Here is a 115,343-nt window from a genome sequence, read left to right on the forward strand (position 1 = left end):
TAAATATACTTAAAGACTGTGATATATTTTAAAAAAAAATATCACTGTTTAAAAAAAAACAATTTTTTCTTAACCAACATGTTTAAGTTTAATTTCCTAAAAATCTGAGCAATCTAAACACTCTAACTAAAATACTAAAAATCAATACTTTAAAATCTCAAAAAACAAAAAAAAACCACACTTTCTATTACAATTCATTATTATAGATAATTTTGCAAAGAAACGAACTCACAACGTAAAAATAACTTTAAATTCCACCACTATAGGACAAAATTTCAGCATAAAAACAAGTTTTTCAAATCAAAAATAAACAATCTTTTTCTTATTTTATACAACTAAATGTCTTAAAATTTTGAAAAAAAATACTATCTTAAAAACGAAAATCTACTTAAGACCATCAAGGACATTACAAAATAACGTAATAATAGAAAAAAAACAAAACCAAAAAATAATAGATAAAGACATTTTTTAGCAAATAATTAAGAATTAATATTAATAAGCTAAAATTTTCTGAAACAAAAAAAAAGGCATGAAATCATGCCTTTTTAGAATTGTACCATAAATTAATTTGATACATTTTATAAATGAATAATACTAACTATAATTAAAAATTTACCAGCTTTACACCTAAACTAAACCATCTTGATGGAAGTGGAACTGCTCCTATTTCATAATACGTTGTATTAAATATATTTTGTGCATCTAAATATAATGTCACTTTTTTGATAGACTGACTTACTCTAAAATCATTTATCCAATATGATGGTCCTGTAACTCTTTGATTAAAACGAGTAGCAAACAATACAGTAAAATTTTTATGTTGAAAATCTACTGTATTCGTAACTTGATGTTCTAAAGAGGAAATTAGATATTTTGAAAAAACGTTAGGAATAACGTCTTCAAATTTAAACTCTAAATAAGAATACGCCAAATTAACATTAAACTTAGAATCTTCAGAAATACTTACTCTGTAATTGGCTCGCATGTTAACCCCATTGGTATTTAAGTTTCCATAGTTATTACTTTGCCAAGGGTTTGTAGTAACAGTTCTTGTCCAATCAATAAAATTGGTGATCTTTCTATAAAAGTAATTGGCATTAAAAGTAAAGTCACGTTTCAGATACTTTACACCTATTTCACTTTGAAAAGCATTTTCAGTATCTAAAGTAGGATTTCCAATATTTCCAGGACGCTGATTCAGATACAAATCTGTAAAAGATGGTATACGCTGGCTTGTCCCAATATTTCCTATTACTTTGAATGCATCCGTAATTGCATAACTCACGTCAAGTCCAGGATATACCTGCCATTTATAATCAGAATTATAATTTGCATAAGCACCTACATTCACGTCTAACTTTTCAATAAAAGTAGTTCTGTATTGTAGATACACCCCAAAATTATCGCGTTTATGCTCTCCTATATTAGAAGAACTAATATCCTCATTTCTAAACTCTGCACCAAATCCCAATTCTCCAGATTCCATTTTATAAGAATTGTTAAGTTCTGCTGCTAAAGCATTGGTGTAATGCTGACTTCTACCCGCATTTAGGTTTGTAATTCCGTAATAACGATAATCGTCATAATTATATCTGTAGCTTATTCTTGGCATCAACGACCATTTATCAGACAACCTATGTTTTGATTGTATAGCAGCAAAAGTAGTTTGTATTACTTCGCTGGAATTTTTATCACCCGGAGCAGCATAAAATCCGTTTGCGCCAAATCCGTTATTGATGTAACCAAATGAACTTAAAATTTCATTATTATCATTGACCTGATAATTTCCCTGATAGAAAAGTTTATTGTTTTCGAAATCAGTATTGTAACGGTATCCATTGCTTTTATCATGAGATGCAAAAAGAGAATGCTGGTGTTTTTCTTTACTTATAACACCGCCAACCTGAATTCCGGTACCATAAAAAGTATTCCCGGTATCTTGCGTATCTTTTTCAAAATTAGAACCTGCATACGTATTCACTAAAAATCCAGATTTGGTTGGTTTCTTGGTTATAATATTGATTGCACCAGTTAAACTATTTACTCCATAAGTAAGTGCCGCCGGACCACGAATGATTTCGATTCTCTCGATTACTTCAACCGGAATAGGTAAGTTAAGCATATTATGTGCGGTTTGCGCATCGATAATTTTTGTCCCGTTTAAGAGTACAACTGTTTGTTCAAAGCTTCCTCCATCGATACTAACGTCGGCCTGGCTTCCGAAAGGACCTCTTTGTCGCAAATCTACACCATTTGCATATTGCAAAATTTCCTGAATAGATCTTCCCGGTAATTTTTCGATTGCAACTTTGTCTATTACATAAACGTTTCTGTTCTTTTTAGAAATTGGTGTGCTAAATCTGTTTTCCTGAATAATTACTTCATCAATATTAATAGTATCCTTTTGTACCTGAGCTGATAAATTAATAGTGATAAGCCCTAGTATCGCAAAATAAAGTTTTGTCATTTGTTTTAATTTTTTGCAAAAGTAGTATCTTGCCGTACTACTAATGTATACCAGTTTTTTAAAAATGGATAGTCCGGTTCAAATTCCCTTTAAAAGTTTCATTCAGCTTAAATCTGAAGATACTACAGCGCTATATCTGCAAATCGTATTTGAGTTTATAAAAGCCATTCAAATTGGGCTACTTCCCGAAGGTACAAAACTTCCGGGAACGCGTATTTTATGCAAACTGCTTAACGTTAACAGAAACACGCTTATCAAGGCTTTTCAGGATTTAGAGCTACAAGGATGGATCGAAATTTTACCCAATAAGGGAACTTTTATTTTGTCTGAAAAACAATTAAAAAACAAACCGGAATTTATCTCCCCTTCAACCAAAAATACTTCAAAAGTCAATTCAGGTTTTACTTTTAAAAATTCTGCAATACTTGAAAATCCGAAAGAAACAAGTGACCTTCCCTATCAATTTAATGATGGATTACCCGATTTAAGACTCGTTCAGACCGATGTGCTGGCAAGGCTTTATGTTTCGAAATTAAAAAGTCAGAAAAGCTTAAAAACCTGGGAACAGATTCAAATACAATCACATTTAAATTTTAAAACGCATTTTTCAAATTTTTTAAATCTGACACGTGGCATTCGGATTTCGGCATCTAATATTCTAACAACAAGCAGTCATGAAATAAGTTTATATCTGGTCACAAAATTACTTATTTCGCCAGGTGATAAAGTTATAGTTGCTTCTCCTGGTTATTATATATCTAATATGACATTAACCGACAGCGGTGCTCATATTATTTCGATTCCGGTTGACAAAGACGGAATTAGTACGGAAAAATTAAAAGAAATTTGCCAAAAACAGCAAATACGCATTTTATACCTTACTTCAAATTACCATTATCCTACTACAACTTCTCTCAGTGCTAAGCGAAGAATGGAGGTACTAGAACTTGCCAACTTGTACGGTTTTGTTATTATAGAAGACGATTACGATTTTGATTTTCATTATGATAACAATCCAGTATTACCACTTGCTGCTTTAGACACAAATGAAAGAATTGTTTACATCGGCTCCTTTGGAAGATCATTGCCGGCTGGATTTGGATACGGATTTATTGCTGCTCCAGCTGCTTTTATAAAGGAGCTTGAAAAACATCAAAATATTTTGGAACCCGGAATAGATGTAATTAAAGAACAAGTTCTAACTGATTGGATTCGGGAAGGTGAAGTGCATCGCTTGTCTAAAAAAAACAAAAAAATATATAAAGAACGTAGGGATTATTTTGTCTCGTTATTGAAAGAGAAATTGGGTGCTAAAATAAAATTTCAAATTCCAGTTCGAGGTTTGGCTATTTGGGTAGAATGGCAAAATAAATTCAACCTGGTTCAATTGCAAAAAACATGTGCTTCAAACGGATTGTTTTTACCAAAAACGGTTTTGTATCAAACCAAAGATGTTACTGCAACACGCTTGGGCTTTGGCCATCTGGATAAAATTGAAATGGAAAACGCGATAACAATTTTAAATACTTCTCTTGAAACTATTTTGAATGACGTTCTCTAAAAAACAAATACTTTTAACTTGATTGGAATTTCATTGATAAATAAAGAAGACACTGTTTACATTGCATATATCTGACAATTATATAATTAGGTATTTTAATTCTATAAAAAAAATGCTTTCTATAGCTTTAACTTTGAAATAGAAGGAAAAAATGAATTCCAAATTCATTTAAATTTCCACACAAACGATAATCGTATTTTAATGTTTAATTCTAAAATTTAAAGTTATGGCAAGTTTATTTAACCCAGTAACTCCTGAAAATCCAGGATATTACGTCGAAAAAAAAATAACACCAATTGCAGCTAATAAAATATTATGTGCCGGAGGTGGTTCTTTCTTATTAGGAAAAGCGCTAAAACTAGTGGGTCAAAAAAAGATTGGTTCCTTTATTGGCTCATGGGCACTTCCTTTATTGGTAGTAGGCGGATACCGAAAAATTACTGATTCTTTAGATGCAGAAAGCAATAAGGGAGCAATGTAAATTAAAATTAATTCTATTATGAAAAGGGGCTATAAATATTTATAGTCCCGAGATGCTTATTATTTCTTATTCATTTTTTTGAAATTTGAGTTTACTTAAACGTTTAAGTTAACTATATTTGCACTTTGAAAACGATATAGTGAAGAGAATTTCAATTAAAGATGTAGCATTAAAAGCGGGTGTATCTATCGCTTCAGTATCTTATGTGCTTAACAATAAGATCGATAGCCGCATTAGTAAAGACACTATAGAAAAAGTTAAAAAAGCTGCTGAAGAGCTCAACTATCGCCCTAATAATGTTGCAAAAAGTCTTAAAACACAGCGTACACACATTATTGGATTAATAGTAGCCGATATTGCAAACCCTTATTTTTCGCAGATTGCCAGAATTATAGAAGATGAAGCCAACAAAATTGGCTATACGCTGTTGATAGGCAGTTCTGATGAAAATGCAGAAAAATTTGAATCGCTAATCAATATGTTTTGTGACCGTCAAGCGGATGGACTAATCATTGCTCCCGTTGAAAATACAGCAATTCATTTACAAAAATTAGAAAAGCAAAAAATGCCATTTGTGCTAATTGATCGTTTTTTAGATAATATTGACGCGAGCAGTATACAGATCAACAATTACGAAATTAGCCAAAAAGTAACGGAACATCTTATTGCCAATGGTTACAAAAATATAGTGCTTGTAGCTTATAAAACGGCATTAAAGCATTTATTACAGCGAAACTTAGGATTTGTAGATACTTTAGAAAGAGAAAAATTAAAACATCAAAATGCTGTTTTAAACATTGACAAAGATGCCATTGATGATGATATCAATTTAGGTTTGGATCATTTATTTCAATCTAAAACACAACAACCCGATGCCATATTTTTTACGAGTAATAAATTAGCGGTATCAGGACTTAAAAAATTAGTACAACTTAGTCTAAACGTTCCTACTGATGTAGCGGTTGTTGCTTTTGATGAAGCAGAGGCTTACGAGCTTTTTACTACACCCATTACATTTGTAAAACAGCCTCTTGCATTAATAGGAAGGACAGCGGTACAAATGCTGAATACCAAAATTTCAGATCGACTAACGCCAATTGAACATATTGTCCTAGAGGCTGAATTACGTATTGGTCAGTCTTCAAAACTTAAATCTACTTAACTTTTTTATTTACTACTTTGCTTAAACGTTTAATCTAACAAAAAGAAACAATTATGAAAAACCAACCCACTACCCCATCAATATTCTGTTACGGAGAAGTTCTATGGGATATCTTTCCGGAAGGAGCAAGAGCTGGCGGAGCACCGTTTAATGTAGCCTATAATTTAACCCGAATGGGAATTGACGCACACATGATAAGTCGTGTTGGAAATGACAAATTGGGTAACGATTTGATGGCTCAATTAACAGATTGGAACATTCCGACAGAAGACAGTCAGACAGATCTTGTTTACCCAACCGGAACTGTTATTGCTCATATAGATGAACATAACGAAGCACATTACGATATTATACAACCTGTTGCATGGGACTTTATTGAATTTAGAGACGATTATACTCAAAAAGTAAGCGATGCTGCTGCTTTTGTTTTTGGAAGTCTTATTACAAGAAATGCAACGTCAAGAAACACACTTTTTGAATTATTAGAAATTGCAAAATATAAAGTTTTTGATGTCAATATTCGTCCACCTTTTTCTTCATCAGAAGTGATTAAAGAGCTGCTGTATAAATCAGATTTGGTTAAAATGAATAAAGCAGAATTGAGACTTATTTTAGATTTTCTGAACAAAGAATATACTACTGAAGATGATGGAATTCGTTTTGTACAGGACACTTTCAGCATCAAAGAAATACTTGTAAGCAAAGGAAGCAAAGGGGCTGTTTACTACAATGAAAATGCCAGATTCGAAGCTCCGGCCGTTCCTGTTACCATACAAGATACTGTTGGAAGCGGTGATTCTTTTCTTGCCGGTTTTTTATCTAAAAGAATTTTGAATGCTGATCCTGAAGAAATTATGAATCAGGCCACAGCACTTGGTGCTTTTATTACATCAAAAGAAGGCGCTTGTCCTAACTATACGATCGAAGATTTCGAAAACTTTCGAAAAAAAAATGATCCAACATGGAAAACTATTTAATCGCTACTAACTATTTATTATAATGTCTGAGGCAAAATTTACCGAAAAAAAATACACCATTACCTTAATTTTTGTGATCTCCCTTTTTCTATTTTGGGCGATTGCTATAACGATGGGCGATGTATTAAATAAGCATTTCCAAAATGTACTGCATATTACAAAATCCGAATCGGGTTTGGTACAATTATCCATTTTTGGAGCTTATGCCATAATGGGAATTCCCGCGGGATTGTTCATGAAAAAATATGGCTATAAAAAAGGAGTTCTATTAGGATTGCTTCTATATGCATTGGGCGCTTTTCTTTTTGTTCCTGCTGCTCAAAACGAATCTTTTTCTTATTTTAGAATTGCTTTGTTTATTCTGGCTTCGGGACTTGCTACACTGGAAACTGTAGCACATCCGTTTGTAGCAGCTCTCGGAGACGAACGCACGAGTGATCAGCGTATTAATTTTGCTCAGTCGTTTAATGGTTTAGGCGCTATTATTGGTCCTTTGCTTGGTGGCTTTTTTATTTTAAATACAGAAGGAACAGCTGGTTTAGAATCAGTTAAAACATTGTACATGATTATTGGTGGTATCATTCTAACCATTGCTATTGCATTTTGGTTTATAAAAGTTCCCTCGCTGAAAGATGCTCATGGCGGACATGAAGATAATACTGTTGAAACTGAAAATCATGATGTAATTGTAAATGCTCCGCTATATCGTCAGAGACATTTTATGTGGGCGGTTGTGGCACAGTTTTTTAATATTGGAGCACAAGGTGGCACGTGGGCTTACTTCATCAATTATGGAGTAGAAAAAACGGGGCTTGCCGATAATCAGGTTGCCTATTATTTTTCTTTAAGTATGGCCATGATGATGATTGGTCGTTTTATAGGAACCTTTTTAATGCGCTACATTGCGCCTAATAAATTATTAGCGATCTATTGTTTAGCGAATATTGTATTGTGTCTTGTAATCTCGCAAAGTTTAGGTTGGATTTCATTTACAGCATTAATTTTACTCAACTTCTTTTTAAGTGTTATGTATCCAACAATTTTTAGTTTAGGACTAAAAAAACTGGGAAATAAAACAGAACAAGCTTCGTCTTTTTTGGTGATGGCAATGTTTGGAGGCGCAGTCTTTCCTCCTATTATGGGATTAGTAGCCAACACAAATATTGCGTATGCTTATCTTTTGCCAATTATTTGTTATCTTGTAATCTTTCTGTTTGCTGTACAATTTTCTAAGCCTAAAACACTTGGAATGCTAGTTCAAAAATAAATCTCTTAAAATAAAATTACATGAATATAAAATTTGGTGCATCACTACTCTCATGGATAACTCCGATTTGGACAGAAGAAGCTGGTCAATATGCTATAAAAAAAACAGCTCAGGCTGGTTTTGACTTAATCGAAATTCTCTTGCCAATCGATATGGAAATCGACGCTGTTGCTGTAAAAAAACAACTTAGCGATAACAAAATTGATGTAGTCTGCTCACTAAATTTACCTAAAGAAGCACATATTCCGTTTTATCCAAGGGGAGCTTCTGAGTTGATTTTTAAAGCCCTGGAAAAAACGGCTGAATTAGAAAGTACTTTTTTAGGAGGTGTTCTGCATAGCGGTATTGGCGTATTTTCCGGTAATCCGCTTACATCAGCAGAGAAAGATATTGTCGTGAATGTATTGGGCGAAGCTGCACTTTATGCTGAAAAACTCGGTATAACGATTGGTATAGAACCTATAAACAGATACGAAAGTTATGTTTGTAATACGGCTGCCAATGTTTTGGAAGTCATTGAACAAACAAATGCTCCAAACCTTGCTGTTCATCTTGATACTTTTCACATGAATATTGAAGAAAACAATTTTTACGATCCGATAATAGCAGCAGGTTCAAAGCTTAAGCACATACATATCACCGAAAGTCACCGTGGTATGTTAGGCGAAGGAAATGTAAATTGGGATCAGTTTGTTGACGCCTTAAAGACTATAAATTTTGATGGAAATTTGGTACTAGAAAATTTTTCATCTTCTATAACGGGAATGCAACAAGCCGTTTCATTATGGCAACCTTCCCTTTATAATGCTCAGGATTTAGCCGTGGGAAGCTTACATTTCATCAAAGAAAAAATTAAAAACACGATATAAATTATTATTGCTTATAATTTTAAACATATTAAAAAGGGAGAAATGTAAAATACATTTCTCCCTTTTTCAATTATTATTTAATGCTGAAAAGTAATTATATTTTTCAATATATAATTACTTTTCAGCAGGAATAACGCACAATAAAGCTTAATTTTGCACGCTTACAAATTTTTACCCCATACGATTTTTAGAATCGAATCATTATGAACGTACCTTACTATTCTCTAAAAAAATATTTTGATCACAAAAATACACCTTGCCTTTCTTTTAATGTTTATGATCTTAAAGAATTAGAAAGTTATAACGAAGAACTCCTGCACCGAAATGATTATTTTCAGGTTATATTTTTAGACAGCGGCACACTCGAACAACATATCGAACTTAATACGTATGAATTAAATCCAACCACTATTTCGATTGTTTTTCCGCATCAAATTACTTCTTTAAAAAATCTCGAAAACGCAAAAGGTATTGTAATTCAGTTTGATGAAGTCCTTTTTTGTTCTGATTTATTAAAAAATGAGCTCATTGCGTATAGCAGCGACTTAATCAATAAACTCAATCATATCGAACTTGATGAAAAAAAACATCAGGAAATTCACAAACACGCCCGTCAGATAAAATCGTTATTTGATGATCTTTCTCCCATCAAAAAAGAACAGATTCGGTTTTTTATTAAAATCATGCTTTTAGAAATCATAGAAGCAGCTCATCAAAATATCAACGGCTACAGTGGTCCGGAAGAACTGGATCATTACGCTAAGTTTAAAACACTCATCGAAGCTAACTTTTTGGAAAACAGAACCGTATCGTTCTATGCAGGGAAATTGCAGTTAACTACTAAAAAACTCAATGAAGTCTGTAAAAACAAGACTGGAATAACAGCACTTCAAATTATTCATGAGCGCATTCTCGTAGAAATAAAAAGGCTGTTATTGTTTTCAGGAAAAAGTCATAAAGAAATCGCATTTACACTGGGATTCGACTCTCCATCGGCATTAAATAAGTTTGTTTATTCAAAATTACAGGAAACACCAAGCGAATTAAAAGAAGAACTTTCCCGAATTTACAAGTATTAGGATTTTTTTTATAAGCCCAGCCCCAACCTCCCGAAGTACATTTGCCGTATTAAAAAACAACTATGAGCAAATTATTTTTAGCCGGAGAAGTTTTCCACGGTGCCGGAACACTTTCAGAATTAAAAAACATTAACGGTAAAAAGGCATTTATTGTAATTGGAGGAAGCTCTGTTAAGAAAAACGGAGCATTAGACAGAGCATTAGCTTACTTAAAAGAAGCTAACATTGAAACTGCTATTTTTGAAGGAGTTGAAGAAGATCCGTCTGCTGAGACTTGTTTTAAAGGAGCTGAAGCTTTTCGTGATTTTCAACCAGACTGGATCATTGGATTAGGTGGTTGTTCAGCAATCGATGCAGCAAAAATGATGTGGGTATTTTATGAATATCCGGACGCTGATTTTGATGCTATGACTAAACCTTTTGGTGTACCAACTTTACGTAAAAAAGCAAAATTTGTTGCTATTCCAACAACAAGCGGTACAGGAACTGAAATGACTGGTTTAGCAGTAATTACAGATAGAAACAAAGGGGTTAAATATCCAATTGTATCGTATGAATTAACACCGGACATTGCTATTGTTGATGGTGAATTGTGTGCTTCTATGCCACAAAACGTAACTGCAAATACAGGTTTAGATGCTCTTACACATTGTGTTGAAGCTTATGTATCTAACATTGATGATAATTATGCTGATGCGCTTTGCAAGGGTGGTTTAGAATTGGTTTTTAACAATTTAAAAACTGCTGTTGCAGAACCAGACAATTTAGTAGCAAGACAAAACATGCACGATGCTTCTTGTATGGGTGGATTTGCATTTACAAACGTATGGTTAGGAATTGTACATTCTTTATCACATCAGGTTGGTGCTTTATTTGGTGTTCCTCACGGATGTTCCAATGCTATTTTCCTTCCAAACGTAATTCGTTACAATGCAAAGGTAAGCAACCGTTTTCCTGATCTTGCCAGAGTAATTGGAAAAGAAACTGCTGAAGATTTAGCACAGGCTATTGAAGCTTTAAGACTTGATATTAACAATATTGGTTCTATCAAAGCATTTGGTGTTTCGCAAGAAGATTGGGATAAAAATCTTGATTATATGGCTGCAAACGCTTTGGCAGATCCTTGTACAGGTTTTAACCCAAGAAAAACAACTGTTGAAGATTTAAAAGCAATCTACCAGGCTTGTTATAATGGTGAAGTTGTAAATTTCTAATATTAAACAAGAAATTTCAAAATCAAAAAGACCTTCAAATAATTTTGAAGGTCTTTTTTTATACAAGAATTTAAATATTATTTTGAAGTACAGCCAGAATCTTTTGAAACGTATCCTGACCTTCACTATCCAAGTAAGAAGTGGCCGTATTTATCAACGATTGAATATTATCTGTTTCCACATTATCCATTTTAGATTGTGCTCTGGTTATAGTCGGTTCTAATCTATAATACGTCAACCCTGCATTTGTAAATCCTAATAATTGCTGACTTGAAACTAATTGTACAGATTCTGTAATTATATTGATTACAGCACCACGACCATTTTCTGTTCCGGATAAGTCGCTCAAATTGCTGGCAATCCAAGGAATATAGCCCCAATTTCCATTATCAGGATCAGGATCACCCTGATGTTGCGTTATTAATCCTGCTCCGCTTGGGTAAGAACCAGTTCCTAATGAAATAACTACAATATCACTTAACGAAGAAGCTAACTTAGTTCTAAAAGCTTCACTGATCGCCCAAACTGCCGGATTATTAGACATTACACCACCATCCAGTGCCCATCTTTCATTTGCTGATGAATTAAAACCACCGCCTCCACCTAATTTCCCAACAGGAAAATATGTCGGAGCAGCACTTGTAGCACGTGCAGCTTCCCAAACTTTATAATCATCCCCGGGACTCAGCGAAGCATCCAGCCAATTGAATAAATAGGGTCCATAATCCTGTCCTAAAACCGGATTTGGAATTGCACTTCCGTCACTGTTTACGGTATAACTGGTTGTAAAAACATGCTTCGTTCTGCCTTTCAGCGTATTTTCCATATTAGATTTAGCATCTGTTAGGCTACTTGTACCATATTTCGACTGTAAATACGGTTCTATACCATTTCCGTTTCCATCATCTCCATAATAAAGCGAATACATATCTTCTATCCAAGAGGACTGAGAAACAAAAATACTTGTTCCATCCTCTTTATAAATATTAAAAACTCCTTGTGCAGTAAAAGGAGCAGATCCATTTATCGGAGAAGTCAAAGCAGTTGCAATAATTCCGCCTGTTGAAGTTCCGCCAATGATATCAAAGATTTCATAGCATGATTTTCCTGTTTCTTTTTCAATTTGTGTTAAAAAATACGAAGGTATAAGACCTTTTATGCCACCTCCGTCTACCGTTAAAATAATTACTTTGCTCATTTTTATATATTTTCATAATTAATTGTTATCCAGATATTTAACTCCTTCATTTTTTCAAGGATCGAACTTATGCTTTTTTTCGCGGTTACTTGCAGGTAAAAATACTCGTTTATAAGTTTTACATTACAAGAAAATCTCTTTATTTGCAAAACATATTTTTTACACAATACAATACTTTCTCTTATATTTGAAAAATTGCACTTTGGTCTTTTATGCTAATTCCCTTCGTAAAACGAGCAAACACAAGGGGAATAATTCATAATGATACCTTCTTAAAAACATTGGCGTACCCTAAATATTGAATTTATATCGAAATTTGTTAACTGAATATTTACTAAAACCTAACCCTTAATGATACTCAAAAAACTACCCTACCTATTCGTTGCGGCGTTGCTTGTTTCATGTTCCTCAAAACAATATGAATTAATCGATGACGGAATTATTGTTAACATTAAACAAAATAGTAAAACCGACGTTCAAAAAGTGCGTATTCAGGTTTTACAAAATGAGTTGATTCACATTTCTGCAACGCCTGATAGTGAGTTCCCAAAAGATTCTACTTTGATCATTGTTCCGGGAATTAAAACAGTACCTTTTACAGTAGAAACAGATAATCCGGATTCTATCGCAGTGGTAACTTCGAAATTGAAAGTATTGGTTTCTAAAGCTAATGGAGGTGTTAACTTCAAAGACAAAAACGGAAAAACAATTTTAAAAGAAAAGTCAAGAGATTTTACGCCTATTGAAGTTGAAGGAACAAAAGGATATTCTATTCGCCAGATTTTTGATTCTCCTGCTGATGAAAGTTTTCACGGTTTAGGACAACATCAGGCAGATGAATTTAACTATAAAGGAAAAAACGAAGAATTGTTTCAATACAACACTAAAGTTTCAGTTCCGTTTATTGTTTCCAATAAAAACTACGGAATTTTATGGGACAGTTACTCTTTGAGTCGTTTTGGTGAAAGTCGTCCTTACGAGCAATTAAACAAAGTTTTCAAATTATATGATAAAAAAGGAAAACAAGGTTCTTTAACCGGAAACTATGTTTCGAATGAAAAAGATGTCGCTAATATTGAGCGCGCAGAAGAATCTATTTTCTTTGAAGACATCAAAAGCATTAAAAAATTACCTGAAAATTTTCCATTAAAAAAAGCTGACGTTACCTATGAAGGAGAAATCGAAGCACCGGAAAATGGTACTTATAAATTTACTTTGTATTATGCCGGTTATGTAAAAGTATATTTGAACAACGAACTAGTGGTTCCTGAAAGATGGAGAACAGCTTGGAATCCTAATAGTTACAAATTCTCTTTACCATTAGAAGCAGGAAAACGTGTTCCGTTACGTATTGAATGGAAACCTGATGGTGGAAAATCATATTGTGGTTTACGTGTATTGACTCCTCAACCAGCTGAAGAAAAAGACAATCAGGTTTGGTGGAGTGAAATGAATAAAAAATTAGATTATTATTTCGTTTACGGAACGACTACAGATCAAATAATTAAAGGATACAGAACCTTGACAGGAAAATCTCAAATTATGCCAAAATGGGCAATGGGATACTGGCAAAGTCGTGAGCGCTACAAAACGCAAGATGAAATTCTGGGAAGTTTAAAAGAATTTAGAAAACGTAAAATTCCAATTGACAACATTGTTTTAGACTGGAATTACTGGGAAGAAGATTCTTGGGGAAGTCATAAATTCGATAAAAATCGTTTTCCAAATCCGCAAGGAATGGTTGATTCTATTCATGCTATGAATGGAAAAATGATGATCTCGGTTTGGCCAAAATTCTACAGAACCACAGATAATTTCAAAGAATTTGATAAAAAAGGCTGGATGTACCAACAAGCGGTAAAAGACAGCGTTCGTGACTGGGTTGGACCTGGTTATGTAGGTTCATTTTATGATGCGTATTCTGGAGGTGCCCGTAAATTATTCTGGAAACAAATCTATGATAATTTATATCCGTTAAAAATCGATGCATGGTGGATGGATGCCAGCGAACCAAACGTGTTGGATTGTACAGATATGGAATATCGTAAAGCATTATGTGGCCCAACAGCTTTAGGTTCTTCAACAGAATTTTTTAATACGTATGCTTTAATGAACGCTGAAGCGATCTATGATGGTCAGCGTAGTGTAGAACCAAACAAAAGGGTGTTCTTATTAACACGCTCTGGTTTCGCAGGTTTACAGCGTTATTCTACAGCAACATGGAGTGGTGATATCGCAACACGTTGGGAAGATATGAAAGCACAAATTTCTGCAGGATTAAATTTTGCAGTAAGTGGTATTCCGTATTGGACAATGGATATTGGAGGATTCTGTGTAGAAGATCGTTATGTAGCAGGACAACAGCAATACGACAAAGGCGGCAAAGAAAATGCCGATTATAAAGAATGGAGAGAGTTAAATGCACGTTGGTTCCAGTTTGGTGCTTTTGCGCCATTGTACAGAGCACACGGACAATTTCCTTTCCGTGAACCGTGGAATATTGCACCAGAATCGCACCCGGCTTACAAATCGATTTTGTACTATACCAATTTGCGTTACCGCTTAATGCCGTACATCTACACGATGGCTGGAATGACGTATTTTGATGATTACACCATTATGAGACCTTTGTTTATGGATTTTCCAAAAGACAAAAAAGTACAAAACACAAGCGATCAGTTTATGTTTGGACCTGCATTTATGGTTTCACCGGTTTACAAATATGGAGCTCGTAACCGTAGCGTTTACTTCCCGGAAGGAACAAACTGGTTTGATTTCTACACTGGAAAATACATTAAAGGCGGACAACAAGTAACTGTTGATGCTCCTTACGAACGTATTCCGTTGCACATCCGTGAAGGTTCTATAATTCCTGTTGGCCCTGAAATGCAGTATACAACGGAGAAAAAAGCAGACAAAATTGTATTGTATGTTTATATGGGACAAGATGGAAAATTCTCTTTATACGAAGATGAAAACGAGAATTACAACTACGAAAAAGGACAATTCGGGAAAATTGATTTTACTTATAATGAAGCCTCTGGAAAATTAGCAATCGGTGCTCAAAAAGGTAAATTCAACGGAATGCTTAAAAATCGTAAATTCATTATCGTTGCAGTTAGCAAAGACAAACCTCAGGCATTTAATTATGATGCAAAAGGTAAAGAAATTAACTACGACGGAAAACAACAAATAATCTCATTAAAATAAATAGTTTAGAAGTTTACAGTTAGGTTAAGTTAGAAATAAAAAGGAGTTTATATAAACATTTGATGTTTTGTAAGCTCCTTTTTTAATTGTGAATTTTGAGTTTTGAATTATGAATTTCTAGCATATGGGTTACAAACTAAAAACTAACTAACTAACTAACTAAAAACAACAAACCAAAAACAACAAACAGCAAAGAATGAAAAAAATATTCCTTATACTAACCGTAGCGTTGCTTTATGCCGCTAATGGTTATGCTCAGACATTGCCTTATCTGAACGAAAAACTAACTCTGGATGAACGTGTTAAAGATGCGCTTTCGCGAATGACGTTAGAAGAAAAAGTAGCTCTTTGTCATGCACAGAGTAAATTTAGTATTCCGGGAGTACCGCGTTTGGGAATTCGTGAATTATGGATGAGCGACGGACCGCATGGTGTTCACGAAGAACAATTGTGGAATGCCTGGGATGGCGCAGGCTGGACAAACGATTCCTGTACTGCTTTCCCTGCCCTAACCTGTCTTGCTGCTTCGTGGAATAAAGAACTTTCTGCTTCTTACGGTCGTGCGATTGGCGAAGAAGCACGTTTTCGTAATAAAGATGTCCTATTAGCTCCAGGTGTAAATATTTATCGTACGCCTCTAAACGGACGTAATTTTGAATATCTCGGCGAAGATCCCTTTTTGGCTTCTCAAATGGTAGTGCCTTATATTATCGAGGTTCAAAAAAATGGTGTGGCTGCTTGTGTAAAACATTTTGCAGTCAACAATCAGGAAACAAATCGTTTGCAGGTAAATGTTACGCTGAGCGATCGTGCGTTACACGAAATTTATCTTCCCGCTTTTAAAGCTGCTGTACAGCAAGGCGGTTCCTGGAGTATTATGGGTGCCTACAATAAAGTTCGTGGCGAACATGCTTGCCACAGTGATTTACTATTGAATAAAATATTAAAAAAAGACTGGGCTTTTGATGGTGTTGTCGTTTCAGATTGGGGTGGCGTTCATAATACCAAAGAAGCTGCTTTAAACGGATTAGATATTGAAATGGGTTCTTATACCAATGGTTTAACAACGGAGTCAAAATTTACCTATAATGATTACTTTTTGGCAGATCCCTACTTAAAAATGCTGAAAGATGGTACCGTTCCCATGAGCACTGTTGATGATAAAGCAAGCCGAATTTTAAAACTAATTTTCCGCACATCAATGAATCGCAACCGACCTTGGGGAAGTTTTGCTAATGAAGAACACCACAACGTAGCCAGAACGATTGCTGAAGACGGAATCGTTTTATTGAAAAATGACGCAACTCCAAAAAAGAAAGCCTTATTACCATTAGACGCAGCACAATATAAAAAGATCTTGGTTGTAGGAGAAAATGCTACCAAAAACCTGATGGATGGCGGTGGTTCTTCTACCCTTAAAGTGAAACAAAACAGCACACCACTTGCAGGTTTACAACTTATGTATGGTGACAAAATTGTTTATACAAAAGGATATGAAAGCGGTCGCCCTTTTTACGACCGAATTGATGAAATTCCACAAACTAAGTTAGATTCTTTACGTAAAGAAGCAATACGTCAGGCAAAAACAGCCGATATCGTGATTTTTGTTGGAGGTTTAAACAAAAACTTTCAACAAGACAGCGAAGGCGGTGATCGTGCATCGTATGAACTTCCGTTTGGTCAAAATGAGTTAATTAACGAATTGGTTGCTGTAAATCCCAATTTAGTATTGGTGCTCGTGAGCGGAAACGCCGTAGCAATGCCGTGGGTCAAAAAAGTACCTACCATCGTTCAGGCTTGGTTTCTGGGATCAGAAGCTGGAAATGCATTGGCAAATGTGATGAGCGGAAAAGTAAATCCGAGTGGAAAATTGCCTTTCTCCTTCCCTATAAAATTAGAAGATTGTGGCGCTCATGCTTTTGATAAAACCGTTTTCCCTGGAGATGCTAATGTCGAATACAAAGAAGATATTTTAGTTGGATATCGTTGGTATGATACTAAAAATATTCCAGTACTTTTTCCTTTCGGACATGGTTTGAGCTATACCAATTTTAAATACGGAAAAGCTACTGTTTCTGCAAAAACAATTACAAATACTGAAACACTTCAAGTTAGTTTAAGCGTTAAGAATACAGGAAAAAATGCAGGAAAAGAAATTGTTCAGCTGTACATCAGAGACGAAAAATCTGCTTTGCCAAGACCAATAAAAGAATTGAAAGGCTTTGAGAAAATACATTTAAATGCAGGTGAAGAAAAAACAGTACATTTTACAATCGACAAAACTGCGCTTTCTTATTATGACGATGCAAAAAAAGAATGGATCGCTGAACCCGGAAAATTTGATGTTTTAATCGGTGCTTCTGCTACAGACATTCGTGCAACAGCTAGTTTTATTCTGAAATAACAACTAATATTGTATTCTTAAAGCCGTTTTTATCAGCAATGAAACCTTGTAACCGATTTCTTTTTGTGCTTTCCTTTTTTCTCATCGCTTCGTTTGAAGCTTTGGGACAATCGTATACATTTCATCATCTCAAAACCAACAACGGATTGTCTAACAGTACCGTAAAAAGTATTCTAAAAGACAGTTACGGTTTTTTATGGATTGGTACAGAATCAGGATTAAACCGATATGATGGTTACGGCTTTAAGGTCTACGCTACCAAATCAGATAAACCTTCATCGATTATAAACGATGACATTAGAGGATTACAAGAAGATGGTATGGGCAATTTATGGATTCAAACAGAATTCAGTTATATCGTCTATCAGCGCAAAAAAGACAGTTTCATTAGTAATATTTCAAATTTATTAAAAGAATTTGGTATTACAATCGTTGATCAGAATTATAAAGTTTACGTAGATAAAAACAAAGATTTGTGGGTTTTACAAAATGATAAAATCTTTGTTTATGATATTCAGAAAAAGGTTGTAAAATCATTTGTTACTAAAGAAAAAAGAAATTTATCGATCAACACCAATTTGAGTGATGATGGTATGCATTTGTATCGAATTTTAAATTCGGGCTTCATTTCAAAACGCAATAAGCGTGCAGGAAAAGAAGAATTACAAAAGCTTCCTGATTTTATTAATGACCGAGTGTACAATCTCGAAAATAAAATTTATGTCGACAATCAAAATGGATTATGGATTTATTCGACAACCTCAGGTGTTTACTATCAAAAGCATGCCCATACAGCATGGAAAAAAATTACGCTAAATTCCTCTATTGATACACAGGACGATCTTATTCTGGCGATTACAGATGATGGAAATGGTCACATTTGGTTAGGCACAGATCACAAAGGTGTTTTTGTGTATACTCTTGCTACTAAAGGCATGAATAATATTACCTACAATCAGAACAACAACACTGCTATCGCTTCTAACAATATTGGTGCCTTGTATCGCGATGATACCGGAACAATCTGGATGGGACATAATAAAAAAGGGGTTTCTTACTACAACGACAATTTTGGAAATCTTGTGAATATCGAATTGCAGGATTGCAAAGATGTAAGTGTTATTCTGGAAGACAAAAAAGGTAACATTTGGTTGGGAACCGATGGAAATGGATTGTACATCAAAGAAAAAACTTCGGGAAATAAAATTAAAAAAGTCCCACTTTCGAGCAATGTTATCGTTTCGTTAGTAGAAGATAAAAAAGGAAGAATCTGGATTGGTACTTATTTAAACGGATTGTTTTGTTACGAAAACGGAAGCTTTAAACATTATACCAAACAAAACAGTACGCTCAATTCTAATGATATCTGGAATTTAAAAGAAGATCGATACGGCAATTTATGGGTGGGTACACTCGGACGTGGTATTCAGTGCCTGCGTAACGGAAAAGATACTTTTGAGTCGATTACCAGTACCGTAAAAGGATTGGATTTTGCACTCGATATGTTATACGACAATGGCGATAAATTATACATCGCCACTGATAACGGACTTTGTACGCTCGATATTACAACCGGAAAACAAGTTAGTACGACAGGCAATGCCAACAAAACCCAAAAATTCAGACAGCATTTTACTTCTTGCGTTTATAAAGATTCACGCGATAATATTTGGCTCGGGCATGCAAAAGGATTGACGATCTGGGATACCAAAAAGGATACTATTTACTATTTCGATAAAACGAATGGTCTGTCTGATAACATTATAAAAGGAATTATAGAAGACGATCACAAACACATCTGGATTACTACCAGCAACGGACTTTCGGTACTTTCTGTAGAACCGAATTCAAAAGGTCTGATGAAAATCAGCAGCAGAAATTTTTCGACTAAAGACGGTCTTCACGATAATTATTTCAACACTCACGCCATTTATAAATTAAAAAATGGTGACATCGTTTTGGGTGGAACGGAAGGATACACACTTGTGAATCCCAATAAAATGGCAGAGAAAAGCAAACCTCTAGCCAAAGTCATTTTTACAGGATTAAGCCTCGGCAACACCACCGTACAGGTTGATTCACTATACAATGGACATCGTTTACTAAAACGATCGATGGAGCAAACCTCCGAAGTTACCTTTAGCCATGACGATAAACTTATTGGTATTCAGTTCACAACCGGAGACTTACTTAATGCGGACAAAGTACGTTATTTGTATAAACTGGAAGGTTTTAATAATCAATGGTTTCCAACAGAAAAAAACAAAATCGAATTTTCATCTCTCGCACCCGGCAATTATACGCTTTACATAAAAGCTTCCAATAGCGACGGAATCTGGAACGAACAGGCAACCGTTTTAGAGATTCGCGTTACACCACCTTTTTATTTATCGGTTTGGGCAATTTTATTTTATTGTATCGCTTTGACAGCACTTGGAATTTATCTTTACGATCGTACCAAAAAGAAGCACCAGCAGGAACTTGAACAACAGCGCATTCAATTAGAGCATTTACAGCAAATCAATCTTAACGAAATGAAACTTAGGTTTTTTACCAACATAAGTCATGATTTAAGAACACCGCTTACGCTAATTACCATTCCGTTGCAAACTATTTTAAGCAAAGATTTAGAAGAAGGATTACGCGGAAAACTCAACATTGTTTACAAAAATGTTGAACAATTAATGGCATTGATTAATTCATTACTGGACTTTCGTAAACTCGATGTTGGTACCGAGAATTTAAACCTGACGTTGGGCGATTTTGTTACTTTTATTGAAGAACGATGCACGCTTTTTCAAACTTACGCTACAGATCGCAATATGCAGTTTTCGCATACCAGCGATGTGGAAAGCCTAATGATGCCATTTGATACCGTAAAAGTTCAAAAAATACTTTTTAACCTGTTATCCAACGCTTTCAAATACACACCAGATGGCGGAAGCATTGCCTTGCATATTTCGCGTGAAGATGAAAATGTAGCCGTAAGCATTGCAGACAACGGTCAGGGCATTTCTAAAAAAGACAAGAAAAAGGTTTTTGAACGCTTTTATCAGGCGTCTCAAGACGAAGAAAAAACAGGAAGCGGAATTGGTCTTCATATTGTGAGCGAATACATTGCCATGCATGGAGGAAACATTACTATCAAAGATAATTTTCCAAAGGGAAGTATATTTACCTTTACACTTCCAATACTTGAAATCGAAGAAAATCAAAAAGAAATCGTACCGTTTGAATTTCCTGCTGAAGCAAAAACAAACGAAAAACCTTTAGTACTATTTGTAGACGATAATACTGATTTTTGCGAGTTTATGGCAGACAGCCTGTCTGAAGATTACACCGTTTTAATTGCCAACAATGGTGTTGAAGCTATCGAAAAACTACAACAAAATGACGTTGATATCGTCGTAAGCGATGTTATGATGCCCGTAATGAATGGTACCGAATTATGCCGACAAATTAAAACTTCGATTGAATGGTCGCACATTCCGGTTTTACTATTGACTGCAAGAACTGCTGAAGAATACAAAATTGAAGGTCTTACCATTGGTGCTGATGATTACCTCAATAAACCTTTCAATTTTAATGTTCTAAAACTTCGTATCGACAAATTTTTAGAATGGACAAAAAAATCGCATCAGGCATTTAGCCAAAAAATGGATATAGCTCCAAACGAAATAACCATCACGTCTCTCGACGAACAATTAATAGAAAAAGCCATCAAAGCTGTTGAAGACAATATTAGCAATCCTGATTTTACTGTTGAAGAACTAAGTGCTATTATTGGGCTAAGCAGAACACATTTGTACAAAAAGCTAATGCATATTACCGGAAAAGGTCCTGCTGAATTTATTCGTACCGTTCGTCTTAAAAGAGCCAGACAACTTTTAGAAAAAAGTCAGCTTCAAATTGCAGAAATCGCCTATGCTGTTGGTTTTAATTCTCCCAAAAGATTTAGCGTTAACTTTAAGACTGAATTTGGTATTTCCCCTTCTGACTATCTCAGAAGCCTAAAATAAAGCACCAAACCATCCTTTTGCAACGTCAGAGGCAGTAATGTAATTCATCATAACCCATTAAATTGATGTTATGCAAGTATCTTCGTAATCGCTAATCGCTTTACTAAATACAAACCAATTACAGAAAAAAATCATGAAAAAAGGAACACTTCTTTTACTATTTCTTTTTATTTCCTCTTTCACCATTTACGGTCAGGGATATACCAATCCTATTATTCCGGGATTTCATCCTGATCCAAGCGTTTGTCGTGTTGGTGACGATTATTATCTGGTAACCAGCAGTTTTGAATTTTCTCCAGGTGTACCTTTATTTCACAGCAAAGACCTTGTAAACTGGCAACAATTAGGACACGTTCTAACACGCCCCTCGCAATTGCCTTTAGACAAAAGTCGTGCATCTGGCGGTATTTATGCGCCAACGATTCGTTATCACGAAGGAACTTTTTATATGATTACAACCAATGTTACCGATAAAGGGAATTTCATTGTGCATACCAAAGATCCCAAAGGCGAATGGTCTGATCCTGTTTGGTTAGAACAAAAAGGAATCGATCCTTCACTCTATTTTGAAAGTGATAAATGCTTTTTAACGACCAATCCCGACAATACCATTTATTTAAGTGAAATCAATCCAATTACGGGAAAACAGCTTACGTCCAGCAAAGCAATCTGGACAGGAACCGGAGGACGATATCCCGAAGCTCCACACCTATACAAAAAAGACGGCTGGTATTATTTACTAATCTCTGAAGGCGGTACAGAATACGGACACAAAGTAACGATTGCCAGAAGTAGAAATATTGATGGTCCGTACGATTCTAATCCTGCGAATCCCATTTTAACGCACGCTAATGTAGGCACACAAATGAGTCCGATACAAGGAACGGGGCATGCTGATTTTGTAGAAGCGCATGACGGTTCCTGGTGGGCGGTTTGTCTTGCTTTTCGTCCGCAATCCGGATTACACCACATGTTGGGACGTGAAACTTTTCTGGCTCCCGTACGATGGGACAAAAATGCTTGGCCAGTTATTAATGGCAATGGAACAATCGATTTAAAAATGGACGTTCCTACCCTGCCATTACAGCCTTTCAAAAAAACAAATCCAACGTCTGATTTTAAAGCAACAACATTAGGCTTGGAATGGAATTACCTGCGTAATCCCGATCTAAAAAACTATTCACTTACAGATAAAAAAGGTGTACTGCGTTTAAAAGGTTCTACTATTCAATTAGACGATTTTCCAGGATCGCCTACCTTTGTGGGACGTCGTCAGGAACATATTAATTTTACTGCTACAACATCGCTAACTTTAAATGATGCGAAAGAAGGCGATCTTTCCGGTTTAACGGTTTACATGACCAACGAAGCACATTACGATCTTTTTCTAAAGCAAACAGCTGATAACAAACAAACATTGGTTTTACGATACAAAATGGGTTCCTTATCTCATATCGAAACTGAAATTGTAATACCTAAAGGCAAAGTGTATTTGCAGGTAACAGGTACGAACGATTTTTACTCTTTCGCCTATGCAACAGACGGAAAAAACTTTACTCCACTTGGCAAAATAGAAGTCCGCAATATCAGTTCTGAAACCATTGGCGGTTTCACCGGAATTTACCTCGGCCTTTTTTCCTCTTCAAAAAAAGCATCTAAAGCCTATGCCGATTTTGATACTTTCGAGTATAGTGGTAAATAAGGATTTATTGCACTCTTAACAAAATACCTCAGGATTAATTCTGAGGTATTTTTTGTTTTTTTTACTCCTAACCCTTCGCCGGCTGCAATTATTTGAAAAAAAATATCGAACAGATGAAAATTTAAACTTTTAAGGATTGTAAGAGCATCTTAAACAATAAATATTGCTTTTTAGATAATCTCGATGCAAAAAATTTTGAATAACTTTGGCGTCATTATGCAGGCAAACCTTAGAGAACACATAGAGAAAATAATACCAGTAACAGATGAAGAATTTGATTTTATCAGTTCTCATTTTACTTCCAGAAAATTTAAAAAACACCAGTTTATTATTCAGGAGGGTGATGCTGTTCAGTATTCTTATTTTGTAATTTCCGGACTTTTAAAACTGGTTTATACTGATGCTTCGGCTAAACAGCACATCGTTTCCTTTGCAATGGAAGATTGGTGGGAAAGTGATTTTTATGCTTTTTATACCAAAACCAAAGCGACTATGTCTTTAGAATGTCTTGAAGATACAGAAGTACTTTGCTGTTCTCTTGAAGATTATAAAAAACTCTGTGACGGTTTACAAAAAATGGAACGCTTTTTTCTCGAAAAAGCTACGTTTGGTTTTCTGGGATCGCAACGCCGTATTTTGTCATGGCTTACGTCTAATTCCAAAGAACGTTACGAGCAATTGCTAAAACAATATCCGATGCTGATGCAACGTGTTCCAAAAAGTTTAATTGCTTCTTATCTGGGTGTTTCCCGCGAGACCTTAAGCCGACTTTCTTCTTGATCTAACTCTTAGATGTGACATACATCACACGAAATTTGTGAAAAATGTCAAGACTCTTTTCCAGCTGTTATCGACAACTTTGCAATATTAAATTTTAATCTGTAAATGTGAAAAAAACAGCAAAACTTTTAGCATTACTAATAGTAACAACAATGCCAATAATGGCACAAAACAAAAAAGCTAAACAAATGGAAAAAAGAGTTATCAATCCTTGGCAATGGCAGGATCAGCGCAGTTATGTACAAGCGGTAGAAGTAAAAAATCCGGAAGGAACATTATACATTTCAGGACAAACAGCTATTAGCGCTGACGGAATCTCGAGTAATGAAGACATGAAATCTCAAATTATTCAGACATTACAAAATCTGGAACTGGTTATAAAAGAAGCCGGTTATGAAAACAAAGGAATCGTTCGATTGAATATTTATACTACTTCTACAGAAGAACTTTGGCCTCACTTTGGTATCATTCAGGATTGGGTAGCCAAAAACGGGGTTAAACAAGCTACAACTTTATTAGAAGTAAAAAGTCTTTTTGAAACATTAAAAGTTGAAATGGAAGCTACTGTAGTGAAGTAATCCTTTAAACTTAAAAACAAAAAAGCGGTGTTTTCTTTTATAAAGAAGACGCCGCTTTTTGATAGTTTATATTCTTTCATGAAAAATTTTCTTCTTCACGAATACGTTTTCGAATAAAAAAAAGTAGTATTTATTTCACATTAAAAAAAAACAACATAAAACCAACAATATCAAACACTTATACTTTTCAATAAAAGAATTACAAGTATTATTAGTACTTTTTTTTCCATTTTTAGCAAACCAAAAAATCTATTTTACCGTATCTGCCATTAGACGATACTTTTGGATGAGGTTGATTCACTAACTAATAAGTCTAATTCATTTATTGCGTTTTTTGGAGAAAACACTGAATTACATCTTATTCATGAGTATCGTTTATTTTAAATTTTAAAAAAGCAATACGTGGAGAAATTAAACATTCAAAGATTACAAATGACTTTGGTCTATCTTGAAAGCAAACAGCGCGAATTAAAAAGACAGAATGACAATGACACACGCAGTATTGAATCGATGATAAAATATCTTAAAAAAGATATGGTCGATCAATACAAATTAGTAGAATATCATACTTCTATTGAAGAAGATATCATAAATACCGACTCTTTTATTACTACTGTACAAAATATTATTACTTTAATGTTGAACCGGTAAACCGTTTAATTGTTAAATCGTTTAATTGTTAAATCGTTTATTTGTTTAACCGTTAAATCGCTTAACTGTTGAATCGTTGAGCCGTTTATTTGTTGAATCGTTTAACTGCGTAATCGTTTATTTGTTGAACCGTAGATTTGTTTAACTGTTTAAACGTGTACTTCTTTAATTGTACTTTATTTATAAAATTATCAAATAAAAGAAAACCAACAATTATTAAATTAACACATCCACGATTAAACGCATCTACGATTATAGTGATTTAACAGTAAATCAAATTAACAAATCCACGATTAAACAAATAAACAGTTTAGCGATTAAAACGATTAAACGATTTCAACAAATAAACGATTAAACGCAGATCTAGTTTTTCTTATCAATTTTATACAATCTTCCCTGGTCTGTTACAGCGTACAAAGCGCCATCTGATCCTTGAGTGATATCTCTAAATCTTTGGTTTTCTGAAGCAAGAAGTCTTTCTTCACCAATAACTTTATTGTTAGATATAGCAAGGCGAATAATATGCGAAGCGCTCAATGATCCTATGAAAAGGTTGTTTTCCCATTCCGGAACACGATTACCTGTGTAAAAAGTCATACCACTTGGTGATACAACAGGATCCCAGTAATACACCGGTTGCTCTAATCCTTCTTTTTGTTGAATAGCATCTCCAATCACTTCTCCACTATATTCGATTCCATAAGTAATTGTTGGCCATCCGTAATTTGAACCTGCTTTTAAATGATTGATTTCATCACCTCCACGTGGTCCGTGTTCGCTTAACCAAATATCACCTGTTCCCGGATGAAGTGCCAATCCTTGTGGATTTCTGTGTCCAACAGTAAACAATTCCGGTAAAGCTCCTGCTTGTGTAAATCTTGGGTTATCTCCTGCTGGTTGTCCTTCTTTGGTAATTCTAATCACTTTTCCAAGACTTGATGTATACGATTGTGCTAAAGGTCTTGTTTCTAAAACAGAACGTTCTCCTGTACTTACAACAAGATTTCCGCTTCTGTCAAACAAAATTCTTCCTCCATAATGAAGCGCACTGGCATTAGCCGGAGTAGTACGGTAAATAACGGTTGCTCCTTCAATTGTTTTTTCATCTGCAGCTAATTTCCCTTTGGCTACCGAAGAAATATTTCCTCCCGCTACTGCTTCAGAAAATACCCAGTAAATCATTTTGTTAGTAGCGAAATCAGGATCAAGCGTTAATCCTAACAATCCGCCCTGATTTGCAGAATTTACAGCTGGAGCTCCAGTAATTGGAGCACTAACTTCACCTGTTACTTTTACAATTCTAAATGTTCCCCCTTTTTCAGTTACCAGCAATCTTCCGTCCGGTAAAGTTTTAACTCCCCAAGGGCTTACTAAAGCTGATGTAATAACAGTCGACTGAAATTCTGTATTGGTCGTAACACCATTGATTCGGGTTTGCCCCGAAAAGGCTGGTGTATATTTCGTATTAGGTGTACCAGACTCTACAGGATCTGTAACAGTTCCAGGATCAGTTGGTGTGTCTTTGTCATTCGAACAGCTGAAAAGTGTAAATATAGCCGTTGAGAAAAGTGTAATGTAGGTTGTTTTTTTCATAATTATTGGGTCTTTAAAGATTAAAAACGTTTAAAAATCTTACTTATTATACTTGTTCAATACATTTTTAGCATTCAACATATAAGTAAGCCGAACAAATTTCTACATTAAAAATTATTTCGGTTTACATAATTTATCCGAAATTTTATACAATTACCTTTTCTTTAATTGTGAATTGTGAATTGTAAATTATGAATTGTGAATTATGAGTTTTTAATTTTGATTCTATTTTATTCATCTAAAATTAATCATCCATCATCTGTTCAATCTATTATCTAAAGATCTAACAATCTAAAAGTCTAACAATCTATAAAGTCTAACAATCTAAAAGTCTAACAATCTAAAAATCTAAAGATCCAATAATCTAAAAAGAAAAAAATTACCGCCACACTGTTGCATTTGAAAATAAGATTTCTATATTTGCAACAACATTGCGTTAGTATCCCTTGTTTTTTAAGACGAATCATTACTAACCGGATTCAATCGAATGAAAAAAGAATTTAAATTTATTAATCTTCTTATGCCGTTAATAGTAGCGTTTGCTATACTATTTCCGGTGATACATTCGTACGAACACCTTCATAACCCTGTTTCGGTAACTAAAAACGTTCATCACGAAAATGGTGAAAGTAAGTTTACAGCAGAACATGACTCGCACAAAGAGTGTGCTATCTGCCATTTTAAATTTACGCCATTTAGTACTTTTTCATTTCCGCAATTCGAGTTTAAAACACCTTACAGCAGTATAACTGTTCCTGTAATTTTTTATGTAAAGACATATTCCTATTTCTTTAAAGGGTCTCTTTTCTCACTGAGAGCACCACCTCAATTTAACTAAGTAGAGCGTTATACATTTCAGTTATCACTGTTATTACGTTTTGTTACCTCAATTTCACTACATCATAAAACCTGTCTACAGCAAATATTTGTTGAAAAGACTTCCGTCGTTTTGTTTAAAACTACATTCAATCTTATTTCGGTTGCATACGTAGTCGTGTAGTTTTTTTTGATCTATCGTAATTTCTGTTTACAAGAAACTGAAAATGTATTAAAACCAAAGAGTCAATTTACTTTATTGCTTTAAGCAAAATTAAGTTTGCCTGTTTCTTTAGCGCTCTTCCTTCTGATAACGTGTCACGTTTATCAATCTCCTAAGTTTTTAGATTATTCCATTTATCTGATGGAATTGTTATGCCGTTTAATCCCTTTTTTGATTGTAACTGCCCTTCTCTTGTAACCTAAATTTAATATATATGAATAAAGTTAAAACCAAATCGAAAGCAATCAAACCAGCAAAAATCATTGTCGCTTTTCTTCTGAGCACATTCGTTTTTACGAGCTGCAGCAGCGATTCTGATACTCCAACTGAGCCGGAACAAAAGCAGCCTACCATTGATAAAATAGAATTGGGACTGGGTAATAATGAAATTGGAGTTATTGGAGAAGATTTTCATTTTAATGCAGAAGTTGTTGCCGCTGACAAAATCGAAAATGTAAACATAAAAATTGTACAAAAAAGCACCGAAACGTACTCTAAAGTATGGTCACATGAAATCAACTGGACACAATATGCCGGTGCAAAAAATGCAACAATTCATAAACATTTTGATGTTCCCGCTGATGCTGTTGAAGGAAAATACGATTTCATCATTACGATTAAAGATCAAAACGGAACTTCACTTGAAGTGAAAAAGAATCTGAATATTTATGCTTCTGGAAATCTTCCTGTAAATCCTGTAACAACTATTTTGACTGTTTTTAAAAATGATGATTTCTTCTATAGAAAAGGTAAATATTATACTGAAGGAGATCATTTTAAAACTACAGACAACTTCATGTCGCAGGTAACACTTTCGGGAGTTAAAGGAAACGGAATTATGTATTTGCTGCTCATTAATAAAAATGCAAAACATACTCCGGAAAGCGTAGATCAGATCGATTTTAGTAAAGTAATTGTTTATGATGTATTTGAACATAAAGACATGGCAGAAGTAGGTACTTTTTCTAATGTTCTTTTTGACGAAAATAATATGGTAACCAGAGAAACACCAAAATTGCCAATTGGTGCTGCAAAGGACTTTAACGTTCCTACACCTCAGGATATTACAGGAACACGCGCATGGGCAACCGGAGATTATACTTATTTGGTCGTGTACAAAAACACTACTTACAATATCAACTTTACCCAAGCTATAAATATTCCGATTGTCTTATAAGGTCTCAAATATCTTGTCTAAAATATATCATATCAAATGTCTTTACATCATAAAAACAGAAACATGAAAACAATAAAACATATATTCATTTTTGCATTATTTGCTTTTGCAATAACGGCTTGTGAAAGCGATAAAACCGAGATTGATACGGAATATCCGGTAATCGATATTACGGACGCCAATTCATTCCCGATACAATGCAGTGAAATTACCCGCGGTCAAAAAATAACATTCAAAGCTAAATTTACAGACAACGTTTCTCTAGGTTCGTATAGTCTTGACATTCATCACAATTTTGATCAGCATACACATAGTACTGAGGTAAATAACTGTATCGCCGATCCTATCAAAAAACCGGTAAAACCCTTCTTATTTATCAATTCTGTTGACATTCCGAGTGGCGAAAAAACCTATGAAGCGATTCAGGAAATTGCCATTCCTTCAGACATCGATCCTGGAGATTATCATTTCATGATTCGCCTTACGGACAAAGAAGGCTGGCAAACGATAAAAGGCTTAAGCATTAAAATTTTATAACTGTTTGATGAAACAAAACAAATCGAATCGATTACTCCTTTTTTACCTGCTCTTTTTTTGTGTTGCTTTTTTTTCAAAAATAACAGCGCAGCAAGTGAGTTTATCGGGCAACGTTTTTTCTAATGATAAAAAACCATTAGAAGGCGCTGTTATTACGCTTTATCCTTCACATACTACCGCGATTACAAATAAGGAAGGTCACTTTTATTTTAACAAATTAGCTTTAGATTCAAAGAGAATGACTATAAAACATCCGGATTACGTCCATTATGAAGTGAAAATTTCATTGGATAAAAACATGACCCAGCTTCCGGATGTCTTTTTAACTCCTGAAATTAAGCAATTACAGGAAGTTGTCATTAAAGACAGTTATGAAGCACGCCGAAAAAAAGAAGAATCCCTGAATATTGAAGTGGTTAACAGCAGTTTCATACAACGAAATCTCGGTGGAAGTTTAATGCAGTCTTTACAGCGCATTCCGGGCGTGAAAACAATTTCTATTGGTTCCGGAGGTTCTAAGCCGCTTATTCGCGGTTTGGGCTTTAATCAGGTAGTTGTAGTAGAAAACGGTATCAGACATGAAGGTCAGCAATGGGGTGCAGATCATGGTTTAGAGATCGATCAATACTCCGTAAATCGAGTGGAAATAATTAAAGGTCCATCGTCCTTTATATATGGTTCAGATGCTATTGGAGGTGCCATTAACATAAAACCCGTTCCAGTTCCGGCAAAACATACTTTTGGAGGAAGTGCAGACTTTACAGCCAAAAGCAACAACGAGCAATTTGGTGGTTCTCTGAATTTATTCGGGAGAAATGAAAACTGGTTTTTCGATACCCGAATTACATCAATGGAATATGGCGATTACCGTGTTCCAACTGATACTGTTCATGTGTATAATTATGCGGTGCCGTTGTACAAAAATCATTTGCGCAATACAGCAGGGCGTGAATTAGACTTGCACGCCAGTTTTGGTTACGCTACCGAAAAATTCAAATCGGTTGTGTACATGAGTAACGTATATACCAAAAGTGGATTCTTTGCTAATGCACACGGACTTGAACCCCGAAAAGTAGATGCTGCAATTCACGATAAATCAAGTCGGGATGTATTATTACCTTCTCAGGAAGTTACACATACAAAAATCAGCAATACAACCAATTTTCAGGCAGGAAATCATAGAATGGAAACACAGATCGGTTTTCAGAAGAACTTCCGTCGTGAGTGGAGTCATTATGTCAATCATGGTTACATGCCGCCTGTTTATCCTGAAGATATGTATGCGCCTCAGGATTTGGAAAGACAATACGATAAAGAAGTTTTTTCGGCAGCTTTTAAAGATGAATTTTCAATAGCGAATCATCAACTAACTTTTGGGGTAAATGCAGAACAGCAACAAAATACAATCGACGGATGGAGTTTTCTTATTCCGGCTTTTAAACAATTTAACGCAGGATTATTTCTTTACGACAAAATTCAGCTCAACGATTTGTGGCTGCTTCATGGAGCGGTACGATTCGACTATGGTTCGATCAAAATAAAACAATATACTGATTGGTTCGAAAGTCAGATTACAACAAACAACGAGACTAATTCAGCCTACTTGAATCGCTCCGAAAATCTGGATCGAAAATTTGACAATTTTAGCTGGTCAGCGGGCGTAAATTATACACCCGGGAAACTGTCTTTAAAAGCCAATGCCGGAACTAGTTTTAGAATGCCAATTGCCAAAGAGCTCGCATCAAATGGGGTAAATTATCATTATTTCAGATTTGAAAAAGGAAATCCTGATTTATCTCCAGAACGATCGTATCAGTTAGATCTGGGTTTAGAATGGCAGGAATCTAAATGGTCGATACAGTTAAGTCCGTTTTTTAATTATTTCCCTAATTACATTTATCTGAATCCAACTTCAAAACTGGATGTCTATTACGGTGCTGGCAATCAGGTTTTTGAATATGAACAAAGTAGAGTCATGCGCTATGGTGGTGAATTGCAAACGAAGTTTCAGTTTCATAAAAATATAAGTGCTGAGATTTTAGCAGAATATCTGTATGCAGAACAGGTTTCAGGAAACAAAAAAGGTTATACACTTCCGTTCTCACCTCCTGCTTCTGTTTTATTTGGACTTACTTACAATCCGGAAATAAAGAACGTAACGGATACCTATTTCACGATCGATTATCGCGTTACTGCAGCTCAAAATCAAATTGTTCCGCCAGAGAAAAAAACAGCCGCCAGTCAGGTCTTTAATCTCGCGATGGGAACTAAAGTCAAAACAGGAAAACAGGAATTGGCGATTTCGCTTCAGGTTCAGAATTTGTTTAATACGCGATACCTCAATCACACGAGTTTTTACAGGTTGATAGAATTACCTGAAGCCGGCAGAAATATCATTTTATCATTAAAAATTCCTTTTATAATACATCAGTAAGGCTTTCTATTTGATTGCTTTTAACTGAAAAACAACTAAACCCAATTATTAATTAAATAAACATTTACAATGAAAAACAAGTATTTCAAACTAATCTTCTTATTCGCTTTGTCGACCTTCGTGCTTTCTTGCAGCAACGATGATAATAACGATCCCGAAACTCCGGAAGAAGAATTAACGGAATTCAAATATTTAAGAATTTTACTTTCTGATGAAAAAACAACGGACATAACACTTGTAAATCCTGTAGATGCAACTACTTCTTCATTTAAGGCGAAATTTGCAAAATCGGCACTTTACACTACGGAATCAGGTCGTTATGCGGGAATTATTCACCGATTGGATAATACTGTTGAAACTTTTGACAGCGGATTCGAAAGTCATGGTGATCACGTTGATGTAGACGGGATTCCACAATTTGGTGCTTTAATTGGTCAGTCGCTTATGCCAACACACTTTAAAAGCAAATTTGGAGAAATTCTAACTTTTAATGATGGAGACGGAACACTATCTGTTGCAAAAGAATCTGAGGTTAATACACCGGGAGCACAATTCAAAGTGGTAAACGCTGGTCTTGCGCCACATCACGGTGCAATGGCTTCTTTCTCTAACGGAACGTATGCTATTACCGAAAAAGATAATTCTATCACAGGAACATTGCCTGAAAAAGTTAAGATCATTGACAATTCAGGGAAAACACTTTTTGACGCAACACTTTCAACAAAAGGAATTCACGGAAATGCATCAGACGGAACATACGCTGTTTTTGGTTCAGCAAGTGGTGTTTTGGTTGTAGAAAGTTCAGGGAAACAAAAACTTATTGCATTGCCTGAAGATTTTGGAGCAGCGTGGTTTGGAAGTATTTTAGAAACTAAAACAAAAGGAAAATTTGTTGGTTTTACAGCTGCCAAAGGTGCTTATTTAATTGATGTTGTAAATGATACCATTAAACCAATTCTGGCGAATACTACAATCATGCAATGTAAAGTTAGTTACAATCAAACTAAACTAGGTGTTTTATTGCATTCAGGTGAATTTAAACTTTATAACTTAACCAGTTTACAATTAGAAAAAGAAGGAAAACTAATTGCAGAAACGGCTACCGATGCAACTATAAAACCTCAAATTCAATTGACAGAGAAGTATGCTTATGTTACTTCGCCTACAACAGGAGAATTATTGCAGGTAACGCTTTCTACATTGGCAATTAGAAAAATTAAAGTTTCGACAACACCTTATATGATTACGATATTAGGTTTTGAAAATAGCGAAAGCCACTAAATTAGTTTATAGATTTTGAATTACTATTTAGTAAACGGAATCGGGAAACCTCCAAAATCATAGTGTTTTGGAGGTTTCATTTTTTACATTCAAATGCAAACTCTCAGAGATGAGTTCCTATTTCTTCTTATGTTTCTTTATATTTGAGTATTAATTTCATAAAATGTTTACCGCTCATGGCCAAGACGGATAAAATAGAAACGTACTCACTTGAGCATCATAAAAGCTTATTTACAGCTGAAAATGATAAAAACGATTACTTCTACACTCAAATTAAAGATCATCCTTATATTGATATTCCGTATCGGGCAGAAAGTTATGCAGTAGAATTTCTGAAAAAAGGAAGTATCATCATGCAGACCCAACTTTCCAAAATAGTTGTTCAGGCTCCTGCCATTATTGCATTGGCGCCTACTGTGATAAGAAGTTTTACGAAAAACAGCGATGAAATCTTAATGGATATTATTTTCTTTAAACCTGAATTTTTCCTTCAGAACCAAGCGAATATTTTCTTTCTTTCTCAATATTCTTTTTTTGAAAACAGTGAAATGCATGTCTTTAATCTTGAAAAAAGCACAAAACCAAAATTCAAACAAATATTCGATTTAATCCGAGAAACAGTTACTCACAATTCTCAGCATCAAGCTTCTATTCTAAGAAGTTATCTGTACATCTTACTATTTGAACTCGATACTATCCATCAAGGTGATGCTGTTGAAACAAAGCAAAATACCTTATTTGAAAAATTTAAAGAAATACTTTCCAGGGATTTTATAAAAAACAGATCTGTAGGCTATTATGCTAATGCGTTAAATGTTACGCCGAAGTATTTATCCGAAGTTGTAAAAAAGAATAGTGGAAAAACGGCAAGCAACTGGATTGATGATCTGGTAGTATTGGAAGCAAAAGTATTACTTCAAAATAAATCCTTAACTATTAATCAAATAAGCGATTCACTTAATTTTTCAGATCAGTCTGTTTTTGGTAAATTTTTTAAAAATGCAATGGGAATTTCTCCTTTGCAATATCGTAGAATGTTATCATAAAAGTTTTCTTCTAACTTTAAAAATCAAAAACGAAACCGACTTTTCGACCAACTTCTAAGACATTTATCCCTTTATTGCTAAAGCGGAGACAAGCATCTTTGTTCTATTACTAATTTAATAGCATAGAAAATCATGTCTAAAACTGCCAAATTTGTCCTTATATTATTAGAAAACGCCAATTGGATTGAAAATCAAGCGCTTCAATTTTATACTCAATTATTTAAGGATGCTGAATCTTCTGCAAAAAAATATACCGAAGAAAACTTCTCGATTCAAAAACTAATGAAAATACAAAATGATTTTTCAGTAGAAATAGTTATGGTCTATGAAGATGAGACACCAAAGTCATTTATGAAGCTAAATTCTTCGCGACTTTACAATCAAAATCTTAATGCAAACAAACCTATTTGTATTACTGACATTGTTTACTCCAGTCCGGACGAAATTAAATTACTTATTAATCGGGCAGAAGAAATTGGGATACAGAGAAAACATGATTTAATTTGGGTGAAGGCATTAAAAGAAGATCTGATTTTAATAGAAATTTTAGAAGCTTTTGATTTTAAAAAATTTACTTTTCAAAAAGAAGAGACTGATGCAATGTCAGAAAATCATCATTATTTTAAAAAGAAACTTCTGTAGAACTTTTGAACAATAAAAATAAATTTAGCATAAATTTATTTTTAACACTTTGATAATAAAACTTTTACTACATTTAACCTAACCAAACAAATAACATTGTTTTAACACTTTATAGAAAGAAATCTATTTTTCTCATAATTGAATCTCATTTGTTGTTAAAAAACATTTTTTTTATGCTTAAAACAAAGTAAATCCTAAAAACAGGTATAAACCCCTGCTCCTACAATATCCATATCCATTACTTTAGCATCGTAATTACAGCGTTATCAATGAATTGGCGGAATAAACCAAAAAAAGATAACCTTACAATTACGCTAACCAAAATCAAATTTATAAACTTTAATTTTTTATTACTATGGATGAGTACATTGGAATTGTTAAGCTTTTTGCAGGGAATTTTGCGCCACGTGGATGGCTAGTGTGTAATGGTCAGCTTTTACAGATACAACAGTATTCTGCTGTGTATGCTATCTTAGGCACACAATTTGGTGGCGATGGTATTACAACTTTTGGCTTGCCGAATCTTCAGGGAGCTGTTCCTGTTGGTGTAGGAACACTTAATGGTACAACTTATGTAGCAGGAGATAAAGGTGGTAACACAAGTGTAACACTTTTAGGTACAAATATACCAGCGCACACTCATACAGGAACTGGTACAATATCAGTAAGTTCTTCCAATTCTACACTATCAACTCCAGCAAATGGAAATGCTATTGGAGTACCTGGTTCTAATATTTCCAGAGTTTTTACACCAACATTAGGCTTTGTGGCAGCAACTCCATCGGTAAATTTAGCCAGTAATATTACTACAGGCGCAACTGTTAATGCTGGTGCTACGGTACCTGTATCTGTAGTGCAACCTTACACCGCAATGCTTTATATAATTTGCATAGAAGGAATTTTTCCTCCTCGCCCATAAAGACAGTTATTCGTTTTTCAAATTATAAGACCATTTTGGTATTGCACTAAAATCATATACTAACTGAAGAGCTGAATTATTAATAAGACTATACAATGATACTACACAATACGGATTTGTTATATAAGATTCTGCCGTTTTGAGTTCAACATCATCAAAAATCTTAATTTCTGTAAAAACGCATACATCCGGATGATTGCTAAAATTGTCTGGAAGTTTATAAAAATCGCTTTCTAATTTATACACGGGAGTGGTTTTACTAAAAAGTTCTTTGTTTATTGTAAATAATCTATTAACAAATACACTATGAGGATAGGGCTGCAAAGTTTTGTAGCCCTCTACTTCAGTTACTGCATTCTTTAGATACGGTTCTTGGTCAAAAAAAGTGTACATCAAATCGACTCTGATCTCCTTTGGAATTAAGATTCCATGAGCAGGTAATTGAGCCGCAATATTTTGTACGATAGCCACCTGAGGTTCTTTCGTTAGTGCATAATCCATAGTCTCAGATACTGCCAGATCTATACTAAAATTTTCCGGACTGGTATACGTTATGGCATCTGCTTCGAGTAATTGTATTTGATATTCGTCAAGGCCAATTAGGGTTACAAGTTGTTGAACGGATGCAATTGAAATTGCATTTATGTCTATCAAAACAGCATTAATCCTCTCTTTATTAAACAATGGAAGTAAAGGCAGCATTAATGTTGCATAAGGACCACAACCTGCATAAAGCACATTAATACTACGATCAGGAAAATCATGGCACAATTGGGTTAAAGCTTTATAAATTCCTTTTATAAAAAAGACAGTACGCAGATAATCATCTACACAATCTGCGGCACCCAAACTGGATAATGCTACTCCGCCTTTGACCGCCTTTTCGTTGTCCTGAGAAAAAGTAATGGAGTTGATTTTTTTATAAAAATCAGAAAGTGTTTTAGCAGCTGCTGCATATTGATCTGCAGTATTAGATGCGATAATAGATTGAACAATAATCGTAAGTTCTTGTTTGTACATGTTTTTTTGACTTTTAGCGTCGCTTGAAGTTAGAAATAGAATTCAAAAGTATAAAAATAGGATTACAAAATGACAAATTTAATTACAACAAATTATGAAAAAAAACTACTTACTCTTACTTCTGCTGGTTTTTTCGATGCAGTACCTTACTGCTCAAATTACCACCGAAACATTTGAAGCTGGCACTGCAGGTACTCCCAATTTTACATCTGGCACAGCCACTTTCAATTTAACCAACACTTACTCTGGTGGTTTTACACTTGTAAACATACCAAATACTGGTTATGCTTCATCCAACAAATATATACAGGTTGCTGATGATGCCAATCAGGAAAGCATGGGACAATCTGGTTTCATTACTATAACAAGTGGCACCTTTAGGGTTAGCAGCTTATGGATTTATTTATCCGGTAACTCTGGTCAAGATGCAGGTGTAACCTTTCTTGGTCAACCAGGTTCCGTTACCTTCATAGGGAGACTCGGTGGTGTTGAACAATTTTCAGTGATTAAAAATACCACTGGTGCTGATAACGGTTATGCAGCACCTGGCAATGGTTTTACACAAGCAAATTTTGCTACATTGGAAGGTGTTGACAATACTAACGTAATGATCGATCAACTAGAAATCAAACTAAGTGCTAACTACGATTATTTTGCTATTGATAATTTTGCTTTTGAGGCACAGGCATCAGCACCAACTGTTACAACGACAACAGCTACTGCAGCTAATATTGGCGCTGTAAGAGCTAGCTTAGGAGGTAATGTTACTGCAGGTGGTCCTTTAACAGCTAAAGGAATTGTGTGGTCAACAACTGCCACTACTCCTACATTGGCTAATAATGTAGTTACTAACGTCAGTACAGCTACCGGGACTTATTCAGATTTTGCAACGGGTCTTACACCATCAACACTTATTTATTACAGAGCGTATGCTACTAATAATGTCGGAACCAGTTATGGAGCCGTTTTGTCGTTTACAACAAACGCAGCACTTGCAGCTACACAGTCTCAAACAGATGTAACGTGTAATATGGGATCGAACGGTACTGGAACAGTAGTGCCTTCAGGAGGTAAAACGCCTTATACATATTCATGGTCTCCAGCAGGAGGTACAGCGGCTACTGCAAGTGGTCTAGGTGCCGGACAGTACAATGTTACGATTACAGATGGTGATCTAACAACACTGGTAAAAACATTCGATATTACGCAGCCACCTGCGGCTACAATAAGTTTTACAACCAATCCACCAAGCAGAACTATTTGTCTGGGAAGCAATACTACATTTCCTGCTACTGCTGTAAATGCAACAGCATACCAATGGGAGGTAAATACCGGATCTGGATTTTCTACTATAACAAACGGAGGTGTGTATTCTAATGCTACTACTTCCTCTTTAACTATTACAGGAGCTACTGCTGGTATGAATGGATATACCTACCGACTTAGAGCATCTTCAGTATGTACACCGGGTGGTGTTACATCAAATGCGTCAACCTTATCGGTTTCAAATATGACCGTTACTACACTTACAAAAGCTAATGTACAATGTTTTGGTGATAATAATGGTTCGGCTAGTCTTACCACTTCTGGAGGAATAGCTCCTTATACTTATTCATGGTCACCTTCTGGTGGTACCGCTTCTAGTGCATCAGGACTTGCTCCGGGTACTTATACTATTACAGTTACCGATAATATAGGTTGCACTAAAACACATCAGGTTGTTATTAACGGACCTACTGTAGCTTTTACTGCAACATCTTCTACCACTGCAGTTTCTTGTTTTGGAGGGAATAACGGTACAGCAACTATTACAGCTGCTGGCGGTACAGCACCTTATACTTACACCTGGTCTACAGGAGCAGTAACTCAAACAATAACAGGTCGTCAGGGAGGAACATATAGTGTAACTGTTACGGATGATAATGGATGTGACCTTTTAGTAGAAAATATTGTTATAGGACAACCGGCTGCAATGCTTGGTGGAACTCCTTCAAGTACTTCAGTTTCCTGTTTTGGCGGGAACAACGGAACTGCAACTATTGCACCAACGGGTGGAACTCCAGGTTATACGTATGCTTGGTCTAACGGAGCGACAACTGCAACCGCATCAAATCTTCAGGCAGGAACATACAGTGTTACTATTACGGATGCCAATTCATGTGATAGAACTATCTCTGGTATTGTTGTTGGAGGACCAGCAGCTGCCTTAGGCGGTACACCTTCAATTACTACTGTATCTTGTTACGGAGGATCTAATGGTACAGCTACTATTACTCCAACGGGCGGTACTTCGGGTTATACCTACGAATGGTCAAACGGAGCAACATCACAAACTATTACAGGTCTTCAGGCTGGTGTCTATAGTGTAACTATTACAGATGCCAATTCATGTACAAGAACTATTAATAACATTCTGGTATCACAGCCTTCAGAAATTAATTCTAATGCAACACAGACTAATGTAAGCTGCTTTAATGGTTCTAACGGAACTGCAACTGTTGCTCCAACAGGAGGTGCAGGAAGTTATACTTATTTATGGGCACCTTCAGGCAGTACTAATGCCAGCGTAAGCGGTCTTACAGCCGGTACTTACAGTGTTAAAATAACAGATAATAACGGATGTGAGAAAGATCAAAGCTTTACAATCTCTCAGCCAGCTGCAATAGTATTAACTCAGGGAACAATAAATAATGTTAGCTGTTTCAACGGATCTAACGGAAGTGCTACTGTTTCTGCAACAGGTGGAGCGGGATCATTTACGTATTCTTGGTCACCAACAGGAGGAACTGCTGCTACAGCATCTGGTCTTACTGCAGGAACTTATACTGTTACCGTTACGGATGCTAACGCATGTCAGGCAACTGAAAATTTTACTATTAGCCAGCCGGCAGCAGCATTAACTGTTTTAAGCAGTACACAAGATAATATAACGTGCGGAGGCACTCCTACAGGTTCTGCAAGCGTTGTTGTAACTGGTGGAACAGGTAGTTATACGTATTCTTGGTCTCCATCGGGAGGAACTGCTGCTTCAGCAACAGGACTTTATTCAGGAACTTACACGGTAACTATTACTGATGTTAACGGCTGTCAAACATCAGAAAATTTTACTATTACCGAACCGGCAAACCCATTAACAGCTTCACAGGGAGCAATTGTAAATATTGCTTGTTATGGAGACACAACGGGTTCTGCTACTGTAAGCGTAGTTGGGGGCGATGGTAATTACACCTACTCATGGGCTCCATCAGGAGGAACTGCTGCTACAGCAACAGGTCTTGCTGCAGGAACTTACACGGTTACGGTTACAGATGGCGCTTCATGTCAAGCCACACAAACGTTCACTATTAATCAGCCACTCGCTGCCCTTTCTGCTACTACAGCTTCAACAGGTGTTAGCTGTTTTGGAGGAAGCAATGGTTCTGCAAGCGTAACAGTATCAAACGGAACTTCCCCTTATACGTATGCATGGTCTCCACTAGGCGGTAACGTATCTTCTATTTCAGGAAGACCAGCTGGAGATTATACTTGTACGATTACAGATGCTAACGGATGTACTTTAGTAAAAACAATAACAATCAGTTCACCTGTTCAATTCTCAGCAACTGTTTCAAAAACAGACGTTTCTTGTAATGGAGGATCAAACGGTACTGCAACGATAACTCCATCTGGAGCAACAGCACCATTTACCTATACATGGAATCCTACAGGAGGTTCTAATGCAACTGCTTCAGGATTAAGTGCAGGAACTTACGTTGTTGTTGTTCAGGATGCTAACACTTGTCAGTATTCTGTTAGTGTTACTATAGATCAGCCAGATGCTTTAACAGCAACTGCATCACAAATCAATGTTTCTTGTCCAGGTGGTAATAATGGTGAAGCTTCTGTAATCGCTACTGGTGGTACAGCTCCATACAATTATATCTGGTCACCAGCAGGTGGAACAGCAGCTACTGCTACAGGCTTAACAGCTGGAAATTATTCTGTAATGATTACAGACTCAAACGGTTGTTTTACAACAAGATCGTTTACTTTAATCAATACTCCTGATAACTCAGCACCTGTTCCTGACCTATTGAATCTTCCGGATATCACAGGTTACTGTTCTATATTTTCATCAGAAATTACAGTTCCAACTGCTACAGACAATTGTGCAGGTACTATAAATGCTACTACAACCGATCCTTTAAATTATACAGCTACAGGTAACTATTCTATTACCTGGACTTATGACGATGGAAATGGTAACATTACTACACAAACACAAAATGTAATAGTTCTTGATTCTCCTTTAGATGCGTTAACTTTTACAGACAAAACTGTAACGTATAATGGAAACGTTCAAACTATTGAACTTGGAAATCTACCTTCAGATGCAATCGTTACGTATTCAATTACACCGGCAACAACTACTCCAAATGGTGCTTTAGATGCTGGAAATTATACGGTAACAGCTCTTGTATTCCCTGGTGTAAGCGCTCCAAATTGTGTACCTGTGATACTTAGTGCACAACTTACAATTGAAAAAGCGGCACAACAAATTACATTTGCTCCTCTTGAAGACAGAATTTTGGGAGTAAACAATACATTTACTTTAAATGCAACTTCAAATTCAGGTTTACCTGTAACGTACTCATACATCTATACAACTGCATTACCATCGGCTACAGTATCTTCAAATGGTGATGTTGAATTGTTAAGAACAGGAGAAGTTACCATAACAGCTTCTCAGCTTGGAGATGATAATTATCTTCCTGCGGTTTCTGTTTCTCAAGTTCTTGTGATCAAAAACAATGATATTATGGTGAGTTCTATCACGATTGGAAGTACCGTTTATGCGAATCCTCCAAAAGAGATTAGATATGTAATGGAATGTGATGAGAATACCGTTAATGTTGCCATTTTAAATCAAACGAATGCGACTATTACTCCTGCTCCAACTTATACGGTTACACCTCCAAAACCTGGAATTTATACCGAAAATGCAGTAGTGACTTCGCAAGACGGAAGCGTATCTACGAACTACACAATTACAATTGAAAAACCATTCGGTTTCTATGATATTGTACAGCAAAAATTCAACAATGTATTGCTTGTAAACAATAATCCTGCAACTAATGGCGGTTACACATTTGTATCTTACGAATGGTTTAAAAATGGTGTATCAGTAGGAACAGGACAATACTATTCAGCTGGTGAAAACATCACAGATGAATTAGACACCAATGCCAATTTTATGGTGAAGATGAAAACTAAAGAAGGTCAAATTCTATCAACTTGTGATACTACAATTGAACTTGACAAATCAATTCAGGCAAAACTTTATCCTAATCCAATTCAAACTGGAAAAGTGGTTACAGTAGAAGCTGATTTCCCTAAAGAAGAACTTGAAAAAATGCAAATTAGCCTTTATTCTGTTTCTGGGAAATTGATAAAAACAGTTCAGTCATCAACCGTAAAAACGAACATACAATTGCCTCAAACAACTGAAAGTAATATGTATCTGGTAGTTATTGAAACTGCTAATATCAAAAAATCTTTAAAAGTAATTGTAAATAAATAAAAATCTTGCCAGTATTGTTTTTCTAATAATACTGGCATAAAATAAATTTAAGATGAAAAAAAATATTAGCAACTATATAAAATCACTAGCACTATTTACAGTACTTTTTGGTACTTGTTTAAATGGTTATAGTCAAGATCAAAAACAGGAATTTTCTGTTTCAGTTGGTGGACCATTTTCTTTTGTAAAATCAACATCTTCCGGAGATTTTTTACCCGCAAATGGGTTTAATGCAGGACTTCGTTATGCTTATTATCTAAACGAAAACATTAGTTTAAGCTTAGGAGCAGAATATCAGGTCTATACAGGGCAATCAAAGTTTACAACACTTGGAGGGCAATATAGTGCAACAGATGCTGAATCGGAATCATTTCAATTCAGATATTCAGCTGTTAATTTTAGAGAAAAACAAAATCTAAGCTATATCAATGTTCCTATTGCTATTCAGTTTGAAACTCAGGGAAGCACAAGATTTTTTATTGCCGCAGGTGCTAAAGTTGGTTTTGCACTAAAATCAACTTATGAATCTTCTGCAGAAAATCTTACTACAAGTGGTTATTATCCACAATATAATGTAGAATTGTTTAATCCGGCATTTGCAGGATTTGCAAGTACAAACGATTTCAAAAGCGGTAAACAGGATTTTGACACCAAAGTTTCCTACTCTGCTACATTCGAAACAGGCATAAAGCAAGCTGTTGGAGATAAGAGCGCTGTTTATTTAGGTGTTTATGTAGATTATGGATTAAATAATGTCTTCGATAAAACTGGAGATAAAAATTTAATTCAATACAATCCTGATCTTCCTGTGCAATTAAAGCACAATAGCGTTTACGATTCAGGTCTTGCAAGAGATATGCGATTGGTTTCATTTGGTCTTAAACTAAGATTCGCAATGCACTAATCTTCAAATTACAGCGATAAAAAAAATTGTTTTAAATGCAAACAGCCGATTTCCTCAAAAGAAATCGGCTGTTTTATTATATATCAAATTAAACTATTTTTTAATTTTTGAAGCTTTCATTTTAAATCTAAATTTCTTCGATTTAATTACTTTCCCTTTATCCGTTATAATCAAACAACTGTAATCCGAAAACTGATCAATTAGCTTTAACCCTTCATCCTGCCCTAAAACAATAATCGAAGTACTAAAACCGTTGGCCATTTCAGCACTTGGACCAAAAACCGTAACACTTACCAAACCTGTAGCTGGATAACCTGTTTTTGGATTTATAATGTGGGAATAGCGCTGACCATTAAATTCTACAAACTTCTCATAACTTCCGGATGTTGTTACTGCTTCAGTTTTAAGCGGGACTATTGCAACCAAATCATTTGTCTTAAACGGATTTGTAATTCCGATATTCCAATTGGTTCCATCTGTTTGAGTTCCCCAGGTTGCCATATCACCGGATGCATTTATGATACCGGATAAAACTCCTTTTGACTGCATGATTTCACGCGCTTTATCTGCTGCATATCCTTTTCCGATAGATCCAAAACCAATTTTCATTCCCTGCTTTTTCAAAAAAATAGTCGACTGAATACTGTCTAAAATAATATTTTGATAGCCAACCTTCTCTACTGATTTCTGAATTACTTCCGGACTTGGCATTTCCGTCATCGTATCATCAAACCTCCAGATTTTATCCATCGCAGCATAGCTAATATCAAAAGCACCGTTTGTAAGCTGAGATATATACAAAGCTCGTTTAGTTAGGTCAAATACCTCTTTATCTACTTTTACGGCACGAATCCCGGCATTCTGATTAACTTCTGAAACCTGCGAATCCGACTTCCAATCCGAAATAAGATTTTCAATACGTGTAATTTCTTCAATCGCCTCATTAATCCGATTTTCTGCTGTGAGCGAATCTGTAGAAACAATAGTAATATCAAAACGGCTTCCCATCAACATTGTAGTTCTTTTGCGAAGCTTTTGTGCTGAACAAAAAATACTGCTTAGTAAAATAAGGGCTAGTAAACTTTTTTTAATCATGACTTAAACCTAATAACAATCGGTCAATATTTGTTTGTTTAATTTATAGAACGATAAACCAGTTCCCTGTTTTTCTACACAAATTACATCAAGAATCTTTTCTACATCTTGTTGCATCGCCAATGAACCGCATATCATAATCGTACCTCCTTTTTGTAATGTCGCAGCAAAAAACTCTGCATCTTTTTTGATGAGGTCCATCACATAACATTGATTTTGCTCTCTGGAAAAAGCAATATGAAAACTTTTTAAATGATTGTTCTGAATCTCATTTTCAGCAAACTTTTGATACTTGACAATTGTCTCTGTTTCATTTCTAAAACCACAATACAAATGGCATTCTTTATTCTTTTTGTTCCCTTCAATCATTCCTAAAAAGGGTGCGATTCCCGTTCCGTTGGCAATCATAATAATTGATGGTGCTTTTTTCGCAAAATGAAACCCTGTATTTTTTACAATTCTTGCCTTTATTACAGCTCCTGTTTCCAACTGATACAAAAAGCGGGACCCCAAACCGTATTCATGCAGTTTTACCACCAATTGTATGTTACCATTGCTTTTACTAATCGAATAAAAACGATCTCTGCTATCGCCTGCAGGATAAATTGCCAGCAAATCGCCCGAAGTAAATTTAGTTCGCATTCCGGCACGCAAGGTGATCATAAACGTATGATCTTTTTCAGAAACTGCCGTTTTTTCTAAAACCATCAGTTTTTGCAAACCAGTTGGTTTTTGAGCATAGAAAGCGGGCGTTGTATTTAAAGTAATCCCTGTTACTGCATTCCATTCTTTAATCCAATTTGTAAATTCTACGGGAGATTTATCATCAATTGTGTGCAGATTCAAATGAACATCCGCCCAGCTTTTTGTTCGTAGATAATCATCCGCTTTTACCGCAAAACCACAAAAATCTGCGTACGATTTAGAACCAAATCCCACAACCGAAACTTTTACATTTCGCTGTTGCGGATATTGTTCTACCAGCGATAAAAATTTGTTTCCGCTAAAAGGAGCATCGCCCAACCCGTGTGTGGAGGTAAAAATGATAATATTTTCAGCTTCATCAAATTGTGTATACTTATTTAAAGTTGTCAAGTAAGACGAATGTCCATTCGAGATCAATTGTGCATGAACCGAATTAGCAAATCGCAAAGTACTTCCGTTTTCGCTTCCAGCTAATAATACAAACTTACTTTTAGCTGCTTTATGTTTATTTTTAATTTGAGTTTCTCTTCGGCGAAAAGTCATCGCAAACCCCGAATAAATAAAAAACAAAATATTCAGTGAAGCGATCGCCAAAACAATTGCCCAAATAATATTGGTTCGCCCTGTATGGAGGTCAAGACTTAAATTTTCAAGTACTAAAGTAATCGGATAAGGTACTTCACTTATCACCTGACCGTTAAACTGATTTACATGCAATTCACGATCGGTAAGCCTTAGTATAAAAATTTCCTCGGGATCTTCTGTATCAAACGGAAATTCAATTTTCTGAACGTCTGAGAGCTTCGTCTCTTTAAAAATTTTAAAATCAGCAATTTTTCCCTGCTCGGATGCTATACTAGCCGCTTTTTCCTGATGCTGTATTTTTGCTTCGGGAAAAAGTTTAAAGCGCTGCATCGAAAGATAGGTGCCGGAAAGCGCCAAAATTAAAATCGGAATCAGCATTATCCTTCCTAAAACCACATGGTAATACTGTGCGAAATAATCCTTAACAATTTTAGAGAAAAAGCGACGTAAACCTTTTTGTCTTTGCAGTATTAATGCTGTTCCTGAAATCGCAATCAGAAACAATAAAAAGGCATTTACGCCAATAATAAATCGTCCCGTTTCATGCAAAAAAAGCGAACGGTGAAGCGATGTTATCCATTGTATAAACGAACTTTTCTTTTCTTGTTTGCCTAAAACCTTCCCAGTTTCAGCATCAATGTAAGCATTAATATCATTGCCGTCTTCATCTAAAGCTTTAAGGGTGACAAACTGGTTATGATCAACACTGATTTCACTTACTTCTAAGTAATTATTACGCAATACCGGAAGCGTTTGTGCAAGGGTTAATTCATCAAAATTCTGGATACGATAAGGCGGTATTTTCTCCCCGATCGCATCCGCAGCCAGTACAATTCCTGTAACAGCTGCCAATACTAAAAACAGAGAAGAAAATACCGCCAAAGTTAAATGAGCGTATCTCCAAACGGATAATGTCATTATGCTTATACCTTATTTAATTTTACATATCTGATGTATCCTTTACCTTCTGTTTTAGTGGCAACACCATCAGTGGTAAGCGGAATTTCAACATCATTTACATGGTACTTTTGATCTTCAACAGCAGTCTCAAATCGTAGTTTGTACCCTTTGTCAATTTTTGCATCTTCTATTTCAAAAACCGTAACACTGCGATCTCCACCCGTTACAGAAGCACCTGTTTTAGCACTTACGGCTGGTTTTTTATTATAGAATTTATACCATTCTTTAAGACTGTTGTACCATTGCTTGTCATCTCCCATTACGTAAAGTGTTTTTTCGTAATCTCCTTTAGCGTTTACCAAAGAAACTACAATATAAGCACCTTCACCCATGTAGTTAGACATTTGCAAAAGACATTTGTATTTACTCGTTTGAGCAGAAGTTTGAAGAGAAAACAAACAGGCGAATAGCGCCATAAGGCAAATTTTAGATACTGATTTCATTTATTATTACTTTAAAAAGTCAACGGATATATTTTTCTTTTTCAACACTTCATTTTCCTGAGCCAGATCAAAAGCCGTCTCATCAAATTCTGTTTTAACCTCTTTTTTAGCTCCTGCCGATTCCAAATATTTCAAAATAGCATCATCTTTTGAAATCATAGCAGCTCTGTGTAAAACTGTTAATCCTTCTTTATTTTTAGCATTAATGTCGATTTTAAGATCTGCCAGTTTTTTCAATAAAGCGATATCATTTTTAAGAATAGCAACATGATATAACGTATTACCATCTTTTTGCTGCCCCGCTATATCAACTCCTTTTTCTTGTAACAAACGTAGTTTATCTCCAAAATCATCTTGTTTAGATGCAGGCGCTCCAGGTCTTGGTGCTCGGTACGATTCGATAAGATAATACGCTAAATTGTTTCCGTTTTTATCGACTACTTTGCTGTCAGCTCCTTTGCTCAAAAGCAAAGCAACAACCTCTGGAGAACTTCCCTTTACTGCATTAGTAAGTGCCGATTCTCCTTTTGCGTTTACAGTATTTATGTTTTTAACCTTTGGCAATAAGGTTTGCAATAACTCCGTATCTTTTCCTTCAGCAGCAATTATAAAAGCCGTATTTCCTTCTTTATCCGCTTTGTTTACGTCTAAACCTTTTCCTAAAAAGTATTTTACAATCTCTGATTGTTTGTCTTTACGTGCTAAAATATGAAGAACCGTTTGCCCGTTTGAAGCCGTTACGGTTGGTTTTAATTTTACAACATCTGCCAAATATTGGTATACTTCGATAGAATTGGCACTTCTGCGCATTCCCTGAGCCGCTGTAATAAAAGCATAATCAGTAGCTTTTACACCTTTAGTAACCAAAGTTTTTAGCAATTCAACATTCCCTGATCTGGCCGCATAATCAAAAGCTGTACGACCATTATCGTCAGTATCTTTTAGTGATAAACCTTTTGTCGCAAGATAAGTACTAACAGAAAGATCTTTATCATTTGGAATTGCCAACAACAAAAGATTAGCACCATCTCTGTACTTTTTCTTTGGATCTAAACCAGCTTTAAAAAAAGCTTCATAAGTAGCGGGAGTTGTTAATCCTGTACCCGAAGCAAATGCAATTGGCGTCGTTCCGTGGCTGTCTTCCAGATTTATATCAGAACCTTTAGCAATCAGATATTCCACTAATTCTGAATTTCCTTTATAAGCCGCCCAATGCAAATAGATACGTCCATCGTGCGTTGGCTTGCTTACACCATTTCCGGGAAGATCGATTAAGTACTTCACCACTTCATTTGAAGCTCCGCTGTTAATCGCTAAAGTTGTAGGATCAAATGCATTCGCATTTAGTTCTGCAGGATTATTTCCTTTTGTTATTTCTTCTTTTATGGTGTTAACATCCGGAGATGTTTTCCAAAAATTCTGATCTAAAAATTTGTTTTGCTGGGCAGTAGCGCAAAGTCCTGCCAGCAATAATGCTGAGTAGATTATTTTTTTCATGATTTCGATTTGTAAACGAATGAAATATATTTAACGAAACATTCCGCTCCGGAATTTCGAAGCGGAAAGTTAAGTCTTATTTAGAATATTTCCAAATAATAAAATTACTGTAAGTATGTTTTTTAGTAAAGTGTAATACTAGAATACTCCAATGTAATGGTTACCAGGTTTGTTTGCTAATTGAGCTCCTTTTTTAACAGCTCCTGTAGTAATATCAATCACGTAGATATTTCCTGCTTTTCCAACCGGAGTAACAGCAACGTAGAAATCATTTCCGTCAACTACAAATCCTTGGTACTGACCAAAATCTAAATTAGCATCATATTCAATTCCTTCTACTCGTTGAACCGTTTTAGCATTAAGATCAATTCTTGCTAAAAAGCCTTGGTTGTTTGCAGCCTCATGAGTATACACAGCATAAGCAATTCCTTTACCTGCATATCTCCACGCATCGATATAAGATCCTTTTACACCTAAAGCAGCATCTAAGTTTACAATATAAGAGTTATCGTATTCATTGTCCTGGTTGATTCTTAAGATAGAAGAACCGTTTTTAGTATCTCTTTGTGTCGCCTGATAAATGTTTCCATCATCACCTACGAAACTGTTAAAACTACGGTAACCACTTGTGTCACCAAAACCAACTGTCGAAGTAATAACTTTAGGATTTGTAAGAGCAGGGTAATCAACTACAATAGATTTAGCTCCTAAACGATCAAATGAAGACTGATTTTCTCCGGTTGCAGGATCTGTTTTACGCATCCATGCACCAATAATAAGTTTGTTTCCTGCTTTGTTAAGTGTTGGAGCATCTAAACGGAAAAGATGGTGTCCTTGTGCCTCTTCTTCAGGAGTTAATGGAATTTCGTATTGTTTGTAATTCGCAATTAAGATATTTTGTAAATCTAACGCTAAAACTGTTGCTGTACCTCTTGTATGTTTGTATACTTCATTTTCTACAATCACTTTAGGAGCTGTAATATTTACGGCTACTCCTGTTTTATCTCCGTCAAAAAGTTTAGTCCATCTTGGTGATGTTCCTGCATATTGCGAAATATTTACAGTAGTTCCGGATTGAACGAAGTTACCTTCTCCATTTACTTTATACGTCATAAATTCACCTCCGTTACTACCTGTATAAGTAATGTTAAAAAGTGTATTACCATCTACAGATGATTGTAAACGAGCTGTTCTGTTAGATTGAACAGGCATTCCTTTTTCATATACATCAATAACAAAATTTGGATCTTTTGCATTTGTACTCGTAACAGCGTACACCATAGTACCACCGTTTCCGTCTCCGGGTGCATCTTGCATTTTAGCTCCCGAAACTGTAATCCAACGGTCTTTTACCGGTTCTTCTTTTACTGGCTCTTCTGTTGTAGGATCTGTTACTACAGGTTCTTCTTTAACATCATCGCTGCTGCAACTTGTAAATGACATGGCTAAGATTAAACTACCGGCAAGTAATTTAAAAGTACTTTTTTTCATATGATTTGATTTTAAAATAGTTATTAATTATAAATTGTTTATTGTATAATTCAGCTTTAAATAAAAGGCACGACCCGGTTTTTGTACCGCAAAATTGTCGTAGATCTGTTTGTTCAGAATATTTTTGGCATCAAAACTTACCACAAACTGTTTGCTCGGAAAAGCGTATGTCAAACCTAAATCCTGAGCAAACTGAGGTGGCGTTCTAAATCTTTCAACCTGAATCCAAAGTGTATAAAAAGGATCAACATAACCGCAAGTGTAATACAAACTCAATTCCGATTTTTGCTGTAAAATATCTTTAAAATTATACTGTGCACTTCCGTTAACAGTAAAGAAAGGCTCATTTGGAATTTGTTTGTTATAATTCTCCAGCACTCCTCCATTGGCATCATATTGAATTTTATACAAAGAATTGAACTTCGACATGTTCATCGTAAGAAACAATCGGTTATTAAAGGAATAATCAAAAGAAGCTTCAAAACCAAGAGATTGTGCTTTACCAAGATTTTCAAAAGGTAATGTTTGAATGGCATCATTCAAGCGCGAACTTGTAGCACGTACAATCTTATCTTTGGTATTACGCCAAAATCCGGATGCTGCCAGCGAAAACTTATGATCGTCTATTTTGTAAGGTCCAAATCTAAATCCGGCATTCAGGTTATTACTTACCTCCGGTTTTATAGAAGAACTCCCAATAACATTTTCTCCCGGACTTCCAAAAACTTCATTTTCAGAAGGCATTCTGACTGCTTTTTCAGCAGAAGTAATTAGCATTACTTTTGGAATAATGATGTACGAAGCAGCCAATCCATAACCAAAAGTCGTCGTTGTATTTTGTATTACCTCTTCACGCACAGTAGTCTGATTGCCAACAGTTGTAAGTACAGGATCTCTTTGTTTTATTTTTTGTTCGTAATATTTACCAAAAATGCTGGTTTTAAGACGCGAATCAAAAGCCTCTATTTCATAAGCTAATGATGAAACTAACTTTTGCAAATCACGTGTTTCTCTATATGTTTTCTCTAATGCTGACTGCAATTCATCATTATCATCCCTGTCTACCGTATTAAACATATTACTAAAAACAATTTTATGATTTTCGGCTATGTTATAATTAAAACCACCACGTACACTAAGGATATTACGTCTAATATGATTTATGGTTGGAGCGCCTTGTTGTGCTCCCGTGGGTGATATAAAAGGATTTCCATCCAATCCAACCGCTTTTTGCCCATCCCAATTGTAATTCCACTTTACCGTATCATTCACCACTTGATTTCTTTGACTGTAGGCACCATTCAAATTAAATTCAAGTCCTTTAACCAGAAAATCTTTTTTCAAATAATTCAAAGTAAGAACATGCGCATCAGCCTCAGTAAATCTTCCCTTATACGGTTTTGTCATAAACTGTCCGTGCTGAATTTCATTATAATCCTGAGAGCCGTTATATCCTATCAAAAACGTATCAGCCCATTTCACATCCGTAAAACCCGCTTCTACCCTTCCGCCATACGATCTGTAAGCATCATTAAAACGTTTCGCACGAACATACTCGTAACGTCCGTTTGGTAAAATGTTGTACACAAATTTTCCCCAAACTTCATAATCATTATCCGAGTAATTATAAAATCCCGAACCTTTTATCGTAAAACCCGATTCTTTTCGAAACGACGCATTCAATGTTGCCTGAGTCGTATTAAATGAACCATACGATACAGAAGCATTTATCATATTCATTGCTCCCTTTTTAAGAATCACATTGATAGCACCACCTAAAGCATCATCGGCCAAGTGAGCCGGAATAACACCTTTGTAAACCTCAATATGTTCAATCAAAGCAGGTGAAATACTATTTAAGTTAAAAGACGAACCATACGTAGAAATCGGAATTCCGTCAAGAAAAATACGAACCGAGTTTCCTGACATTCCATTTAGGTTATAATCAACACTAGATCCTAATCCCCCGTTTTGTCTGATTCTAACTCCCGCCGATCTGTCAAGCAAATCGTTAGTCTGAATATTTCTTTTCGCAGCCTCCTGCGTTTCAATTACATTCACCGCAAAACCTTTATCCATGATTTCTTTTCGGGCAGATATTTTTTGAACAAGAACTTCTTCCAGAATTTTTGGCGCATTTCTTTCAAGAGAAAAATTAAGCTTTACCAAAGGGCGATTTACTTCAACAACAACGCTTTTTGTTTTGGTTTCGATCGAAGAAATTTCCAGTGTGTAGTTTCCGTAAACAAGTCCTTCTATCTCAAAATGACCATCGGGACTAACCACAGCGTATTTTTGAGTTCCTGCAACTTGTATCGTCGCGCCAACTGCTAAATCTTTAGTATCAATAGTTACTTTTCCGCTCACTGTTCCCGTTTGAGACCAGCCAGAATAAGTAATAAATAGGAGCATGCATAGAATTAACCTCATTTGCGAATATAGAATTTCTTATGAGTGGCAAAACTAAATATCTATTTTTAATTGATCTAAATAAAGATATTAGAAGATTATTAGAAAGCACATTAGAAATTCTAATCTCAAAAAGCAAGGCTTGTCAACCTCATATAAATCAAGCTTCCCTGTTTTTATGCCTCATTTTTCATTTGCTTTTTTATTGACCTATATCAATCTTTTGCACACAAAACAACTCTAGCTTTGCTTCCTAAACAGAGAATAACACACTAAACAAAAAAATAAAATGATACTTACAGCAATAAGTCCTCTAGAAAAATTTGGTTTAACATGTCAGGAACGTGTCGAAAATGCATTAAAACACCTTCAAAACGGAAAAGGAATTTTACTTACCGATGATGAAGATCGCGAAAACGAAGGCGATCTTATTTTCTCAGCACACACCATGAGCTTTCAGGATATGGCATTAATGATCAAAGAATGCAGCGGTATTGTTTGTCTTTGCCTTACCAACGAAAAAGCAGATCAGCTGCAATTACCTTATATGGTACAAGAAAACACGAGTCACTTTCAAACGCCTTTTACCATTACCATCGAAGCCAAAAATGGTGTAACCACAGGCGTATCAGCAGCAGACAGAATAACAACTATTAAAACCGCTGTGGCTCAAAATGCACAAGCTTCACATCTGGCAAGACCCGGACATATTTTTCCATTACGCGCCAAAAACAACGGCGTTCTGGAACGAAACGGACATACGGAAGGTAGCGTAGATCTTATGAAACTTGCCGGATTACAACCGGAAGCTGTGCTTTGCGAGCTTATGAACGAAGACGGAACTATGTCGAAACTCGACGATATTGTACGTTTTGCTAATCATCATGATTTAATCGTTTTATCTATAGAAGATATTACCTATTACCGTAAATTTGTGAGAGACTACATTTAAACTATGATTTACGAACAACTGGGTTTATATATTAAAAAAAATGTCGAAATAAACGAAACCGATCTCAACACGGTTCTCTCCTATTTCAAACCTGTCAAATACAATAAAAACGAACTATTGCTGGCACAAGGACAAATAAGCCAGCATAGTTTTTTTGTGGGTAAAGGCTGTCTCAGAATTTTTTTCATCAACGAAGAAGGAAAAGATGTTACCCGTTACATCGCTTTCGAAAATCAATTGGCAACCGCCTTGGTGAGTTTCATAACCAAATTACCGTCTAAAGAATACATTCAGGTCGTCGAAAAATCAGAGTTATTATGCATTAGCCACGACGACTTCAATCACCTCAAACAAATTTTCCCAAAGTGGCAAGAGTTTTATTGCACCTATCTGGAGAAAGCCTACGTCAATAATACCAACCGCCTCATGTCTTTTACCACTATGGATGCCCTCGAAAGATATACGCAACTTCTTCAGGTAAATCCCTCCATCGTAAAGCGTTTGCCTAATAAAATCGTTGCTTCCTACATCAATATCTCGCAGGAAACCTTAAGCCGATTAAAATCGAAATTATAGTTTTTAGGAGCTATTCCAGCCATTCGCTATATCTTTCCTTGCTTAAAGAAAGCAAGCAAAGGATGCCGCTGCTGTCTGGGCTATGGCATCAGGTTGTTTCAGGAAAATTGTTTTCTAAATCGAAAAATTACGTTTTTATTCTGTTGCAAGCTGTGGAACGTTATCGGATTTTTTTTTACCAATGCATGTTGAAATATAGCTAGCATAAAGCATACCTAACAGATTTTGAAAACCAGTTAGGATAACATAAAAGTTCCAGAGCAACGATTCATATTGTAGCGCCGAATTTTAATCCGGTGATTAATAGAACGATCCATTTTTTAGCTAATCATTATAGATACCTAACAGGTTTTGAAAACCTGTTAGGATAACGTAAAAGTTCCGGAGGAACGATCCATATTGTAGCGCCGGATTTTAATCCGGTGATTAATAAAACGATCGTAAAATAAAGATCCATAGGATCGACCGATATATTCCGAAATGTAGCTAGCATATAGAATACCTAACAGGTTTTGAAAACCTGTTAGGATAACGTAAAAGTTCCATAGGAACGGTTCATATTGTAGCGCCGGATTTTAATCCGGTGATATAAATTTAGACATGTAAAATAAAGATCCATAGGATCGGCCGATATATTACAAAATGTAGCTAGCATGAAGAATACCTACAAGGTTTTAAAAACCTTGCAGGATAGTCAATAAACTAATCTTTAATTGCTTCCCACCGTCCTAACAGGTTTTCAAAACCTGTTAGATCTGATACAAGAAAACCATAAAAAACATATAAAGAACATCTCCACAAATACACTCAAAAAAATAACCTTTCTACAACTATAACTTCAATTGTAAGTTTTACGCTATTTAAAAGAAAAAAAATAGCATTTGTAAAGATTTAATAACGTCAATCTATATATTTTTTTATTAGTTTTACCTCCTGAATACCTCGATAAATAACAATATAGAATGGCTTACAATACGAATGACTTAATTCGATTTTTAGATGCTCAAAACAAACTATACTTAGTTGCGTTGTCTGAAATTCAAAAAGGAAAAAAAGAATCTCCGTGGATGTGGTTTATCTTTCCGCAAATCAAAGGACTAGGTTCAAGTGATACTTCTAAGTTTTATGAAATCAAAAATGCAGATGAAGCTTTGGCTTATTTCGAGCATCCTATTCTTGGTAAACATCTTGTAGAAGTAGCTTCAGAATTAATAAAAAAAGAAGGTAAAACTGCCGATGATATCTTCGGAATGCCGGACGATGAAAATTTACAATCGTCTATGACACTTTTTGCCAGTATTCAAAATACTGAAACTGTATTTCAGGACGTATTAAACAAATACTTTGGAGGGGCTTCTGATTTTCATACCCTTCAATTATTGTACAGCAACCTTTAATTGTATTCACTTTAAGAATATCAACATTTTAAATAACTATTTCATAATCTTTAGGTTACAGTAAATTAACAAGTGTTTTGTTATTTTGAATAAAAATCAAAAGATTATGAAATTCTTCAATCTAAAACTTTTAGTTTCTTCTTTCAGAGAATGGCTTTTTTTAAGAGCAATGCATTCTTCATTCCTTCGCTAAACTTTCATTAATACCTATTTACCAAAATTAAGGAAAGCACAATTGAATGAATAAATTAGAGACCTCGTTTTTACATAAAGATCTTTTTGGGGAGGATTTCCTATGGGGAATTTCCACTGCCGCATTTCAAATTGAAGGCGCCCACGATACCGACGGAAAAGGAACATCTATCTGGGATGTTTTTACCGCTCAAAAAGGCAAAATAAAAAACGGGCATCACGCTATAGATGCCTGCGATTTTTACAACTCCTACAAAAATGACATTGCTTTAGTTCGGGAATTAAACATTCCAAACTTTAGATTTTCGATTAGCTGGACACGCATCATGCCTACCGGAGTTCATCCTGTAAACCAATCCGGAATAGAATATTACAACAAAGTAATCGACTTTTTACTGGAATGTGGAATCGAACCGTGGGTTACACTTTATCATTGGGATTTACCTCATGATCTCGAAATAAAAGGCGGATGGACGAATCGGGAATCCATTAAATGGTTTTCTGATTATACTGCTATATGTGCTGAGAATTTTGGTGATCGTGTAAAAAACTGGATGGTTATGAATGAACCTTCTGTTTTTACCGGAGCAGGTTATTTTCTGGGTATTCATGCCCCGGGAAAAAAAGGCATCACCAATTACCTAAAAGCTATGCATTTCGTAACCTTATCGACAACAGCAGGAGCTAAAATACTGCGAGATAAAGTTTCCGATGCCAACATTGGAACTACTTTTTCCTGTACGCATATCGAACCCGCCACAGAAAAAAAAGCAGATATTCGTGCTGCAAAACGTGTCGATACGTTGCTAAACAGAACTTTCATTGAGCCTATTTTAGGACTTGGTTATCCTGTAGACGATTTACCAGTACTTAAAAAGCTAAAAAACTATATTTTAGAAGAAGACAAAGACAATCTGGCATTCAACTTCGATTTCATTGGACTCCAATATTACACCCGTGAAATTGTGAAAGCCTCAATTCTTATTCCATACATTGGTGCACAGCAAGTAAGTGCCGAAAAAAGAAAAGTAGCCGTAACAACCGATATGGGCTGGGAAGTTTATCCTCCTGCTTTGCATCATATTTTAACAAAATTCAATGAATACAAAGGAATTAAGAAAATTCTAATTACCGAAAATGGTGCTGCTTTTCCCGATATTGTTACCAACGGAAAGGTATACGACATTCATCGCAGGCAATATTTGCAGGACCATTTAGAGCAAATTCTTAAAGCCAGAAAAGAAGGTTTAAAAGTAGACGGATATTTTGTTTGGAGTCTTACTGATAATTTTGAATGGGCAGAGGGATATAATGCGCGATTTGGACTCATTCACGTTGATTTCGAAACACAACAAAGAACCATCAAACAATCTGGATTATGGTTTCGTGATTTTTTAGCTCCAAATAGCTAAAACCTAATAAACCAATAATTTATAAAGCTGTCAAATCTAAAAACAATCTTATGGAAATCAACTGGTACATCATCGCTGTAGTTATTGTTTTCGCTCTTGTTTTGATTTACTTTCTAATCAAACGAAACAAGAAAGAAAAAGCAAAATTAAAAGAAGAATTAAATTACATTAAAAAAACTGAAGAAGCAGAAATTGATAATGAAAAAGAATCTTAATTCTTCTTTTAAAATAGTTCGAAGCTTTAAATAAGCTCAAATTCAACATGTTTTATATTTTTTCTATTGTGAGTATATAAAACATGTATTTTTCCGTCTGTGGTACTTATAATCGCCGGATAACTAAATTCTCCTTCCTTTTCGTTTTCCAGATCAAATAGTTTTTCCCAAGACACACCATCTACAGAATATTCTACATCCAGAATATTACGTCCATAGAACCAGTCTTTTCCCTGAGGCAACGGATTATTAACCAGTAAAAATGATTTAGGATTCAAAGTCGAAGCATCTACACCGGAATTAGAATTCACCACATTTATACTGTCTGTTCGGCTCCAGTTTTTTCCGTTATCATCCGACCAGCTAGAAATAAGCTTATTGTGTTTACTTCTCAATAACATTTGAATAGATTTACCGGAATGAACCAAAAACGTAGGCTGAATAACATCAAAACCTTTGTCTTCGACTGCTATTTTCTCCCAGCTGTCTGTTGCTTCTGTGTAAGACTCTAAATGAACTCTCCATAGATTGGTGTCTACACTTTCCGTACTGCTTCCGCAAAGAATAACACCAGGAGAAGTTTCGATTGGTTTGTTTCTAATTGGTCCTAAAAATCCTTTTGGTAAATATTTAGGTTCGCTCCATGTTTCTCCATTATCTTTGGATGTTATCATAGCACCAAACCACTCTCTCGGATTTTTTCCAATTTTATAAAACAGATATAAATTTTCACTTTTGCTTTTAAACAAAACAGGATTCCAGCAAGGCAACGTATCACCTTCAATTATCGCAGGTTGAATAAGAGCTTTAGGTGTCGACCATTTATCACCTTTGTATGTTGCTACATAAATACCAACATCTTTTGCTCCTTCATGCTTTCCGCCAAACCAAGCTGCCAGCAATTCATTAGGTTTTGTTTCAACCAAAGTTGATGCGTGACTGTTGGCTGTTACAGGTTCTGGAGCAATAAAAGAACTTTTAATGTTTATCGCAATTGGTTTTTTCTTTACCGAAGTACAGGAAAAACAAACCAGAATAAATGCTATTGTAAAGTGTTGTAATTTTAAATTCATGGGGAATTTTTTTTACTGCAATCAATTTAAAAAAAACAAAACCTGAACAATTTTAGGGTACCTAAATGTCCAGATTTTGAATTCAATGTACTAATTGCAAAATATTATTATTGTTTTAAACCTACTTTATGCCCTGCTAAAGCATAAAATAATATGAAAATATAACAAGGCAGTAAAATCCAATAGCCTTCTGTAGAAGCATTGGCAACTGCAAATTTTTCGCTTAATCCAAGTGCCAGCATATCCGCTTTGTTGATATCAACCAGTTTTCCGTACAAAGGTGGAATTACTGCTCCTCCGGAAATAGCCATTACTAACAATGCCGAAGCTGTTTTAGTAAACTTGCCCAAACCTTTTAATGTCAGAGGCCAAATTGCCGGCCAAACCAAAGCATTGGCTATTCCTAATGCCGCAACAAACAAAACCGATAAAAATCCGGACGAAAACACAATGCAAAAGGACAATACAATTCCTAAAACAGCACTGACAACCAAAGCAGAAGTTTGACTGATATACTTTGGAATTAAAAACGCACCCAAAGCATACGTAGCTACCATTGCTAACAACGTGAACGTGGTAAAAAACTTAGCATCGGCAGCAGGAAAACCTAACGAGATTCCGTAAGCAATGATAGTATCACCTGCAATAACTTCGACTCCCACATACATGAACAGCGTTAAAACGCCCAACCATAAATGTGGAAACTGAAAAATACTGGTTTTGGTGGTTCCGCCTTCTTTTGCTTCTTCAATAGGTGCTGCCTCAACATCAGGCAATGGCGCTTTTAAGATTAGTAAACCTAAAATAAATAATACAATTGCCATCGTAATATAAGGCACAACAACGCTGTCTGCCATTGTGTTAAGCAATTTTGCTTTTTCTGCAACAGAAACTACACTTAACTTTTCCTGAATCTCATCGATTCCGGACAATAAAATAGAACCAAAAATAAGTGATCCCAAAGCGCCTGCAACTTTATTACAAATTCCCATAATCGAGATTCGTTTTGCAGCACTTTCAATAGGACCTAATATTGTGATATAAGGATTAGATGCGGTTTGCAATAGTGTCATTCCTGTTCCCTGAACAAAAATACCGGTCAAAAACAACCAATACGTTCTTGATTCAGCGGCAGGTATAAAAATTAAAGCTCCTGCACCCATGATAACCAATCCTAAGGACATTCCTTTTTTATAACCCAGTTTCGTTAAAATATACGAAGCAGGAAGCGCCATGACAACAAACGAAATATACGATGCCGATGCCACTAAAAGTGATTGTGCCGATGTTAATTCGTTAATGGTTTTCATAAATGGAATCAAGGCACCATTTATCCAGGTTACGAATCCGAAAATAAAAAACAAACCCGCTATAATTAAAATGGGGATTAAGGTATTGTTAGAAGGTAATGTTTTATTATAAGCCATAATTATTTGTGTTCTAAAATTTGATCGTTATATAAAACAAAAGGAGAGTTACCTCTCCTTTCATCTATTGTAAGTAACGAACCTCTACATCTTTACTTATTAATATTATTTTGTATCCCACCAAAGTCTTGTTCCTCCTGAATCAGGACCTCCAAGTTTCGAGATTCCGTCTAAAACAGCGTCTCTGTTTGATGAATATTCATTGGTAACATAAATAGAACGTTTCATTAAGCTTTTTCCAACTCCAGCTTCAACATTGTCTGTATTTAGGATTGGATAGAAAACTGTAGCATCTGTTCTACGTAAATCTGACCAAGCTTCCCAAGATTCAGGGAATAAGGCTAAATATTTTTGAACTGCAATTTGCTGACGTTGATTTGCTTCAGAAGCATCCCAGGCAACAGGAATTGTAACCGGAACATTTTCTAAACCTAAGTTTGGATATGTTGTTGCAATATGTGGTACAACCGGTGTACTTGTTCCTCCAATATAATTGGTAATAGCAGCTGCATCAACAATTCCCCATTGTCTTAATGATAATGTGATACCTTGCTCATACAATGCTTGTGGAGTACCATTCATATTCCATCCGTTCAAAGCACCTTCTGCTCTTGTCAAATAGTTTTCAGAAGCCATAAGAACTTCAATATTTTTAGATTCGCTTAAATTTCCTGCAGGACCACTTCCAAGTACATCATTGTTAAACATAGAGAACTTAGTTGTTCCAAACTGACCTTGTAATGCTCCAACTGGTCTTCCTTGGTAAGCACCACCTTCAATAGGAGAAAACCATTTTGCAAGTCTAGGGTCATTGTATCCAACAAGAAGACTTTCCATAGACGCTGTCATGAAGTAACCCCAAGCATTTACGATCATATTCATATTGTTAGGTGTAATATTACTAACTTTGAATACTGCGCTTTGCTCGTTTGTTTCAATAACGCCTTGAGCTACTGCAGCTTCTGCTTCAGTTTTTGCTTTTGCAGGCTGAATATCTGAAATTCTTAATGCTAAACGTAATCTAAGACTGTTTCCAAATCTTTTCCAGTTTTGTACATTTCCAGAAAATAATCTGTCATTTGGCTGTAACGTTGGAACTGCTGTTATACCAGTAGAACTAAGTGTAGCATTAGCTTCATTTAACAATTTAAAGAAATCTTCGTAGATAAATTCAACACTGTCATAAGGAACTTTTTCTTTTTTGTTTCCTGCTTCAGTGTAAGGAATTGGACCGTAATAATCTACCATTTGATTGTACATAAATACTTTCCAGATCTTTAAGATTGCAAGTGCTTCTGCATTTCCTTCAGATGCTATAATTGCATTGTTTAATGCAGGAACAGCAACTGTGTAGAAACGCAACCAGCCACGTCCTTCATAACCATTTACAAATGCATTTCTTTCTGTTCCGTATCCACAGCTCAGGTATTGTGTAAATGTTGATGGTAAAATACCTGTTGCAATACCCCAAGTTCCCTGATCATCTACTCCCGGTGAAGAATAAGAACCGTGGTGAATACCTGCATAAACAGCAGCAGCAAACGAAGGTCCCGCAAGCGTCTGATCTAACTGATCTTCCGTTAACGTATTTTTGTTCGTATTGATATCATCAAAATCTTGTGTACAGCTTGAAAAAACAGAGAGCATCGAAAGGACAACTCCAATTGTTTTAATTTTATAATTATTTTTCATGTTAGTTATTTTTAAATTAGAATCCAAACTTTACATTCACACCATATTCTCTTGTAGAAGGAATATTGAAAGATTCGATACCTTGTAAGTTACCTGTTCCTGCTCCTTGTTCCGGATCAAAATATTTAGCTTTATTAACAAAGAAGAATAAATTTCTTCCCACGATAGAAAAATCAATATTTGCAAATCCTGTGTTTTGTAATACACGTTTTGGTAATGAATAACCAAAAACAAGTTCTCTTAATCTGATGTTTGTAGCATCATAAATAAAAGGCTCTGCTATTGGAGTTCTTTGTCCAATTGCTGTCCAGTATTGTTCTGCTGTAATACTTGTTGTATTTGGAGTGTAAGTAGTTACACCACCGTTTACAGAAGCAACAACTCCATCAACAACAATTCCGCCTTCTCTTCCAGCTAATGTAATATCATTAACCCCTAAACCTGCTTGTCTAGCCTGAGTGTAAGAGATAACTTCTCCACCGATTCTAAAGTCAACTAAGAAACTTAAAGAGAAATCTTTGTATCTGAAATTATTTTTAAGTCCTGCTGTCCAGTCTGGGTTAAAGTTACCTGCACGAACACTAAAGTCAGTTGTTGCTAAAGGAATACCTGCATCACTTACAATAATATTACCACTAGGGTCTCTTTGGAAACCTTTGATGTATAAATCACCATATTCTCCACCTTTGATAACTTTACTTCTTACTAACCTTCCTTCACCAATAACCAATTCGTCTCTGTTATCGTAGATAGAAGTAATTTTTGATTTATAAGAAGCGTAGTTTGCTGTAATATCCCAAGAGAAATTTTCTGTCTGAACCGGAGTTGCAGTAAGAGTAAGCTCAATACCTTTATTTTCGATATCTCCACCGTTTAATACCGCTCTTCCTTTAGAAGAAGATTCTGGTGTATTGATGTAGAAAATCTGATCAGCTGTTTTTGTTTGGAAATATGTAAAATCTAATCCTAAACGGTTTTTCAAGAATCTAAAATCAGCTCCAAACTCTGTAGATGTAGACATCTCAGGTTTAAGGTTAGGGTTTTGTGCTGTAGTTTGGTTATATAACATACCACCATTACCACCAATATAAGACAATTGAGAACTTGTTTGGTAAGGATCTGTATCATTTCCTACTTTAGCATAAGAAGCTCTTAATTTTGTAAAACTGATAACTTCCGGTAAAGTAACCATATCAGAGATTACAGCAGAAAGACCTGCAGATGGATAGAAGAATGATCTGTTATTTGACGGTAATGCAGAAGACCAGTCATTTCTTGCTGTAACATCCAAGAATAAATAATTTCTGAATCCAATTTGAGAGAACCCGTAAACAGAGTTAACTTGTTTTTCTGACATACCAGCAGTAGACTGCACTGTAGCAACATTGATCAAAGAAAAATAGTTTCTTTTACTTAAAGTACCATTAGACAATAAAGAAGAACTAGATTGTTTTAACATATTGGCACCAGCATTAAGACCTACTGAGAAATCACCGAAATTTTCTTTATAAGAAAGTAATGCATCAGTATTAAATTCCGTTACAAGCTCGTAATTATCGCTGTATGAACCTAAGTTATTATTGAATGCTCTGGTTGCATATCTGTTTCTAACACCTCTGTTAGTCATTTGATCTAAACCTGTTCTTACTTGTAGACTTAATGTATTTGTCATATCATATTTAAGAGATGCAAGACCAATAAATCTGTTTCTGCTATCTTTACGAGCGTCATCACGTAATGCAGACCAGTAAGGGTTTCCACCTGGAGAACCTGCTTCGTCTATAAAATAATTTTGTTGCAATTGTCCGGCATTATCAAAATATTCAAAATCTCTGTATTCATTAAATTTAATACTACGAGGCAATAAATAAGCAGAAGTACCAATTGATTCTTCACCTGTTCTTAATAAATTATCGATTCTCTGAACGATGTAGTTTGTTTTTACATCCAAAGAAAGTTTATCAGATAATTTGCTTGTCAATCTTAAGTTAAGATTGTGTCTGTCTAAAGCATTACCTCCAACAATACCTTCAGCACGAGTATTAGTGTAAGAGAAATATCCTTGTGCTTTTTCGTTTCCTGAAGTAATAGTTAATGTATTTGCTAAGTTATATCCTGATTTATAAAAATCTTTAACGTTGTTTGGTTGTGGTGTATAACTTGTAGTCGCAGGACCTGCGTAATTAGGATTACGAGCCAATTGCCATGCAGAAACCTGGCTTCCGTCTAATCTACCTCCCCAGCTTGATACTGAAATTGGGTTGTAAACACCCTGATCTCCCTGACCGTATTGGTTTTGAAAATTAGTTAAATTATAAGCTGTAGAAGACATATAATTAGAAGACAATGTAACAGATGTTTTTCCTGCTTTTCCAGATTTAGTTGTAATGATAATAACACCATTACTTGCTCTGTTTCCATAAAGTGCTGCTGCAGATGGTCCTTTAAGAACTGTCATCGAAGCAATATCTTCGGGGTTGATGTTTGAAATACCGTCAGGTTGTGTGGTTCCTCCTGTATCGATATCCGGGTTACCTGTAGTTGTTCCGTTACTAATTGGCACACCATCTACTACATATAATGGTTGGTTATTACCATTTAGCGATCTGTTACCCCTTAATGTAATTCTTGATGAACTACCTACACCATTTGAAGTTGTAGAGTAATTAAGTCCGGCAACTTTACCGGAAAGTGAGTTGGCAACGTTTAATGATCTAGCCTGAGAAACCTCTGCTACGTCGATGTTTTGAGCTGAATATGTAATGGCTTTTTTCTCTCTCTTGATACCAAGAGCCGTTACTACTACCTCTCCTAACTGTTGTGTCGATCCACCTAAACCTACGTTTATTGTAGTTTGACCTGCAACAGGAATTTCTTGCGGAGCAGATCCAACATAAGTAAACACTAAAACTGCTGCTGCATTAGGAACATTAATACTGTACTTACCATCAAAATCTGTGGAAACACTAGTTCTTGTTCCTTTTACGACAACATTCGCTCCCGGGATTGGAATTCCGCTGGTAGCATCTGTGATCGTTCCTTTTACTGTTGTCTGAGCTTGTAGACTTTGAAATCCGAACAAGCAAACTACAAACAGTAATTTTAGTACATCTTTAATCATATAGTTGTTTTTTGAGTTAATAACATGTTAAATTTACTGATACGGTTTGTTAACTAAATCATTATTTCGACAAATGACAATTTTGAAAAGGCGTTGGTAAACTTTTCGTTTACAACGCCTTTTTTTGTACTTAAAATCCTTACGTTTTCTGGGCTAACGCGATAATAATCTATGCATTTTACGAATTAAAAAATAAGATTCTACAAAAAACACTTAAATCATTAAAGATTCTTCTATTTGTGAGGCTCAACTATTCGATCACCTTAAAACTTGTTTTTAACACATCTACAACGTTTCCGCCAACCATAATGTTAAAATCTCCCGGCTCTACTACTCTTTTCATCTCACGATTCCATAAAGACAGCTCATCAGCAGTTAACGTAAATTCTACTTTTTGTGTTTCGCCTTTTTTAATAAATAAGCGTTTGAAACCTTTTAATGTTTTTTCCGGAGTGGTTACACTACTATAAATATCATTAATGTATAATTGTACTACTTCATCTCCATCAAAGTTTCCTGTATTCTTAACATCTACTGTTACTTTCAACTCTCCATCTTTTTTAATTTCTTTAGCACTTACGGTAAGATTAGAATAAGCAAAAGTGGTATAACTCAATCCATAACCAAAATTGTACAACGGATTTTCGCTTTCGCTAACATAACGGTGTATTGCAGATGGTTTTTGGTTATAATATATAGGTAGCTGTCCAACTGATTTTGGAACTGTAATTGGTAATCTTCCACCCGGGTTGTAATTTCCGAATAAAACATCAGCTACAGCTGTACCTCCTGCTTCACCAGGGAACCAAGCTTCTACCAATGCCGGAATGTTTTCGCTAATCCAGTTTGTAGAAAGCGGACGACCGTTTAATAGTACACAAACTACAGGAGTTCCTGTTTTTCTGATCGCTTCGATAAGTTCTTGCTGCATTCCGTGTAGGTCTAATGAAGCAACATCTCTGTTTTCTTCTACCAATTCATTTGATTCTCCTAAAACAACAATAGCAACATCTGCTTGTTTAGCGATATCAATAGCAGGTTGGAAATTTACTTTCTCTAAATTCCAACGCAAGTGTGCTCTGGCTCCCCAGCCTCCTTCCCACATTTCTATGCGAACTTTATATTTTTTTCCTGCTTCAATATTTTTTGGTGTCGTTACCATACTTGTAGCACCTTTAGTCCAGTTGTCGATCACCAATTGATCGTCGATCCACATTCTGATTCCGTCATCAGAACTTAAACCCAACCAGCCATCAAAAGATTTTTCTGATTGTATGTAACCTGTCCAACGAATAGAAAAATCATCATCTGTAACACCATCACCAGGAGACCAAGGCCAGTCAAACTCCAATTGATTGTCAATACGAGTCAATGCCGGAGTTCCTTCTACGTTTCTGTTATTGAAATATTCTCCTTTTAATCCGTTTTTAGAACCATCCGGTGTAAACAAAAATTTCGATGGAATAATTTGTCCTTTTACAATCAATGAAACACCTTCTTCATAAAGTACTTTTGTTTCCGGGCTAACCACTTGTTTAACTCCTTCTAAAACAGTTGTACCCACTTTATTTTTTACTGCATATCCTCCTAATCTTGAAGCATCTGCATTTGGTCCGATCACCGCTACGGTTTTAATATCTTTTTTAAGAGGAAGTGTACTGTTATCATTTTTTAATAAAACAATAGACTTACGTCCTGCTTCTAAAGCTACATCCTGATTTTCTTTGGTATGAAAACGCTCTTTAATTAAGTTTTTATCTGTGTATGGATTTTCGAATAATCCCAATAAAAATTTCAATCTCAAAACACCACCTGCAGCACGATCAATTTGCTCCATGGTCAGTTTCTTTTCATTAACCAATTCTATGATGCTAGTTTGCCAAAATTCATTTGTGAAATCGTAAAACTGCATGTCAACACCAGAAGAAACAGCTTCTCTAATACTTTCTTTAGGTGAACTTGCTACGTAATGCGTTGTTTGAAGGTATTTGATAGCACCTAAATCTGAAACTACAATTCCTTTAAAACCCCATTCTTTTCTCAATACATCTGTTAGCAGCCATTTGTTAGCAGCACAAGGAATTCCGTCTAACTCTGAGTACGCACACATTGTTCCTAAAGCACCGCCTTTTCTAAATGCTTTTTCGAAAGACGGAAGGTGATCTTCACGCGCAGAACGTTCTCCTACCAAGATTGGAGAAGAATTTCCTCCTGCTTGCGGAATACCGTGAACGGCAAAGTGTTTTGGTTCTGCAATAATAGAACGATCAGATTTTAAATCGTTTCCTTGCATTCCTTTAATCATTGCTGTACCAATTTCGCTGTTTAAATACGCATCTTCACCAAAAGTTTCTGCAACTCTTCCCCAACGTGGTTCACGACCTAAATCTAAGTTTGGACCAAAACCAAAATGAACACCATGTGCTCTGGCTTCGGCACCAATAACTTTTCCAACTCTGTCCATTAAACCGGTATCCCAGGTTGCGCCAAGTCCAATGTTCATTGGGAAAGCTGTACTTCCGTCATCTAAGTAACCGTGAAGCATCTCGCACATAATAAGCGCAGGAATTCCCCATTTGTTCTTTTTAATTACTTCGCTTTGAAGGTCGTTGATCATTTTTGCTGAGCGAGGATACAAATCATGAATGGCTCCAATTCCTAAATTTCCAATTTTAACGCCTGATTTTGATTTAGAGAAATCTTCTTTTTCTTTAAAAAATTCTCCTTTGTACATATCCATCTGACGCACCTTTTCTTCAAGGCTCATGCGGCTTAGTAAGTCTGTAACTCTTTCTTCAACAGGTATTTTTGCATCCTGATACGGATATTTTTTCTGCGAATAACCCTGGTTATAAAAACCAACAGCCATTACAAATATAATGGCTGTTTTTTTAATTCTTAGTTGTAACATATTGTGTTGTTTTTTAATTTTGAATCACTTTCAGCATTGTTCCGTTTACAAATTCATCGTGAGAGATAAAGAAACTGTTCAATGATTTTCCGTTTATTTCAATAGAATTGATTTTTCCGTCATTGTTGATTTGTCTTTGAATTACAATGCTATCTTTTTTATAATATCTTGGATCTAATTTGATCGTAATTCTATGAAAAAGTGGTGCTGTAATCGTATAAATTGGATCTCCCGGTGATATCGGGTAAATTCCCATCATTGAATAAACCAACCAAGCCGACATTGTTCCGGTGTCGTCATTCCCCGGCAATCCTTTTGGTGCATTTTGGAAATATTCTGCAACCAATTTTTTCACCATTTCCTGACTTTTCCATTCCTCACCTTTTACATAATTGAATAAATACGGATTAGCAATATCTGGCTCATTCGCCATATCAAATTGTTTGGTATCAAAGACTTTTTGCAATTGCTCAGAAAAAACTTTTTCACCGCCCATTAATTTGATTAATCCTTTCATATCATGTGGTACCATAAAAGCATATTGCCAGGCATTACCTTCGATGAAACCAACATTTTCCTCAAAATTAGCACCAGAATTCGGATCAAAAGGCTCGTACCATTTTCCGTTTGGCAATCTTGGTCGAAGTAACTTTAAATCCTTGTCAAATAATTTTTGGTACGAAAGGGAACGTTTCGTAAAACGCTTATAATCATCTTTTTCGCCTAAAGCTTTCGCTAAAAGGGAAATAGCATAATCAGAAGTATTATATTCCTGCGTTGTAGAAACCGGCCCTTTAAAATTCGTGCTTAAATATCCTTTCTCGATATATTCTTTAAGACCGGGACGCAACGGATTGTTCTCCATTTTATCGGCCCCTTTTAACATAGCATAATATGCTTTGTAAATATCAAAATCCTGAATACCTTTCAAACAGGCGTCGACGATAACAATACTTGCCGGATCTCCAACCATGGTAAAAGTTTCTGTTGAATTCAATTCCCATTTTGGCAACCAGCCGTTTTCATCATACATGTCTAACATGCTTTTTATCATATCTGATTGCTGTTTAGGATATACTAAAGACATTAACTGATGCACATTTCGATAGGTATCCCACAAAGAAAACGTCGTATAGCGCGTTCCATCTGTTTTAGCAATCTTGCTTCTTTTTATTACTGGATATTCTCCGTTAACGTCATTTAAAACATTAGGGTGAATTAAAGTGTGATACAATGCAGTATAAAAAATAGTATTTTCATCTTTTGTACCTCCTTCGACTAAAATTTTAGAAAGTTCTTCGTTCCATTCGTCGCGCGTTTCTTTATAAACGGTTTCAAACGATTTGTTTCCGGTTTCTTTTTCTAAGTTTTCACGTGCATTGGCAATGCTCACATACGAAACCCCAATTTTCACTTCTACAACTTCTTGTTTATCAAATTTATAAGTAAAATAAGTTCCAATACTATCTCCAACAACCGTTTTAATGGTGTTGTTCATCATTCTGGTTTTGCCGTTGTATGTCATCCATTGTGCTTCGACGCCTTTATAATTTGGTGTTTTTTTCCAAACACCGAATTTAGCTGCGGGTTTAGAAAACTTTGCCACAAAATAAATTGGATAAGCATCTTCGGGACTATTATAACAAAACGAACCTACAGAACGCATTCCTTCGATTTCTGTCGAAGAAACGACTCTGACCATTGCTCCTTCTTCATTTGTTAAACCCAAACCAAGATTTAATAAAATATTGGATTGTCCTTTCGGAAATGTAAATTTACTCACACCCACTCTTTTGGATGCTGTAAATTCGCCTTTTACATTATATTTATCCAGATCTACGCTGTAATAACCTGCTTTTGCAACTTCATTTTTATACGTTGAACCGTATTTTAAATGATCTATTTCTAAAGCTCCTGTTGTCGGCATTAGCAAAAGAACTCCTAATTCAGGACAACCGACACCACTTATATTGACCTGACTAAATCCGGTTAAAAACGTATTTTCTTTTACATACGGATTAGAGAGCCACTGACTGTCTTTCTCTAATTTATTCTGAGGTCCAGCCACATTAAACGGGCTTATGCTTGCCATTCCCCTTGGCGCAATTGGTCCTGGAAAAGTAGCTCCATAATTAGAAGTTCCAATAAACGGATTTACAAAATCCACAGGTTCTTGTGCAAAAATTGTAATGCTAAAAAACAGCATGCAAAAAATACATGCTGTTTGAATTGTTGTCTTTTTTAGTAAAACCATATTCGTTTATCTGTTAATAGCTTCGATTTTTAAAGTCCATGCTTCTTTTGCAGGCAAATTATTTCTCAAACTTTCCGGAATAATTACTTTAAATCCTGACGCTTCTTTTGTCCATTTTAGGTTTATTTTCGATCCTAACATCGTAATTTTAGTTCCTTTTTTAGGATTAATTGATTTCACAATTACTTCAGCAGGAGTTTTATCTTCTCCTTCTTTTGCTAAATAAAAGGCAAATACATTTCCGGCTTTATTTTGTGTAAAACAAATGTTGTCTTCTTTAAAAGGCTCAATTGGTTTTGTCTCGTAAATTGCTACACTGTTTACTTTCATCCAATCTGCATAAGCAGCTAATAAATCATAAGCACCTTGCTGCCATTCTCCTTCAGGACTTGGAGCAACGTTCAATAATAAATTTCCACCTTTTGCTACAATATCTACCAACATGTGAATACCTTGTCTTCCTGTCATGTATTGTGCATCCGGAGTATAAGACCATCCTCCGCCGGAAGTAATACAAGATTCCCAAGGATAAGGCAACGTTTTAGCAGGAACGCGGCCTTCCGGAGTTAAATAGTTCTGGTTTTTTCCATGAACGGCTCTGTCTACTACGATCAATCCCGGTTGTTTTGCACGTGCTTTTACAACCAATTCATCCATTTTAACATCCTGATCTACTACTCTATGTTTGATAAAACCATTTTTAGATTCGTTTTCAGCAAACTTAAGATCGTAGTTTTCTTTTATGTATTGATGATCACTTTTTGCTACCCATCCTCCATCTAACCATAAGATATCAACTTTACCATAATTCGTAAGGATTTCTAAAATTTGATTGTGTGTAAAATCAACATATTTTTGCCATTTTTCAGGATATAAAGACGGATCGTAATTTACGTTTCTGTCGAATGGTGGAAAGTATGGATCCCAATAGTTTTCGTTATGCCAGTCTGGTTTAGAGAAATAAGCACCTGTTGAAATGTTTTCGGTTCTAAAAGCATTAAAAACTTCTTTTAAAATATCTGCTTTTGGATTTGTACTAAACGGAACATCTTTATTTGTTACTTTATAATCAGAATATTGTGTGTCGTACATATTAAATCCGTCATGGTGTTTTGTTGTAAAAACCATGTATTTCATACCAGCTGCTTTTGCTGCTTTTGCCCATTTTGCAGGATCAAATTTTGTTGGATTAAAAGTTTTTCTTAAACCTTCGTAATCGGCTACGTAATCATTGTAATTAGCGGGATTACTTCCTTTTTTACGTTCACACCATCCATAATCTTCAGGACATATTGACCATGATTCTACAATTCCCCATTGGCTATACGTTCCCCAATGCATTAATAGTCCAAATTTTTTGCCTTGCCATTGCTCTAAATTTTTCAACACTAGCGGATCCGTTTCCGGTACATAGCGCTCATCCTCATAAATGGCCTGCGAAAACATTTGAACCGAAAATAACATCGCGATTATGATTATTCCTCTTTTCATTTTTACTCTTTTTATTGTTTGTTGTTTTAGTTTTTCTTTTGTTAGTGCTTAGTAATTAGTTCTTAGTACTTAGTGCTTAGCTGTTGGTAATTAGTAGTTAGTGCTTAGTTTGTAGTTAAAATCATTAATTCACAACTCACAATTCACAATTCACAACTCGCCATTCACAATTAATTAATAACGATTTCATCTACAAATAACCATGAAGATTCTCCTTTTGGGCTTTTCTTCAAATTAGAAGCGATTACTTTTACATATCGGGCGTTGCGTTTTTCAAAATTGATTTTAAAATCCTTTAATTCTGATGTTGCGTTTATCGCATACGGACGCACTATTTTCCCTACTTGCTTGTAAGTAGTACCATCATTTGATACCAGAATTTTTATTTGTGTCGGGAAATTTACACCTGCGCCCTGACTTTCTAAAGTTCCCACTGATACTTGCTCAATAGCTTGTTCTGTTTCAAGATCAATTACAAGTTCCATATCATTTACCAGCCAGGCTTGCCATTGTCCGTCATGAAAATTCTTAGAACCTCTAATGGTATTTATCATTACAGGTCCATCGCCTTTATAGCTTTGGTTGTAAGGTGTTAGGTATTTTACTTTACGTCCAAATCCTTTATGAAAAATAATAGTATCTGTAAATGTTTTTCCGATTGGTTTATCGTCCTGAAACAAAGAAGCTTTTAAAACTGTTGTTTCTTTAAACTCAATTGGAGTGGTGTATTTTATAGGATGATGATCGATGCTTTTATCACCTAACACATAACGAATATCCGGATTTGGAAACTCATTTTTCAACGTCAGGTTAATTTGCTTTTTATCTAAATCAGCTGTTGCTGATGCAGTTACCAAATAAGCACTTTTAGCATAACCAATTCCTAAATTATCATAACGTCTTAATACCGATGTCAATCTTGCGGTAAAATTTTCCCAGTTGCGGCTTTCTTTTGTACTCCATAAAACTTCTGATAAAGCAGCTAATCTTGGAAAAATCATGTATTCTGAATCTTTTGGACCTGCTAAATACTCTGCCCATAAATTGGCCTGACCTCCCAAAATGTGCTTCGCTTGTTCCGGCGTCATTGTTGGCGCAACAGGATCAAATGCATATACTTTGTTTAATGGTGTGTAAGCATCAAAAGCTAAAGGTTCTTCATTTTGAGGGCCCTGATAAAAATTGAAATAACAATGAGATTCCGGTGTCATAATAACATCATGTCCTTTTACAGCAGCTTCTTCACCAATTTTTTCACCTCTCCAGCACATTACTGTCGCGCTTGTATTCATACCTCCTTCAAGAATTTCATCCCATCCAATTACTTTTTTACCTTTAGAATTGATGTATTTCTCCATTCTTTTTACAAAGTAACTCTGCAATTCATGAACGTCTTTTAACTTCAGATCTTTCATTCTTTTTTGGCAGTGCGGACATTTCTCCCAATTGGTTTTGGTTGCCTCATCTCCTCCAATGTGAATGTATTTTGATGGAAAAATAGTCATTACTTCATCTAATACATTTTGCAAAAACTCAAACGTATTTTCTTTTCCTGCACAGTAAATGTCGGTAATAGGCCACAATCCGCCAGAAGGCACACCAATGCGCTGATCAAAACAAGCCAGTTCCGGATAAGATGCAATGGCACTGCTTACGTGTGCCGGCATTTCAATTTCAGGAATTACTTCAATGTTTTTACTTGCTGCGTATTTTACGATTTCTTTTAATTCTTCCTGTGTCAAAAATCCTCCGTACGTTCCTTTTTCATCAGGATTCACAGTTAGTCTGGCATTCCAGCTTCTGTTTTCCTGATCAACTCTCCACGCACCAACTTCGGTTAGTTTTGGGTATTTTTTTATTTCGATTCTCCATCCCTGATCGTCTACTAAATGCAAATGCAAAACGTTCATTTTATGCATTGCCAAACGATCTATAGTTTGCATCACATAGTTTTTATCAAAAAAGTGACGTGATAAATCGAGCATTAAACCTCTCCATTGAAAACGGGGCTGATCGTTGATTGTTACACTTGGAATTTCCCATTTTGCATGAGGTACTAAAGTGGGGCTCTCAATAGCTTCCGGTAATAATTGACGAATGCTTTCTAATGCATAAATAAAACCTGCATTTCCTTTTGCCGTAATCGTAATTACGTTTGTATTCACCTCTAAAACATAAGCTTCTTTAGCAAGATTTGCATCTGTTTTAAACTGTATAAAATTAGCCAGCGGAGCTTTAGTTGAAATTTCCGGACGAAATCCGCCAGCTTTTTCCAACTTGCTGATCAACGCTTCTGAAATTTCTTTTTGAGAATCGTTGGCTGCAACAAAAACGGTATTTTTAGAAAACTCAAATGCTCCTAAATTAATGACAACCTGTGTTGGCTTCGGAATAATTTTAATATCTTTTTCGGTGTATACTTTTTGACTGTACCCTGAACTAAATACCGCCAGGAAAAGTATAACAAGGAATGGTTTTAATATCTTCATATTCTATTATTTTAAAGATGGTGTAATTTTAAATTGATACTGATAGGACTTCTCTCTTAAAAGATATTGTTCCATTGGCCATGCTTGCCAGCTGTCTATACCTCCTACACCCATTTGTTTTGAATCAATTTTAAAACTCGTTAAATCTCTTTCTTTAAGCTCTGCAGCGTGTCTTTGGTCTTTTTTTAAACCATCATCCAAATCTTCATTTAAAAAGTGTAATGCTGTAATAGCCAACTCTTCATCAGACGTTACCGTAATTTTTATATTATTGTTTGCCAATTCTGCCCATCTCACCGCTGTTTTATTTCCGGTTTCCTGCGGACGGATGTAAGGATAATATTGTTCTGTTACGGTTTGATTGTAAATTCCAACTTGTGCGCTGTAGTTTCTGTCAACATAATTCTCATGCGGACCTTTTCCGTAATAACGTAATGCACTGAAATCTTTTGGTAAAATTATTTCCATTCCAAATCTTGGCAAAATTGGTGTTTCTTTATTTTTATCAATAGTCAATTGCTCTTTTACTGCTAATTCTCCGTTACTGTTGATTTCATAATTCAGGATTAATTGTGCTGCTACCTGAGGCAATGAATATGTTGCTTTTACTAAAGCTTTATTGTCTTTTGTAATACTGTATGTCCAACTTACCAATGTTGGATTTTCTGTTGCTTCTTTCCATGCTACTAATTTTTCCTGAAACAAAGCTCCAAAATCATTATCATTTGGTGCTCTCCAAAAATTAGGTCGTAATTGGTAACCGTCTTTTAAAACAATTTGATTATCAAAAGAATATCCGTTAATAAAACCTGTTTTTTTGTCGAACGTAATAGTAGCTTTATCACTTTTAAATACGGTGCTTTCCGCTTTTTTCTCCAATAGAATTTTTGCTGCACCAACTACTTTTATATCATTTTTCCATTCTCCTTTAAGTGCAAGCTGATCTGTTGCAATCTGAAAACCTTTTGATAAAAAAGGCTCGTCTTCTTTAATATGATACGTAACCACAATAAAAGCTTCTTTAAATTCTTTTCCTTCTACATTAACCGGAAGCTGATACGATTTGTATTCATTTGATTTTATATCAAGATTATCAATCGTTCCTGTAGCATCATCATTTCCGTCTAAAACTAATTTCCAGCGTAAACTTACATTACTTAAATCTTTAAATGAAAATTCGTTGTAAATTTTAATCGTTGCTTTACTCTTATTGTCCCACGTCGTATGAATATCCTGATATACATTTCGAACTTCGAATGCATGCGGATTCGGTTCTCTTTCTACCGTAAAAACACCATTGTTCACAAAGTTATTATCACTTTTGACATCTTTAGGGCCAAAATCTCCTCCATAAGCCAAAATACGTGTTCCGTCAGGCAATGTTTTATACACAGACTGATCGATCATATCCCAGATAAAACCACCTTGAAAATTAGGATACTTTCTGATTACATCCCAATAATCTTTAAAATTTCCCATCGAATTCCCCATCGCATGTGCATATTCACATTGAATATACGGACGATCCGGATTTGGATTTGCCAAAATATATTCTTCCATTTTATTAGGAGAACTGTACATTGGGTCAATAATATCAGAGTTCCATTCGTATTTTAAATCTTTTCCGTCCCATGCTCCTGCGGTTGCTCTTTCATATTGAATAGGTCTAGATTTATCACGGTTTTTTATCCATAAATAACCTCTGTAAAAATTGTAACCGTTTCCTGCTTCATTCCCCATACTCCAGATAATAATCGAAGTGTGATTTTTATCCCTTTCGATCATACGCTGCATACGTTGGATATGTGCTAATTCCCAATCTGGTTTATTTCCCAGTGTTTTGGTAATATCATACCCCATTCCGTGTGATTCTATGTTCGCTTCATCGACTACATAAATTCCGAATTTATCGCATAATTCGTAAAAATATTCATCATTTGGATAATGCGACATACGAACGGCATTGATATTAAATTCTTTCATCATTTTAATATCCTGCTCCATTCTGGCTCTGGAAATCGTTTGTCCTGTAACCGGATCTGTTTCATGACGATTTACTCCTTTTATGTAAATTGCTTTTCCATTTACTAAAAGTTGTCCGCCTTTAATCTCTACTTTTCTAAAACCAACTTTTTGATTGATTACTTCAATAACATTTCCTTTTTTATCTTTCAAAAGAAAATTTACCTGATACAAATTAGGAATCTCTGCACTCCATTTTTTAGGATTATTTACTGCAAATTCAAAAGTTTGTTTGTCTGAAGTAGCCGCAATAGTTTTTGATGCAACAGTTGTTTCACCATCTTTTAACTGTACTTCTAAAGTGTAATTGTCTTTTTTATCTAAATCTGAAAATTCAGTTGTTATTTTTAATATTCCGTTTACATATGAAGCATCTAAATCCGGGGTGATTTCATAATCTTTCAGATGTGCACTGTTTCTGGCGATCAAATAAGAATCTCTCGTAATTCCGCTCATTCTCCAGAAATCCTGACATTCTAAATAAGAACCGTCACTCCATTTCATTACTTTTAAAACGATACTGTTTTTACCGGTTTTTACGTATTTATTCAATTTAAACTCTGACGGCAATTTACCATCTTCGCCATAACCTACGTAAACACCATTTACCCAAACCGTAAGATTTGATTTGGCTGTACCAACATGCAAATAAATATCTTTTCCTTCCCAGGATTTATCAATTGTAATTTCTTTTCTATAAACTCCTGTCGGATTGTAATTTGTTGGTACAAATGGTGGATTTGGCGCCATTAAATAATCAAAATCATACGAAGTATTTACATAAACAGGATATCCATAACCATTTACATCCCAGCTTGCCGGAATTTTAAAATTGTCCCAGCTTGCATCGTCAAATGTACTTTTTTCAAAGGCTGCCGGTAAATCATTTGGAGTGGTAACATATTTAAACTTCCATGTTCCGTTTATGTCTAAATAATTTTTAGAAGCTCTCCAGTCATTCTTAGCCGCCAGTTCTTCGTTTTCATACACATAATACGAAGCGTGCATAGGTTCTCTGTTTTCTTCATTAATTTTTTCATTTTGCCAGAAAGGAGTACTTTCCTGCGCCTGAATACTAATTATTGAAGTGATTAAAGAGGTAATTATGAATATCGTTTTTTTCATTACTTGTTTTTTTATTCTTGCCTGCTTTTTTAAAATTGTGTAACGCCGAGAAACATAGTTTTAATTTTTGCACGGATTTCATGGAGCAACATGAAATCGTTAGTTTAAATTAGGGTGAGAGCGTAAAATCTATGTTTCTCTTTGTTACGTAACAAAATTGTCATGTTTATTTGTCCCAGGTCATTTTAAATTTGGCATCTTCCATTCTGTGTCCTTTTTCGTCATCCGAAACGGCATAATTAAATCCCGATCTCAAACTATATCCTGCATGTTCGCCATTTTTGTTTAGAGCAATAAAACCTACTTGCAGGTACTCCATATCTTTATGGTTTTTATGCTTGTTGTAAATACGTTCTGTAATTTCTTTACAGGCATCATAAGGCGATTTTCCCTGACGCATTAATTCTACTACCATTGCACTTCCTGCGGTTCTGATTACGGCTTCGCCTAAACCTGTTGCAGCGGCAGCACCTACTTCGTTGTCAAGAAAAAGACCCGCGCCGATGATTGGGGAGTCACCGACGCGACCATGCATCTTCCATGCAGCTCCACTTGTTGTGCAGCCACCGGCAAGATTGCCGTCTTCATCTAACATTAGCATGCTTATAGTGTCATGGTTTTCAATATTTATTACGGGCTTATATTTTGAATCTTCCAGCCATTTCTTCCAGTCTTTTTCAGATTCCGGAGTCAGCAAATTTTCTTCTTTAAATCCTTCTGATAAAGCAAATTGTAATGCACCTTGTCCTGCCAGCATAACGTGAGGCGTATTTTGAAGCACTTTTTTTGCAACAGAAATTGGATGCATGATACCTTGTAAAAAACAAACTGAACCACAATTACTGTTATGATCCATGATACAGGCATCTAAAGTTACTTTCCCTTCGCGATCCGGATATCCTCCATAACCAACACTGCGAACATTCGGATCTGCTTCAGGAATTTTCATACCGGCTTCGAGCGCATCTAAAGCTGATTTTCCTGCTTTTAATTGTTTCCATGTTTCCTGATTTGCAGGCAAACCGTGGTTCCAAGTTGAGATAACAACAGGTTTTTTTTGTTTTTTTAGCGGAATCTCTACTTCCTCTTCATTTGTTTTAGCAAAACCGCTATAGCCTAAAACAGAACTAATTGCAAGCGTTCCTAAGGTTGTTTTTTTTATAAAATCTCTTCTGTTTGACATAAACTTCGTTTTTTATTGAACATTTCCGAAGATAATGTTATTTTCAATACGTATTCCTTTCTTCTAGTTCAAGCTTGTTCTTAAGCTCTCCTTTGTTGATTTTATTGTTTTTAAATTATTGTCAGACAAGGCGTTTCCGTCAAAAAAAGTTACTCCTGTTGCACCATTTTCTTTTGCAAGTAAAATAGCTTCTCTTAATTCTTTATCTGACTTTAATCCCGGAATATAAATTCCTGTGTTTATTTTGGTTTGCTTTCCATCTAAATCAGATACACCTTGTTTTGTTGCATATCCAACCCAGTCAATTTCTTCATCATAAAAACTGTGGTAAATCATTGGGTACACTTCATCAATATTCCATTTATCCCAACGCTGACGCACCATGTGATCTGCCATTTCCGGATAAGGAAATACGGCTGCCGTTAATTTTTTATTGTTTTTATGTGCAATTTTGTAAGCATCATCTACAACAGATTTGATGGCATTAAGTCTAAAATTTTTCCACTCCATATCAATTGAAGTATTGTGGCTGTCTTTTGGACTTTTATGGTGGATTTTTTCAAACGCTTTAATACATTCATCACAATAACAAAAATCGAACTGAGGCAATTCTACATCCTGAACCAAATTGTATTTAGGCAATAAACTAATTGGCAAAAAGATGTCCGGGAAACGAATGTAATCTAAGTGAACGCTTTCTACACCCTTTACTTTTGCTAATCCTTCAACTAAACTCAAAACATGATCTCTTGATTCTTTTCTGGTTGGACATAACCATTGGTAATAATCTACATACGGACGATTATCAAAACATGATTTTCCTTCTTTACTCACCATATACCAATCCGGGTGTTTTAATGCAAGCGAATCGTCAGGTCTGTTCATTGCCATAATCCAGGCATGTACTTTTAAACCTTCTTTTGTGGCAACAGGTACTAATCTTGACAAGAGTTTAGGATCTGTTTTTGTATTGATTAAAACTTCATCAATACCACCGTCTTTATATTTTTTAAACTCCTTTGCATAATCATCATCTGTTCTTTTGGCATCGGCAGTAATCCATACTCCAAATTTAAATGCCGTCTTTTCTTCTTTATTGGTACAGGAAACAATAGTTAGCGCCAATAAAAAAAGTAATACTTTAGTTTGATATAATTTTACCATCTTGTTTAATAATTAATGTTTTGTTAGAAAAAGGACTTTTTACCGAAATGTTATATCCTCCTGCATGATTTTCAAGTGTTGGTTTCAAAATTTTATTATCAACACTAATGCTTTCTTTAGTAAGGCTTGCTATTGATTTAGCCCAAACTTTATGTTTTTCAAAATATTGCTTTTGTGCTCTGTACAAGCTATAGAGTTCCCATCTTACTTTTTCTTCTTGCGGAATTGTAAAAGTGTCTTTTCCTTCTTTTGAAGAAAAATAAACGTAACCCCACTTCTCCGGTTCATGCATGTTGATGACATCCATTGGTGACCAAACCCAATTGTACTCCGGTAAAAATTTTCCGTTAGCATCTTTTTTACGTTCGTAACTTCCATTGATTATGGTGTGCTCCCAATTAACTCTCGAAAAATTGACTCTCCAAAATTGGTCTGTAGGTACATTTTGTTCGTTATATGACTTCCTGTAAGCTGCCCACGGAATCGCCATTTCTAACACCCAGCCTTCATCTGTATCGGTTGGATTGTTTAATGTTCCTTTAATTTTTACTGCAGATTTTAAACCTGTAATATTCCAGTCATTCAAAACTACATTGTCATTTTCTCTGTATGGCTTTGATAAAAATAGATCCCAAGCAGTGTTTAAGGCGTTTATTTCTAATTCGTAATAGTTAAAAGTATCACTGTCAGGATCTATAAAAACTTCAAAATCATTGTTGTAAAAAATAATAGTATCGCGTTGTTTTAGATTTGCCCAAACGTGTGGCTCTTCCATTTTTGCCAAAATGTAAAAATTGGTTTCATCCCAAAGCATTTTAACCTTTGTTCCGTATTTTGGTTTTACATCAGTGGATATATCTTCAAAAAGATCTGTCCACGCTACTTTATTCCAGGAAGCATCGGCATCCTCTCCGTCAATTGTAATTGGAGTTGCGGTTTTTGCGGCTACATACGTTTTAGGTGTAAGTTTACTCTTCGATTGTGAAAATCCCACTATCGAAACCAATCCTAAAGCAACTGTGATCCATTTATTTTTTAAACGCATGATTTTTTTATAAACTATTATCTTTTGTAAATTGAATTACTTCACTTAATTTTCCAAATGCCATTGCAACAACAGTATCTGCTGCACCGTAATAAACGGCTAATTTATCTTCTTTCTCATCATGCAAAGCTGCACATGGAAAAACAACATTTCCTACATCACCTACCTGCTCATAAATTTCTGCTGGTCCTAATAAATAAGGTTGTGTTCTGTATTTTACTTTATCCGGTGAATCTGTATCTAAAATAGCTGCTCCCATTGCGTAACGGAATCCGTTGCAGGTATTGATAACACCGTGGTATAACATTAACCAGCCATCTTTTGTCAAAATTGGAATTGGTCCTGCTCCTACTTTAGTACATTGCCAAGCACTTTGCTCAAACGGACTTGGTTTCATTACTAAACGGTGCTCTCCCCAATATTTCATATCCGGGCTGTAACTAATCCATATATCACCAAAAGGCGTGTGTCCGTTATCACTTGGACGGCTTAACATAGCGTATTTACCGTTTATTTTTTGTGGAAACAAAACACCATTTCTGTTGAAAGGAAGGAATGCATTCTCACATTGAAAAAATTCTTTAAAATCAAATGTATACCCAATTCCGATTGTTGGTCCGTTGTAACCGTTACACCATGTAATCCAGTAACGATCTTCGATGAAAACCACACGAGGATCATACTTGTAAGCCGATTCGATCATCTCTGTATTACCAGATTGCATTACAATTGGTTCATGATTGATATCCCAATCGATCCCATTTTTACTGAAACCAGCAAAAATATTCATCTGAACTGCTTTGTTATCACATCTGAAAACACCTGCATATCCATCTTCAAAAGGAACAACAGCGCTGTTGAAAATACTGTTTGATGACGGTATAGCATAACGATCAATTATTGGATTATTAGAATATCTCCACATTACGTCGTTACTGTTTTCGGGTCTGTCTTGCCAAGGAATTGTACTCATTATTTTTTATGTTTAATCGTTTATTGTTTGTTGTTGAACCGGTTAACTGTTGAATCGGTTAATCGTTTATTGTTTGTCGTTAAATCTTTTAATCGTTTTTTTTGAATTGCTTTTGGTTTAATAATCAAATCTTTCAATCTTTCAATCTTTCAATCTTTCAATCTAATAATCCAAAAATCTAAAGATCTAACTATCTAATAATCTAAAGATCTAAAAAAAACTAATCCTCAATCCTTCTCACCTTATCCAGCCACGTGAATTTAAGAATTGTTGTTGTCACTAAAAACACTATTAATGCTGTGATTGCTTTTGGATAATCTCTGATGATGAAAAATATTGGCAGCAAAATCATACTTGATTGCCATATAATTCCGATTACGCAATTTAGCATATCTTTATAAAAATCGTTGTTTTTTTCGAACGCTTGGTCTTCGGCTTTTAATGTTTTGTAAACCGGATTCCACCAGCCCCAAGGTCTTACGTTGGTGTAAAATGATCGTAGTACTTCCATATCAGTTGGTTTACTTAGGAATGTTCCTAACAAACAACCCAAAATAGAGAAACCAAATATTACCGGAAACAAATAGATTGCCTGCACTTCTGATAAATCATATAAGAATGATCCCGGCGTAAAATTCCCTTTGTTTTGTCCTAAAATAAATTGCAAAGAAGCTACAATTAATCCGGCAAACATTCCCCAGAAATAACCCCATCCGTTAAATCTCCACCAAATCCATTTTAAAAAGTTGGCTGCTACATAACCTCCGTATAAGGCACTTGTAATCCATAAAGTTAGGGAATTGATCGAATCTGCGAAGAATCCCATGAAAACTCCTAAACCAACTACAAGGAAAGATGAAATCTGACTTACCTTAATATAATGCTCGTTTGTCGCTACGGGTTTGAAGTATTTTTTATAAATATCATTAACTATATAAGCTGGTCCTGCATTTACAAAGGCAGAGAATCCAGACATAAATGCCGCTAACAAACCGGCTAATAAAATTCCTTTTATTCCAACAGGAATGTACAGGTTCACTACTTTTGGCATTAACAATTCTAAGTCTGCTCCGGTTAAAGCTGCATTAGCATTTAGTTCCGGTGCCAGATTTACCAATGCGATAACCACAATTCCTGTGATTAGTAAGTATCTTGGGATAAACAAAATCAAATTGGTAAAACCACTCATGTAGGCAGCTTCTTTTACCGATTTTGTAGAAAGAACTCTTTGTAAGTCATAGCTTGGTGTTGGTCCTGCAACGCTGGCAAAAAAACCTTTGAACAAAGTCATTCCGATAAAAGCACCAAACATTTTATAACCTTCTGAGTCTATCAGCCTGTTGAAATTTTGAAACTTGTCGCTCCACTGCGTTTCGAACTGCCAGCTAAAGAAAACGTTCTTCCATTCTTCTGTAATAACTGAATTGATCTGAAGATCAGTATAATTGATAAAAGCATAACCAGCAATTAGTACACCTGCAATAATCATAATTAAGTATTGCACCACTTCTGTCGCTACTACAGAAAACATTCCGCCTTTAACGGTATAAATTGTCGTTAAAAATATGATGATCAAAGCATAAGAACGCTCAGATGTTAGTACAATTAAATCTCCGTAGTGAAGTGTTAAATCCCAAGGAAGAATAATCGTTACAAATTTTCCAATTCCTTCAAAAAAGTAAGCGATAAAACCAATCGTAGAAATAATGGCAAAGATGGCTACAATAATATGTGATGCTTTTCCTGCTCTGTCACTTCCAAAACGCGTTAAAATCCATTCTGAACCTGTCATTACTTTTGATCGCCTGATCCAGACCGCCAAGAACATCATAACAAAAATCTGATTCCAAATAGGCCAAAGCCACATGAACATAAAGCTTTTAACACCATATAAAAACAGTACCCCAATCATCCAGGAAGTTCCTGAAACATCAAACATTCCTGATCCGTTACTCAATCCTAAAAAATACCATTTGATTGTTTTTCCACCTAGAAAATAATCATCCAGTCCTTTTGATGCTTTTCTGGAAATCCAGATTCCTATTCCTACTGAGAGGAGAATATAGGCTACGATTATCGATACGTCAATTATATCCATTAAATTATATTTATTTGTTAGTTAGTTACTTTTTTTTGTTAGTTGTTGGTTTACGGTTTGTAGTTTATAATTCTTTATGAACACTATAAACCGAATACTGTAAACTTGCTTACTTCTTTACACCCCAGTTTTTATTTGGTGTTGCACCCATTACAAAATGTAATGTTCCACCCTGCATAATTTGCTGATGCGTGATTACTGTTTCATTAAAAGGAACATCGTTTAATGTTGCTGATTGTATGTAAAAGTTTTTGTCTGAAACATTTTCTGCTTCAATTACAAACGCTTTTCCTTTTTCAAGATTGATGGTTGATTTTTCAAAAATCGGACTTCCAATTTCATATTCTCCAGATGCCGGATTCATAGGATACAATCCCATTGAACTAAAGACATACCAAGCCGACATTTGACCGCAATCTTCGTTTCCGCTTAATCCGTTTGGCGTGGTGTTGTATTGTGTATCTAAGATATGACGTACCCAATATTGTGTTCTCCAAGGTTGTGCCGCATGATTAAACATGTAAGCAATATGGTGACTTGGTTCGTTACCGTGAGCGTACTGACCAATTAATCCTGAAATATCTGCTGAAACGTTATTTCCTGTAATTTCGGAGCTTTCTGTAAACAGCTGTTCTAAACGTTTTGTAAAGACTTCGTTGCTTCCGTGTAGTTTAATAAAATTATCTACATTATGAGGAACAAACCAGCTATGTTGCCAGGCATTTCCTTCTGTATAATCGGTATGTTCTCTGTGATTAGAATGCTTAGGATCAAAAGGTTCATTCCATGATTTTTTATCATCTGATTTTCCTCTCATAAATCCGCTTGCAGAATCAAATAAATACTCATACGCTTTAGAACGTTTTGAGAAAAACTCGTAATCTTCATTTTTACCTAATGCTTTTGCCATTTGTGCTACACACCAATCATCATAAGCATATTCTAAAGTAATGGTTACGGATTCGTCAAGTAAGTTATACGGAATGTAACCGTATTGTTTGTAGAAATTTAATCCGCGTTCGTCCTGCATCATGGTTGCCTTCATCGCTTCAAACGCTTTTTGAGCATCAAAACCTTTGATACCTTTTTGATACGCATCTAAAATTACAGGAATCGAATGATACCCTGTCATTGTATTGGTTTCATTGGCGTAAAGTGTCCAAACCGGTAATATTTTCTTAGTATCGTAATACGCCAGCATTGAATTTACCAGATCTGAAACTTTATCTGGTGCTACGATCGTCAGCAAAGGATTCTCTGCTCTAAAAGTATCCCATAAGGATAAGGTAGAATACGCTGTGTAGTTTTTTGCTTTTACAATGTCATTGTTCTCTTTTCTAAACTCTCCATTTTTATCGCTGTATGTTACAGGCGCTAATTGCGCATGATACATTGCCGTATAGAATATTGTTTTTAAAGAATCAATAGGAGTTTCTACCGTAATTTTGCTTAATGCTTTATTCCAGATAGTACCGGCTTTGCTCTTTTCTTTTTCAAAACTAAAATTACCTGATTCTAAATTCCCTTTAGCATTAGCAACACTTACAGATGATAACGCTACTTTTACCAGAAGTTCATCATCATTATTGGCATCAAAAAACAATTGGGCTGCAGTAGTATCTCCATTTGCTGTGCTGCCAGTGATTACTTTTTTATCTGCCAATAAAATAGTTTCTGCAATAGGTTTTGAAAACTTAGCTACAAAAAATACTTTTTGATTTTTTGCCCATCCTGTACTGTAGCGGTAACCGCTAATAGTATAAGGATCTTCTACTTTTAATTCTGTTTTTAAAGCTTTATCCCAATTGATAGCAAAACCAAGATCGATCACAACAGATTGCTGATCGTTTTTAGAAAATGTATATTTATGAAAAGCTGTACGTAAGGAAGAGGTTAACTCTACATTGATCTTAGGATCCTCAAGATAAACTTGGTAATAACCCGGTGTTGTTTTTTCGTTAGCATGACTGTAAGTTGATTTATAAGGTAATTGATCTCGTGAGGTTGTTGGTGTTGTTAAATCAAGTTTTTTATTGGTTGGCATGAACAAAATGTCAGCCAGATCACCAATTCCTGTTCCGCTAAGGTGTAAATGACTGAAACCGGCAACGATATTGTCTGAATAATGGTAACCTGAACACCAATCCCAGTTCGAAATACCATTGTCAGGACTTACCTGAAGCATTCCAAAAGGAACTGTTGCTCCCGGATATGTATGTCCGTGACCACCTGTCCCAATAAAAGGATTTACATGATCGATAAAAAGTACGTCTTGTTTGTTATTTTTGTTTACATTTATTTTGCAACTGGTAACTAAAATTCCAAATAAAACTAGCAGTGTAAAATTCCTCATATAAATTAATCTTAATTTAATTTTAAATTTAAACAAAAGTGTTTTTTATTAAAACTAATTTAGACGGACAACACATAAACTTAGATAAACATCAAAAAAAGTCATAAAACTTAAAACATATCATGATTTTAAATTCAAGCAAATTTTATCGTATTCAACTACAATATCACATTATATTCTGGTTAACCTATTTTATCTTCAATACTTTTAGATGGGGAAGCTACTTTAATGATTACGTTTATTCGTTAAAAACAAACTTATTGGGTTTCCCTATTCACATGGCATTGTGTTATTTGAATATTTTGATTCTAATGCCTAATTTGATTTATCGTAAAAAATACGTCCAATATGTGGTTTCTATTTTATGCGCCATTTTTATTATGGTAGTTGTAAAATTTAATATTACTTATTTTTTCATCACAGAAGATGTTTGGCCGGAAGGACCTGAAATTATCAATAAGTTAACACTCAATTATACTATTGACATGATGATGGGCGAACTTTACGTAATGACGTTTGCTACCGCAATCAAGATTACGTTTGATTTCCTGAAAGAACAAAAGAGAGTTACGGATCTGGAAAAATCACAATTAGAAACGGAATTACTATTTCTTAAATCTCAAATATCTCCTCATTTCTTTTTTAATACACTTAATAATATCTATTCTTTATCGGTTGAAAAATCGAATAAAACCCCGAAAATTGTTTTGAAACTTTCTGAGTTAATGCGCTACATGTTGTACGACACAAAAAACACGAAACAAAGCTTAGAAAATGAAATACTTTGCATTCAAAATTATCTAGATTTAGAGCGCATTCGAAATGATGATAGACTGGAAATAAACATGTCAATTTCAGGTGATATTCACGACAAGGAAATTAGCCCCATTATATTGCTTACCTTTATTGAAAATGCCTTTAAACATGGCGTAAATAAAAACACGGGAAAGGTTACAATAGATATTAATTTTAAAGTGAAAGAAAACTACTTATATTTTACAATATCTAATCCGATGCCAGAAATTACGGAACATACGGACAATTTTAACAGGTCTAGTGGCATTGGCATAGAGAACGTTAAAAAAAGACTTGAATTAGGTTATAATAAAAGTGACTATAAGCTTTCATTTAAGAATAAAAAGAATATTTTTGTCGTAAAGCTAGTAATTAAAGTCGCTTGATACTATTTTCTTTCTTTTTTTAGAATTTTATTATTGCTAGTGAATTTTTTACCGATTAATACTGAATAGAATGAAAATAAAATGTTTGATTATCGATGATGAGCCATTAGCAATCAATGTTATTAAAAGCTACCTGGAAGTGGTTGAAAATTTTGAATTAGTCAACACTTTCAGTAATCCTATTGAAGGTTTAAATTTTTTAAAAAACAATAAGGTTGATGTAGTTTTTCTGGACATTAATATGCCAGTTCTGGACGGAATTAATTTCATTAAAAGTTTAGAGAATCCACCTCTTCTTGTAATTACAAGCGCTTACAGCCAGTTTGCTATTGAAACCTACGAATTGGATGTTTTAGATTATCTGGTAAAACCAATTGAGTTTCCAAGATTAATGAAAACCCTAAATAAGGTAAGCAAAAGACTGGAAAACAAAAGCAATCTTCCGCAGGAAAGCAATCCCGAAAGTCCTTTTATCTTTGTTAAGATTGATAAAAAGAGAATGAAGAAAATCTTTTTTAATGAAATATTGGTAATCGAAAGTTTAAAAGATTATTTAAAAATAAACACACTAACCGGTAAATATATTATTCACAGCACCTTATCTGATTTTACCGATTTATTACCTGAAAGAAATTTTTTAAGAATACACAGATCCTATACAATTGCCATCGATAAAATTGACGCCGTTGAAGGAAACAGTATTGAAATTGAAGGTCTTAGATATGTAATTGGACGATCTTATATCGACCATGTAAAACAACGAATTCTAAATTCTTCGCTTTAAAGAGTTTTTCAAAGTTTTTGTTTTTTGAAACGATTAATCGCAATTTTGTTTTTTCAACGAAGCACACCACAAACTTGTCTTTTCGACGGAGGAGAAATCTTCGTTAGAAACTCGACAAAGATTGACAATACTTTACGGAGCTACTTGTGAAGATTTCTCCTCCGTCGAAAAGACAAAAATGAGCGTAGAGAATAAGAGCATAAAATAAGTAAGCTTTAAACAAAAAAAATGCAACCTAAAAGGTTGCATTTTCAAACATACAGGTAACTAACCAAAATAAATTATTAACATAAAAATAATCTATTGTACTTATTTAAAACTTAACTAAACTAAACTCAATATTTAAAAATGATATCGTTTAAATGCCTCGATAGCGGAGTAATCTGCTAATCCTAAAGCATGGTATTTTTCTGCTGTTAATCTGTTTCTATCTTCTACTCTAACCCAGAATTCTCTGCTGTCATCTCCCTGAAACATAACTCCATCTTTTTGAGACTGATGATAAAAAATAGCATGACGTTTTTTAAGGACCTGATCAGGACTCATTGGTACCGCCATTTCAATTTGGTAGGATTCCCATTCGTGCCAAGCTCCTCTGTAAAGCCAAACCCAGCAATCATCCATATAACTTTCTTTCTTTAATCTTTTTAAAGCCTCAAACAAACTATCCAGACAAACTTTGTGCGTTCCGTGTGGATCTGCTAAGTCTCCTGCAGCATAAATCTGATGCGGTTTTATTCTTTCGATAATATCACACATAATCTGTATATCAGCTTCTCCCAGATTATTTTTCTTAACTGTACCTGTTTCATAAAATGGTAAATCTAAAAAGTTAACATTAGAATCCGCTACGCCCAAATAACGGGTTGCAGCCAAAGATTCGCTTCTTCTGATTAATCCTTTTAATTTTCTAACTTCCAGTGAATCGATATCATTTCCTTTTTTACTCTTCAAAAAATTGATGATATTCTCTGATTCACCAGAACTAGAATTCAATGCTTTTGAAATTTCAGCAAATTTTAACGCTTCTTCATTAGAAACGGCGATATTTCCTGAGGTTTGATACGCAATATGTACATCATGACCTTGCTCTACAAGTCTGTCAAAAGTTCCGCCCATCGAAATCACATCGTCATCAGGATGCGGACTAAAGATGATTATTCTTTTTCTTTCCGGAGTTGCACGTTCCGGTCTGTACGTATCATCGGCATTTGGTTTCCCTCCTGGCCATCCGGTAATCGTTTGCTGCATTTTGTTAAACATCTTAATGTTTAAGTCATACGCAGTTCCTTCCTCTGTCAAAAGGCTGGACATACCGTGATCGTTATAGTCTTTATCTGTTAATTTAAGGAACGGCTTTTTGGTCAACTCACTCAACCAAGCCACCGCTTTCAGTTTCAATTCTTCTGTCCATACAACTGATTTTACTAACCAAGGTGTTTTTACCCTTGTTAATTCTGTCGAAGCTTCTGTATCTAAAACAAATGTTGTGTTGCTGTGTTGTTGTAAATACGTTGCAGGTACTTGCGAAGAAACTGCTCCTTCTATTGTTTTTTTAATTATTTCAGCTTTGCTGATTCCCCATCCAAGAAGCACAATTCTTTTGGCATTCTTTACGGTACCAATTCCCATTGTAATGGCTTTTCTTGGTACGTTATCAATTCCTAAGAACGATGATGCTGCATCTGTACGGGTTACATGATCTAAAGTAATGCTTCTTGTTCCTGAATTTACGTGAGATCCCGGTTCGTTAAAACCAATATGTCCTGTTCTTCCAATTCCTAAAAGCTGAAAATCTAATCCGCCATAGGCTTTGATTTTCATTTCATAATCAATACAATATTGTTGTAAGTCTTCATTACTTATACTTCCATCCGGAATGTTTATATTTCCCGGAATAATATTAACATGATTAAAAAGATGCTCATGCATAAAATGATGGTAACTCTGAATGTTATTTCTATCCATCGGATAATATTCATCCAAGTTAAACGTCACTACATTTGCAAAACTCAAACCTTCCTCTTTGTGCAAGCGAACAAGTTCTTCGTAAACTTTTATAGGAGAAGATCCTGTTGCTAATCCCAAAACGCAAGGCTCATTTAATTCTTCTTTTCGTTGAATTATGTTTGCTATTTCCTGAGCAACTAATATCGAAGCTTCCTGTGAGGACTCAAAAATCACGTTGTGAATCTTTTCAAAACGCGTTTCTTCGAACTTTCCAGCTTCTTTAAAATTTATATCTTCTTTAATCATTTGATTATAATTCATTTATTAATATGTTAAAATTAGATATTTACTATTATAAAAAATTAAATATTCGACTAATAACGCAATACGTTCGGCAAAAGACATAATTGGAAACTTTAATAAAAATTGCCGTTGTTTAATTCACTTCATTTACACTAATTTCTGCGATAGAAACCGTTTGTGATTTTCCTATTCCTGCCAACGCAACGAATCTTAAGTATCTAGCTTTTAACGGTGTAAAACTTTTTATTTGCGCAATCGGATTGTGTTTGATGTTCGAGAATTCACCTTCAGATTGTTTCGTCCAGGTAACATTATCGGTACTGGTGTAGAACTCATAGTTAGAGATTAGATTCAGATTATTGCCTACTTGTTGTGGAACATAAGTGAATCCGTTTATTTTTAACGGTGCACCCATATCAATTGTAATTTCCTGAGGTAATTTGTTTGAATCACCGCCAAAACCCCAGTCGGTTTCTGGATTACCATCGATAATGCGGGTTGCCGTTTTGATGTCGCCACTGGAAACAGCAAGGATTGTCCATTTTTCTTTAGAAGCACCATATTTTGCCGTTTTTACAGCACTGCTTCTGTTTTCTTCTTTATTAATGGCAATAGCATTTATAGTAACTGCTTTTTTAAATTGGAATACTCCTTTATATAAAGTACTTTTTGCTGTCGGTTTGCTGCCATCAACTGTATAATAAATCGAATTTCCTTCCTCTGCTTTTAGCGTAACATCTCCATTTTTATCACGCTGTACTTCCGGAGCACGAACAAAAAGAGGTGCATTGTAAGCCTGAATATTCGAAATAACAATATTTGCTTTTGAGTCTGTAATCTTTATACGCAATGCCGAAGCCACAACACTTTTTATTCTCAGGATTCTTTTATACCCAATTGTTGTTTCAGTAGCAACCGTTTGCCAGTTTCCATCTACTTTAGCTTCGACTGTAAATGCTTTTACACGTTGTCCTAACGGAATGTATTCCTGAAGCAGAATACGATTTACAGCTGTTGGTTTATTAAAAGTAAATTCTATCTCAGCCGTTTTTACATCATCGGCTGTTGCCCAATAGGTATTTTTGTTTCCATCTACTACATTTTTAACAGCGTATGTATTTGAATTTCCTCTTGTATTACTGACTGAAATTTTGCTTGATCCTAAAACCTCTGTTTTAAAATCAGCTTTTATAACGGCTACTAATTCTTTTAATCTTTGTTCATCGTTTTCATGAACCAATCCTCTTCTGTCAACAGGTAAATTCAATAATAACGTTGCATTTCGACCAATCGATTCATAATAAATGTCTACCATTTCATCCAGAGAACGTACTTTATCATCTTCGACTGAATGGTAAAACCATCCCGGGCGGATAGAAACATCTGCTTCTCCCGGAACCCATCTTTCACCATCTTCATGTCCTGATACAAATTCTGAGTAATGCACTTTTCCAGCCAGTTCATCTTTCTGACGTAATAAGCTCCAATTCGTTCTTCCTGCACGACCTTCCTCATTTCCGATCCATCTGGCTTCAGAAGGTCCAACTCCCCAAACTAAAGTATTGGGAGCTGTTTTATAGATTAGTTTATAGGTTTCATCCCAATTGTAATATTCCAGCGTATTAATTTTTCGCATTTCGTTAGCACCTCCGTAATAACCGTCACCGCCATTTGCACCATCAAACCACATTTCGAAAACATCTCCGTAATTGGTTAGTAATTCTTTCAACTGATTTCTAAAATAAGTTATGTAACCCGGTTTTCCATACTCAGCATGATTTCTGTCCCAAGGCGAAAGATATAATCCCAATTTAAGGTCGTATTCTTTGCACGCAGCGGCCAATTCTTTCACCAAGTCACCTTTGCCGTTTTTCCAAGGAGAATTCTTCACAGAACGCTCTGTATAAGCTGATGGCCACAAGCAAAAACCATCGTGGTGTTTGGCGACTAAAATAATGCCTTTCATTCCGGCTTCTTTTGCAACGCGTGCCCATTGACGCACGTCTAAATTGGTCGGATTAAAGAGTTCCGGAGATTCATCACCATAACCCCATTCTTTATTGGTGAAAGTATTTAAAGAAAAATGTACAAAAGCATAGAATTCCATTTCATGCCAAGCCAATTGTTTTTGGGTTGGTAAAGGCCCAAACGGCTGTGGTGCTTTTACTAATTCCTGAGAAGAAACTGTTACTGTAAAAGAAAATAAGCTAAGTAGCAGAAAAATATTTTTCATCACGATTGTACAAGGTAAGGTTAGAAAATAATTTAGCAGTTAAATGTAACGTTATTCACTGTTTTGATTACTACTATTTCGACCAACAACGTTTTTAAAAGAGCATTGGGATAATTTCAAAACATTACGCAACAAAAAAGCGCTAAACCTGTCGATTTAGCGCCTTTTTATAATTTAAGCTAATTATTTACTACCTACCAGCCTTTTACAGCCCCGCCTTTAAACTCGCGAGCGGCTGCCTGCTCTACTTCTGCAGATTGGAAAGCTTGTAAAAACTGTTTTACTTTTTCTTCGTTTTTATTGTCTTCACGGCTCACGACAAGATTTACATAAGGAGAATCTTTGTCTTCCACAAACAAAGCATCGCGAGAAGGAACTAATCCTGACTGCGAAGCAAACGTATTGTTGATGATAGCAATAGTTACATTTTCATCGTCTAAAGCACGTGGTAATTGCGGTGCTTCTAATTCTAATATTTTAAGATTCTTTTTGTTCTCTGTGATATCTGTTACTTTTGGTAATAAGCCAACGTTATCACGAAGTTTTAGCAATCCATTTTTTTCTAAAAGCAAAAGTGATCTTCCTCCGTTTGTTGGATCATTTGGTATAATAATCGTACTTCCGTCTTTTAATTCTGCTAAAGTTTTGATTTTTTTTGAATATCCTGCGATTGGATAAATAAACGTTTTACCAATAATGGCTAATTTGTATCCGCGTTGTTTAGATTGCTCGTCAAGATAAGGTTTGTGCTGAAAAGCATTGGCATCGATGTCTCCTTGGCTTAAAGCTTCATTTGGAATCACATAATCGTTAAAAGAAACCAATTCTACTTCTAGTCCGTATTTTTCTTTTGCTACTTTTTTAGCCGCTTCAGCCACAGCATGTTCTGGTCCTGTCGCTACTCCAACTTTTATAAAATGAGGATCATTGTTTTTACTTTTTCCGCAATTAACCAGCGAAAGTGACAAAGCCAAAACTCCGGCTACTGTCAAAAATTTTATTTTAGTATTCATTCTCTTTATGTTTTATTATGTATTAATTATTATCTGTGATCAAATCGTTTTGATAAAGTATCGCCTGCAAACTGAATCAGGAATACTAAAAGAACAAGCAATGCCAATACAGCATTCATCGTTACGGCATCATAACCAATATAACCATACTGATACCCAACCTGACCTAATCCTCCGGCACCTACAGCACCACCCATAGCAGAATATCCAACAAGTGTAATCAAAGTAATCGAAGCTGCATTGATAATCGAAGGCAAAGCTTCCGGAAGTAACACTTTATATACGATTTGAAATGGTGTTGCTCCTAATGCTCTCGCTGCTTCTATAAGTCCTGAAGGCAAACCTAAAAGGCTGTTTTCTACTAATCTGGCAATAAAAGGCGCTGCACCAATACTTAACGGCACTAAAGCTGCACTAACACCAATTGAAGTTCCAACTAGTGCACGTGTAAACGGAATCATCCATACAATTAAGATAATGAATGGAATAGAGCGGAATATATTAACCAAAACCGATAAAGATCGGTTTAAAAGTCTTTGTTCTAATATTTGATTTTTTCGGGTAAGAAAAAGTAAAATACCTGTTGGAAGTCCTAACGCAAAACCAAAAAAGCCGGACACAAATGTCATCACTATGGTTTCCCAGGTACCTTTTAAAAGTAATTCAATAATGGATTCAGACATAACCTATGATTTCTGTTTTAATATGTTTTGAAATAAAATACTGGATTGCTGCTTCGTAATTTTCGCGCTTGCCTGATAACTCAATTAGCATAACACCAAAATTAACATCGCCCGCCTGATCCATTTGCGCACTAATGATTTTGAAATCGGTTTCGAATATTCTCGAAACTTCTGAGATTACAGGCTCATTTACTGATTTTCCTGTCATTTCCAATCGCAATAGCGGATTCAAACCTTCTGCATCTTCTTTTTGCAATTTCTCCTGATAAACCGAAGGAATGTCAAGATGCAATGCCGAAGAAATAAATTCTTTTGTCAGTTCGTGTTTTGGGTCTGCAAAAATTTCTCCAACACTTCCCTGCTCTATCAATTTTCCATGACTGATTACCGCTACTTCATCACAAATCGATTTTACCACTTCCATTTGGTGTGTAATCAATAAAATCGTGATGTTCAAACGACGGTTAATGTCTTTCAATAAGTTCAATATCGAACGGGTGGTAGCCGGATCTAGCGCACTTGTAGCTTCGTCACACAACAATACTTTTGGATTATTGGCTAAGGTTCTCGCTATTGCAACTCTTTGTTTCTGACCTCCTGAAAGGCTTGCCGGATAATCATTTGCTTTTTCTCCCAAACCAACCAATTGTAATAACTCCTGAACACGCGTTTGTATTTCTCCTTTTGAAACGCCTGCTAATTCCAGAGGAAAAGCAACATTATCAAAAACAGTACGCGATGAAAGTAAATTGAAATGCTGAAAAATCATTCCGATTTGTCTTCTTTCAATTGCAAGTTGCGCGTTAGACAATTGCATTAACGATTTTCCGTCTACAATAATTTCTCCGGAAGTGGGTCTTTCCAGTAAATTGACACAACGTATCAAAGTACTTTTTCCTGCTCCGGAAGTTCCTATTACACCAAAGATTTTTCCTGGCGGAACTCTAAGAGAAACATCAGATAAAGCCGAAACGATTCGGTTCTTCTGATGAAAGTTCTTAGTAACATTTTTTATTTCAATCATTTCTTTAATTCTATTTAAATCTGATCGTCTACCAGATATAATTTTTATGCTATTGAAAATTGTTAAACAATTAAAATCAAAAAGCCTTTCAACTGACTATGAAAGGCTTTAGAGAAAAATAATTGTATTTTTTATATATAAGCCAGTTCAAACCATTGCATAGCAGTCATACAGCACATTGCCATGTTGCTGCTGCAATAATTTGTATTCTGGAATTTTTTCTTCATTGATGCGGCAAATTTAAAGAGTTATTTTCAATTTAAATACAAAAAACTAATCTTTTTTAACCCTATCGAAATAATAGACTAATTAAATCAATATAGTTTAATATTTATCAACATCGAATTAAAAACCATAACTACAAATATATCTTCATCAACGGATTAAAATCCGTTGCTACAATATAGATCGTTCCTACGGAACTTTTAAATACACAAATCCTCAATCTCATAAAAAAAGCGCCTCAAAATTGAGGCGCTTTCTTCGTCATGTTTTTTTATTGTCGACGATCGTCGTTTGAGTGTTGTTGCTCTTTTTTAGAATGTCCTTCTGTTTTTTTACGCTTATCCCCTTTTTTATCGTTATCGCTTCTTTTAGGATTATCTCCTTTTTTAGAATTATCTTTATTAGGTTGCTGCTTATTTCCAGATTTACCATTCTTTACAGGCTTAGATCCTCTATTTTTCTGAGGTTCTCCTTTGTACCCTTTTGGATAAGATGCTCTGTGTTTCGTATGATAATTATAAGGATCATCACCTTTATAATCATTTACTACTACTTTATAGCCATCATACAAATCATATTTTTTATGTTGTGCCGGCAAGTTTTTGGCGCGTGTCCATTTACCTCCATTATCGTATATAAACTGACTTTGGTTTACATCGTAATACACATCGATATCAGGTAAATAATAGTATCTGCTATCATCGTGTCCTTCTGGCCCCCAACTTGGCGGCGTACCAATATTTACATTTATTGAAACTTGTGCATGTGACAGTACGCTCATTAAAAGCATCACTGCTAATCCTAGTTTTTTCATCGTTTTTGATCTTTAGTATTAAATTAGATTTGTTGAATCTAATGTAATCCGAATAATCTGAGTTCAAATTATTATTATACCGAACGACCAAACTTATCGACAAACAGTCAATTTTAGCCGACTTAATTTTTTCAGACTAGCAATTTAAGAACGTAATATCAAAGCCTTTTTTAGCTGCTGAAAATTATATTATTTCCAGCCTCCACCAAGCGCACGATACAAATTGACCATTGCCTGCAACTTCTGTAAATTATCATTTACACCACTTAATTGTGCTGATAAAAGATTTTGCTCAGAAGTCAATACATCTGTATAATTGGTTGCTGAACTATACTCTAAAAGCTGTTGTGTAAAATCAACTGATTTTTCAAGTGACTCAATTTGTTTTGCTCTTGAATCTTCTTTTTCAACTGCCATTTGATACGAATACAAAGCGTTTGATACTTCTTGTCCTGCCACTAATAAACTTTGCTGAAAACTATTGTAAGCCTGTACTTGTTTCGATTGTGCTGTTGTTAATCTGGCTTTGTTTACACCCTGATTAAAAAGCGGCTGTGTTAAACCTCCGATAAGCGAATAGAAAATCGAATTGGTAAAAAAGTCTTGTATTTTTAAATTAGAAAATCCGCCACTTGCTGTCAACGTTAAACTTGGATAAAAATAAGTACGAGCCAGATTTGTACTTTCAAATGCTACTCTGAAATTAAATTCTGCCTGACGAACATCCGGACGATTTTGAAGCAACTGAGCAGGTACACCTACCGCAGTGCTGGATAGCGCTTGTTGGTCTTCTAATTTCCCTCTGTCGATTTCACCCGGACCTTGTCCCATTAAAATATTTAAAGCATTTTCGGTTTCACGAATACTTTGTTTTAAATCCGGAATCAAAACTTCCGCTGCATATTTATTCGCTTCACTCTGTACCACCGCTGCTCCGGTAACAATTGCACCTTCTTTAAGCGATTTGATCGTTTCTACATTTTTAATACGGCTTTCTAATGTTTCTTTGGTAATTTCCAATTGTTTATCAAAAGAAAGTAACAAGAAATAATTGGTAGCAATATCCGAAATCAATTGTGTCTGAACGGCTTGTTTTGCCGCATCTGTTGCCAGATAAGAAGCAAATGCAGAACGTTTAGAACTGCTTAATTTACCCCAAATATCCGCTTCCCATGACGAACTTAATCCTAATTTATAAGTCGTTGTCAGGGTATTAATGTTGATTCCCGGAGGAAAGTTAAGTCCAGCCTGAGATTGTTTATTGTGGGCTACACTTGCATCTAAGTTTAATGTTGGATAATATCCTAATTTACTCTGACGTAATGTTGCACGTGCCTGTACGATATTTTCAATGGCATTTTTCAGATTAAGATTCTGATCAAGTCCTTTTTGAATCAAGGCAATTAGTTTCGCATCTTTAAAAACACTCTGCCAAGGCATATCTGCGATTGTAGTGGAATCCGCAGCAGCTTCATCACGAAACAATTTCTCTGTAGAAAGTGTTGCGGGGCGTTCGTATTTTTTGGTAACGCAGGCACTTAGAAGTGTTGCTGCGATTACCATTAAAATATATTTAGTTGAACTATGAGTCATCTTTTTTCTTAATTAAATTATTACGCTTGAGGAGCTTCTAATAGTTGTGTTTCTTCCTCATCTTCATCGTCATCATCACCATCTTTTGCCGGACCACTAATTTTTTCCTGTAAAGTCTGGAAAATGATAAACAATACCGGAATAACAAATACTCCTAAAATAGTTCCGATAAGCATTCCACCTACAGCTCCTGTACCAATTGATTTATTACCAACCGCACCTGCACCTGTTGCAAACATCAAAGGAACAAGTCCTAAAATAAAGGCAAAAGAGGTCATTAAGATTGGTCGTAAACGTGATACAGCTCCTTCAAGTGCTGCCTGTACAATTGGCAATCCTTTACGTCGTCTTTCTAATGCAAATTCGACAATCAAAATACCGTTCTTCGCCAGCAATCCAATCAACATGATTAAGGAAATCTGCAAGTAAATATTACTATTCAGTTTAAAAATAATCGAGAATAAATATGCTCCTGCTAATCCAAACGGAATAGAGAATAATACCGCAAATGGTAAAATATAACTTTCGTACTGTGCACTTAACAAGAAGTATACAAATACAAGACACAGGATGAAAATGAAAGCTGTTTCACTTCCTGAAGCTAATTCTTCACGTGTTAATCCTGAAAATTCATATCCGTAACCTGCCGGAAGATTTTCTGCCGCTACTTCCTGAATGGCTTTAATAGCATCTCCTGAACTATAACCCGGATTTGGTGCTCCTGTAATCGCGATTGACGTAAATAAGTTAAATCTTGAAATAGATTCCGGTCCAAATACTCTTGTCATCGTTACGAACTCTGTTATTGGAGCCATTGTTCCTGAACTGTTTCGAACAAATATTTTGTTTAATCCTTCTTTATTGGTTCTAAACTCCGGAGAAGCCTGAATCATAACACGGTATTGTTTTCCAAATTTATTGAAATTCGAAGCATACAATCCTCCGTAATATCCTTGCATTGTTGATAATATCGAGTTGATTGAAACACCTGCATCTTTTGCTTTTGCCAAATTGATGTCCATCATATACTGAGGGAAACCTGGGTTAAAAGGTGTTGTAGCATATTGTATTTCAGGACGTTTTGAAAGTTTCTCTAAGAAATCGGTATTTACTTTAAAGAATTCAGAAGTCGTATGACCACCTTTATCCTGAAGCTGAAATTCGAATCCACCACTTTGTCCAAATCCCTGAATGGTTGGAGGCGAAATAAAGAAAATATTAGCTTCACGAATTCCGCTTGTTTTTGCAAAAAGCTGACCAATTACGTCATTAACACTTAAATCACGTTTGTCCCATGTTTCTAATTTTACAATAACCATACTGTAAGCACTACCTGCTCCAGCGGTAAAGTTTTGCCCCACAATACGCAATGTATTTTTAACACCCGGAATGGTTTTAGCAATACTGTCTACTTTTTTCGCTATAACATCTGATCGCTCCATAGAAGCTGATGGCGGTAAACTAATATTTGCAAAAACAGTTCCTTGATCCTCTGAAGGAACGAATGCTGATGGTGTAGTTTTCATCATATAATACAATGCACCACTGGCAATAAGAATAGATGCCAGAACAATCCATTTTTTAACAGAAAGAAAACTTACCGAACGTTTGTATCGATTGGTTACGTTATCAAACGCAACGTTAAACGAGGTATAAAATCGTTGCAGGTAACTTTTATGTTTATGATCATCTGCATGAGGTTTTAGTAACAATGCACACAAAGCCGGACTTAGCGTTAATGCATTTACGGCAGACAATAAAATCGCTACTGCTAATGTAATACCAAACTGCTTGTAGAAAACTCCTGTTGAACCTGTAATAAAGGTTACAGGAATAAATACCGCCGCCATTACTAAGGTAATCGAAATGATCGCTCCTGAAATTTCGTCCATGGCATCGATTGTCGCTTTTTTAGACGATTTATAACCGTCATCCAGTTTGGCATGGACTGCCTCTACAACAACAATCGCATCATCAACCACAATACCAATCGCCAGAACCATCGCAAAAAGCGTTAGTAAGTTGATGGTAAAACCAAATAAATTCAGAAAGAAAAACGTACCTACAATGGCAACCGGAACCGCTATCGCCGGAATTAATGTCGATCTGAAATCCTGAAGGAAAATAAATACTACGATAAAAACCAGGATAAAAGCTTCGATCAATGTATGAATTACTTTTTCGATAGAGGCATCTAAGTTTTCGTTAACATCAACAAGAACGGTATATTTTACTCCTTTTGGAAAACTTTTAGCCGCTTCTTCAATCAGTTTTTTAGAGTTGATAATTACGTCACGCGCATTCGATCCCGGTGTCTGGCTGATCGCCATAGCCGCAGATTCTACACCGTTTGTTTTAATCGTTGAAGCATAACTAAGCGATCCTAACTCTACTTTAGCAACGTCTTTTAAACGTAATACTTGTCCGTTACCAACTGATTTAATTACGATATCCTCAAATTCCTTAGCCGTGGTTAAACGTCCTTTGTATTTGATTACGTATTGAAATGCCTGATCTCCATTTTCACCAAATTTACCTGGTGCAGCTTCTATATTCTGCTCTGCCATGGCAGCCGAAATATCACTTGGAATCAGTTTGTATTGTTGCATGATGTCCGGTTTCAGCCAGATTCTCATCGAGTAATCTTTAGCACCAAAAACGGTTACATCTCCTACTCCAACAACACGCTGAATTTGAGGCACCAAGTTGATCTTAGCATAGTTTTGAAGGAAAGTCTGATCGTAGGCTTTATCATCACTGTATAAAGAGAAAATCAACAAGTTACTACTCTGACTTTTTGTTACGGTTACACCCGCCTGAGTTACTTCAACAGGTAATAAACTTGTAGCTCTGGAAACCCTGTTTTGCACGTTTACCGCAGCTAAGTCAGGATTTGTACCTACTTTAAAGAAAATTTTGATGGATGCATTTCCGTCATTAGTTGCTGTAGAAGTCATGTATGTCATGTTCTCTACACCATTAATTTGTTCTTCCAGCGGAATTACGATACTTTTAAGTACCACATCGGCATTGGCACCGGTATAACTCGCTGAAACGTTTACTGTTGGCGGAGCAATATCCGGATATTGCGATATTGGAAGCGCCGTAAGTCCCAGAACACCTAAAATAACGACAATAACAGATATTACCGTTGAAAGGACTGGTCTTTGTATGAATATTTTAAACATGTGTTTTTATTTTAAGTCTGCGTAAACAGTTTCTGCACTTTGATTATGAGCTTTGATCTGGCTTCCGTCTTTTAATGACGCAACACCTTCTAAAACAATTTGATCTCCGGCTTTTAATCCGCTTGATACTACGTAATAATTTCCGGCATTATTTTCCATGACAGTAATGTTTACATTTTTTGTTACACCGTCTTTTCCAACAGTAACTGCAAACATTTTATCCTGAAGTTCGAATGTTGCACTTTGTGGCACTAATATTCCATCTTTTACTTCTGTTGGAATACGAACCGTAGTACTGCTTCCACTTCTGATAATTCCTTTTGGATTTGGAAAACGAGCTCTGATGTTTACGGATCCTGTTTCGGTATTGATTAATCCGTTTACTGTTTCGATATGACCTTTTTCACCATAAGCAGAACCATCTGAAAGTAATAATGAAACGGCTGGCAATTGTTTGATTTTTTGTGCTAATGTACCTGAGCTTTGCGTAAAGTTTAAAAGTACTTTTTCGTTCATCGCAAAATACGCATATACATTTCCTATGCTCGAAACGGTAGTCATTGGTTCAGCATTGTTTGAACTTACTAAACTTCCTAAACGAAACGGAATAGAACCTACAACTCCGCTAACCGGACTTGTTACTGTAGTATATCCTAAATTTGTTTTAGCATTTACTAAACTTGCGTTAGCTTGCGCTAATGTTGCCATAGCAGATTCGTAATTGTATTCCGCAGATTCCAATTCGTATTTACTGATGATTTCTTTTTCAACAAGCGGTTTTACTTTGTTTACGGCTAATTTTGCGGAACTTACTGCTGCCTGTGCACTTTTAATGCTTGCTGTAGCAGTACGAACTTGCTGCTCATATTCAGGAGCATTAATTTTGAACAAAGGTTGTCCTGCTTTTACAACAGCACCTTCATCTACATATATTTTTTCAATATAGCCTTCTACTCTCGGACGGATTTCTATATTTTGCTGTCCCTGAATGCTTGCCGGATAATCTGTATTTAAGGTAGCCGATTGCGTTTCTAAGGTTATTGTTTTATATTCTTTAACTTGCGGAGCACCTCCAGCCTGAGCCGACTTATCATTTTTATTACCACATGAAGCGATAAAAACAGATACTGCGAGAATGCTTAAAAGAGATTGTTTATTCATTGGGCGTATTGTATATTATATTTTTTATGTTTTGCGCAAGCAAAAGAACTAAAAGAATACATACCAAAAACTTCTAATAGACGTAGCACGATAAAGAATCGACAAAGATAAGATGGCAGTCGATCAAAGCTAAAAGGACCAATTTGGCTTTTTGAGAAACAATTTCATCGGCTGTAATCCTGCTTTTAAGGATTCTGATTCGGGGTTTAGCGATTGGTTTTTCAGCGTATTTAAATAAAATGTAATATTGTCAAAAACTTTATTACTGTAATGTTAAAAAACTTCTTTAAACCGTATCTTTTTACCGGCTTGCATATACTTGTGTGGGTATTACTGGGATACATACTGTTATTTTACATACCGCTTACCTGGAATATTCTAATTCCAACATTCTTCTGGTTATGGCAATCTATTGTATTGTTTTTCATGATTGTTATCTTTTATTTTAATGCAAAAATAATTGTACCGAAAACCATCATTAAAGACAGAACAACAGCGTTTTTATTATGGGCATTTGGTATCGTTGTGGTGATGCAGTTTATTGCGTATTTCTATACTTCTCAAACTGATCTTCATAATAAAATTGCCGCCTTATTAGGTTTTAAAAAATACAGAAGCCGTTTTTTCGACAATTATGTTTTCACCATTACTTTACTGGTTTTAGGAATCAGCACGAGTTGGGCAATGTTACAGCATTGGCAAAGAGCTGCCCAGCACAAGCAAAAGATTGAACAGGACAAAACAATGGCAGAATTGTCGATGTTGCGAGCGCAAATTAATCCGCATTTTTTCTTCAATTCGCTGAATAGCATTTACTCTTTAACGTATTCTGATATAGAAGATTCCCGAAATGCGCTGCATACCTTAAGCAGAATGATGCGTTACTTATTATACAGTACTGAAGGCGAAAGAACGACTTTACTCAAAGAAGTAGATTTTTTAAAAGATTATATTGCTTTAATGCGATTACGTGCCAATAGTAAATTAACTATTACCACTGATATTCCTGAAAAACTACATGATTACCCCATAGTTCCAATGTTATTATTACCTTTAGTTGAAAATGCGTTTAAACATGGCGTGCATGCTACTGATAAAAGCGAAATAACCATTGTAATAAAACAACATGAAACCAATCTTGAACTCGAAGTAGAGAATACTTTTTTTGAAAAAAGTATCACCTCCAGCGAAGAAGGCGGAATAGGTTTAGCCAACACAAAACGCAGATTACAATTGGTGTATCCGCACAAACATGCAATGATTGCCGGTATTAATCAGGAAGGAAAATACAAAGTAAACCTGCAAATAACTTTAGAAAAATGACTTTAAAATGTATAGCAGTAGATGATGAACCATTGGCACTTAAGCTAGTGCAAAAGTTTATAGAGCAAACTCCTTTTCTGGAGCTGGTTCACAGTTGCGATAATGCTATTGAGGCGATGACTTTGATTAGAGAAAAACAACCCGATCTGGTTTTTCTGGATATCAACATGCCCAACTTATCAGGAATGGAACTGGCAAGACTTTTACAGCAACAGCCTCCACCTATACCTAAAATCATTTTTACAACGGCATACAATCATTATGCTATCGAAGGATACAAAGTAAATGCAATGGATTATCTTTTAAAACCTTTTAATTATGAAGAGTTTTTAAGAGCTTCCAATAAAGTATACGAGTTGTTTGAAGAATCTTCTAATCAGCCCACCGTTGTCGATGATGAGTTTATTTTTATTAAAGTAGAATATCAATGGGTTCGAGTGAGTTTAAAAGACATTCTTTACATCGAAGGTTTAAAGGATTATGTAAAAATACATCTGACTGCTCCTCAAAAATCGCTGCTTTCTCTGATATCGCTAAAAGCATTAGAAGAAAAACTATCTTCTTCAAAATTCATGAGAATTCATCGTTCTTATATTGTTTCGTTAGATAAAATAAGTGCGATCAGCAAAAACTCTATATTTATTGACAAGGCAGAAGTCACTGTTGGGGAACAATACAAAGAAACCTTCAAAGCGATAGTCGATAAATGGATTCGATAAAAAACAATACTAAAAATGGAAAAAAGAGCAAACAAATATAATCTAAAACTAAAGTCGGTTCAATATGCAAATGGTGATACCGAACCTGTTCAGGAACTTGAAATCGAATTTGATAATCATGATGAAATATTCAGTATTATTGAAAGAATAAAAGATAAAAATATATTCGAAAATCCGGAAGAAGCAACACAATTTGCTCTTGGCTTAAAATTATTTAGTGAGGTAAAATTAAAGCACCGCAAAAATCCTTTATTCGATGAACTAAACGAAGTTTTCCCTGTTTTTATGAAGAAACTTAAAAGCATGTAAATTATTTTTTCAACAGAAAAAAATATAGGAATTCAAAACATAAAAAGGGCTTACTCACGTAAGCCCTTTTTGATAATCAATATTTTATTAAAAATTAGAATTTATAAGTAATACCTAATCTAACATTTCTAGGTTGTTCTGATTGCCAGTAATAAGCTGTAACATTTGTAGAAGAATAATACGAACCACTGTAAAGATATTCGTTTAGAATATTGAATACATTGGCTGTAAATTTCATTTTTCCGATTTCATAAGACAATCCTCCATCTAATTTAAAGTAAGTAGGAAGTCTTTCTAATCCAGGGCTCCAGGTATCTGTTTCGCGTCCCGCTAAAAATGTTCCTCCAATAGAAGCACCTAATCCTTTTAGTTTTCCGTTTGTCAAATTGTAATTTAACCAGGCATTGGCAACATGCTTAGAATATCCCGGTACAATATCTCCTTTTTCAATTCCTGTTGCTAATGAAACTGCAGGATTAACTTCTGTTACAACAGATTCTGTAAAGGCATAATTAGCAATTAAATTAAGTCCATCCACAATTTTACCTCTTACGTCAAATTCGAAACCACGCGCTCTTTTTTCACCCAATGTAATCATATATTGTTGTGCATTTGGAATATTAGAAGGATCTGAAGTAAGCTCGTTTTTCTTTAAAATGCTGTAAGCTGCAACGGTAGTACTCCATGAACCGTCAAACCAGTCTTTTTTGATTCCGAATTCAACATTGTTACCTGTAAGCGGTTTTACATCTGCACCCGATTTAATAACGCCTCCTTGTGGGGTAAATGCCTGATCGTATAAACCGTAAATAGCCGTATTATCGGTAATGGAGTAACTTGCTCCTATACGAGGTGTAATATGACTATCAGAAATTGCAGGATCGCCCCAACTTGACTGACTTATCCAAGTGTATCTTGCTGCAAGCGTAAGTCTGAATTTGTTTTCAAAAAAACCAAGTTCATCCTGAATATATCCTGCTGCATATTTACTGTTCATGATTCCGCCTGCAATCGCAGCCCTGTCTTTTAGTAGTGTTTCTCTATCAAAACTTGGCATTCCGTTTACTGGAGGACCATAATTAGGTGCTGTAACATTAAACGGATTATCAAAAGTATCGAGATTATGCGACTGAAGCCAATCTGCTAAATAATCCTTACTTCCCATGTCGATTCCACCCAAAGTTTTATGAGTTACTGCTCCTGTATTGAATTTTCCATTTACAAAAATCTGCCCTAAGAACATATTGCTTTCTGCATCCCAGATCGCTACATTTCGTATGATCTCACCCACACCAAGAGTTCCCTCAGGTGTTCCATCGTAATTTAAGTCAATATCTGCTGGTCCAACTCCTGCTGGCCAAGAACTATATCCTTTCTGAATGTATTTAAAATAAGAAGTTTGCGCTGTAAGTTTCCAATTGTCATCAAATTTATGCTCGAATTGAAAGTAACCACTATGATCGTTTATTTTAGTATCAGGAACTCCCGGCTGTGTCATTGTAAAATCTACAGGAAGCGATGCATAACCGCCGCCATTAGCACCAAAAACATAGTAAGAACCAATTTCGCTCATATTCGCATGTTGGTAATTGTACTCTAATGTAATTTTGGTTTTATCATCAAACTGATAAGAAAGTACCGGAGCAATTACGTAACGATCATTGTGCTCAAACGGTCTGTGTGATCCTTTTTTCTGGAAAGCTCCGTTGAATCGGTATAAAAGTTTACCGCTTTTGTCTAACTTTCCATCCAAATCAACACTGGCTCTGTAAAAGTCATAACTTCCAGCCATTACACTAACTTCTGCTTTTGTAATTCCGGTTGGCTTTTTAGTAACCACATTGTAAAGTCCGCTTGGATCACCGCTCGACAGCATAAATCCTGCAGGACCTTTTACAAATTCAATATGATCTACAAAACTCATGTCCTCTGTAAGCGGACCCCAAAAAGAGGATACTACATTAAAACCATTACGGAAAGCCTGAACCTGAGAACCACGCATCGTAATATTGGTATATAAATCACCCCAATGTTCGATACGTACCGCTCCACTCACATTACGAATTACACCATCGCTCATACTTGTTATCTGCTGATCTTTTAGCGTCTGACCGCTAATGATCTGAACGTTCTGTGGAATTTCAAGTACCGGAGTATTCAAACGTAACGACAATGAAGGTTTGTCTTGCTTGTATTTGTTTTTTGTAATTACCACTTCATCAAGATCTTCCTGACTTTGAGAAAGTGTAACGTTTTTTGTAGTGGTTTGTCCGGCTATCACCACTATATTATCTTCTACTGCTCTAACACCAACAGCCTTAATACTAATCGTGTAGCTTGCCGGTTTAACATTTTTTATCTCGTATAATCCTTTCGAATTAGTTAGAGCACTATATTTTGTTCCCTGAAGCGTTACTGCAATATTTTCTGCAGGTGTATTGCCACTCAAAGAAATCTTTCCAACTATTTTTCCTGTCTCCTGCCCGATCATCTGTAAGGAGCTTAGAAACAAAAAGCTAAATAGTATTCTTTTAATAGTTATTATATTCATCTTGGTTTAAGTTAAAATTCCCTACAAAAGTAAACTCAAATACTATTCAAACCAAATTATTTTTAATCAATCTAAATAAAAACAATTCTAATCGTAGAAATTGAAAGATTGAAAGATTGAAAGATTGAAAGATTGAAAGATTGAAAGATTGAAAGATTGAAAGATTAAATACGATTAAACAAATTAACGATTCACCGAATAAGCGATCCAAAAATCTAAAGTCTAAAAATCCAACAATCCAACAATCTAATAATCTAACAAATCTGTTTATAAACATTAAATCTTTATATTTGCAACCCAGTTGCGTTATAATTGTGCCAAATAAAAGCATTTTATATCGTAACTCTTTCAAAAACAAGAATGAAGAAAAAGTTTATTATAATAAATCTTTTGTTGTCTTTAACGGTATTGTTGTCAATGCTGTTTCAGACTATTCATTCCTACGAGCATATTTTCCAGCAGATTACAGAAAAAACTTGTGAACATAAATATACAGGCAATCAAAAAGAAATTACGCACAGTCACAGTGTAGACAATAATAACTGTCCTATTTGTCATTTTACGTTTAGCACGTTTATTTCAAATTCTTTTTACGCTGTAACATTCCACAAAGCAACTGTTGTAACTGCAACCACTTTCTTTTATGCAAAAACTTCTTCAACTTTTTTTAAAGGAAGTCTTTTTGCGCTAAGAGCACCTCCTTTATTATAAGTCGAAAGTTTTAAAGTCAAAAGTCGAAAGTTTTTAAAGTCCTAAAGTATGTCCTGATAATTTTTGGGGTAACCGCTTTATGTATAACTATCCCTGTTAAAGACCTAAAATCTAATAAGACAAGCATCTTGGTTAAAATCCAACGATCTAAAAATCCAACAATCTTGCGATCTAAAGATCTAACAATCTTACGATCTAAAAATCTAAAAAACCAACAATCTAAAAAAATCTAAAATAAAATGCTCGTAGCACAAAATCTAACTAAAAAATACGGCGATCATGTCGCTTTGAACAATCTGAATCTAATTATTAAAGAGGGCGAAATTTTTGCGCTTTTGGGTCAGAATGGTGCGGGGAAAACTACCACTATCAATTTGTTTTTAGGTTTTATACAACCTACAGAAGGAGAACTTACAATCAACAATATATCCGTAACCGCAAATGCTCAGGAAACTAAAAAACATGTTGCCTACATTCCGGAAACTGTCATGCTTTATCCTAACCTTACCGGTTTAGAAAACTTAAAATTCTTTTCTTCACTGGCTGGTTTTAAATATTCTACAGGAGAACTTACTTATTTTTTAACTAAAGCAGGTTTGCAAATCACAGCTCACGATCAAAATCTTGGAGGTTACTCAAAAGGAATGCGTCAAAAAGTGGGAATTGCAATTGCTATTGCCAAAAAAGCAAAAGTATTGTTGCTGGACGAGCCAACAAGTGGTCTTGATCCTAAGGCATCAAATGAGTTTTCTCAAATCCTGAAAGAACTTTCTGCAGACGGAACTGCAATTTTGATGGCTACGCACGATATCTTCAGAGCGAGAGAAGTCGCATCTCATATTGGGATTATGAAACAGGGTAATCTTGTTACCATTATCGATGCAGAGGAAATCTCGGCAAATGAACTGGAAGATTTGTATTTACAAACGGTATAAAGGAAATACATTTTCCATCTTAAAAAAATGAAACATTTATTCTCCTTTTTACTATTAATGGGCGGTACGCACTATATACAATCACAAGTTGCGGCAACCAAAACAGATAGTATTCCGAAAGATTCTACGTCCATACAAGCGAAACGTAATGAACTACAAACTGTTGAAATCGTTGGACGTTCCAGTAAAAAATACCAGAGCGATTATTCTTTTGCTGCCACAAAAACAGCAACGTTAAACAAAGATATTCCGCAATCTATTTCGACTGTTACCAAAGAATTAATTGCTGACAAAGGCGCTTTTTATCTTGCCGATGCTGTAAAAATGGCAAGCGGTGTTATTCCGGCGAGTTACTACAATCAATATACGATTCGTGGGATAAGTCAGAATGAAGAAGGTCAGATTATAAACGGAATGCGCACGAGGCAGTATTATTTTTTACAGCCTATAACGACTAATATCGAACGTGTAGAGGTTATCAAAGGACCTTCGAGTGCCACTTTTTCTTCTGTTGATCCCGGTGGAAGTATTAATCTTGTTACTAAAAAACCTTTAGCTTTTGACCATAAGGAAATAACCCTAAACGTTGGGAGTTTTAGTACGATGCGCGCTGCTTTGGATTTTACAGGACCATTAAACCAGTCCAAAACACTTCTATATCGTATTAACGGAGCGTATCAGGATGCCAAATCGTTTCGTGATTTAGTGCGCAACAAATCGTTTTTGATTTCGCCTTCATTCAGTTATATTCCAAATGAAAAGACTGCAATTAATACTGAGTTGATTATAAGCGATATGACCGGAATTCTGGATCGTGGACAACCTATTTTTGGTGCTGTTGCCGGAGTTACGAATTTAAAGCAAACACCAATTAGCTTAAATCTGGGTGCGCCAAGCGATTTCTTTAAATCAAAAGAAATGATTCTGACTACGAATTTTGCGCATAAGTTTAATTCGAAAATTGGGTTCAATGCTACGTATATGAAGCAAACCTGGACAGAAGATCTTCAGGAGCACAGAACGACAAATGCCTTTGCTGTCGATATGAACAATCAGCCTGTAACGAGCCTTGCTATGATGCAGGTCGTACAGCGTCAGCAATATTGGGACATTGACAACCTAAGTGCATATTTCAATTTTGATTTAAAAACAGGTCCGTTACGTCATAAGTTATTAACGGGATATGACTTAAGCAGCTGGAACAAAACCAAAGGCGGTGGACAAAATGCTGCAAGAGGTTATCTTTTAAATGACGGAAGCGTAGCTTCATCATTTGTTCCTGCCAATGCTGCCAATTATCAAACCGTAACTGTTGATGGTGTTGTGTTACCCAAACCAAATGTATCTTATTTCAATTTAAATAATCCAACGTATACGATCACAAGTATAAATGATTACACGCTGAATGTTAGAACGGCGTTACCTGTAGCCTTGACGACTACAAATGCAATTTACGTTCAGGATCAGATTCAGTGGGAAAAATTTACTTTTTTATTGGGCTTACGAAACGAATGGTTTAAGGACATTACTAATTACGAATCGAACAATGAACTTACGGTTAAAAAATCGGCTTTGTTGCCTCGTATTGGTATAACGTATGCTGTTAACGATCAAATCAATGTTTACACAACGTATTTAGAAGGGTATCAGCCACAGTCGAACACGGTAACATTAATGCCTCAGACAGGAAGTTTACCAGCCGGAAGCTTATTTGAACCTTTAGAAAGCGATTTAAAAGAAGTTGGTTTTAAAGGAACTTTTTTCAATAATTCGGTAAGTTTTAATGCAGCTGTTTACGAAATAAATCAACGTAACATTTTAATGAATGCCAACGATCCAGTCAATCCGGATTTACTAGTAACCAGAGGAGCAGAAAGAAGCCGTGGTTTTGAATGCGATATAGCGGGTTATATTACCGCTGACTGGCAAATAAATGCATCCTACAGTTATATCGATGCTGAGATTACCAATGATCGTAATATCTCACTAATTGGTGCCAGAAAACAAAACACACCAAAAAACAGCGCCAATTTATGGACGCGTTATAATTTTAATGCCGACTCTGGCTTAAAAGATTTAGGAGTTGGTGTGGGAATGCAATATCAAAGCAGTAAAGTGCCTTGGTTCACAAGAGATTTTACACTTCCTGATTTTACCACTTTTGATGCAGCTGTCTATTACAAGCCTAACAAAAGCAATATGCAAATTGCCCTTAATGCGGGTAATTTATTCAATAAAACCTACTGGTTAGGCGCTCAAAACTATTTGCGTTTATTTCCTGGTGCTCCAAGAAATTTTAGCCTAACTGTAACTTATAAATTTTAATCTGTATCATGTCATTACACGTAGAAATTTTAATAGCCAAACATTTTAAAAAATCAGTATTCAAAAATAAGGCGGTGTTTATTATCACCTTATTTATTGGTCTTTTATTATTATATGCCGCTTTTTCCGGTTGGGAAAATTACACCAATCAAAATGAAACCAGCGAAAAATACCAGCACGAATCAAGAGAAGACTGGTTGAAAAATCCGGATAAAAATCCACACAGAATGGCACATTACGGAAACTTCGCGTTCCGAAAAAGTACGCCTTTAAGTGTGTTTGAATTTGGAATGGAACCCTTTTTTGGAAATGCCATTTTCCTTGAAGCTCACAAACAAAATACAGCCAATTTTTCTGAAGCAGGATTTTCGAACAGTATGCTTCGCTTTGGAGAAGTCAGTATTGCAATGGTTTTACAAATTTTATTGCCTTTGCTAATCTTTTTCCTTGGATTTAATGCCATTGCAACAGAAAGAGAAAACGGAACGCTAAAACTACTTTTAAGCCAAGGCATTAGCTGGAAACAATTGCTACTTGGTAAAACGTTGGGTATTGCAGCAGTAATTTTATTGCTTTTTATTCCGACCATCATCATTTTGGTAGTGCTTTGGCTGGTGCTTCAAAATTTTTCAATTTCAGCAGATGAAACCATCAAAATGGGGTTGTTTATTTTGTTCCATTTTATTTATTTGATGTTCTTTTGTTTCATTGCTGTCTTAATTTCAGCTGCGAGCAAAACATCAAAAAATGCATTGATTTCTCTTATCGGAATTTGGCTTTTGTTTACGATTATCCTTCCAAGAACTACACAGGCAATTGGAGCGTATTTGTATGAAGCGCCATCGAAAATTCAGTTTCAAAGTGATATTGAAAAAGACATTTTGAAACAAGGAGACAGCCACAATCCTAATGATCCGCATTACAAAGCGATTAAAGATTCGTTGTTACTGGTTTACAAAGTCGATTCGGTACAAAAATTACCTTTTAATTACTCTGGTTTTATTATGACCGAAGGAGAAAAAATTAGTGCTAACATTTACAACAAACATTTAGAAACCTTACTTAAAGTTTACGAACAGCAAAATAGTTTTTCTAAAGCAGTTTCGTTTTTCAATCCGTACATCGCGATGAAAAACCTGTCAATGGGATTATCGAACACGGATTATGATTCGTACATCGATTTTCAGAAACAGGCAGAAACATATCGTTACGATATGGCGCAAAAAATGAATGCGTTACAGATTAAATACATCAGCAATAAAAAGCCGGGACCTAATGATAAACCTTTGACAATTGACAAAGAACATTGGGCTGAAGTAGACGAATTTCAATATCAGCCAAAAGGAATCGTTGCTGTTTTAAAAAGCGAAATGATTTCGATCATCTCTATTATTCTCTGGATTAGTTTCTTATTCGTTCTTATTCGAATAGCGGCTAAAAACCTTAAAGCCATTTAATATGTTAGCATTATTATTTAAAAATTTCATACGCTCCAAGGGTACAAAAGTGGGATTAATTTTCCTGCTTATCATTGGATTCATAAGTCTTTTAATCGGACAGCAATTTCAGCAAAAACAGCAAAACAATATTGTTGAAGCAGCAACGTATCAAAAGGAACATATTGCCCGAAATGCCAGTTATCATAAAGATGATTTGGGACTTCTGCTCTACTACATCAAGTTTTCATTGGTGAATAAAACCCTTCCTATAAACAGTTTAGCGATTGGTCAGCGTGATGTTAATCCATCTATTCAAAATGTTACCATTCGTGGTCTTGAAGGACAGAAATACGATGCAGAACTCAATAACCCGAATAACCTTTTATCCGGAAATATCGATTTTAGTTTTGTATTGATTTATCTTTTTCCGTTACTGATTGTTGCTTTTTCTTATAATCTGGTTTCTGAAGAAAAAGAAAGTGGTACGTGGAAAATTGTAGCGACGCAAAGCGAAAATACTTTTGTCTACATTCTAAAGTTATTTTACATCAGAATTTTAAGTTTAATTGTATTACTGACGGTTGTACTTCTGGTAGCGGTATTATTTTTGGCTATTCCATTTGATACAGCGCTTTTGACGTTTTATCTGCTTGGTGTTTTGTACATTCTATTTTGGTTTGCGGTTTCCTTTTTTATTGTTTCGCTTCAAAAAAACTCGAATTTTAATGCGGTTATTTTGCTCACGATTTGGCTGTTTCTAATTATTATTGTTCCAGCAACGATTAATACGTATGTGGTAAACAAATATCCGGTTCCGGAAGCGTTAGAACTTACTGTAAAGCAAAGAAATGCTTACCATGAAAAATGGGATATGGAAAAGAAGATTACGATGGATAAATTCTACAATCATTATCCGCAATTCAAAACCTATCTTTTACCAGATAAAGAATTCAGCTGGCTTTGGTATTATGCCATGCAACAGGCGGGCGATGATGATTCTGCAAAAGAGTCTCAGGAATTAGAGACCAAACTTCAGCAGCGTAATACAGCAAGTCAGTTTATAGCGCAGTTTATCCCGACTTTGCACACGCAGATTCAACTGAATGAAATTGCAAAAGCTGATTTAGGAAATCAACTCTTATTTTTAAAAGAAACAAAACAGTTTCATGAAAATTTAAGACTGTACTTTTACCCTAAAATATTTGATAACAAAGCGGTTAATGAGGAAAACTGGTCAAAGTTTAAAGTGGAAACTTTTACTGATCCTTCAGAAACCAATCTGGTAAAAACCTTATTACCTCTGATTTTCTTCAATTTATTGTTACTTGCCTTAGGCTGGATCAATTTTAAAAACAATAAATTACAGACTTTCTAAAAAAATAATACACCATAAAAGTGTTCGTTGTTTTACCTCCTTTTTAGGTTGAATCCAGATCACTTTTATGGTGTTTTTTTATGCCTTTTTTTTCGGCATAATTAATTTCTACACTTTATTCTGAATAATTTTTTTTCAAACTATCTTTATTTAAATTTTATTTAGAATTAGTATAAATAATATTCTATATTTGCCGCGTTTCCAACAATTCTAAGTAATTTATTGAAATTACTTATATTGCCTTTTCAAAGCGATCCAATTATAATGAATAGTAATACCAGTTCCGAATTACAAATTTTTGAATCTTTCAAAGAAGGAAACGAAACTGCGTTTACTTATTTCTACGACAAATACTTTCGCCGAATTCAGGCTTTTAGCATTCAGTTTGTTTATGATAAAGAAGAAGCTGAAAACCTCGCTCAGGAAGCTTTTCTGCATTTATGGCAAAACAGAGAAACGGTTGAATCTATCAACGGTATTCAGTCCTTTTTATATACCTATGCCAAATCAAGATGTTTGAATTTTATTCGACACAATAAAGTCAAAGACCGATTCAAAAACGATGTGCTCAACCATAAAGAACGTGAACTTGATATCGAAATCTTAAATTCGGTTCAGTTTGATACTTTAGAATTAACAGAATTAGAACGCATCATAAACGATTCTATAAACGATCTTCCACCAAAAACAAGAGAAGTTTTTATTAAAAAACGCTTTGAGAATAAAAAAAATGCAGAAATAGCCGAAGAAATGCAAGTAACCTTAAAAGCTGTTGAAGCCCATATGACCAAGGCTTTAAAGATTTTAAAGACCAAATTATCCGACTATTTGTTTTTAATTTTTATTCTTATTTGTAATAATTAAAAATAAAAGGTAGGGTTTTTTATTTCTGAAGTGTACTTACTAAAACCATAAGTCCAAAAACTTAAATATGATATCAGAAATAATTGCTAAATACCTTTCTAACGAAGCCTCAGAACAAGAAGTTGCACAACTTTTTGACTGGATCGATGCTTCTGAAGAAAATAAAAAACATTTCATTACTTTAAAAAAGGCCTGGGCAATAAGTGCTTTTACTGATACCATTTCAATAAATGATGCTCCTGTAGTACAACTAAAACAAAAAACTAAAGTTTGGCATTATTTTAAATATGCGGCTGTATTTTTAGTGTTATTTGGATTAGGAAAATTAGCTTTTGATTTTAGTACTAAAAACAATTCCTCTAAAGAAATTATTCTGGAGCTTGCCAACGGAAACTCTGAATTAATCGCAAAAAACAGTCCAGCTCAAATTATAAATAACAAGGGCGAATTGATTGCAAAAAAATTCCCTAATCAAATTATCTATTTTGGAAAAGTTCAAGATGAAGAAGTTTTGTATAA

At 35.3% G+C, this 115,343-nt stretch carries 77 protein-coding genes (1 of these 77 running past the window's edge); 42 read left to right on the plus strand and 35 right to left on the minus strand.

Going from position 1 to position 115,343, the window contains the following annotated elements; genetic code table 11:
- Positions 1-604: 604 nt before the first annotated feature.
- Positions 605-2,467, minus strand: coding sequence for a TonB-dependent receptor plug domain-containing protein (locus B0A66_RS12370; RefSeq protein ID WP_089050154.1), 1,863 nt, complete (start codon positions 2,465-2,467; stop codon positions 605-607).
- 64 nt (positions 2,468-2,531) lie between these two features.
- On the opposite strand from B0A66_RS12370, the gene B0A66_RS12375 reads away from it, so the two are divergent.
- The 8 genes from B0A66_RS12375 to B0A66_RS12410 all read left to right on the plus strand — a co-directional run bounded on the left by B0A66_RS12375 (position 2,532) and on the right by B0A66_RS12410 (position 11,077).
- Positions 2,532-4,028 carry an aminotransferase-like domain-containing protein gene (locus B0A66_RS12375; RefSeq protein WP_089050285.1) on the plus strand — a complete coding sequence of 499 codons (1,497 nt, stop codon included), beginning with the start codon at positions 2,532-2,534 and terminating at the stop codon, positions 4,026-4,028.
- A gap of 226 nt (positions 4,029-4,254) precedes the next feature.
- Positions 4,255-4,509, plus strand: coding sequence for a hypothetical protein (locus B0A66_RS12380; RefSeq protein ID WP_089050155.1), 255 nt, complete (start codon positions 4,255-4,257; stop codon positions 4,507-4,509).
- A 139-nt stretch (positions 4,510-4,648) separates the two neighbouring features.
- A complete protein-coding gene (locus tag B0A66_RS12385) occupies positions 4,649-5,671 on the plus strand; it encodes a LacI family DNA-binding transcriptional regulator (protein WP_089050156.1) in 1,023 nt (340 codons plus the stop codon).
- A 53-nt stretch (positions 5,672-5,724) separates the two neighbouring features.
- The gene (locus B0A66_RS12390; protein WP_089050157.1) at positions 5,725-6,648 is read left to right on the plus strand and encodes a carbohydrate kinase family protein; all 924 of its coding nucleotides are present in this window, start codon (positions 5,725-5,727) and stop codon (positions 6,646-6,648) included.
- A 22-nt stretch (positions 6,649-6,670) separates the two neighbouring features.
- Positions 6,671-7,915, plus strand: coding sequence for a sugar MFS transporter (locus B0A66_RS12395; RefSeq protein WP_089050158.1), 1,245 nt, complete (start codon positions 6,671-6,673; stop codon positions 7,913-7,915).
- Between the two features lie 20 nt (positions 7,916-7,935).
- Complete coding sequence (locus B0A66_RS12400; protein WP_089050159.1) at positions 7,936-8,784, plus strand: sugar phosphate isomerase/epimerase family protein; 849 nt, start codon at positions 7,936-7,938, stop codon at positions 8,782-8,784.
- 203 nt (positions 8,785-8,987) lie between these two features.
- Positions 8,988-9,863: a helix-turn-helix domain-containing protein gene (locus tag B0A66_RS12405; RefSeq protein WP_089050160.1), complete on the plus strand. Its 876-nt coding sequence runs from the start codon at positions 8,988-8,990 to the stop codon at positions 9,861-9,863.
- 62 nt (positions 9,864-9,925) lie between these two features.
- Complete coding sequence (locus B0A66_RS12410) at positions 9,926-11,077, plus strand: iron-containing alcohol dehydrogenase (protein ID WP_089050161.1); 1,152 nt, start codon at positions 9,926-9,928, stop codon at positions 11,075-11,077.
- A 70-nt stretch (positions 11,078-11,147) separates the two neighbouring features.
- Here B0A66_RS12410 and B0A66_RS12415 read toward each other — a convergent pair whose 3' ends face one another.
- A complete protein-coding gene (locus B0A66_RS12415) occupies positions 11,148-12,275 on the minus strand; it encodes a patatin-like phospholipase family protein (protein WP_089050162.1) in 1,128 nt (375 codons plus the stop codon).
- A 351-nt stretch (positions 12,276-12,626) separates the two neighbouring features.
- Between B0A66_RS12415 and B0A66_RS12420 the strand changes: the two genes are divergently transcribed.
- From B0A66_RS12420 to B0A66_RS12450, 7 genes are all read left to right on the plus strand, one after another.
- Positions 12,627-15,485, plus strand: a complete 2,859-nt coding sequence (locus B0A66_RS12420) for a TIM-barrel domain-containing protein (RefSeq protein WP_089050163.1) — start codon at positions 12,627-12,629, stop codon at positions 15,483-15,485.
- A 196-nt stretch (positions 15,486-15,681) separates the two neighbouring features.
- Positions 15,682-17,889: a beta-glucosidase gene (locus B0A66_RS12425; protein ID WP_089050164.1), complete on the plus strand. Its 2,208-nt coding sequence runs from the start codon at positions 15,682-15,684 to the stop codon at positions 17,887-17,889.
- A gap of 65 nt (positions 17,890-17,954) precedes the next feature.
- On the plus strand, positions 17,955-21,908 hold the full coding sequence (locus B0A66_RS12430) for a hybrid sensor histidine kinase/response regulator transcription factor (RefSeq protein ID WP_244283458.1): 3,954 nt from the start codon (positions 17,955-17,957) through the stop codon (positions 21,906-21,908).
- Positions 21,909-22,041: 133 nt separating this feature from the next.
- Complete coding sequence (locus B0A66_RS12435) at positions 22,042-23,610, plus strand: glycoside hydrolase family 43 protein (RefSeq protein ID WP_089050166.1); 1,569 nt, start codon at positions 22,042-22,044, stop codon at positions 23,608-23,610.
- Between the two features lie 216 nt (positions 23,611-23,826).
- Positions 23,827-24,390, plus strand: a complete 564-nt coding sequence (locus tag B0A66_RS12440) for a Crp/Fnr family transcriptional regulator (RefSeq protein WP_089050167.1) — start codon at positions 23,827-23,829, stop codon at positions 24,388-24,390.
- A gap of 188 nt (positions 24,391-24,578) precedes the next feature.
- The gene (locus B0A66_RS12445) at positions 24,579-24,968 is read left to right on the plus strand and encodes a RidA family protein (protein WP_089050286.1); all 390 of its coding nucleotides are present in this window, start codon (positions 24,579-24,581) and stop codon (positions 24,966-24,968) included.
- A gap of 402 nt (positions 24,969-25,370) precedes the next feature.
- Positions 25,371-25,619 (plus strand): hypothetical protein, encoded by a 249-nt coding sequence (locus tag B0A66_RS12450; RefSeq protein WP_089050168.1) that lies wholly within the window; start codon positions 25,371-25,373, stop codon positions 25,617-25,619.
- Positions 25,620-25,982: 363 nt separating this feature from the next.
- Here the strand turns inward: B0A66_RS12450 and B0A66_RS12455 are convergent, their stop codons facing one another.
- Positions 25,983-27,212 carry a PQQ-dependent sugar dehydrogenase gene (locus B0A66_RS12455; RefSeq protein WP_089050169.1) on the minus strand — a complete coding sequence of 410 codons (1,230 nt, stop codon included), beginning with the start codon at positions 27,210-27,212 and terminating at the stop codon, positions 25,983-25,985.
- Between the two features lie 520 nt (positions 27,213-27,732).
- Here B0A66_RS12455 and B0A66_RS12460 point away from each other — a divergent pair.
- The 8 genes from B0A66_RS12460 (at position 27,733) to B0A66_RS12495 (ending at position 36,287) form a co-directional block, all read left to right on the plus strand.
- A complete protein-coding gene (locus tag B0A66_RS12460) occupies positions 27,733-28,050 on the plus strand; it encodes a hypothetical protein (RefSeq protein WP_244283460.1) in 318 nt (105 codons plus the stop codon).
- 415 nt (positions 28,051-28,465) lie between these two features.
- On the plus strand, positions 28,466-29,428 hold the full coding sequence (locus B0A66_RS12465) for a DUF4625 domain-containing protein (RefSeq protein WP_089050171.1): 963 nt from the start codon (positions 28,466-28,468) through the stop codon (positions 29,426-29,428).
- A 63-nt stretch (positions 29,429-29,491) separates the two neighbouring features.
- Positions 29,492-29,965, plus strand: coding sequence for a DUF4625 domain-containing protein (locus tag B0A66_RS12470; RefSeq protein ID WP_089050172.1), 474 nt, complete (start codon positions 29,492-29,494; stop codon positions 29,963-29,965).
- A gap of 7 nt (positions 29,966-29,972) precedes the next feature.
- Positions 29,973-32,399: a TonB-dependent receptor gene (locus B0A66_RS12475; RefSeq protein WP_089050173.1), complete on the plus strand. Its 2,427-nt coding sequence runs from the start codon at positions 29,973-29,975 to the stop codon at positions 32,397-32,399.
- Between the two features lie 69 nt (positions 32,400-32,468).
- Complete coding sequence (locus B0A66_RS12480) at positions 32,469-33,680, plus strand: hypothetical protein (RefSeq protein ID WP_089050174.1); 1,212 nt, start codon at positions 32,469-32,471, stop codon at positions 33,678-33,680.
- A gap of 176 nt (positions 33,681-33,856) precedes the next feature.
- Positions 33,857-34,726, plus strand: coding sequence for a helix-turn-helix domain-containing protein (locus B0A66_RS12485; protein WP_089050175.1), 870 nt, complete (start codon positions 33,857-33,859; stop codon positions 34,724-34,726).
- Between the two features lie 132 nt (positions 34,727-34,858).
- Positions 34,859-35,368, plus strand: coding sequence for a hypothetical protein (locus B0A66_RS12490; protein ID WP_089050176.1), 510 nt, complete (start codon positions 34,859-34,861; stop codon positions 35,366-35,368).
- A 355-nt stretch (positions 35,369-35,723) separates the two neighbouring features.
- Positions 35,724-36,287, plus strand: coding sequence for a phage tail protein (locus B0A66_RS12495; protein WP_089050177.1), 564 nt, complete (start codon positions 35,724-35,726; stop codon positions 36,285-36,287).
- Between the two features lie 6 nt (positions 36,288-36,293).
- Here the strand turns inward: B0A66_RS12495 and B0A66_RS12500 are convergent, their stop codons facing one another.
- Positions 36,294-37,307, minus strand: a complete 1,014-nt coding sequence (locus tag B0A66_RS12500) for an SAM-dependent methyltransferase (protein WP_089050178.1) — start codon at positions 37,305-37,307, stop codon at positions 36,294-36,296.
- A 94-nt stretch (positions 37,308-37,401) separates the two neighbouring features.
- Here B0A66_RS12500 and B0A66_RS12505 point away from each other — a divergent pair, with 94 nt between their 5' ends.
- Together B0A66_RS12505 and B0A66_RS12510 are read left to right on the plus strand one after the other, a co-directional pair.
- Positions 37,402-42,867, plus strand: coding sequence for a T9SS type A sorting domain-containing protein (locus tag B0A66_RS12505; protein WP_089050179.1), 5,466 nt, complete (start codon positions 37,402-37,404; stop codon positions 42,865-42,867).
- Between the two features lie 52 nt (positions 42,868-42,919).
- Entirely contained in the window at positions 42,920-43,771 is an 852-nt protein-coding gene (locus B0A66_RS12510) for an outer membrane beta-barrel protein (protein WP_089050180.1), read from the plus strand.
- A 93-nt stretch (positions 43,772-43,864) separates the two neighbouring features.
- On the opposite strand, the gene B0A66_RS12515 is transcribed toward B0A66_RS12510, so the two are convergent.
- The 6 genes from B0A66_RS12515 to B0A66_RS12540 form a co-directional block, all read right to left on the minus strand.
- Positions 43,865-44,866, minus strand: a complete 1,002-nt coding sequence (locus B0A66_RS12515) for an FAD:protein FMN transferase (RefSeq protein ID WP_244283462.1) — start codon at positions 44,864-44,866, stop codon at positions 43,865-43,867.
- 9 nt (positions 44,867-44,875) lie between these two features.
- Positions 44,876-47,074: a PepSY domain-containing protein gene (locus tag B0A66_RS12520; RefSeq protein WP_089050181.1), complete on the minus strand. Its 2,199-nt coding sequence runs from the start codon at positions 47,072-47,074 to the stop codon at positions 44,876-44,878.
- Positions 47,075-47,079: 5 nt separating this feature from the next.
- Positions 47,080-47,559: a DUF2271 domain-containing protein gene (locus B0A66_RS12525; RefSeq protein WP_089050182.1), complete on the minus strand. Its 480-nt coding sequence runs from the start codon at positions 47,557-47,559 to the stop codon at positions 47,080-47,082.
- Positions 47,560-47,565: 6 nt separating this feature from the next.
- On the minus strand, positions 47,566-49,056 hold the full coding sequence (locus tag B0A66_RS12530; protein ID WP_089050183.1) for an ankyrin repeat domain-containing protein: 1,491 nt from the start codon (positions 49,054-49,056) through the stop codon (positions 47,566-47,568).
- Positions 49,057-49,194: 138 nt separating this feature from the next.
- Positions 49,195-50,547, minus strand: a complete 1,353-nt coding sequence (locus B0A66_RS12535) for a DUF4374 domain-containing protein (RefSeq protein WP_089050184.1) — start codon at positions 50,545-50,547, stop codon at positions 49,195-49,197.
- 27 nt (positions 50,548-50,574) lie between these two features.
- Positions 50,575-52,959, minus strand: a complete 2,385-nt coding sequence (locus B0A66_RS12540) for a TonB-dependent receptor (RefSeq protein ID WP_244283463.1) — start codon at positions 52,957-52,959, stop codon at positions 50,575-50,577.
- Between the two features lie 286 nt (positions 52,960-53,245).
- On the opposite strand from B0A66_RS12540, the gene ribB reads away from it, so the two are divergent.
- The 5 genes from ribB to B0A66_RS22860 all read left to right on the plus strand — a co-directional run bounded on the left by ribB (position 53,246) and on the right by B0A66_RS22860 (position 57,700).
- Positions 53,246-53,908, plus strand: a complete 663-nt coding sequence (gene ribB, locus B0A66_RS12545; protein WP_089050186.1) for a 3,4-dihydroxy-2-butanone-4-phosphate synthase — start codon at positions 53,246-53,248, stop codon at positions 53,906-53,908.
- A 3-nt stretch (positions 53,909-53,911) separates the two neighbouring features.
- Complete coding sequence (locus tag B0A66_RS12550; RefSeq protein ID WP_208862579.1) at positions 53,912-54,484, plus strand: Crp/Fnr family transcriptional regulator; 573 nt, start codon at positions 53,912-53,914, stop codon at positions 54,482-54,484.
- A gap of 962 nt (positions 54,485-55,446) precedes the next feature.
- On the plus strand, positions 55,447-55,881 hold the full coding sequence (locus tag B0A66_RS12555) for a DUF1810 domain-containing protein (protein WP_089050187.1): 435 nt from the start codon (positions 55,447-55,449) through the stop codon (positions 55,879-55,881).
- Positions 55,882-56,120: 239 nt separating this feature from the next.
- Entirely contained in the window at positions 56,121-57,485 is a 1,365-nt protein-coding gene (locus B0A66_RS12560; protein WP_089050188.1) for a GH1 family beta-glucosidase, read from the plus strand.
- A gap of 50 nt (positions 57,486-57,535) precedes the next feature.
- Positions 57,536-57,700, plus strand: coding sequence for a hypothetical protein (locus B0A66_RS22860; RefSeq protein WP_165766613.1), 165 nt, complete (start codon positions 57,536-57,538; stop codon positions 57,698-57,700).
- A gap of 26 nt (positions 57,701-57,726) precedes the next feature.
- Here B0A66_RS22860 and B0A66_RS12565 read toward each other — a convergent pair whose 3' ends face one another.
- The 15 genes from B0A66_RS12565 to B0A66_RS12635 form a co-directional block, all read right to left on the minus strand.
- Entirely contained in the window at positions 57,727-58,773 is a 1,047-nt protein-coding gene (locus B0A66_RS12565; protein ID WP_089050189.1) for a sialidase family protein, read from the minus strand.
- Positions 58,774-58,880: 107 nt separating this feature from the next.
- Entirely contained in the window at positions 58,881-60,200 is a 1,320-nt protein-coding gene (locus B0A66_RS12570) for a sugar MFS transporter (RefSeq protein WP_089050190.1), read from the minus strand.
- Positions 60,201-60,305: 105 nt separating this feature from the next.
- The gene (locus tag B0A66_RS12575; RefSeq protein ID WP_089050191.1) at positions 60,306-61,892 is read right to left on the minus strand and encodes a SusD/RagB family nutrient-binding outer membrane lipoprotein; all 1,587 of its coding nucleotides are present in this window, start codon (positions 61,890-61,892) and stop codon (positions 60,306-60,308) included.
- A gap of 16 nt (positions 61,893-61,908) precedes the next feature.
- Positions 61,909-65,013 (minus strand): SusC/RagA family TonB-linked outer membrane protein, encoded by a 3,105-nt coding sequence (locus B0A66_RS12580; RefSeq protein ID WP_089050192.1) that lies wholly within the window; start codon positions 65,011-65,013, stop codon positions 61,909-61,911.
- A gap of 250 nt (positions 65,014-65,263) precedes the next feature.
- Positions 65,264-67,924, minus strand: coding sequence for a glycoside hydrolase family 3 N-terminal domain-containing protein (locus B0A66_RS12585; protein ID WP_089050193.1), 2,661 nt, complete (start codon positions 67,922-67,924; stop codon positions 65,264-65,266).
- 13 nt (positions 67,925-67,937) lie between these two features.
- Positions 67,938-70,178: a GH92 family glycosyl hydrolase gene (locus B0A66_RS12590; protein WP_089050194.1), complete on the minus strand. Its 2,241-nt coding sequence runs from the start codon at positions 70,176-70,178 to the stop codon at positions 67,938-67,940.
- Between the two features lie 6 nt (positions 70,179-70,184).
- Positions 70,185-71,669: an alpha-L-fucosidase gene (locus B0A66_RS12595; RefSeq protein ID WP_089050195.1), complete on the minus strand. Its 1,485-nt coding sequence runs from the start codon at positions 71,667-71,669 to the stop codon at positions 70,185-70,187.
- 170 nt (positions 71,670-71,839) lie between these two features.
- On the minus strand, positions 71,840-74,158 hold the full coding sequence (locus tag B0A66_RS12600) for a glycoside hydrolase family 20 protein (protein WP_089050196.1): 2,319 nt from the start codon (positions 74,156-74,158) through the stop codon (positions 71,840-71,842).
- A gap of 6 nt (positions 74,159-74,164) precedes the next feature.
- Positions 74,165-77,305: a glycoside hydrolase family 2 TIM barrel-domain containing protein gene (locus tag B0A66_RS12605; RefSeq protein ID WP_089050197.1), complete on the minus strand. Its 3,141-nt coding sequence runs from the start codon at positions 77,303-77,305 to the stop codon at positions 74,165-74,167.
- Between the two features lie 166 nt (positions 77,306-77,471).
- Entirely contained in the window at positions 77,472-78,488 is a 1,017-nt protein-coding gene (locus B0A66_RS12610; RefSeq protein WP_089050198.1) for an isoaspartyl peptidase/L-asparaginase family protein, read from the minus strand.
- 63 nt (positions 78,489-78,551) lie between these two features.
- Positions 78,552-79,652 (minus strand): putative glycoside hydrolase, encoded by a 1,101-nt coding sequence (locus tag B0A66_RS12615; RefSeq protein ID WP_089050199.1) that lies wholly within the window; start codon positions 79,650-79,652, stop codon positions 78,552-78,554.
- The gene (locus B0A66_RS12620) at positions 79,630-80,697 is read right to left on the minus strand and encodes a carbohydrate-binding family 9-like protein (RefSeq protein ID WP_089050200.1); all 1,068 of its coding nucleotides are present in this window, start codon (positions 80,695-80,697) and stop codon (positions 79,630-79,632) included. Before B0A66_RS12620 ends, B0A66_RS12615 begins: the two co-directional genes overlap by 23 nt.
- A gap of 7 nt (positions 80,698-80,704) precedes the next feature.
- Positions 80,705-81,670, minus strand: a complete 966-nt coding sequence (locus B0A66_RS12625) for a glycoside hydrolase family 130 protein (RefSeq protein WP_089050201.1) — start codon at positions 81,668-81,670, stop codon at positions 80,705-80,707.
- Between the two features lie 220 nt (positions 81,671-81,890).
- Positions 81,891-83,768, minus strand: coding sequence for a sodium:solute symporter family protein (locus tag B0A66_RS12630; protein ID WP_089050202.1), 1,878 nt, complete (start codon positions 83,766-83,768; stop codon positions 81,891-81,893).
- Between the two features lie 109 nt (positions 83,769-83,877).
- Positions 83,878-86,121, minus strand: coding sequence for a GH92 family glycosyl hydrolase (locus tag B0A66_RS12635; protein ID WP_089050203.1), 2,244 nt, complete (start codon positions 86,119-86,121; stop codon positions 83,878-83,880).
- A 122-nt stretch (positions 86,122-86,243) separates the two neighbouring features.
- Here B0A66_RS12635 and B0A66_RS12640 point away from each other — a divergent pair, with 122 nt between their 5' ends.
- Both B0A66_RS12640 and B0A66_RS12645 read left to right on the plus strand, forming a co-directional pair.
- A complete protein-coding gene (locus B0A66_RS12640) occupies positions 86,244-87,302 on the plus strand; it encodes a sensor histidine kinase (RefSeq protein WP_089050204.1) in 1,059 nt (352 codons plus the stop codon).
- A gap of 70 nt (positions 87,303-87,372) precedes the next feature.
- Entirely contained in the window at positions 87,373-88,086 is a 714-nt protein-coding gene (locus B0A66_RS12645; RefSeq protein ID WP_089050205.1) for a LytR/AlgR family response regulator transcription factor, read from the plus strand.
- Positions 88,087-88,428: 342 nt separating this feature from the next.
- Here the strand turns inward: B0A66_RS12645 and nagB are convergent, their stop codons facing one another.
- From nagB to B0A66_RS12690, 9 genes are all read right to left on the minus strand, one after another.
- The gene (gene nagB / locus B0A66_RS12650) at positions 88,429-90,342 is read right to left on the minus strand and encodes a glucosamine-6-phosphate deaminase (protein ID WP_089050289.1); all 1,914 of its coding nucleotides are present in this window, start codon (positions 90,340-90,342) and stop codon (positions 88,429-88,431) included.
- A 130-nt stretch (positions 90,343-90,472) separates the two neighbouring features.
- Positions 90,473-92,572, minus strand: coding sequence for an alpha-L-fucosidase (locus tag B0A66_RS12655; protein WP_089050206.1), 2,100 nt, complete (start codon positions 92,570-92,572; stop codon positions 90,473-90,475).
- 194 nt (positions 92,573-92,766) lie between these two features.
- Entirely contained in the window at positions 92,767-93,585 is an 819-nt protein-coding gene (metQ, locus tag B0A66_RS12660) for a methionine ABC transporter substrate-binding lipoprotein MetQ (protein WP_089050207.1), read from the minus strand.
- 29 nt (positions 93,586-93,614) lie between these two features.
- Positions 93,615-94,268, minus strand: coding sequence for a methionine ABC transporter permease MetI (metI, locus tag B0A66_RS12665; protein WP_089050208.1), 654 nt, complete (start codon positions 94,266-94,268; stop codon positions 93,615-93,617).
- Positions 94,261-95,292, minus strand: a complete 1,032-nt coding sequence (gene metN, locus B0A66_RS12670) for a methionine ABC transporter ATP-binding protein MetN (RefSeq protein WP_089050209.1) — start codon at positions 95,290-95,292, stop codon at positions 94,261-94,263. Before metN ends, metI begins: the two co-directional genes overlap by 8 nt.
- 496 nt (positions 95,293-95,788) lie before the next feature.
- Entirely contained in the window at positions 95,789-96,331 is a 543-nt protein-coding gene (locus B0A66_RS12675) for a hypothetical protein (RefSeq protein ID WP_089050210.1), read from the minus strand.
- Positions 96,332-96,520: 189 nt separating this feature from the next.
- Positions 96,521-97,924: an efflux transporter outer membrane subunit gene (locus B0A66_RS12680; RefSeq protein WP_089050211.1), complete on the minus strand. Its 1,404-nt coding sequence runs from the start codon at positions 97,922-97,924 to the stop codon at positions 96,521-96,523.
- A gap of 20 nt (positions 97,925-97,944) precedes the next feature.
- A complete protein-coding gene (locus B0A66_RS12685; RefSeq protein ID WP_089050212.1) occupies positions 97,945-101,112 on the minus strand; it encodes an efflux RND transporter permease subunit in 3,168 nt (1,055 codons plus the stop codon).
- A gap of 6 nt (positions 101,113-101,118) precedes the next feature.
- A complete protein-coding gene (locus tag B0A66_RS12690) occupies positions 101,119-102,273 on the minus strand; it encodes an efflux RND transporter periplasmic adaptor subunit (RefSeq protein WP_089050213.1) in 1,155 nt (384 codons plus the stop codon).
- Between the two features lie 270 nt (positions 102,274-102,543).
- Between B0A66_RS12690 and B0A66_RS12695 the strand changes: the two genes are divergently transcribed.
- Genes B0A66_RS12695 through B0A66_RS12705 form a run of 3 tightly spaced genes read left to right on the plus strand, consistent with a single transcriptional unit; the run spans position 102,544 to position 104,624 of the window.
- Complete coding sequence (locus B0A66_RS12695; protein ID WP_089050214.1) at positions 102,544-103,596, plus strand: sensor histidine kinase; 1,053 nt, start codon at positions 102,544-102,546, stop codon at positions 103,594-103,596.
- Positions 103,593-104,315, plus strand: a complete 723-nt coding sequence (locus B0A66_RS12700) for a LytR/AlgR family response regulator transcription factor (protein ID WP_089050215.1) — start codon at positions 103,593-103,595, stop codon at positions 104,313-104,315. Before B0A66_RS12695 ends, B0A66_RS12700 begins: the two co-directional genes overlap by 4 nt.
- A gap of 15 nt (positions 104,316-104,330) precedes the next feature.
- A complete protein-coding gene (locus tag B0A66_RS12705) occupies positions 104,331-104,624 on the plus strand; it encodes a DUF3861 domain-containing protein (protein WP_089050216.1) in 294 nt (97 codons plus the stop codon).
- 94 nt (positions 104,625-104,718) lie between these two features.
- Here B0A66_RS12705 and B0A66_RS12710 read toward each other — a convergent pair whose 3' ends face one another.
- Positions 104,719-107,175 (minus strand): TonB-dependent siderophore receptor, encoded by a 2,457-nt coding sequence (locus tag B0A66_RS12710; protein WP_089050217.1) that lies wholly within the window; start codon positions 107,173-107,175, stop codon positions 104,719-104,721.
- 360 nt (positions 107,176-107,535) lie between these two features.
- Between B0A66_RS12710 and B0A66_RS12720 the strand changes: the two genes are divergently transcribed.
- The 7 genes from B0A66_RS12720 to B0A66_RS12750 form a co-directional block, all read left to right on the plus strand.
- The gene (locus B0A66_RS12720; RefSeq protein ID WP_089050219.1) at positions 107,536-107,886 is read left to right on the plus strand and encodes a hypothetical protein; all 351 of its coding nucleotides are present in this window, start codon (positions 107,536-107,538) and stop codon (positions 107,884-107,886) included.
- Positions 107,887-108,125: 239 nt separating this feature from the next.
- Positions 108,126-108,821, plus strand: a complete 696-nt coding sequence (locus tag B0A66_RS12725) for an ABC transporter ATP-binding protein (protein WP_089050220.1) — start codon at positions 108,126-108,128, stop codon at positions 108,819-108,821.
- A 27-nt stretch (positions 108,822-108,848) separates the two neighbouring features.
- Positions 108,849-111,146 carry a TonB-dependent siderophore receptor gene (locus tag B0A66_RS12730; RefSeq protein ID WP_089050221.1) on the plus strand — a complete coding sequence of 766 codons (2,298 nt, stop codon included), beginning with the start codon at positions 108,849-108,851 and terminating at the stop codon, positions 111,144-111,146.
- Positions 111,147-111,154: 8 nt separating this feature from the next.
- Positions 111,155-112,603: an ABC transporter permease gene (locus B0A66_RS12735; protein ID WP_089050222.1), complete on the plus strand. Its 1,449-nt coding sequence runs from the start codon at positions 111,155-111,157 to the stop codon at positions 112,601-112,603.
- A gap of 1 nt (position 112,604) precedes the next feature.
- Entirely contained in the window at positions 112,605-113,960 is a 1,356-nt protein-coding gene (locus B0A66_RS12740) for a DUF3526 domain-containing protein (RefSeq protein ID WP_089050223.1), read from the plus strand.
- Positions 113,961-114,224: 264 nt separating this feature from the next.
- Complete coding sequence (locus B0A66_RS12745; protein ID WP_089050224.1) at positions 114,225-114,824, plus strand: RNA polymerase sigma-70 factor; 600 nt, start codon at positions 114,225-114,227, stop codon at positions 114,822-114,824.
- Positions 114,825-114,891: 67 nt separating this feature from the next.
- Positions 114,892-115,343, plus strand: the beginning of a protein-coding gene (locus tag B0A66_RS12750) for a FecR family protein (RefSeq protein ID WP_089050225.1). It continues 655 nt past the right edge of the window; the window shows 452 of its 1,107 coding nt (coding positions 1-452); the start codon lies at positions 114,892-114,894; its stop codon lies beyond the right edge, outside the window.

Origin of the sequence: Flavobacterium hercynium (assembly GCF_002217285.1) — a bacterium.
Classification (GTDB): domain Bacteria; phylum Bacteroidota; class Bacteroidia; order Flavobacteriales; family Flavobacteriaceae; genus Flavobacterium; species Flavobacterium hercynium.

Coding starts and splice junctions, on each gene's coding strand:
- B0A66_RS12370 (WP_089050154.1), bottom strand. CDS start 2,467: ATGACAAAACTTTATTTTGCGATACTAGGGCTTATCACTATTAATTTA.
- B0A66_RS12375 (WP_089050285.1), top strand. CDS start 2,532: ATGGATAGTCCGGTTCAAATTCCCTTTAAAAGTTTCATTCAGCTTAAA.
- B0A66_RS12380 (WP_089050155.1), top strand. CDS start 4,255: ATGGCAAGTTTATTTAACCCAGTAACTCCTGAAAATCCAGGATATTAC.
- B0A66_RS12390 (WP_089050157.1), top strand. CDS start 5,725: ATGAAAAACCAACCCACTACCCCATCAATATTCTGTTACGGAGAAGTT.
- B0A66_RS12395 (WP_089050158.1), top strand. CDS start 6,671: ATGTCTGAGGCAAAATTTACCGAAAAAAAATACACCATTACCTTAATT.
- B0A66_RS12400 (WP_089050159.1), top strand. CDS start 7,936: ATGAATATAAAATTTGGTGCATCACTACTCTCATGGATAACTCCGATT.
- B0A66_RS12405 (WP_089050160.1), top strand. CDS start 8,988: ATGAACGTACCTTACTATTCTCTAAAAAAATATTTTGATCACAAAAAT.
- B0A66_RS12410 (WP_089050161.1), top strand. CDS start 9,926: ATGAGCAAATTATTTTTAGCCGGAGAAGTTTTCCACGGTGCCGGAACA.
- B0A66_RS12415 (WP_089050162.1), bottom strand. CDS start 12,275: ATGAGCAAAGTAATTATTTTAACGGTAGACGGAGGTGGCATAAAAGGT.
- B0A66_RS12420 (WP_089050163.1), top strand. CDS start 12,627: ATGATACTCAAAAAACTACCCTACCTATTCGTTGCGGCGTTGCTTGTT.
- B0A66_RS12425 (WP_089050164.1), top strand. CDS start 15,682: ATGAAAAAAATATTCCTTATACTAACCGTAGCGTTGCTTTATGCCGCT.
- B0A66_RS12435 (WP_089050166.1), top strand. CDS start 22,042: ATGAAAAAAGGAACACTTCTTTTACTATTTCTTTTTATTTCCTCTTTC.
- B0A66_RS12440 (WP_089050167.1), top strand. CDS start 23,827: ATGCAGGCAAACCTTAGAGAACACATAGAGAAAATAATACCAGTAACA.
- B0A66_RS12445 (WP_089050286.1), top strand. CDS start 24,579: ATGGAAAAAAGAGTTATCAATCCTTGGCAATGGCAGGATCAGCGCAGT.
- B0A66_RS12455 (WP_089050169.1), bottom strand. CDS start 27,212: ATGAAAAAAACAACCTACATTACACTTTTCTCAACGGCTATATTTACA.
- B0A66_RS12460 (WP_244283460.1), top strand. CDS start 27,733: ATGCCGTTAATAGTAGCGTTTGCTATACTATTTCCGGTGATACATTCG.
- B0A66_RS12465 (WP_089050171.1), top strand. CDS start 28,466: ATGAATAAAGTTAAAACCAAATCGAAAGCAATCAAACCAGCAAAAATC.
- B0A66_RS12470 (WP_089050172.1), top strand. CDS start 29,492: ATGAAAACAATAAAACATATATTCATTTTTGCATTATTTGCTTTTGCA.
- B0A66_RS12475 (WP_089050173.1), top strand. CDS start 29,973: ATGAAACAAAACAAATCGAATCGATTACTCCTTTTTTACCTGCTCTTT.
- B0A66_RS12480 (WP_089050174.1), top strand. CDS start 32,469: ATGAAAAACAAGTATTTCAAACTAATCTTCTTATTCGCTTTGTCGACC.
- B0A66_RS12485 (WP_089050175.1), top strand. CDS start 33,857: ATGGCCAAGACGGATAAAATAGAAACGTACTCACTTGAGCATCATAAA.
- B0A66_RS12490 (WP_089050176.1), top strand. CDS start 34,859: ATGTCTAAAACTGCCAAATTTGTCCTTATATTATTAGAAAACGCCAAT.
- B0A66_RS12495 (WP_089050177.1), top strand. CDS start 35,724: ATGGATGAGTACATTGGAATTGTTAAGCTTTTTGCAGGGAATTTTGCG.
- B0A66_RS12500 (WP_089050178.1), bottom strand. CDS start 37,307: ATGTACAAACAAGAACTTACGATTATTGTTCAATCTATTATCGCATCT.
- B0A66_RS12505 (WP_089050179.1), top strand. CDS start 37,402: ATGAAAAAAAACTACTTACTCTTACTTCTGCTGGTTTTTTCGATGCAG.
- B0A66_RS12510 (WP_089050180.1), top strand. CDS start 42,920: ATGAAAAAAAATATTAGCAACTATATAAAATCACTAGCACTATTTACA.
- B0A66_RS12515 (WP_244283462.1), bottom strand. CDS start 44,866: ATGATTAAAAAAAGTTTACTAGCCCTTATTTTACTAAGCAGTATTTTT.
- B0A66_RS12520 (WP_089050181.1), bottom strand. CDS start 47,074: ATGACATTATCCGTTTGGAGATACGCTCATTTAACTTTGGCGGTATTT.
- B0A66_RS12525 (WP_089050182.1), bottom strand. CDS start 47,559: ATGAAATCAGTATCTAAAATTTGCCTTATGGCGCTATTCGCCTGTTTG.
- B0A66_RS12530 (WP_089050183.1), bottom strand. CDS start 49,056: ATGAAAAAAATAATCTACTCAGCATTATTGCTGGCAGGACTTTGCGCT.
- B0A66_RS12535 (WP_089050184.1), bottom strand. CDS start 50,547: ATGAAAAAAAGTACTTTTAAATTACTTGCCGGTAGTTTAATCTTAGCC.
- B0A66_RS12540 (WP_244283463.1), bottom strand. CDS start 52,959: ATGCTCCTATTTATTACTTATTCTGGCTGGTCTCAAACGGGAACAGTG.
- ribB (WP_089050186.1), top strand. CDS start 53,246: ATGATACTTACAGCAATAAGTCCTCTAGAAAAATTTGGTTTAACATGT.
- B0A66_RS12550 (WP_208862579.1), top strand. CDS start 53,912: ATGATTTACGAACAACTGGGTTTATATATTAAAAAAAATGTCGAAATA.
- B0A66_RS12555 (WP_089050187.1), top strand. CDS start 55,447: ATGGCTTACAATACGAATGACTTAATTCGATTTTTAGATGCTCAAAAC.
- B0A66_RS12560 (WP_089050188.1), top strand. CDS start 56,121: ATGAATAAATTAGAGACCTCGTTTTTACATAAAGATCTTTTTGGGGAG.
- B0A66_RS22860 (WP_165766613.1), top strand. CDS start 57,536: ATGGAAATCAACTGGTACATCATCGCTGTAGTTATTGTTTTCGCTCTT.
- B0A66_RS12565 (WP_089050189.1), bottom strand. CDS start 58,773: ATGAATTTAAAATTACAACACTTTACAATAGCATTTATTCTGGTTTGT.
- B0A66_RS12570 (WP_089050190.1), bottom strand. CDS start 60,200: ATGGCTTATAATAAAACATTACCTTCTAACAATACCTTAATCCCCATT.
- B0A66_RS12575 (WP_089050191.1), bottom strand. CDS start 61,892: ATGAAAAATAATTATAAAATTAAAACAATTGGAGTTGTCCTTTCGATG.
- B0A66_RS12580 (WP_089050192.1), bottom strand. CDS start 65,013: ATGATTAAAGATGTACTAAAATTACTGTTTGTAGTTTGCTTGTTCGGA.
- B0A66_RS12585 (WP_089050193.1), bottom strand. CDS start 67,924: ATGTTACAACTAAGAATTAAAAAAACAGCCATTATATTTGTAATGGCT.
- B0A66_RS12590 (WP_089050194.1), bottom strand. CDS start 70,178: ATGGTTTTACTAAAAAAGACAACAATTCAAACAGCATGTATTTTTTGC.
- B0A66_RS12595 (WP_089050195.1), bottom strand. CDS start 71,669: ATGAAAAGAGGAATAATCATAATCGCGATGTTATTTTCGGTTCAAATG.
- B0A66_RS12600 (WP_089050196.1), bottom strand. CDS start 74,158: ATGAAGATATTAAAACCATTCCTTGTTATACTTTTCCTGGCGGTATTT.
- B0A66_RS12605 (WP_089050197.1), bottom strand. CDS start 77,305: ATGAAAAAAACGATATTCATAATTACCTCTTTAATCACTTCAATAATT.
- B0A66_RS12610 (WP_089050198.1), bottom strand. CDS start 78,488: ATGTCAAACAGAAGAGATTTTATAAAAAAAACAACCTTAGGAACGCTT.
- B0A66_RS12615 (WP_089050199.1), bottom strand. CDS start 79,652: ATGGTAAAATTATATCAAACTAAAGTATTACTTTTTTTATTGGCGCTA.
- B0A66_RS12620 (WP_089050200.1), bottom strand. CDS start 80,697: ATGCGTTTAAAAAATAAATGGATCACAGTTGCTTTAGGATTGGTTTCG.
- B0A66_RS12625 (WP_089050201.1), bottom strand. CDS start 81,670: ATGAGTACAATTCCTTGGCAAGACAGACCCGAAAACAGTAACGACGTA.
- B0A66_RS12630 (WP_089050202.1), bottom strand. CDS start 83,768: ATGGATATAATTGACGTATCGATAATCGTAGCCTATATTCTCCTCTCA.
- B0A66_RS12635 (WP_089050203.1), bottom strand. CDS start 86,121: ATGAGGAATTTTACACTGCTAGTTTTATTTGGAATTTTAGTTACCAGT.
- B0A66_RS12640 (WP_089050204.1), top strand. CDS start 86,244: ATGATTTTAAATTCAAGCAAATTTTATCGTATTCAACTACAATATCAC.
- B0A66_RS12645 (WP_089050205.1), top strand. CDS start 87,373: ATGAAAATAAAATGTTTGATTATCGATGATGAGCCATTAGCAATCAAT.
- nagB (WP_089050289.1), bottom strand. CDS start 90,342: ATGATTAAAGAAGATATAAATTTTAAAGAAGCTGGAAAGTTCGAAGAA.
- B0A66_RS12655 (WP_089050206.1), bottom strand. CDS start 92,572: ATGAAAAATATTTTTCTGCTACTTAGCTTATTTTCTTTTACAGTAACA.
- metQ (WP_089050207.1), bottom strand. CDS start 93,585: ATGAATACTAAAATAAAATTTTTGACAGTAGCCGGAGTTTTGGCTTTG.
- metI (WP_089050208.1), bottom strand. CDS start 94,268: ATGTCTGAATCCATTATTGAATTACTTTTAAAAGGTACCTGGGAAACC.
- metN (WP_089050209.1), bottom strand. CDS start 95,292: ATGATTGAAATAAAAAATGTTACTAAGAACTTTCATCAGAAGAACCGA.
- B0A66_RS12675 (WP_089050210.1), bottom strand. CDS start 96,331: ATGAAAAAACTAGGATTAGCAGTGATGCTTTTAATGAGCGTACTGTCA.
- B0A66_RS12680 (WP_089050211.1), bottom strand. CDS start 97,924: ATGACTCATAGTTCAACTAAATATATTTTAATGGTAATCGCAGCAACA.
- B0A66_RS12685 (WP_089050212.1), bottom strand. CDS start 101,112: ATGTTTAAAATATTCATACAAAGACCAGTCCTTTCAACGGTAATATCT.
- B0A66_RS12690 (WP_089050213.1), bottom strand. CDS start 102,273: ATGAATAAACAATCTCTTTTAAGCATTCTCGCAGTATCTGTTTTTATC.
- B0A66_RS12695 (WP_089050214.1), top strand. CDS start 102,544: ATGTTAAAAAACTTCTTTAAACCGTATCTTTTTACCGGCTTGCATATA.
- B0A66_RS12700 (WP_089050215.1), top strand. CDS start 103,593: ATGACTTTAAAATGTATAGCAGTAGATGATGAACCATTGGCACTTAAG.
- B0A66_RS12705 (WP_089050216.1), top strand. CDS start 104,331: ATGGAAAAAAGAGCAAACAAATATAATCTAAAACTAAAGTCGGTTCAA.
- B0A66_RS12710 (WP_089050217.1), bottom strand. CDS start 107,175: ATGAATATAATAACTATTAAAAGAATACTATTTAGCTTTTTGTTTCTA.
- B0A66_RS12720 (WP_089050219.1), top strand. CDS start 107,536: ATGAAGAAAAAGTTTATTATAATAAATCTTTTGTTGTCTTTAACGGTA.
- B0A66_RS12725 (WP_089050220.1), top strand. CDS start 108,126: ATGCTCGTAGCACAAAATCTAACTAAAAAATACGGCGATCATGTCGCT.
- B0A66_RS12730 (WP_089050221.1), top strand. CDS start 108,849: ATGAAACATTTATTCTCCTTTTTACTATTAATGGGCGGTACGCACTAT.
- B0A66_RS12735 (WP_089050222.1), top strand. CDS start 111,155: ATGTCATTACACGTAGAAATTTTAATAGCCAAACATTTTAAAAAATCA.
- B0A66_RS12740 (WP_089050223.1), top strand. CDS start 112,605: ATGTTAGCATTATTATTTAAAAATTTCATACGCTCCAAGGGTACAAAA.
- B0A66_RS12745 (WP_089050224.1), top strand. CDS start 114,225: ATGAATAGTAATACCAGTTCCGAATTACAAATTTTTGAATCTTTCAAA.